This is a genomic window from Paeniglutamicibacter sp. NPDC091659 (assembly GCF_044756805.1).
In the GTDB taxonomy this organism is placed as follows: Bacteria; Actinomycetota; Actinomycetes; order Actinomycetales; family Micrococcaceae; genus Paeniglutamicibacter.
Window position 1 is genome coordinate 1 of sequence record NZ_JBIVTO010000011.1, and the last position, 115343, is coordinate 115343.

The 115343-nt window shown below is 64.4% G+C and carries 100 protein-coding genes, 3 tRNA genes, 1 pseudogene and 1 riboswitch (1 of these 105 running past the window's edge); of the genes and pseudogenes, 79 read left to right on the forward strand and 25 right to left on the reverse strand.

The genetic code is table 11. The features are described from left to right. Positions 1–1036: 1036 nt before the first annotated feature. Positions 1037–1903 (reverse strand): phosphotransferase family protein, encoded by an 867-nt coding sequence (locus ACIQLF_RS17495; protein WP_400301196.1) that lies wholly within the window; start codon positions 1901–1903, stop codon positions 1037–1039. 108 nt (positions 1904–2011) lie between these two features. Here ACIQLF_RS17495 and ACIQLF_RS17500 point away from each other — a divergent pair, with 108 nt between their 5' ends. The 3 genes from ACIQLF_RS17500 (at position 2012) to ACIQLF_RS17510 (ending at position 3560) form a co-directional block, all read left to right on the forward strand. Further along, positions 2012–2785 carry a CPBP family intramembrane glutamic endopeptidase gene (locus ACIQLF_RS17500; RefSeq protein WP_400301576.1) on the forward strand — a complete coding sequence of 258 codons (774 nt, stop codon included), beginning with the start codon at positions 2012–2014 and terminating at the stop codon, positions 2783–2785. A 149-nt stretch (positions 2786–2934) separates the two neighbouring features. Then, positions 2935–3216 (forward strand): hypothetical protein, encoded by a 282-nt coding sequence (locus ACIQLF_RS17505; RefSeq protein ID WP_400301199.1) that lies wholly within the window; start codon positions 2935–2937, stop codon positions 3214–3216. Positions 3217–3314: 98 nt separating this feature from the next. Continuing rightward, a complete protein-coding gene (locus ACIQLF_RS17510) occupies positions 3315–3560 on the forward strand; it encodes a hypothetical protein (RefSeq protein ID WP_400301202.1) in 246 nt (81 codons plus the stop codon). Between the two features lie 79 nt (positions 3561–3639). Here ACIQLF_RS17510 and ACIQLF_RS17515 read toward each other — a convergent pair whose 3' ends face one another. Beyond that, positions 3640–4284 (reverse strand): VOC family protein, encoded by a 645-nt coding sequence (locus tag ACIQLF_RS17515; RefSeq protein ID WP_400301205.1) that lies wholly within the window; start codon positions 4282–4284, stop codon positions 3640–3642. A gap of 169 nt (positions 4285–4453) precedes the next feature. Beyond that, positions 4454–4569, forward strand: a riboswitch (SAM riboswitch). Between the two features lie 73 nt (positions 4570–4642). Here ACIQLF_RS17515 and ACIQLF_RS17520 point away from each other — a divergent pair. Together ACIQLF_RS17520 and ACIQLF_RS17525 are read left to right on the forward strand one after the other, a co-directional pair. Beyond that, on the forward strand, positions 4643–5989 hold the full coding sequence (locus ACIQLF_RS17520; protein WP_400301207.1) for a bifunctional o-acetylhomoserine/o-acetylserine sulfhydrylase: 1347 nt from the start codon (positions 4643–4645) through the stop codon (positions 5987–5989). A gap of 2 nt (positions 5990–5991) precedes the next feature. Beyond that, positions 5992–7134 (forward strand): homoserine O-acetyltransferase, encoded by a 1143-nt coding sequence (locus ACIQLF_RS17525; RefSeq protein ID WP_400301578.1) that lies wholly within the window; start codon positions 5992–5994, stop codon positions 7132–7134. 102 nt (positions 7135–7236) lie between these two features. Here the strand turns inward: ACIQLF_RS17525 and ACIQLF_RS17530 are convergent, their stop codons facing one another. Both ACIQLF_RS17530 and ACIQLF_RS17535 read right to left on the reverse strand, forming a co-directional pair. Then, complete coding sequence (locus ACIQLF_RS17530) at positions 7237–7647, reverse strand: SHOCT domain-containing protein (protein WP_400301210.1); 411 nt, start codon at positions 7645–7647, stop codon at positions 7237–7239. A 151-nt stretch (positions 7648–7798) separates the two neighbouring features. Then, positions 7799–8659 carry an SGNH/GDSL hydrolase family protein gene (locus ACIQLF_RS17535; protein WP_400301212.1) on the reverse strand — a complete coding sequence of 287 codons (861 nt, stop codon included), beginning with the start codon at positions 8657–8659 and terminating at the stop codon, positions 7799–7801. Between the two features lie 90 nt (positions 8660–8749). On the opposite strand from ACIQLF_RS17535, the gene ACIQLF_RS17540 reads away from it, so the two are divergent. Beyond that, on the forward strand, positions 8750–9406 hold the full coding sequence (locus ACIQLF_RS17540; RefSeq protein WP_400301215.1) for an alpha/beta hydrolase: 657 nt from the start codon (positions 8750–8752) through the stop codon (positions 9404–9406). 113 nt (positions 9407–9519) lie between these two features. Here the strand turns inward: ACIQLF_RS17540 and ACIQLF_RS17545 are convergent, their stop codons facing one another. Continuing rightward, entirely contained in the window at positions 9520–9747 is a 228-nt protein-coding gene (locus ACIQLF_RS17545; protein ID WP_209995825.1) for an RNA-binding S4 domain-containing protein, read from the reverse strand. Positions 9748–9891: 144 nt separating this feature from the next. Between ACIQLF_RS17545 and ACIQLF_RS17550 the strand changes: the two genes are divergently transcribed. The 5 genes from ACIQLF_RS17550 to ACIQLF_RS17570 all read left to right on the forward strand — a co-directional run bounded on the left by ACIQLF_RS17550 (position 9892) and on the right by ACIQLF_RS17570 (position 15137). Further along, the gene (locus ACIQLF_RS17550) at positions 9892–10872 is read left to right on the forward strand and encodes a DMT family transporter (RefSeq protein WP_400301218.1); all 981 of its coding nucleotides are present in this window, start codon (positions 9892–9894) and stop codon (positions 10870–10872) included. Then, a complete protein-coding gene (locus ACIQLF_RS17555; protein WP_400301221.1) occupies positions 10869–11858 on the forward strand; it encodes a DMT family transporter in 990 nt (329 codons plus the stop codon). Before ACIQLF_RS17550 ends, ACIQLF_RS17555 begins: the two co-directional genes overlap by 4 nt. Before the next feature lie 135 nt (positions 11859–11993). Further along, complete coding sequence (locus tag ACIQLF_RS17560) at positions 11994–12572, forward strand: peroxidase-related enzyme (protein WP_400301224.1); 579 nt, start codon at positions 11994–11996, stop codon at positions 12570–12572. Positions 12573–12829: 257 nt separating this feature from the next. Continuing rightward, on the forward strand, positions 12830–14215 hold the full coding sequence (locus ACIQLF_RS17565; protein ID WP_400301228.1) for a glycine--tRNA ligase: 1386 nt from the start codon (positions 12830–12832) through the stop codon (positions 14213–14215). A gap of 4 nt (positions 14216–14219) precedes the next feature. Continuing rightward, entirely contained in the window at positions 14220–15137 is a 918-nt protein-coding gene (locus tag ACIQLF_RS17570) for a GNAT family N-acetyltransferase (protein WP_400301231.1), read from the forward strand. Positions 15138–15296: 159 nt separating this feature from the next. Here ACIQLF_RS17570 and ACIQLF_RS17575 read toward each other — a convergent pair whose 3' ends face one another. The 4 genes from ACIQLF_RS17575 to ACIQLF_RS17590 all read right to left on the reverse strand — a co-directional run bounded on the left by ACIQLF_RS17575 (position 15297) and on the right by ACIQLF_RS17590 (position 22778). After that, positions 15297–19199, reverse strand: coding sequence for an endo-alpha-N-acetylgalactosaminidase family protein (locus ACIQLF_RS17575; protein ID WP_400301234.1), 3903 nt, complete (start codon positions 19197–19199; stop codon positions 15297–15299). Between the two features lie 409 nt (positions 19200–19608). Further along, positions 19609–21237 (reverse strand): DUF5671 domain-containing protein, encoded by a 1629-nt coding sequence (locus ACIQLF_RS17580; RefSeq protein ID WP_400301237.1) that lies wholly within the window; start codon positions 21235–21237, stop codon positions 19609–19611. Position 21238: 1 nt separating this feature from the next. Further along, positions 21239–21700, reverse strand: coding sequence for a hypothetical protein (locus tag ACIQLF_RS17585; RefSeq protein WP_400301240.1), 462 nt, complete (start codon positions 21698–21700; stop codon positions 21239–21241). Between the two features lie 37 nt (positions 21701–21737). Continuing rightward, entirely contained in the window at positions 21738–22778 is a 1041-nt protein-coding gene (locus ACIQLF_RS17590) for an LLM class flavin-dependent oxidoreductase (protein ID WP_400301243.1), read from the reverse strand. A gap of 291 nt (positions 22779–23069) precedes the next feature. Between ACIQLF_RS17590 and ACIQLF_RS17595 the strand changes: the two genes are divergently transcribed. The 14 genes from ACIQLF_RS17595 to ACIQLF_RS17660 all read left to right on the forward strand — a co-directional run bounded on the left by ACIQLF_RS17595 (position 23070) and on the right by ACIQLF_RS17660 (position 37420). Beyond that, on the forward strand, positions 23070–23621 hold the full coding sequence (locus tag ACIQLF_RS17595) for a YceI family protein (protein ID WP_400301246.1): 552 nt from the start codon (positions 23070–23072) through the stop codon (positions 23619–23621). Positions 23622–23846: 225 nt separating this feature from the next. Next, positions 23847–25043 carry a tRNA dihydrouridine synthase DusB gene (gene dusB / locus ACIQLF_RS17600; RefSeq protein ID WP_400301248.1) on the forward strand — a complete coding sequence of 399 codons (1197 nt, stop codon included), beginning with the start codon at positions 23847–23849 and terminating at the stop codon, positions 25041–25043. Positions 25044–25051: 8 nt separating this feature from the next. Continuing rightward, positions 25052–26335, forward strand: a complete 1284-nt coding sequence (locus ACIQLF_RS17605) for a deoxyguanosinetriphosphate triphosphohydrolase (RefSeq protein ID WP_400301251.1) — start codon at positions 25052–25054, stop codon at positions 26333–26335. 139 nt (positions 26336–26474) lie between these two features. Next, entirely contained in the window at positions 26475–28349 is a 1875-nt protein-coding gene (gene dnaG / locus ACIQLF_RS17610) for a DNA primase (protein ID WP_400301254.1), read from the forward strand. 66 nt (positions 28350–28415) lie between these two features. Further along, positions 28416–28488, forward strand: a tRNA-Asn gene (locus ACIQLF_RS17615). A gap of 157 nt (positions 28489–28645) precedes the next feature. Then, positions 28646–30070, forward strand: a complete 1425-nt coding sequence (locus ACIQLF_RS17620; RefSeq protein ID WP_400301256.1) for a lipase maturation factor family protein — start codon at positions 28646–28648, stop codon at positions 30068–30070. Positions 30071–30185: 115 nt separating this feature from the next. Then, positions 30186–31868 (forward strand): ABC-F family ATP-binding cassette domain-containing protein, encoded by a 1683-nt coding sequence (locus ACIQLF_RS17625; protein WP_400301259.1) that lies wholly within the window; start codon positions 30186–30188, stop codon positions 31866–31868. A 62-nt stretch (positions 31869–31930) separates the two neighbouring features. Next, entirely contained in the window at positions 31931–33004 is a 1074-nt protein-coding gene (locus ACIQLF_RS17630; protein WP_400301262.1) for a glycosyltransferase family 4 protein, read from the forward strand. Positions 33005–33174: 170 nt separating this feature from the next. Then, a tRNA-Asn gene (locus tag ACIQLF_RS17635) sits at positions 33175–33247 on the forward strand. 163 nt (positions 33248–33410) lie between these two features. After that, positions 33411–34295, forward strand: a complete 885-nt coding sequence (locus ACIQLF_RS17640; protein WP_400301265.1) for a phage holin family protein — start codon at positions 33411–33413, stop codon at positions 34293–34295. A gap of 134 nt (positions 34296–34429) precedes the next feature. Next, positions 34430–35050, forward strand: coding sequence for a CDP-alcohol phosphatidyltransferase family protein (locus ACIQLF_RS17645; protein ID WP_400301268.1), 621 nt, complete (start codon positions 34430–34432; stop codon positions 35048–35050). Further along, positions 35038–35949: a DMT family transporter gene (locus tag ACIQLF_RS17650; RefSeq protein ID WP_400301271.1), complete on the forward strand. Its 912-nt coding sequence runs from the start codon at positions 35038–35040 to the stop codon at positions 35947–35949. Before ACIQLF_RS17645 ends, ACIQLF_RS17650 begins: the two co-directional genes overlap by 13 nt. Positions 35950–36039: 90 nt before the next feature. Next, the gene (locus ACIQLF_RS17655; RefSeq protein ID WP_400301273.1) at positions 36040–37227 is read left to right on the forward strand and encodes a glycosyltransferase; all 1188 of its coding nucleotides are present in this window, start codon (positions 36040–36042) and stop codon (positions 37225–37227) included. Positions 37228–37346: 119 nt separating this feature from the next. Beyond that, positions 37347–37420, forward strand: a tRNA-Ile gene (locus tag ACIQLF_RS17660). An 87-nt stretch (positions 37421–37507) separates the two neighbouring features. On the opposite strand, the gene ACIQLF_RS17665 is transcribed toward ACIQLF_RS17660, so the two are convergent. Further along, the gene (locus ACIQLF_RS17665) at positions 37508–38038 is read right to left on the reverse strand and encodes a M23 family metallopeptidase (RefSeq protein ID WP_400301276.1); all 531 of its coding nucleotides are present in this window, start codon (positions 38036–38038) and stop codon (positions 37508–37510) included. Between the two features lie 421 nt (positions 38039–38459). Here ACIQLF_RS17665 and rpsB point away from each other — a divergent pair, with 421 nt between their 5' ends. The 6 genes from rpsB (at position 38460) to ACIQLF_RS17695 (ending at position 43527) form a co-directional block, all read left to right on the forward strand. After that, on the forward strand, positions 38460–39329 hold the full coding sequence (gene rpsB / locus ACIQLF_RS17670) for a 30S ribosomal protein S2 (RefSeq protein ID WP_400301278.1): 870 nt from the start codon (positions 38460–38462) through the stop codon (positions 39327–39329). A 129-nt stretch (positions 39330–39458) separates the two neighbouring features. Continuing rightward, entirely contained in the window at positions 39459–40298 is an 840-nt protein-coding gene (gene tsf / locus ACIQLF_RS17675; RefSeq protein ID WP_400301280.1) for a translation elongation factor Ts, read from the forward strand. Between the two features lie 174 nt (positions 40299–40472). After that, positions 40473–41216 (forward strand): UMP kinase, encoded by a 744-nt coding sequence (pyrH, locus tag ACIQLF_RS17680; RefSeq protein WP_400301283.1) that lies wholly within the window; start codon positions 40473–40475, stop codon positions 41214–41216. Between the two features lie 97 nt (positions 41217–41313). Then, the gene (gene frr, locus ACIQLF_RS17685) at positions 41314–41871 is read left to right on the forward strand and encodes a ribosome recycling factor (protein ID WP_209995866.1); all 558 of its coding nucleotides are present in this window, start codon (positions 41314–41316) and stop codon (positions 41869–41871) included. After that, complete coding sequence (locus ACIQLF_RS17690) at positions 41871–42803, forward strand: phosphatidate cytidylyltransferase (protein ID WP_400301285.1); 933 nt, start codon at positions 41871–41873, stop codon at positions 42801–42803. The genes frr and ACIQLF_RS17690 overlap by 1 nt, the downstream gene beginning before the upstream one ends. A gap of 139 nt (positions 42804–42942) precedes the next feature. Further along, on the forward strand, positions 42943–43527 hold the full coding sequence (locus tag ACIQLF_RS17695; RefSeq protein WP_400301288.1) for a DivIVA domain-containing protein: 585 nt from the start codon (positions 42943–42945) through the stop codon (positions 43525–43527). A 127-nt stretch (positions 43528–43654) separates the two neighbouring features. Here ACIQLF_RS17695 and ACIQLF_RS17700 read toward each other — a convergent pair whose 3' ends face one another. The 7 genes from ACIQLF_RS17700 to ACIQLF_RS17730 form a co-directional block, all read right to left on the reverse strand. Next, positions 43655–45013: an SGNH/GDSL hydrolase family protein gene (locus tag ACIQLF_RS17700; RefSeq protein ID WP_400301290.1), complete on the reverse strand. Its 1359-nt coding sequence runs from the start codon at positions 45011–45013 to the stop codon at positions 43655–43657. Between the two features lie 543 nt (positions 45014–45556). Then, a complete protein-coding gene (locus tag ACIQLF_RS17705; protein WP_400301293.1) occupies positions 45557–47080 on the reverse strand; it encodes a hypothetical protein in 1524 nt (507 codons plus the stop codon). 219 nt (positions 47081–47299) lie between these two features. After that, the gene (locus ACIQLF_RS17710; RefSeq protein ID WP_400301296.1) at positions 47300–48781 is read right to left on the reverse strand and encodes a cation acetate symporter; all 1482 of its coding nucleotides are present in this window, start codon (positions 48779–48781) and stop codon (positions 47300–47302) included. Further along, positions 48778–49212 (reverse strand): hypothetical protein, encoded by a 435-nt coding sequence (locus ACIQLF_RS17715; RefSeq protein WP_400301298.1) that lies wholly within the window; start codon positions 49210–49212, stop codon positions 48778–48780. Before ACIQLF_RS17715 ends, ACIQLF_RS17710 begins: the two co-directional genes overlap by 4 nt. Then, the gene (locus ACIQLF_RS17720; protein ID WP_400301300.1) at positions 49209–49925 is read right to left on the reverse strand and encodes a LytR/AlgR family response regulator transcription factor; all 717 of its coding nucleotides are present in this window, start codon (positions 49923–49925) and stop codon (positions 49209–49211) included. The genes ACIQLF_RS17715 and ACIQLF_RS17720 overlap by 4 nt, the downstream gene beginning before the upstream one ends. 10 nt (positions 49926–49935) lie before the next feature. Then, positions 49936–51180, reverse strand: a complete 1245-nt coding sequence (locus tag ACIQLF_RS17725) for a sensor histidine kinase (RefSeq protein WP_400301302.1) — start codon at positions 51178–51180, stop codon at positions 49936–49938. A 9-nt stretch (positions 51181–51189) separates the two neighbouring features. Then, the gene (locus ACIQLF_RS17730; protein ID WP_400301305.1) at positions 51190–51324 is read right to left on the reverse strand and encodes a hypothetical protein; all 135 of its coding nucleotides are present in this window, start codon (positions 51322–51324) and stop codon (positions 51190–51192) included. Between the two features lie 88 nt (positions 51325–51412). Between ACIQLF_RS17730 and ACIQLF_RS17735 the strand changes: the two genes are divergently transcribed. The 14 genes and pseudogenes from ACIQLF_RS17735 (at position 51413) to ACIQLF_RS17800 (ending at position 67240) form a co-directional block, all read left to right on the forward strand. Beyond that, complete coding sequence (locus tag ACIQLF_RS17735) at positions 51413–51760, forward strand: DUF485 domain-containing protein (RefSeq protein ID WP_400301307.1); 348 nt, start codon at positions 51413–51415, stop codon at positions 51758–51760. A gap of 2 nt (positions 51761–51762) precedes the next feature. Continuing rightward, positions 51763–53397: a cation acetate symporter gene (locus tag ACIQLF_RS17740; RefSeq protein ID WP_400301310.1), complete on the forward strand. Its 1635-nt coding sequence runs from the start codon at positions 51763–51765 to the stop codon at positions 53395–53397. Positions 53398–53486: 89 nt separating this feature from the next. Further along, positions 53487–54039 (forward strand): annotated as a pseudogene (locus ACIQLF_RS17745) (IS982 family transposase); the annotation flags it as partial. Between the two features lie 702 nt (positions 54040–54741). Further along, positions 54742–55371, forward strand: a complete 630-nt coding sequence (locus ACIQLF_RS17750; protein ID WP_400301312.1) for a TetR/AcrR family transcriptional regulator — start codon at positions 54742–54744, stop codon at positions 55369–55371. A gap of 72 nt (positions 55372–55443) precedes the next feature. Beyond that, positions 55444–56655 carry a Glu/Leu/Phe/Val dehydrogenase dimerization domain-containing protein gene (locus ACIQLF_RS17755; RefSeq protein ID WP_400301314.1) on the forward strand — a complete coding sequence of 404 codons (1212 nt, stop codon included), beginning with the start codon at positions 55444–55446 and terminating at the stop codon, positions 56653–56655. Positions 56656–56657: 2 nt separating this feature from the next. Next, positions 56658–58697, forward strand: coding sequence for an acetate--CoA ligase family protein (locus ACIQLF_RS17760; protein ID WP_400301317.1), 2040 nt, complete (start codon positions 56658–56660; stop codon positions 58695–58697). Between the two features lie 11 nt (positions 58698–58708). Beyond that, entirely contained in the window at positions 58709–59515 is an 807-nt protein-coding gene (locus ACIQLF_RS17765) for an SDR family oxidoreductase (RefSeq protein WP_400301319.1), read from the forward strand. Then, positions 59512–61122 carry a thiamine pyrophosphate-binding protein gene (locus ACIQLF_RS17770; RefSeq protein ID WP_400301322.1) on the forward strand — a complete coding sequence of 537 codons (1611 nt, stop codon included), beginning with the start codon at positions 59512–59514 and terminating at the stop codon, positions 61120–61122. The genes ACIQLF_RS17765 and ACIQLF_RS17770 overlap by 4 nt, the downstream gene beginning before the upstream one ends. Before the next feature lie 106 nt (positions 61123–61228). Beyond that, a complete protein-coding gene (locus tag ACIQLF_RS17775; protein ID WP_400301325.1) occupies positions 61229–62386 on the forward strand; it encodes an acyl-CoA dehydrogenase family protein in 1158 nt (385 codons plus the stop codon). 60 nt (positions 62387–62446) lie between these two features. Next, a complete protein-coding gene (locus tag ACIQLF_RS17780; protein WP_400301328.1) occupies positions 62447–63214 on the forward strand; it encodes an electron transfer flavoprotein subunit beta/FixA family protein in 768 nt (255 codons plus the stop codon). A gap of 17 nt (positions 63215–63231) precedes the next feature. After that, positions 63232–64203, forward strand: a complete 972-nt coding sequence (locus ACIQLF_RS17785; RefSeq protein ID WP_400301331.1) for an electron transfer flavoprotein subunit alpha/FixB family protein — start codon at positions 63232–63234, stop codon at positions 64201–64203. Then, complete coding sequence (locus ACIQLF_RS17790; protein WP_400301334.1) at positions 64200–65129, forward strand: cytochrome b/b6 domain-containing protein; 930 nt, start codon at positions 64200–64202, stop codon at positions 65127–65129. Before ACIQLF_RS17785 ends, ACIQLF_RS17790 begins: the two co-directional genes overlap by 4 nt. Before the next feature lie 37 nt (positions 65130–65166). Beyond that, positions 65167–66351, forward strand: a complete 1185-nt coding sequence (locus tag ACIQLF_RS17795) for a thiolase family protein (protein ID WP_400301336.1) — start codon at positions 65167–65169, stop codon at positions 66349–66351. A 118-nt stretch (positions 66352–66469) separates the two neighbouring features. After that, on the forward strand, positions 66470–67240 hold the full coding sequence (locus ACIQLF_RS17800) for an enoyl-CoA hydratase/isomerase family protein (RefSeq protein ID WP_400301339.1): 771 nt from the start codon (positions 66470–66472) through the stop codon (positions 67238–67240). Between the two features lie 335 nt (positions 67241–67575). On the opposite strand, the gene ACIQLF_RS17805 is transcribed toward ACIQLF_RS17800, so the two are convergent. Further along, on the reverse strand, positions 67576–69138 hold the full coding sequence (locus ACIQLF_RS17805; protein WP_400301342.1) for a leucyl aminopeptidase: 1563 nt from the start codon (positions 69136–69138) through the stop codon (positions 67576–67578). 429 nt (positions 69139–69567) lie between these two features. Beyond that, entirely contained in the window at positions 69568–71031 is a 1464-nt protein-coding gene (locus tag ACIQLF_RS17810; protein ID WP_400301345.1) for a PucR family transcriptional regulator, read from the reverse strand. A 91-nt stretch (positions 71032–71122) separates the two neighbouring features. Between ACIQLF_RS17810 and ACIQLF_RS17815 the strand changes: the two genes are divergently transcribed. The 8 genes from ACIQLF_RS17815 to ACIQLF_RS17850 are packed head-to-tail and all read left to right on the forward strand — an operon-like array spanning position 71123 to position 80547. Beyond that, entirely contained in the window at positions 71123–72205 is a 1083-nt protein-coding gene (locus tag ACIQLF_RS17815; protein WP_400301348.1) for a DUF917 domain-containing protein, read from the forward strand. After that, on the forward strand, positions 72198–73805 hold the full coding sequence (locus ACIQLF_RS17820; protein ID WP_400301350.1) for a hydantoinase/oxoprolinase N-terminal domain-containing protein: 1608 nt from the start codon (positions 72198–72200) through the stop codon (positions 73803–73805). Before ACIQLF_RS17815 ends, ACIQLF_RS17820 begins: the two co-directional genes overlap by 8 nt. Before the next feature lie 60 nt (positions 73806–73865). Beyond that, positions 73866–75452, forward strand: coding sequence for an ABC transporter substrate-binding protein (locus ACIQLF_RS17825; RefSeq protein ID WP_400301352.1), 1587 nt, complete (start codon positions 73866–73868; stop codon positions 75450–75452). 3 nt (positions 75453–75455) lie between these two features. After that, complete coding sequence (locus ACIQLF_RS17830; protein WP_400301355.1) at positions 75456–76472, forward strand: ABC transporter permease; 1017 nt, start codon at positions 75456–75458, stop codon at positions 76470–76472. After that, positions 76469–77347 carry an ABC transporter permease gene (locus ACIQLF_RS17835; RefSeq protein WP_400301358.1) on the forward strand — a complete coding sequence of 293 codons (879 nt, stop codon included), beginning with the start codon at positions 76469–76471 and terminating at the stop codon, positions 77345–77347. Before ACIQLF_RS17830 ends, ACIQLF_RS17835 begins: the two co-directional genes overlap by 4 nt. Beyond that, on the forward strand, positions 77344–78120 hold the full coding sequence (locus ACIQLF_RS17840) for an ABC transporter ATP-binding protein (RefSeq protein ID WP_400301360.1): 777 nt from the start codon (positions 77344–77346) through the stop codon (positions 78118–78120). The genes ACIQLF_RS17835 and ACIQLF_RS17840 overlap by 4 nt, the downstream gene beginning before the upstream one ends. Continuing rightward, positions 78117–78887, forward strand: coding sequence for an ABC transporter ATP-binding protein (locus ACIQLF_RS17845; protein ID WP_400301362.1), 771 nt, complete (start codon positions 78117–78119; stop codon positions 78885–78887). Before ACIQLF_RS17840 ends, ACIQLF_RS17845 begins: the two co-directional genes overlap by 4 nt. Before the next feature lie 49 nt (positions 78888–78936). Then, on the forward strand, positions 78937–80547 hold the full coding sequence (locus ACIQLF_RS17850) for a phytoene desaturase family protein (RefSeq protein WP_400301365.1): 1611 nt from the start codon (positions 78937–78939) through the stop codon (positions 80545–80547). Positions 80548–80852: 305 nt separating this feature from the next. Here the strand turns inward: ACIQLF_RS17850 and ACIQLF_RS17855 are convergent, their stop codons facing one another. Then, on the reverse strand, positions 80853–81086 hold the full coding sequence (locus ACIQLF_RS17855; protein WP_400301368.1) for a hypothetical protein: 234 nt from the start codon (positions 81084–81086) through the stop codon (positions 80853–80855). Positions 81087–81461: 375 nt separating this feature from the next. Then, on the reverse strand, positions 81462–81965 hold the full coding sequence (locus ACIQLF_RS17860) for an Lrp/AsnC family transcriptional regulator (RefSeq protein ID WP_400301371.1): 504 nt from the start codon (positions 81963–81965) through the stop codon (positions 81462–81464). Positions 81966–82149: 184 nt separating this feature from the next. Between ACIQLF_RS17860 and ACIQLF_RS17865 the strand changes: the two genes are divergently transcribed. The 11 genes from ACIQLF_RS17865 to ACIQLF_RS17915 all read left to right on the forward strand — a co-directional run bounded on the left by ACIQLF_RS17865 (position 82150) and on the right by ACIQLF_RS17915 (position 98242). Further along, positions 82150–83280 carry a thiamine pyrophosphate-dependent dehydrogenase E1 component subunit alpha gene (locus tag ACIQLF_RS17865; protein ID WP_400301374.1) on the forward strand — a complete coding sequence of 377 codons (1131 nt, stop codon included), beginning with the start codon at positions 82150–82152 and terminating at the stop codon, positions 83278–83280. Beyond that, on the forward strand, positions 83277–84284 hold the full coding sequence (locus ACIQLF_RS17870; RefSeq protein ID WP_400301377.1) for an alpha-ketoacid dehydrogenase subunit beta: 1008 nt from the start codon (positions 83277–83279) through the stop codon (positions 84282–84284). Before ACIQLF_RS17865 ends, ACIQLF_RS17870 begins: the two co-directional genes overlap by 4 nt. Further along, on the forward strand, positions 84281–85666 hold the full coding sequence (locus ACIQLF_RS17875) for a dihydrolipoamide acetyltransferase family protein (protein WP_400301379.1): 1386 nt from the start codon (positions 84281–84283) through the stop codon (positions 85664–85666). The genes ACIQLF_RS17870 and ACIQLF_RS17875 overlap by 4 nt, the downstream gene beginning before the upstream one ends. Before the next feature lie 409 nt (positions 85667–86075). Then, positions 86076–87746: an ABC transporter substrate-binding protein gene (locus ACIQLF_RS17880; RefSeq protein ID WP_400301381.1), complete on the forward strand. Its 1671-nt coding sequence runs from the start codon at positions 86076–86078 to the stop codon at positions 87744–87746. A 168-nt stretch (positions 87747–87914) separates the two neighbouring features. Beyond that, positions 87915–88841 carry an ABC transporter permease gene (locus tag ACIQLF_RS17885; protein ID WP_400301384.1) on the forward strand — a complete coding sequence of 309 codons (927 nt, stop codon included), beginning with the start codon at positions 87915–87917 and terminating at the stop codon, positions 88839–88841. Then, on the forward strand, positions 88834–89847 hold the full coding sequence (locus ACIQLF_RS17890; protein ID WP_400301386.1) for an ABC transporter permease: 1014 nt from the start codon (positions 88834–88836) through the stop codon (positions 89845–89847). The genes ACIQLF_RS17885 and ACIQLF_RS17890 overlap by 8 nt, the downstream gene beginning before the upstream one ends. Positions 89848–89851: 4 nt before the next feature. Beyond that, entirely contained in the window at positions 89852–91549 is a 1698-nt protein-coding gene (locus ACIQLF_RS17895) for a dipeptide ABC transporter ATP-binding protein (RefSeq protein WP_400301389.1), read from the forward strand. Between the two features lie 476 nt (positions 91550–92025). Beyond that, positions 92026–93834 carry an ABC transporter family substrate-binding protein gene (locus ACIQLF_RS17900; protein ID WP_400301392.1) on the forward strand — a complete coding sequence of 603 codons (1809 nt, stop codon included), beginning with the start codon at positions 92026–92028 and terminating at the stop codon, positions 93832–93834. Positions 93835–93951: 117 nt separating this feature from the next. Beyond that, positions 93952–95469, forward strand: a complete 1518-nt coding sequence (locus ACIQLF_RS17905) for an ABC transporter permease (protein ID WP_400301395.1) — start codon at positions 93952–93954, stop codon at positions 95467–95469. Beyond that, on the forward strand, positions 95466–96545 hold the full coding sequence (locus ACIQLF_RS17910) for an ABC transporter permease (RefSeq protein ID WP_400301397.1): 1080 nt from the start codon (positions 95466–95468) through the stop codon (positions 96543–96545). The genes ACIQLF_RS17905 and ACIQLF_RS17910 overlap by 4 nt, the downstream gene beginning before the upstream one ends. Continuing rightward, the gene (locus tag ACIQLF_RS17915; protein WP_400301399.1) at positions 96542–98242 is read left to right on the forward strand and encodes an ABC transporter ATP-binding protein; all 1701 of its coding nucleotides are present in this window, start codon (positions 96542–96544) and stop codon (positions 98240–98242) included. Before ACIQLF_RS17910 ends, ACIQLF_RS17915 begins: the two co-directional genes overlap by 4 nt. A gap of 118 nt (positions 98243–98360) precedes the next feature. Here the strand turns inward: ACIQLF_RS17915 and ACIQLF_RS17920 are convergent, their stop codons facing one another. Both ACIQLF_RS17920 and ACIQLF_RS17925 read right to left on the reverse strand, forming a co-directional pair. Further along, on the reverse strand, positions 98361–98825 hold the full coding sequence (locus ACIQLF_RS17920; protein ID WP_400301581.1) for a GNAT family N-acetyltransferase: 465 nt from the start codon (positions 98823–98825) through the stop codon (positions 98361–98363). A 37-nt stretch (positions 98826–98862) separates the two neighbouring features. Further along, positions 98863–99477, reverse strand: coding sequence for a TetR/AcrR family transcriptional regulator (locus ACIQLF_RS17925; RefSeq protein ID WP_400301401.1), 615 nt, complete (start codon positions 99475–99477; stop codon positions 98863–98865). Positions 99478–99716: 239 nt separating this feature from the next. On the opposite strand from ACIQLF_RS17925, the gene ACIQLF_RS17930 reads away from it, so the two are divergent. Together ACIQLF_RS17930 and ACIQLF_RS17935 are read left to right on the forward strand one after the other, a co-directional pair. Continuing rightward, positions 99717–100880: an acyl-CoA dehydrogenase family protein gene (locus tag ACIQLF_RS17930; protein WP_400301404.1), complete on the forward strand. Its 1164-nt coding sequence runs from the start codon at positions 99717–99719 to the stop codon at positions 100878–100880. A gap of 148 nt (positions 100881–101028) precedes the next feature. Further along, positions 101029–101559 (forward strand): MaoC family dehydratase, encoded by a 531-nt coding sequence (locus ACIQLF_RS17935; protein ID WP_400301407.1) that lies wholly within the window; start codon positions 101029–101031, stop codon positions 101557–101559. Positions 101560–101586: 27 nt separating this feature from the next. Here ACIQLF_RS17935 and ACIQLF_RS17940 read toward each other — a convergent pair whose 3' ends face one another. Continuing rightward, positions 101587–102342 carry a response regulator gene (locus tag ACIQLF_RS17940; protein ID WP_400301409.1) on the reverse strand — a complete coding sequence of 252 codons (756 nt, stop codon included), beginning with the start codon at positions 102340–102342 and terminating at the stop codon, positions 101587–101589. Continuing rightward, entirely contained in the window at positions 102339–103982 is a 1644-nt protein-coding gene (locus ACIQLF_RS17945; protein WP_400301412.1) for an ATP-binding protein, read from the reverse strand. Before ACIQLF_RS17945 ends, ACIQLF_RS17940 begins: the two co-directional genes overlap by 4 nt. Before the next feature lie 180 nt (positions 103983–104162). Between ACIQLF_RS17945 and ACIQLF_RS17950 the strand changes: the two genes are divergently transcribed. From ACIQLF_RS17950 to ACIQLF_RS18010, 13 genes are all read left to right on the forward strand, one after another. After that, positions 104163–105167, forward strand: a complete 1005-nt coding sequence (locus ACIQLF_RS17950; RefSeq protein WP_400301415.1) for a Bug family tripartite tricarboxylate transporter substrate binding protein — start codon at positions 104163–104165, stop codon at positions 105165–105167. A gap of 2 nt (positions 105168–105169) precedes the next feature. Further along, entirely contained in the window at positions 105170–105676 is a 507-nt protein-coding gene (locus ACIQLF_RS17955) for a tripartite tricarboxylate transporter TctB family protein (RefSeq protein WP_400301417.1), read from the forward strand. Continuing rightward, complete coding sequence (locus ACIQLF_RS17960) at positions 105669–107216, forward strand: tripartite tricarboxylate transporter permease (RefSeq protein WP_400301419.1); 1548 nt, start codon at positions 105669–105671, stop codon at positions 107214–107216. The genes ACIQLF_RS17955 and ACIQLF_RS17960 overlap by 8 nt, the downstream gene beginning before the upstream one ends. Continuing rightward, entirely contained in the window at positions 107213–107626 is a 414-nt protein-coding gene (locus ACIQLF_RS17965; protein ID WP_400301422.1) for a universal stress protein, read from the forward strand. Before ACIQLF_RS17960 ends, ACIQLF_RS17965 begins: the two co-directional genes overlap by 4 nt. Positions 107627–107785: 159 nt before the next feature. Continuing rightward, complete coding sequence (dxr, locus tag ACIQLF_RS17970; protein WP_400301584.1) at positions 107786–109003, forward strand: 1-deoxy-D-xylulose-5-phosphate reductoisomerase; 1218 nt, start codon at positions 107786–107788, stop codon at positions 109001–109003. Beyond that, positions 109000–110379: a M50 family metallopeptidase gene (locus tag ACIQLF_RS17975; protein ID WP_400301424.1), complete on the forward strand. Its 1380-nt coding sequence runs from the start codon at positions 109000–109002 to the stop codon at positions 110377–110379. Before dxr ends, ACIQLF_RS17975 begins: the two co-directional genes overlap by 4 nt. A 261-nt stretch (positions 110380–110640) precedes the next feature. After that, positions 110641–111003: a cupin domain-containing protein gene (locus ACIQLF_RS17980; RefSeq protein ID WP_400301426.1), complete on the forward strand. Its 363-nt coding sequence runs from the start codon at positions 110641–110643 to the stop codon at positions 111001–111003. Between the two features lie 63 nt (positions 111004–111066). Then, positions 111067–111264 (forward strand): DUF1059 domain-containing protein, encoded by a 198-nt coding sequence (locus ACIQLF_RS17985; RefSeq protein WP_387533291.1) that lies wholly within the window; start codon positions 111067–111069, stop codon positions 111262–111264. A gap of 275 nt (positions 111265–111539) precedes the next feature. After that, a complete protein-coding gene (locus tag ACIQLF_RS17990; RefSeq protein WP_209995904.1) occupies positions 111540–111839 on the forward strand; it encodes a YciI family protein in 300 nt (99 codons plus the stop codon). A gap of 71 nt (positions 111840–111910) precedes the next feature. Next, positions 111911–113077 (forward strand): flavodoxin-dependent (E)-4-hydroxy-3-methylbut-2-enyl-diphosphate synthase, encoded by a 1167-nt coding sequence (gene ispG, locus ACIQLF_RS17995; protein ID WP_400301431.1) that lies wholly within the window; start codon positions 111911–111913, stop codon positions 113075–113077. Further along, the gene (locus ACIQLF_RS18000) at positions 113031–113939 is read left to right on the forward strand and encodes a GNAT family N-acetyltransferase (RefSeq protein ID WP_400301433.1); all 909 of its coding nucleotides are present in this window, start codon (positions 113031–113033) and stop codon (positions 113937–113939) included. The genes ispG and ACIQLF_RS18000 overlap by 47 nt, the downstream gene beginning before the upstream one ends. Before the next feature lie 120 nt (positions 113940–114059). Then, positions 114060–114869, forward strand: a complete 810-nt coding sequence (locus tag ACIQLF_RS18005) for a hypothetical protein (protein ID WP_400301436.1) — start codon at positions 114060–114062, stop codon at positions 114867–114869. A gap of 62 nt (positions 114870–114931) precedes the next feature. Then, on the forward strand, positions 114932–115343 hold the 5' portion of the coding sequence (locus ACIQLF_RS18010) for a sensor domain-containing protein (protein ID WP_400301438.1). It continues 350 nt past the right edge of the window; only the first 412 of its 762 coding nucleotides appear in the window; it begins with the start codon at positions 114932–114934; its stop codon lies beyond the right edge, outside the window.

Consider the following 115343-nt stretch of genomic DNA (forward strand, 5'->3'; position numbering starts at 1 on the left):
TTCATCGTCATCAACTTCGCGCTGGGCAAGCTGGCGGAAATCGTCTCCCGCCGCCTGAGCAGCCGGATGCCGAACGCCGCGGCGGGGGGAAACCCGGCCACCGACATCGAGGCGCCCATCGCGCCGCCGGTGGCCCCGATCGACCCGAAGGTCTAGGGCCGGAGGCAACAACACCGGGCAGCGAACAAAAAGATGCCGCCGGATCCCCGCCCCCGCCAGGGGCGGGGATCCGGCGGCATCGCCCGTTTGCGGGGTGCCGCTATCAGGTCCGTCAAGGGTTTCCGGGAGATCTTCGAAATACCTTGGTGACGGCGGTGTGCATGGCAATGGGTCCGGACCGGTGGTTTCGAGCAAGACTCATTGTTTCCGGGGGATAGGTGGCCAGCCCCTGCCCGGGAGCATTGCAAAAGGCCCCATCGCAAACAGGACATTGCACCGTCGCCGCGCCAGCGCGATGACGGACTGAGTGTGTTTTGCCCTCGGTCCATCATCGGTCGTAGTAGATCCTTGAAGCCGGATCCTTGCAGGTCGGGGAGTCGATCGTCGAGAGGTGACACGCCTGGTTGGGGACCTCGTTGCACTTCATGGAGTAGTAGTCCCCCTTGCATCGAGGTCCCGGGCCTCCATGTCACCGGAGCCATCCCCGTGTAGGAGGCCGGATGCCAACTACAGTCTGGAAGCTGCCATCTCGGGCCGTCACGCGCCGTGAACACTGTGGTTCCGCTCGTTGCCAAGCCCGGCAAGCCGAGAGGACAACGCACACTCGACCGCCAAGCAGCAAATGTCGATAAGAGGCGTGGAGTGTGAAGATCTCCACCATCTGCGCCACGCCCAGGCGAGGTCTTGTTCTGGGCAGCCGGGCTGCGCCATATGCCTCATTCCTTGGACGATGCAGGCCCCGGCTTGGGGATGACTGGGGCCCGCATCATTATTCGCATCTTGATCGGCTGACTTTACCAATCTGAAGTCCAACTGTGATGTCCTGGCCGACGGGGACGACCCGGGACCTGGGCGCAGGTCCGCCGCGCCGACCAGACTATTCGTCGGCCGAGAAGGGGTGGGCGCGGGCCGCGGCCGCGGCGCGCCGGATTCGGCCGGAGACCCTGAAAACCATGGCCTCCAGCCGCGTGGGATCGTTGGCCAGGTGGACGTCGTAGATGCTTTCCAGGCTCATGGCGCCGAGCCACACGCGGGCCCTCCAGGCTTCCCGGGCTGTGGGCGCGATCAGGTCCAGCATCGCCTCTCCATGCCAGAGGCCCAGATACGCGCTGTTGAGAGCCGGATCCCAGGCCGCCGCTAAGTCCCAATCCAGCACCCCAACGAGCCGGCTCTCCAGCCAGTGCACGTTGTGTCCGGCCAAGTCGCCGTGGACAAGCGCCGGTGGAATCGCGGCAAAGCCGGCGATGGTCGAGAGAACCAGTTCCGCCTCCGCGACCAGCCCCGCGGGCAGCGCCCGCAACGTCGCGGCGGTCTTCGCGGACGTCCAGGGGCCATTGAACGCAAAGGGCGGCGCCAGTAGGTGGGCCAGCGGCGCGACGTCGATGCCCGCAAGTTCCTCCACCAGCCGCCGCAACGCCGCGGCATCGCCCATGTGCGGGGCATGTGCGCTTCCCGGGAGGTAACGCTGGACCACTGCCGAGCGGTCGCCGCCGTGCCACACGGGGGTCAGTGCCGTCGGCAGCTCGAAACCGAGCCGGGGTGCCAGGGCTTCCACGAGGTCCACCCGCCGCTGCATCTGCCGTCCGGCAGCCGAGGTGCGGCTTATCCGCAGCACCGCCTCGTTTTCGGCGACGAGCACCGCATGGAATTGGCCACCCTCGTTGACGTGGGCGGATTCCCATGCCGGTCCCGGATAAAGGGATTGGGCGAGGGCAATTTCCTGTGGCAGCGGTTTTCGGATCACGGCACCATCCTTGCAGGTCAACCTCAAGGTGTTGATGCATCGCGACAAAGTAGGATCGGGAACATGAATCAAAGGTCTGTGGAGCAAAGCCAACCGATCGAACCCGCGATGCCACCGGCCTGCAACCCGGAAGGCAGCTCGCGCAAGGCGCTGAAGATCGAGTTGTTGATAGTGCTTGGCCTTTCCCTGGGGCAATCGGGCATCTACTCGATCGTGAACCTCATCGACAAGATGACCCGCGCGCCCCTGGGGTCGCAGACGACGTCACTGAATAACTCGCTGAACAAGCGCGAGTACTTCGACCTCACCTACCAACTCCTGGACATCTTCTTTGCCTTGGTGCCGGTCATGCTGGTGCTTTACTTGCTCTGGCGGTTGCCCGGCGGAAACGCCTTTGCCCGATTGGGCTTCGACTTCGCGAGACCGTTAAAGGACTTGGGATGGGGTGCGGGCCTGTTCCTGGCCATGGGCCTTGGGACGCTCGGTGTGTATGCGGCGGGCCGCGCGCTGGGGCTGACCACGCTCATTGTCCCGGCCGCGCTGGACGACTATTGGTGGACCATTCCTGTCCTTGTCCTTTCAGCGATCCGCCACGGCATCCTGGAGGAGGTCATCGTCGTAGGGTACCTCTTCGAGCGGCTGGGTCGCCTGGGATGGGGCAAATGGCAGATCATTGTCACCAGCGCCGTGCTGCGCGGCAGCTACCACCTCTACCAGGGCATCGGGCCGTTTGTCGGCAATGTCGCCATGGGCATCGTCTTCGGCTACGTGTATTCACGGCGGGGCCGTGTCATGCCGTTGGTCATCGCGCATGCGTTCCTGGATATCGCCGGATTCGTCGGTTACGCGCTCTTGGGTTCGGCCATCGGGGTGGGTTCCTAAAAACGGTTTGATCGCCGCATTTGTGTTCCCTTGCGCGAAGCCGGGGTCTCGCTAGGCTGACGGGAAAGCCGTTTCCCGTCAGCCCGTTTCCTCTCGGAAGAAAATGACGCCCGGGAGTTCCTCGTCAGGAGAACCGAGTGCCCGCAGCAATGAGTTCACAAAAAATGTTTCGGGTCGGGTTGATCCTGGGCATCATCGGCCTTTTCTTCAACATCCTTGTTTCGCCGATTTGGAACTGGCTGGCGATGAACCAGAACGACTTCGAACTGCCACTTGGCATGGCCGGCGCCGTTGTCTACGTCTTGCAACAAGGCGCCTTCTACGGTGGCCTGTTCCTGCTGGCTGGGTCCTTTGTCGTCCGTTCGGCGGAGGCAGCCGTGGACGGAATCCGCCAGGAACCGCAGATGCATCCCCGTGCGGAAGAGGACTGACGATCGCTGCTCGGCGATCTGTCACAGACCCCACTGATGACGGAGGGACGATGCCAAACTTCATGAGTTCGAGACAAATGTTGAGGCTGGGATTGACCATGGCCGTTGTCGGCGTGGTCTTTTCCTTCACGAGCACCGCCGTGACCCTATGGCTGTTTGGCGCTATTCCCGTGGCGTGGGACGTGTTCGCTGGCGCAGTCTTTGCGCTCCAACAGATCCTGTTCGTTGGTGGCATCTTCATGGCCATCGGATCGATCATGGTGCGGCACTTTGAGATCCTGAAAGACGAGGTACAGCGAGCCGCCGGTGGGGGAGCGGCCGGCCGGTGGCGGCAACAAGGTTAAAGAACCTCGGGGTTGTGGTGAGGCCGGAACTTCCGGTTTCACCACAACCCCGAGGCTGTTGTCTTGTCCTAATGAATCCCTATAGCGTGATCGAACCCTTGGGGGTTTCGAAGGTCACTGAGAGGATTCCCGGCGTGCCGTTGGGTGCCTGCCAGTTGACGGTGACGTCGCCGACCGGCAACTGCTCGGGCTGTCCGAGCCAGTCTGCAACGCGTTCGCTGGATCCGGCGATGCTGATCGACGAAATCTTGCCAACCGGCGGCAGTGCCTTCGACGGGTGCAGGTTCTCCGTCCCGTCATCCCAACGCAGCAGGTACGGGACCTGCGGGTCGGCGATCAAGCCGTTGACGCCGATCTGGCGCCAGGTCAGTTCCTGTCCATCGGGGAACTTCCGATTTCCCGGTACCGAGCTACGGCCTAGGCGAGCCTCGACCGGTGCCAAGTCATCAACCGCAACGCACCAGCCCATCCAGCCGCCGCCAAGTTCGGAACGGGCGCGAACGGCCTGACCGAACGGTGCCTTGTCCGATGCCGGGTGGTTCAGTACCTCGACAACTTCGAGGTACTGGTCATTCTGCAACGGGAAGATGACATTGCGAGTACCAAATCGTGGGTGAATACCGCCCTTTACAGATTCGAGTCCAAGGGCCGCGCCGATCCGAGCGGCAGTTGCCGCGAGGCCGTCGGGTCCACAAGCGTAAGTTACATGGTCCAACCTCATCATGTGCCCATCATGGCACGATGTGATCTGGCTCTCGAGTTAGGGTTACCTAACTTGAGTTTGGCTGGCGCTTTCATGGTCAAATTCGGGCCAGCGTCCCATTCCTTCCGCGTTGTCACATTTTGAGATGTTCTTGCGCGCCCGCATTTCCTTGCGCCAGACTGATTCACAAGGTCATGAGTTCCAGCAACAAGCCCCGGCTTGCTGGACGGCAACCCTCCACCGCGGTGGGGTGCCCCGGGTGAAGACCAGGCCCTGCGTCACAAGGACGCAGGACAAGCGCGGGCATGCCCCTACGTAGAATCCGACGCCACAGGTGTCGGCTACGGGCATACCCCTTGAATCCTCGAAGGGGAGAATAATGTCAAACGACTGGTCATTTGAAACTCGTCAGATCCACGTGGGCCAGGAGCCGGACGCCACCACCGGTGCGCGGGCCCTGCCGATCTACCAAACCACTGCCTTCGTGTTCCCGACCGCGGAAAGCGCTGCCGCGCGCTTCGCGCTGCAGGAACTGGAGCCGATCTACACGCGCATCGGCAATCCCACCCAGGACGCGGTTGAGCAGCGCATTGCCAGCCTCGAGGGAGGCGTCGGCGCGCTGCTGCTGGCCTCCGGCCAGGCCGCCACGACCTTCGCGATCCTGAACCTCGCGGAGGCCGGGGACCACATCGTGGCAAGCCCCAGCCTCTATGGAGGAACGCAGAACCTGTTCAAGCACACGCTGCGCAAGCTGGGCATCGAGGTCACCTTTGTTGCTGATCCCGACGACCTCGACGGCTGGCGTGCCGCGATCAAGCCGAACACCAAGGCGCTCTTCGGCGAGGTCGTATCCAACCCCCGCCAGGACGTCCTGGACATCGAATCGATCTCGGCCATCGCCCACGAGGCCGGCGTGCCGTTGATCGTCGACAACACCCTTGCGACCCCGTACCTGGTGCGTCCCATCGAATGGGGTGCGGACATCGTGATCCACTCGGCCACCAAGTACCTCGGCGGCCACGGCACGGCCATCGCCGGCGTCATCGTGGACTCGGGCAACTTCGACTTCGCCGCCGACCCGGAAAAGTTCCCGGGCTTCAACACCCCGGACGAGTCCTACAACGGACTGGTCTTCGGCCGCGACCTGGGCGTCAACGGCATCCTCGGCGCCAACCTCGCCTACATCCTGAAGGCCCGCGTCCAGCTGCTGCGCGACCTGGGGTCCGCAGTTTCCCCGTTCAATGCGTTCCTGATCGCCCAGGGCCTGGAAACGCTGTCGCTGCGCATCGAGCGCCATGTCTCCAACGCCGTGGAGGTCGCCAAGTGGCTCGAGGCGCAGCCGCAGGTCGAGTCGGTCAACTACGCCGGCATCGAATCGAGCCCGTGGTTCGAACGCGGCCGCAAGTACGGCCCCAAGGGCATCGGCGCGATTGTTGCCTTCGAAATCTCCGGCGGCCTCGAGGCCGGCCAGGGCTTCGTCGATGCACTGAAGCTGCACTCCCACGTGGCAAACCTCGGCGACGTCCGCTCGCTGGTGGTCCACCCGGCCTCCACCACCCACGCGCAGCTCACCGAGGCCGAGCGGGTCGCCGCCGGCGTTTCCCCCGGCTTGGTGCGCCTGAGCGTGGGCATTGAAAACGTTGCCGACATCATTGCCGACCTCCGGGCCGGTTTTGAGGCAGTCGCCTCGCTCGCCGAGGTTGAACTGCAGGGTGCCACTAATTGAGCGTGGAGACAGACGTGGTGCTTTACGACGCCGAAACGGCACAGACGCTGGGCTACGCCCCGGACGGGATCCTTCGGCACCTTCACACGGGTGAATACACCTTTGAAACCGGCGGCGTGCTTCCGGACGTGGTGCTGGGCTTTGAAACCTGGGGGACGCTTAACGAGGACGCGTCCAACGCGGTCTACATTGCCCACGCACTGACCGGGGATTCACACGTCGCACGCGGGCTCTCGACCGAGCCCGGCTGGTGGGACGGCTTTGTCGGACCGGGAAAGACCGTGGACACCGACCGCTACTTTGTGGTCTCGGCAAACATGGTCGGTGGCTGCTCTGGCTCCACCGGTCCGGCAAGCCTGGATCCGGACGGCAAGCCGTGGGGCTCGCGTTTCCCGTTCACCACCATCAAGGACTCCGTGCGTCTGGAAGCACGCCTGGCAGATGCCCTGGGCATCAAGGTCTGGCACACGGTTCTCGGCGGTTCCATGGGCGGGGCCCGGGTGCTGGAATGGGCTGTCGAGTTCCCGGAACGCGTGAAGAACTGCGTCGTCGTTGCGGCAACAGCGGAATCCTCGGCGGAACAGATCGCCTTTGCCCAAGCGCAGAGCGCTGCCATCCGCCTGGACCCGGACTTTGCCGGCGGCGACTACTACGCCAACGACAATGTCCCCTCGGCGGGGCTCGGCCTGGCCCGCAGGATCGCGCACATCACCTACCGTGCCGAACCCGAGCTCGAGGTGCGCTTCGGGCGCTCCGCGCAGGACGGTGAGGCTCCCGTCGGGTCGAAGGACCTGAACCGGGGCCGCTACCAAGTGGAGAGCTACCTGGACCACCAGGCCGGCAAGCTGGTGGGCCGCTTCGACGCCAACAGCTACCTGGTGCTGACCGATGCCCTGATGAGCCACGACGTGGGACGCGGGCACGGCTCGGTTGAGGCTGCGTTGTCACGCCTGGGCTCGGTGAATTTCTTCGTCTCGGCGGTTGATTCCGATCGACTGTACTGGCCCGAGCAATCGGAACGACTGGCGAAGTCCCTGCCGAACCCGGTGGAGGTCCGCTACATCACCTCGCCGATCGGGCACGACGGGTTCCTGACCGATATAGAACAACTCGGCGATGCGCTGCGAAACCAGATTTTCTCCTAGGGATCTGGTTTACGGAAGGCTGTTGAGGGACTGAAGACGTATGGCTCCGGTTGAAGAATCATTCTTCAACCGGAGCCATACGTCTATGCGGGCTATGCGGATCTAGTCGGTCAGTGCCTTGAGGCGCGCCTGCGTGTACTCGTCGCGGGTGATGAGACCGCGGGCCAGGAGGCTGTCGAGCTCGGCCAGTTTTTCTTCGATGGTTTTCTTCGGTGCCAACATTTGGGATTTGGCCGCCCGGGTTGCAAGGTCGGTCTCCAGCGTGAAGATGTCCATGCCGGCGTTCTTCGTGGTCTTGTAGTTTCGAACCCAGACGAATGCCCCAAATGCCAGGATGCCGATGAATGCCACGAAAAATATCCCCATGAAGGCTGGAACCGCATCGAAGATGAAACCCATGCCACCGGGTAAGTCGGTGGGGTCCGGGCCGAGTGTTCCGAATTGGACGGTCTCATCTGGCCCCAGCAGCTCGGTGGGGAAATCGTCGATCGTGCTTGTGCTTGCTAGGGTCATGATTTGCCGTTCTGTCCTAACTCGCGTTGGCGTGTGCATCGCCGCTGTACGGCCTGTTAACACTAGTCAAACATCAATTGATTGCAGAACCGTCGAATTTAGCCAACCGTTTTCCATTTGTGACGAATGGTTCGGTTTCTCGGTGAAATGCCTAGTCGATCGATTCGGTTCCCAGCGACGGGCCGACCGTGGGCTCGCTGAACCGAACGGCCAGGGGGCGCTTGGGTGTGATGCCGTCGCCCGAGGATTGGTGCCGGATGCGGCGAAGGACCCACGGCGCCAAATGCGTGCGGGCCCAGATTAGGTCCTCGCGGCGAGCCTCGCGCCAGTTCTTGGATTCAATTTCCCCTGGCCGGGCGTGCTGCAGGTCATGCGAAACGTTCAAGGCATCTAGTGCCATGGCCGCGATCGTGTGGTGTCCGAGCGGCGAGAAATGCAGTCGATCGTCGGCCCACATCTGCGGCTGGTGCAATTCACGCAGCGACCACATGTCTGCCACGACGGCGTCGTAGCGGGCTGCGATGGTGCGAACGTTTTCGTTGTAGATTGCGACCTTGCCTCGAATGCCGCCCAGCACCGGTGTGTCACGAATGTCGGGGCCCGTGAAAAGCAGGATGGTTGCGCCCGAGGTCGCAAGGATCCGCATGAGCGCGTCGAGCTTGTCGGCGATGGCGTCCGGATCGCCCCCGGGGCGAATGACGTCGTTGCCGCCGGCGCACAGGCTGATCAAATCCGGCTTGAGCTCAAGTGCCGGGCCCGCCTGCTCGTCGAAAACCTGGGCAATGAGACGGCCGCGGATGGCGAGATTCGCGTAGGCGAAGTCCTCGATGCCTTGGCTGAGTTGCTCGGCCACGCGGTCTGCCCATCCGCGGTAACCTCCGGGGCTGCTTGGATCAACATCGCCGATTCCTTCGGTGAAGGAATCACCCAGGGCCACGTAGCGTCGCCATGGATGGAGAAGTGCGTTGTCGGTCAATGAGCCTTCTTCGAGGGGATTGGCGATGTTGTTCACAGAGGTATTCTTACCAAAGAATATCTAAGTTACCTAAGCGTAGGTTAAGTGGCGACACCAAGGGCGCGTGGATTCTGGTTGACTGGATGGGTGAGTGAAAATACCTGGAACCCCACTGTCATCTGGTCGCGCCCCGAAGCCGAGCGAGCCGGAACGCCCTTGCTGGTGCTCTTGCACGGATACCTGTCCAACGAAGAAGACCTCATGGGGCTGGCCCCCATGTTGCCTGACGAATTCACCGTAGTCTCGGTGCGAGCCCCGCAGGCCCTTGGCCCGGGTTTCACCTGGTTCCCGCTCATGCAGGACCTGGACTACTCGTTTGATGCGGTCAAGAAGTCGGTCGCGGATCTGTGGGCTTGGCTGGAGCCGATCGCCAAGCAGCACTCCTCCGTAAGCCTGCTGGGGTTCTCCATGGGCATGGCGGTGGCCACGTCCTTGCTGCGCCATCAACCGCAGGCGATTTCCACCGTCATTGGCCTCTCGGGATTCGCGGTGCCGGGGGACGACTCCGGGTTCTTCAAGGACGAGGAGCTCGCGGGCATCAAGACGCCGATGTTCTGGGGTCGCGACCAGGCCGATCCCGTCATCACGCACGACAAGGTCGAGTACACCCACGGCTGGGCCACCGAAAACGTGCATGTCACCAAGGTGCTGTACGCAAACATGCTGCACTCGGTCAACGCGCAGGAAATGGCGCACGTGCACGAATTCCTGACGCATGTGGTGCTGAAGGGCGCCTCCGTATAACCTGACGACTTCAATGCCGGTTCGCCGGTCTGAACCTCGACGAGCTTCAAAGCCTTGTGGCGGCCGCCTGGAAATCCCAGCGACCGCCACAAGACTTGTTCAGAACAAAAGAACTAAGCGGTTTCGATCTGGACCGATTCGCCGTTCACGGTGACGGTGTCACCATTGCGGATCTGGGCCCCGCGACGGGTCTCGATCTCGCCGTTGACCTTCACCAGTCCGTCTTCGATCATCTGCTTGGCGTGCAAGCCGTCCTCGGCCAGGGACGCCAGCTTGAGCAGCTGTCCCAGCCGGATTGATTCGTCGCGGATCTGAATGTGGAATACCTCGGAATTTGCCATGCATCAATCATCGCGCATCATCCGGATGCGATGTGCATGAAGTCATGATGACGCCGATGTTTGTGGCGTAGCCGACAGAATGTCGAGCCCCGCGAAGGGTGGGAGTACGTTTCTCTAGGTAGGCATCCCGTTCCAAGGAGAAGAGTGGCACGTCCAGAACCCCGCGCGGTTGCCGGTGCATTGACCCTGGCCGGATCGGCGGGCATGCTCATGCCGCTCCAGGCCTTGATAACGTCGAGCGCGGCGTCGCCCCTGGGTGGGTTCCTGCCGGCAGCGATCCTCAGTGCCTCGACCGCGCTGGCCTGCATGCTTGTCGCCAGTGTTTCGATCCCGGCCGCACGCAGGGGCTGGAAGCAAGTCGGTGCGGTGTGGCGCGAACGGCACATTCCGCGCTGGTTCGTTTTGGCCGGCCTTATCGGTTCCTATTACATCGTCGCGCAGGCCATGAGCGTTGGCAGCATCGGGCTTGCGCTCTTTGCCGTTGCCGTTGTCGGCGCAAGGACGCTCTCCAGCATCCTCATTGACGTGATCGGGTTCAGTCCCGCGGGGCGCCAACCCATCACCCGGCAGCGTCTCGCGGGCGCCGTCCTCCTGGTTGTCGGAGCAACGATTGCCGCGTGGGGGACAGGTGCACGGGCCGCCGAAGACCCCATGGCGCCGGTTGCGCTGGTGGTGGCTATCGTCGCCGGGTTGCTGGTGAGTTTCCAGCAGTCAATGAACGGTCGGGCTGGGCAGGCCTACGGGTCCACTGCCACGGCAACAACCATCAACTACCTGGCCTCCTTCGGCGGGCTTCTCCTGGCGATGGCCGTCGTTGCCCTCCTGGGCATCGAGCCCTTCGGTTTTGCCGCAGCACCTCAATGGTGGATGTACTTCGCCGGCCCGCTCGGCATCCTCTTTGTCGTCACGGGCGTCAGCCTGGTCCCCAAGCTCGGCGCCCTGGTGTTGGGCATCGGACTGGTGACCGGGCAACTCGTGGGTTCGCTGATCATGGACCTGCTGCTCGATTCCGAGCGCGTCGGCACCAATGAAATCGTCGGAACCCTGCTGACCCTCGTCGCAGTGTTCATCGCCTCATGGCGCCCCAACGGGCGACCGCAATGGAAAGCAAGCAAGATATCGTGAGTACCGCCCTGTCCGTGGCCGCACCAAAAAACGAGACACGCCTCGGCCCGGTCTATCTTTTGGCTGCCGTTCTGGCTGGCCTGGTCATGCCCGTCCAAAGCCGCGTCAACGGCGCGCTGGGAACCCACCTGGGCGACCCCGTGGCTGCCTCCCTGGTCAGCTTCACCACCGGGCTGGTCTTGCTGGTCGTGGTTTCAATCTTCGTGCCGAGTGCGCGTGCCGGGGCGAAGCTGATCCCCGTGGCCTTGCGCGAACGGCGCTTTCCCCGCTGGTATCTGGCCGCCGGCTGCGTCGGTGCGATGGTCGTGGTCACCCAGTCGTTGACGGTACCGCTGGTCGGGGTCGCCCTGTTTACCGTTGCGCTCGTTACCGGGCAGACGATTGGCTCCATGCTGGTGGACGGCATCGGGTTCGGTCCCGGCGGGCGCCGGAGGATCAACGCGCTGCGAGCCGTCGGGGCCGTCCTGGCGGTTGTCGGTGTGCTGTGGGCGGTGAGCCCGCGCATGGCAACCAGCGAGGCCGTCGCGAGCCTGCTGTTGCCGCTGTTGCTGCCGCTTGTTGTCGGTTTCCTCATGGGCTTCCAGTCCGCCATGAACGGGGTACAGGCCCAGACCTACGGGACCCCGGTGGCGGCAACGCTCATGAACTTCGCGGTGGGGGCGGTCCTGCTGGGCGTCATCCTGCTCGTCAGGCTGCCGTTTACCGGGGCTCCCAACCCGCTGCCCACGCAGTGGTGGTACTACCTCGGCGGCCCGCTGGGCTGCGTCTTCATTGGCCTTTCGGCATTCCTGGTCAAGCACCTGGGGGTGTTGCTGACCGGGCTGGGCATGATCGGCGGGCAACTCGTTGGGTCGCTGCTCATCGACCTGGTTCTCCCGGCTCCCGGCGCCTTGGTCAATGCCGCGACCATCGGCGGCACGCTGCTGACCCTGGCCGCCGTCGCCTTGGCATCGGTGGCCGGCGGCAAGAGGCCCAGGGTTCGATAGCGCCACCGCGCTCCGACGGCTTGGCCAGAGGCGGACCGGACGAAAAAGCTTTGCCATCACGGGGGATCTGCCACATGTCGCGGCCGGCTCGTGTGCCCTAGGATTCCACTAAAACGGGAACAGGGGTCAACCGCCATGAGTATCCTTCAAACCCCCGACGAGGGTGAAGTTACCGGGGAAACCGCCGCCATCTATGCGGAGGAACGGGCCGATCTGGGGTACGTGCCGAGCCACTCGAGGGTGTTGGCCATGAACGCGGAGGCCTACGAAGGCTGGGGGAAGCTGGTTTCGGCGATCGCCGGCTCGATGGGCATGCGCAGGTACGAGCTGGTGACCCTGGCCGCGGCGCTCGGGCTGGAGTCTCGCCATTGCCGGCTCGCCCACGGGCAGAAGGCGCTGAAATTCATGGGGGAGGACGAGCTGCTGCGCATTGCCAAGGACTACCGCGACGCGGGCCTGGACGAAGCCGAGGTCGCCATGATGGACTTCGCCGTCAAACTGAGCACCGACGCGGCCGCGATGAACGACTCCGACTCCCGGCGGCTGCGCGATCTGGGCTTCAGCGACCGTGAGATCGTGGACATCGCCCTGGCCGCGGCGGCCAGGAATTTCCTCAGCCGGTTCCTTCAGTCGCTGGCGGTGGATGTTGACGTCCCGCCAAACCTTGGCGAGGCGATGCGCCATGCGCTGCTGGAGCCATTCGGCCCGGAGTAAGGGCGCTAGATTCGGGATGCGCGGGTCGACGGACTGTTCACTGATCGCCGCCTGCTGATCGCCGCGGAGCCGGCAAGGTCCTGGTTTTGCGCGCTCGCCGGACACCCCGAGTGAGGCCCGACGGACCGCCCCGCGATGAACCCCCATGTAACGCACCGGAACGCTCTGGCATCGGCCAACAAACACGTTAGGCTTATCGAGTATGTTTTTCGCCCTACGGACCGCAACCAGCGGCCTCGTGAATCATTGGAGTTGTTATGGCGCCTCAGTCCAAGCTCGATCAAGTCATCTCCCTCGCCAAGCGGCGCGGCTTCGTTTTCCAGGCCGGTGAGATCTACGGAGGCTCCCGTTCGGCATGGGACTACGGACCCCTGGGTACCGAGCTCAAGGAAAACATCAAGCGCGAATGGTGGCAGACCTTCGTCCGCGGGCGCGAGGACATGGTGGGCCTCGATTCCTCCATCATCCTGCCCAAGGCCGTCTGGGAAGCCTCGGGCCACGTGGCGACGTTCACCGACCCGCTGGTCGAGTGCACCTCCTGCCACAAGCGCCACCGCGAAGACCACCTCATCGAGGCCTTCGTCGCCAAGAAGAAGCGCCAGCCGGTCGACGGCATGAGCGAAATCGCCTGCCCCGACTGCGGCACCAAGGGCCAGTTCACCGAACCGCAGCTCTTCTCCGGCCTGGTCAAGACGTTCCTGGGCCCGGTCGACACCGCAGCCGGCCTGCACTTCATGCGCCCGGAAACCGCGCAGGGCATCTTCGTGAACTTCAACAACGTGCTCACCGCCTCGCGCAAGAAGCCGCCGTTCGGCATCGGCCAGATCGGCAAGGCCTTCCGCAACGAGATCACGCCGGGCAACTTCATCTTCCGCACCCGCGAGTTCGAGCAGATGGAAATCGAGTTCTTCACCGCACCCGAGGACGCCCCGGCGTTCTTCGACAAGTGGGTCGAGGACTGCTGGGCATGGTTCCTGGACCTGGGCATCAGCGAAGAGAACCTGCGCCGCTTCGACGTCCCCGAGGACGAGCGCGCGCACTACTCGGCCGGCACCATCGACTTCGAGTACCGCTTCGGCTTCCAGGGATCGGAGTGGGGCGAGCTCATGGGCGTCGCCAACCGCACCGACTACGACCTGACCAGCCACTCCAAGGGCTCGGGCACCGAACTGTCCTACTTCAACCAGGCCACCGGCGAACGCTACACCCCGTACGTGATCGAGCCGTCCTTCGGCCTGACCCGTTCGATGATGGCCTTCCTGGTCGACGCCTACGTCGAGGACGAGGCCCCGAACGCCAAGGGCGGCGTGGACAAGCGCACCGTGCTGAAGCTCGACCCGCGCCTGGCCCCGGTCAAGGCCGCGGTGCTGCCGCTCTCGCGCAACGAGGACCTGTCCCCGAAGGCCAAGGCGCTTGCCGCCGAGCTGCGCAAGAGCTGGAACATCGACTTCGACGACGCCGGCGCCATCGGCCGCCGATACCGCCGCCAGGACGAGATCGGCACCCCGTTCTGCATCACCGTCGACTTCGACACCCTCGAGGACCAGGCCGTGACCATCCGCGAGCGCGACACCATGACACAGGAACGCGTGGCACTGGACCAGGTGCGCAGCTACCTGGCCGAGCGCCTCAACGGAGCCTAGTCACATGGTCGAGCTTGAATTCCGGCCCTGGCGGGACGGGGACGATTTGGCGTTGCTGGAGATCTTCGGCGACCCGGCGTCCCCGCACGCCCACCAAGACCGCACCATGTTCCGTGCCGACTCGGACGCGCCCTTCGGGCGCTGCCTGGTCGCAACGGACCAGGGCATCGCGGTTGCCGCGGGCGTGGTCTTCGCCTCGACGCTGCACCCGCGGCGCCTGTGGCTCTATGTCGAGGTCGCCCGCGAACACCGCCGCACCGGGGTCGCCACCGAGCTGGTCGAGCGCCTGCGTGCGCTGGTCCCTGCCGGACAGACCACGGAGCTGAAGTCCCGCTACACGCGGACCGCCGGAACCGACGCCGCCGCGGCGGCCGGCTTCTGCGAGTCGCTGGGCATGACGCAGATCCAGGTGGCGCGCGATGTCATCGTCGAACCCGGGGGCCTGGCGCTTCCGGTCTTCGAGGACGACGGGCTGACCCTGGAGGACATCGCCACCGGTTCGGTGGAGCTGACCAAGCTGGTCGTCGAGTTCTACAACGCGACCCACCAGTGGGACGATGCGGAGATGACGCTGGGCAGCGCCCAGAAGATGCTGCTCGACGACGCCACCGGCGCGCAGGGCGTCGTCGTGTTCCGCGACAAGCCCAAGGCACAGGGCGGGAAGATCCTGACCTTCGCCATCAGCTACACCCCGGCGCGCGTGGATGCGCCCGCCGACGTGCTGCTGGGCTGGAACCCGGAGCTGGGCGAAGAGGAATCGGCCGAGCCGATCCGCGGCATGCTGGCCATGCTGGCCCACCAGTACCCGGTGAAGCTGGAGGTCGACGAGTCGATGTTCGTGCTTTCCTCGCTGGTTGACGCATTGATCAGCGCCGACCACGCCACGGTCATTTCGACCACGACGATCGTGGCGACCGCGTAGCCGGTAGGCAACAACGCAGATGGCGTCGGTCCGCTTCCCTTCGGGGAAGCGGACCGACGCCATCGTTGTTTGCGGGGGCTGCCTGTGACAGGGGGAAGGGCCCTTGCTCCCGGGACGAACTCCCGGGCGCAAGGGCCCCAACTTGTTGGTCCTACTTGCTTACTTGCAGGTGAACTTGGCGTCGGCCCAGTCCGCGTGGTCGTTGCCGTTGCCGTCCCCGGCGACGTCAGCCACCAGGTCCACGTACTCGGCGCCGGTGATGTCGGCGCTCAGCGCGAAGGTCGCGCTGGTTGCCCGCATCACCGGGGAAGCGGCGACGGACTTGCCGTCTGCCAGCACGGTGAAGACGACCGAGCCCAGGGTCTTCTGCGCGTCGTCGATGCCGACCTGAGCCGTGAAGGAGGAGCACTCTCCGCCCGTGTAGTAGCGCACGGTGCTGGGAGCGTGCGCACCCAGGCCCTTGGGGTAGACGATGCCGTTCAGGGTGATGGCCGGACCGTCGCCCTGCCCGTTTTCGCCGTTGGCCTTGTCCTTCTCCACCGGGCCCCAGCCGTTGTCCGCGCTGACCCACTGGTGGTCGCTGGCGTAGACGGTGCCCGCGGGCGGTGTAGGCAGCGTGTAGACGGCCACGTCGTCGGACACCGTGCGCGTCCCCACCGGATCGGCCGTGGTGGTGTAGGTCGCGGTGGTGCCGACCGTGTAGTCGCCGTCGGCGGAGGCCGGGGGAACCACGGTCCAGGTGGTCTTCAGCTTCGCACCGGCCGCCAGCGTGGCGGCGCTGTTCGCGGTCTTCGCCGTGGCGGTCCAGCCCTCGGGGAGCTCGAGGGCGACCTCGAGGTCCTTGATGTCAGCCGGCTCGTCGCTGGTGAACGTCGTGGTGAACGTGTTCTCCTGGTCCTGCTTGATCACGTCGCCTTCAAGCGCGACGGCGACCTGGCCGCAGGCCGGAATGCTTTCCGCCGTGCCGAGGTCCTCGATCAGCAGGTTGTCCAGGGAGAAGTCTGCGCCCTCCGAACCGCCCACGCGTTCGAGCCCCACCCAGGTGTCGCCGCAGCCGCCCGCCACGATGGTGTCGGTGAAGCGGGCGGTCTCCAGCTGGCGCGGCAGCGCCTTGGTCTGGGTCTTGACCGTTCCGTTGGCCGAGGCGTAGCCGCCGACCCAGTTGTATTCGCCCGCGAGGGCGTTCTGGTAGTCGAAGCCGACCCGGTACTCGTGGCCCGGAGTCATCGGAACCGTGTAGTTCGAGGTCCGGTACACGAGCCCCGGGCCGCCGTTGGGGCCCTTGTTCTCGGCGTGGGACTTCAGCGACCACTTGCCGTCGATGACGTCGTCGGTCTTCTGGCCGTTCCAGCCCGACTGGGTGTAGGGGGCGTTGAGTTCGGCCAGGTGGGTGCGGGGGTCGGTGGACCCGCCGGCGTTGCCCTTTTCGAAGGGACCCCAGCCCTGGTCGATGTCCTCGAAGTCCTCGGAGATGACGCCGGTGGTGGGAACCTTCGAGGTGGCCACGACCCGCACGTCGTCGATGCGGACCTTGGCCGCGCCCTCGCCGGCGGCGATGCGCAGCGTGGGGGTGGCTGATTCAGTCACGTCGACGAGCACGCGCAGGCGCTGGAAATTGGTGCCGTGCTTCTCGTCGGCTGCAACGTAGTTGGTGGCCCTGGAGCTGCGGATGGTGTTGGAAGCTGATTCGGTGCCCTTGCCCTTGACGGACAGGGTCGCCTCCCGGGTCTGCCCGGGTTCGACCTCGACCCATGCGCTCACCGAGTAGGTACCCGGTTCAAGCTTTCCCAGCCGCTGGCTGATGGCCGAGGGGCCTTCGCCCAGCACCGCGAGGGTGTGGCCCTTGGCGCTGCGTTCGGTGGTTGCCGATCCGGAGGGGTCCCATGCCGTGAGCGACCCGGCGTTGAAACCGGGATCCACAACGGGGGTTCCCTCGCCGAACGCCGGCTTCTGGGGGAGTGCCGGGCGGGCGTCGCCCACCAGGACGTAGGGCTGGCCGGCCTCGGCGCTCAGCGTGATCTTGCCCTGCTTCGCCCGAGGCTGATCGACCAATTCACGGCCGGTGTCGGTGAGCTTGTACAGCTTGTAGCCGCCGTTCTGGCGGAAGCGCTCCGGCAGCGTCCAGGTGGAGGTGCCGCCCTTGGCGCTGTAGTGGTAGAGCTTGGCCGCTTCCCTGCCGCTGGCGTCGAAGGTGCCGTCGGCGGCCCAGGGCAGCAGGTAGGTGTCCCCGCGCAGGACCTCGGTGCCTCCGTCGGTGATGACCCTGTCCGCGGCCGAGGTCCCGGTGACGGAAATGCCGCCCGTGAGGTCGACCCGGTCCTTCTCCCACTTCATGATTTCCTGCTGCTGCAGGTACTTGGCCGGGAGGTTCTTCTTCCAGATGTTCTGGGAGAAGGCGTTGTAGTCGGTCTGCCCGGTCCAGCCTTCCCACTCGACGATGTTGGCGTTGCCCAGCAGCGGGTGCGGGTTCCAGGTGTCCTTCTGCGAGTTGAGCGCAAAGCGGATGATGTCCGAGTTGACGCCCTTGTTGTTGGATCCGCCGTATTTCTCGTCCGTGGCCCAGTGGGACCACGTGTTGTTCCGGTCCAGCGAGTGGGCCCACTCGGAGCTGACCCGGAAGCCGTTCTTGACGAGTTCCTTCTGCAGTCGCTCGGCCAGCCAGCCGTACTGGTAGTAGACGTCGACGTAGACCATGTCCAGGTTCTCGTCGGTCTGCTCGCGGAACTTCTTCACGCGGTCGGCGAGGTTTCCGGTGAGGATGTCCTTGCGCTGGTTGATGTAGTAGGACTGGTCAAGCCAGCTCCAGCCCTTGGCCTTCGGGTCCACGAGGTCCTCGGAGAAGAACTTCGATTCCGGGTAGGCCTCGGTCTGGTTGATGTGGACGCCGTAGGAGGCGTTCCACTTCTTGCTGGCCTCCAGGAGCTGGTTCAGGTCCTTCAGGCCGCCGGCGCGGGTGTTGTAGTTGTCGGCGAAGTCGGTGTTGGCCGAGTCGTGTCCCTCGCTGCCGAAGCCCTTGAGGATGGCCGACTGGCCGAGGCCGTCGGTGGCCAGCGCGATGCGCTTGGTGTCGTCCAGGGTGCGCAGGAACGGGTGCGTGGCCTGGGACGCGAAGTTGAACGGGATGCGCTGGACGACCTTGTCCTTGACGTCGCCGCCCCGGTTGGGGAGCACCGCGATGTCACGCAGGGCGATGGCCGCATCCTGCCAGTTGACCGCGTCGTCGCCGTTGGCGTCCGTGGTGATCTTCACCTTGGACCACGGCAGTTCCTCGGTCTCGTTCGAATCGTTGGCACGGTAGAGCCAGTCGCCGCTGGAGATGCCCACGCGCACGTGGTCGCCGTCCTTGACGGCCTGGCGCTGGAAGCGGCCCTGGCTGCGGTATCCGGAGCCCGAGGACGTGTCGTACAAGGAGTTCGATTCCAGTGCGGCTGCAAGCTCTCCGGTGGTGGCCAGCGCGAATGCGGACTCCTTCGGAGCGGCGTCGGCGGGGGTGGAATCGGTGACGTTGGTGAAGGTGTCGCCGGACTTTGCGCGATCCACCGACAGGTTGGCCGTGGCGACCTGCGCGCCGGCGCTGGTCGAGGAGACACTGACCAGGTTGTTCCCGGGGATGCCCAGAGTGCGGATCTTGGTGGCGGTGCCGTCGGTGATGCCCGTGACGCGGAAAGTCATGACGGAGTGCTCGACGCTGATGCGCGCGTCGATGACCGCGCCGGGAATGCCTGGAATGGTGATCCGGTAGTCCATCGCAGAGTCACCCGCAGGCGTCGAGGTCACCTCGACCTTGTGTGTCTCGCCGTTGACCTTGATGGCCTTGATCGGAGCGGTGCTGCCGTCGATGGAGGCCGACGTGGCTGCCTCGGTGTACTTGAGGACCTGCGGGAAGTCGCGGGAGACCGTGACCTTGAGTTCCTGCGAGGAAATGGTGCTCGTTGGTCCCTCGGGGGTTTGCGGCATGGCAGCTGCGCCGGTCATGCCGAGGGGGACCAGCGCGGATGCCGTGATGGCTCCGATTGCTGTCAGCGCGACGGCCCTTCGGGTCTTACGGGGTGAACTTCGCATCGTGCTCCTTGTTAATTGCAAGCGGCCCAAGCTCACACGACGTCCCCACCCAACGCGTTTCCGGACCACACGGCTATGTTATGGATAACATGAAGAGTGTGGCACGGGTCATAGTGCTGGGTAAAGCAATTTTTGGGAATTTTCTGAGTTCAGTACTTTTGTACACATCGACGAATATGTGATCCATATCAATCTGTCGATGCCCTGAATGGCTGGAGGTACTGCAGGGTGCGGCTTCACCGGATGGGCCAAAGTTCGCGGGCCATGCCGCCAACCGAGCTCGCGGCCAGCGCATAGGCAGCGACCGAGCGATGCGTCTCCGAACACGCAAGGCGGCGCCGCCCGAGGTTCCCCGCAAGGGGGATCTGGGCGGCGCCGTTGGTGCTTTCCGCGTTTCGGGCTCGAGGGGCTAGTCCAGTTCGACGACCCGCACCGAGCCGGGTCCCTCGACGAGCAACATGATCCGCGGGCTCGCGACATCCGCCGAGGCGATCGCCGCGGCCAGTTCTTCCTCGCTGGCCTGGTATCCGTCGCCGGCCCTGGCCAGCAGCCTGACCCGGGCACCGGTCGACTTCGCCAACGCGGCACGCAGCGGACCCGCGTCCCCGCCGGCGACCAGGACGATCGAATCCAGGGTGCCATCCCGCTGCGAGTCGGTGGATTCCAGCACGGTGCGGTCCGCGCGCCAGATGACAAAATGGTAGAGCGATACCAGTACGGTGGCCGTGAGTAGCCCGACCGGTGCACGGACCGACTCGAGCAGTCCCGAAGCCAGCCTGTCTGGCTCCAGCAGGAACTCGATGAGCCGGAACCCCGCCACCAGCAGGGCGACCAGTGCGACCACGGCGCTGATGCCGAAGACCGCAACCAGGTAGACCCTGCGCCCGCGGGGATCCGCCGGCTTCCCCGGACGCCAGGCCCGCCACCATGTCAGCGCACCCAGCGCCAGCCAGATCACCCCGGCCAGCAGCAGGCTGCGGGTGTTGTTGCCGGCCAGCGGGGGAGTCAGCGAGGCAAGCGATGCGTTGACGCAGACCCCGAGCCCCGAGGCGCCCGCGGCCAGGCCGAGCCCGGAGACCACTTGGCGTCCGGCTTCCGCGGTGCCGGGCAGGCGTCCGGCGAACCAGGACGGTGCGAGGCTGCAGACCAGGGCGCCGGCCATGGCCGTGCCCAGTGCCAGTGGCGCGGGCGCAAGCAGCTGCAGCGACGGTCCGCGCAATGCGGCATTGCCCAGCGTGTACAGCAGGTACCCGGTGCCGCCCAAGGCTGCGGCACCCGCGGCCAGGACCCCCACGAGCACCAGCGCGACATCGGCGAACCCGCCGCGCACCGCGCCCATGCCCCGGCGCACCCAGTGCCACCACCACACGGCCAGGCCGCCGGCGATCCACGGCAGTTGCGCCAGCATGCCCTTCCACCAGGGGCTGCCGATCGAGGGCGCGGGAAAGAACGTGTCGAGCGCGGCGGAAAAGACCACGGACAACGCCGATGCCAACGCGGTGGCGCCCACGAGCAGGCCGTACCAGCTGCCCAGGATCCCGGGCAGGTTCGGCAGGATCCGCGGCGTGCGCCGGGCATCGCGCCAGATCCACTGGTGCCACCACCAGACCCCGCCCCAGACCAGTGCCCCGGCGAGGTCGCGTCCCCAGCCGTCGGTGCGGCCCGAGGCCAGGTTGCCCAGCAGGGAGAACAACGAGGTGCTTGCCGCGATCAGGGCCGTGGCATACATCGCCGCCAGGTAAAGGCCCCAGGCCGGCGCCCCGGACTCGGCCGGTTGCAGCAGCCGCTTGGCAAGTGCCCGCCAGAGCAGCAACGTCAGCGGGCCCGCGATGAGCAGGAAGGCGATCGACCTGGCCAGGGCCGAGGTGCGCTCGGTCCCGGTCAGCTCCCCGGGGTCCAGGACAAGGGCCAGCAGCCCCGAAGCGCCCGTGGCCGCGACGGTTACAAGTGTGAAGAAGAGGATGTAAAGCACCAGGCGTCGCACCGTGGGCAGCGCGCCAGTGCTTTGTGCGCCCGTTGTCTGTGCGGAGGCGGCCATCTCACTTCACCGCCGGGGCGGTGCAGGCCAGCAACGGCCAGGGAGCGGAATCGATGGCCCAGCTGCCTTGCCGCGGGACCAAGGCGAAGGAATCCTCGTACCCCGACTCGCCCAAGCCGAAGGGGCCGCGAACCCTGGTTTCGGTGATCGAAACCAGGACCGTGGCGCCGGAGCCTGTGAACTTGGTGGACAGCAACGCAACGCGCAGGTCCGTCCGCTCGGGGTTCGCCCAGACCGGGCAGTCCTTGGTCGCCTTGGTCGTCAGCAACGCGGCGGCTTGTTCCGGGTCGCCCGCCAGCAATGAGGCGACGTAGCTTTGCACGACGCCCTCGGGGGAGCGCGGATCCACCGGGGTTCCGGCCCCGCGGGTGAGCACCAGCACGAACGCCAGGACGACCAGGAGCACCGTGGCGCCGAGCAGGATCAGCGGGGTGCGATTCCCGGCCTTGGGTAGGCTTTTCATGCATCAATTATGCAGCGGAAACAGCGGTGTGGCTGCCTTATCCGGCCTTCCATCCGATTTCCCGGGCGATGTTCGCGATTTCGGTCATGACATGGGCGTTGTAGTCCATGCCGAGCTGGTTCGGCAGGGCGAAGAGCACGTAGTCGGCCTCGGTGATTGCCTCGTCGGCCATGAACTGCTGCGCAACTTCCTCCGGGGAGCCGGAGTAGGTGGGGCCGGAGCGGGCCACCGAGCCGTCGAGGAAGCCCACCGAGTCGCCGCGTTCACGGCGGCCGAAGTACAGCTCGTCCTTGTCGGTGGTGATCGGGAAGGCGCTGCGGGTCACGGCCGTCATGCCGCCGGTGGTGTGGCCGCTTGCCGCGTACGCCGCCTTGTACTGGCGCAGCTGGTCGGCCTGCAGCACGTGGAACGGCCGGCCGTCGTCCTCCAGCAACAGCGTGGAGGAGAGCAGGTTCATGCCCACCGAGGCGGTCCACAGGCCCGAGCCGATCGTTGCCGCGCCCCACCAGATCCGGTTTTCCAGGCCCGGTGAAATCGGGTTGATCGGCAGCAGCTCGTCCTGGTCGTGGTGGTGGTGCCCTCCATCTCCGGGATGGGCGATGCCCGCCCCGGAGATGGCCTTGCGGAAGAGAGCGGTGCGCTCGCGCGTCTCGTTGGCCCAGCTGTTGCCCGGTTCCAGGTCGTAGCCGAACTGGTGCTGGCCGTCGCGGGCCGGCTCGGGTGAACCGCGGCTGACGCCCAGCTGCAACCGCCCGCTGCTGATCGCGTCGACGGCACCTGCCTGCTCGGCCATGTAGAGCGGGTTTTCATAGCGCATGTCGATCACCCCGGTGCCGACCTCGAGCGTCGTGGTCTTCGCCGCCATGGCGGCCATCAGCGGGAACGGCGTGGAGATCGAGTTGCCGAAGTGGTGCACCCGCAACCAGGCCCCGTCGAATCCCGATTCCTCAGCCGCGACGGCCAGGTCAACCATCTGGCGTACTGCATCGGCACCCGTAGACACCGGGGAGTTGCTAGAGCCTCCCGAATGGCCAAAGGTCAGAAACCCGATTTTCTTCATGTTCCACCTTCTGTGCATGCAAAACTATGTACTTCCGGCAACGCTCCGAGCGGGCCAAACTATTCCCGCCGCAATGCACCACGCGTTGTGTGGCCGCCGGAGCCAGGGGCGCCGCCCGGGCAGGGGCCTGCCGTGGAGGCCGTTGCGCGGCAGGCCCGCTGTTGCCCGTGCCGTTTGCGCTCGGTGTCCAAGCCGGGAAGAGGTTTGCCAAAAAAGTTTTGTTAACCCGGGTATTGGTGGGCGAAGCGTTGATAGTGTGATCTCAAATGGGGACGTGTCAACCCCTCATGACAATCAATAGGGGGAACAATGACCCAGCTTGATCCGGCCTACTCAGGGACGTGGCGACTCGATCCAACGCACTCACGCATCGGATTCCAGGCCCGCCATGCGATGGTGACGAAGGTGCGGGGCGCCTTCAACGACGTGGAGGGGATCTTCCGCGTCGACATGGAGGACATCGGCAAGAGCAGTGCCGAGATTTCGGTGAAGGTCGCAAGCATCGATACGCGCAATGCCGACCGCGACAAGCACCTGCGGACCAACGACTTCTTCGACGCGCCGAAGTATCCCGACATCGTCTTCCGCTCGACACGGATCGACCAGGTGGACGAGAACAGCTTCATCATCAACGGGGAGCTGACCATCAAGGACACCACCCGCGAGATTGCCGTCCCCATGGAGTTCACGGGCGTCGAAACCGATCCGTACGGCAACCTGCGCGCCGGCTTCGAGGGAAGCCGCCGCATCGACCGCCGCGAGTACGGTGTCAACTGGAACCAGCTGCTTGATTCAGGGGGCGTCCTGGTGTCCGAGAAGGTGCTCCTCGAGTTCGAGATCTCAGCCATCAAGGAGGCCTAGGCGCAGGCCGGGATCGGGCCGACCCCAGGTGTGTCGGCCCGATCCCGACGCCGGTGCGCTCGCCGGCGGCGGTCGGAAAGCCCGTCCTCACCACGACCGCGAATGAAGCACCGGCGGCGCGGCAATCCATGGGGGCTTCCGCGTGCGAAAGGTCCGGCCGCGGCTGTGATGCACAACTTAGCCCGCACCGGTACCCGATTTGCACATGTTTGAGAGAATGGGTTAGTGACTGTAACTGCCGATTCCCCAGTAAGCCCCGTGCCGTCCGGCGCCAAGCTCGAGCTGCCCCCGCTGCAGCTGGGCAAGCACACCGTGCAAACCCCGGTGATCCTTGCGCCCATGGCGGGCATCACCAACAAGGCCTTCCGCCGCCTGTGCCGTGAATACGGCGGCGGCGTGTACGTGACCGAAATGGTCACCTCGCGCGCGCTGGTGGAACGCAACCCCGAGTCGATGCGCATCATTTCCCACGACCCGGACGAGGAACTGCGCTCGGTCCAGCTCTACGGCGTCGACCCCAAGACCGTCGGTGCCGCCGTGCGCCTGATCGTCGAGGAAGACCGCGCGGACCACATCGACCTGAACTTCGGCTGCCCGGTTCCCAAGGTCACCCGCAAGGGCGGGGGAGCGGCCCTGCCGTGGAAGACCGACCTGTTCACCGCCATCATCAAGGCGGCCACCACGGAGGCGGCCCGCGGCGACGTGCCGCTGACCATCAAGATGCGCAAGGGCATCAACGAGGACCACCTCACCTACATCGAATCGGGCAAGATCGCCCGCGACCACGGCGTCGCGGCGGTGGCCCTGCACGGCCGCACGGCCAGCCAGTACTACTCGGGCAAGGCCGACTGGGACGCGATCGCCAAGCTGCGCGAATCCCTGCCGGACATCCCGGTGCTGGGCAACGGCGACATCTGGAGCGCCGAGGACGCCGTGGCCATGGTCCAGCAGACCGGCGTCGACGGCATCGTCGTCGGCCGCGGCTGCATGGGCCGCCCCTGGCTCTTCGGGGACCTGCAGGCAGCCTTCGACGGCACCGACACCCGCTTCACCCCCGGCCTGGCCAAGGTCGCCGAGACCGTGTACCGCCACGCCGAGCTGCTCACCGAGTACTTCGAGGACGAGTTCAAGGGCCTGCGCGACATCCGCAAGCACATGGCCTGGTATTTCAAGGGCTACCCGGTCGGCGGGGACATCCGCTCGGCCCTGGCTCAGGTGCCCACCCTCGAGGTGCTGCGCGGGCTGCTGGACCAGCTGGACCTGGACATGCCGTACCCGGGCAAGGACGCCGAGGGCCAGCGCGGCCGCGCCGGTTCGCCCAAGAAGACCCACCTTCCCGACGGCTGGCTGTCCACGCGCGACCTGAACGAGAGCCACAAGGCCATGATCTCGGCCGCCGAGCTAGACGTCTCGGGAGGCTAAGCCAGTCCATGTCGCAGATCCCCGGATACACCGCGGCGGACGAGGAACGCTGGGTTCCCGAACCGCCCAAGAAGGCCTACCGCACCGCGTTTGAGCGCGACCGCGCGCGGGTCCTGCATTCCTCGGCGCTGCGCCGCCTGGGCGCCAAGACCCAGGTGGTGGCCCCCTCCTCGGACGACTTCGTGCGCACCAGGCTCACCCACTCCCTGGAGGTGGCCCAGGTGGGCCGCGAGCTCGGCGCGACGCTGGGCTGCGACCCGGACGTCGTCGACACGGCATGCCTGTCCCACGACCTGGGCCACCCGCCCTTCGGCCACAACGGCGAGACCGCGCTCAACGAGATGGCCAAGGACATCGGCGGGTTCGAGGGCAACGCCCAGACGCTGCGCCTGCTCACCCGGATCGAGACCAAGACCTTCAGGCACAACGGCGCCTCCGCCGGGCTGAACCTGACCCGCGCCTCGCTCGACGCCGCCTGCAAGTACCCGTGGCTGCGCGCCGACGCCCCGGAAAAGGACGGCAAGACGACCTCGAAGTTCGGCGTGTACGCCGACGACGCACCGGTCTTCGACTGGCTGCGCGCCGGTTCCGGCGCCCAGCCGCGCCAGACCTGCATCGAGGCGCAGGTCATGGACCTGGCCGACGACATCTCCTACTCGGTGCACGACGTCGAGGACGCGATCAATGCCGGCCGCTTCCAGCTGCGCTGGATCAAGGACGCGGAGCAGCGCGCCCGCGTCATCAAGTTCACCCGCCAGTGGTACCTGCCGCAGGTGGAGGACGACGTCATCGACGCCGCCATCCGGCGCCTGGAAGTGACCAGCGAATGGGTGCCGCACGCCGACGGCTCGCGCCGTTCCATGGCCGCGCTCAAGGACATGACAAGCCAGTTCATCGGGCGCTTCTGCCAGTCGGCGATCGACGCGACCCGCGAGCAGTTCGGCGACGGCGCGCTGACCCGCTTCAACGCCAAGCTGATCGTGCCCGAATCCACCGAGCACGAGATCGCGGCCATGAAGGGCCTTGCCACCGCGTACGTGATGACAAGCGACGAGCGCCAGCCCATCTACGCGCGGCAGAGCGAGATCCTCACCGAACTTGTCACGCTGCTGCATGAGACGGGGGACAAGTACCTGGATCCGCTCTTCGCCGCCGACTGGCGCGAGGCGAGGGACGACGCGGACCGCCTGCGCACCGTGATCGACCAGGTGGCTTCGCTCACCGACGCCTCGGCCATCGAATGGCACGCCACCCTGGTGGAAGGCAAGAGCTTCAACGAGCGGCTCTTCTAACCACGCAGGTCCCGCGCGCTTCGGCGTTTTCCCGTCGATCCATGCGGGAGATGGCGCGGGCGGCGGGCCGCCCCCGCGTTCGTCCACACCTGTGCGCCGGCTGGCGGCCGGAGCTTGCCGCGGTCACTAGACTAGGGGTATGGCCGGCCTGATTAAACGTGAAGACATCGAAGAAGTTCGCAACCGTACCGATATCAAGGAAGTCATCGACGGGTATGTGACGCTGAAGTCTGCCGGCGTGGGCTCGTGGAAGGGCCTGTGCCCCTTCCACGACGAGCGCTCGCCGTCGTTCCACGTGCGCCCGCAGGTCGGCACCTTCCACTGCTTTGGCTGCGGTGAATCGGGCGACGTGATCGCCTTCATGCAGAAGATGGACCACAGCACCTTCTCCGAGACGGTCGAGACCCTCGCCGCGCGCGTCGGCATCGAGCTGCACTACGAGGACGGCGGCACCGGCCCGCGGCGCGAGGAAGTCGGACGCCGCCAGCGCCTGCTCGATGCGCACAAAGTCGCCGAGGAATTCTTCCGCGAGCAACTTGCCACCCCCGGCGCGGCCGCAGGCCAGGAGTTCCTCACCGGGCGTGGATTCGACCAGGACGCCGCCGCCCAGTTCGGAGTCGGCTACGCGCCGCAGGGCTGGGACGCGCTGCTCAAGCACCTGCGCGGACGTGGCTTCCAGGACGAGGAGCTCAAGCTCACCGGCATCTTCTCCGAGGGCAACCGTGGCATCTACGACCGCTTCCGCGGCCGGCTGATCTGGCCCATCCGCGACCTGACGGGGGCCACCATCGGGTTCGGTGCGCGCAAGCTCTACGAGGACGACCAAGGCCCGAAATACCTGAACACCCCCGAAACCCAGCTCTACAAGAAGTCCCAGGTCCTCTACGGGGTCGATTTGGCCAAAAAGGAAATCACCAAGGAACGCCAGATCGTGGTGGTCGAGGGCTACACCGACGTGATGGCCTGCCACCTGTCCGGCATCGGCACCGCCGTCGCGACCTGCGGCACCGCCTTCGGCGCCGACCACATCAAGATCGCCCGCCGCTTGCTGCGCGATGACGGATCCGGCGGCGAAGTGGTGTTCACCTTCGACGGCGACGCCGCTGGCCAGAAGGCTGCCCTGCGAGCCTTCGAGGAAGACCAGAAGTTCATTGCGCAGACCTATGTCGCCGTCGAGCCAACGGGCGCCGATCCGTGCGACCTGCGCCAGACGCGCGGCCCGGAGGCCGTGCGAGAGCTGATCGAATCCAAGCGGCCCCTCTTCGAGTTCGCGATCAAGGCGGGGCTGAAGAAGTTCAACCTCAACACCGTCGAGGGTCGCGTCCAGGCGCTGCGCGTCAGCGCGCCGATCGTCGCCGGCATCAGGGACGCGGCCATTCGCCCGGCGTATGCCCGTGAACTCGCCGGCTGGCTCGGCATGGACGTCGAGGACGTCAATCGTTCCGTGGGCGCCGCGACGCGCCGAAACCGGATGCCCAAGACCGAAACGACACCTGAACGCCACGTCGAAGCCGCACCGGATCAGCCGGCCGCCCAGGTCTTCAGCCGTCCCGATCCGCGGGACCCGGTGTCCCGCATGGAACGCGAGGCACTGGAGGTCGTGCTGCAGCAGCCGGCGCAGCTGACCCCCGAGCAGTGGCAGGCCTTCTACGATGCACGGTTCCTGGCGCCGGCCCACGCCGCTGTCCATGACGGAGTGCGTGCCGCGGGCCTTGCCGGGGCGACCCCGGCCCAGTGGGTCGAGGCGATCCGCCAGGAAGTTCCGGAGCCGCTGCGTTCCTTCGTTTCCGAACTTGCCGTCACGCCGCTGCCCGCCAGCAGCAACGAGGCGTTGCTTCGCTACTGCAACGACATCATCAACAGGCTCTTCGAACTCCAGATCACCCACCTGAAGGCCGAGAAGATGGGCCAGCTCCAGCGCATGGACCCGGCGGGGGATCCCGAGGGATTCCAGCGGATCAATCGCGAGCTCCTGGAGCTCGAACTTCGCCGCCGCGCCCTGCGCCAGGAGTGATCCCGGCGGGGGACTGCCCCGATTTTTGTTTTCACGAAATCATGTGTAGACTATTTCTCGTTGCATTCCTCCGTAGCTCAATTGGCAGAGCATTCGACTGTTAATCGAAGGGTTACTGGTTCAAGTCCAGTCGGAGGAGCTCAAATAAAGAATCCGCATTCTCAGTAATGAGAATGCGGATTCTTTTGCATTAACCCTCCATCGTTGAGGGGTCTTGATTTGTGGCACAATTCGGGGCGAAAATCCTGCGGAAGCCAGGGATGGCCGTTCCGCCCCGGTGAATCTACGCTGGTTCCATGGAGTGGCTGGCTGCGTACGACTACGGCATGGCCCGCGAAATCCTGCAACGCGGGGTCGCGCTGATCTACCTCGTTGCCTTCATCTCGACACTGAACCAATTCCGGGCTCTGCTCGGCGAGCACGGGTTGCTTCCCGCGCCGCGGCTGCTTGGCGGGCCGGGAGCCCGTGGTCCCTCGTTGTTCAGCCTGATCGGGTACTCGGACCGGAAACTGGCGGCCGTGTGCACCACCGGGATCGTCATCTCAGCGGTGTTGGTGGCGGGGCTTCCCCAGGCAGGGCCCCCGTGGCTGCCGCTGGCCACGTTCCTGGCCCTGTGGGGCCTGTACATGTCGATCGTGAACGTGGGGCAGGTCTTCTACGGTTTCGGCTGGGAAATGCTGTTGCTGGAGGCGGGGTTCACCGTGGGCCTGCTCGGTTCCCGGCAGGTCCCGCCGCCGCAAACCATCCTGCTGCTGGTTGCCTGGCTGGTGTTCCGGCTGGAATTCGGTGCCGGCATGATCAAGTGGCGAGGGGACCCGGCCTGGAGAAACCTCACGGCCATGTACTACCACCACCAGACCCAGCCGATGCCCGGCCCGTTCAGTCGCCGGGCCCATCTGGCCCCGAAATGGTGGCACCGCTGTGAGGCTGTGGGCAACCACACCGCCCAGCTGGCGATCCCTTTCCTGCTCTTTGCGCCCCAGCCGATCGCCTCCATCGCGGCCGGAATTGTCATCGGCACGCAGCTGTGGCTGGTGGCCACGGGCAACTTCGCCTGGTTGAACTGGCTCACCATCGTGTTGGCTTTCTGCCGGATCAGCGACCCTGTGCTGCGACAGCTCATCCCATGGCTGCCAGCCGAAACGGGCACGCGCGCCGAGGCGCCGATCTGGTGGATCGTGGTCACGTTGGCCGGCACGCTGCTCCTGGCGTGGCTCTCCATTCCGGCGCTGCGCAACCTGTTCTCCTCCCGCCAGATGATGAATGCGTCCTTCAACCGATGGCAATTGGGCAACGCCTACGGGGCCTTTGGCTCGGTCACCCGGGAGCGGATCGAGGTCGTCATCGAGGGCACCGAAGACGAGTCGCAGGAGGATGCGACCTGGCTGGAGTACGGGTTCAAGGGAAAGCCGGGGGATGTGTCCAAGCGGCCGCGCCAATTCGCGCCCTACCACCTGCGCCTGGATTGGATGATGTGGTTCCTGCCGCTGAACGGGTTGCACCAGCGCTGGTTCCATGCGCTGCTGGCCAGGCTGCTGGATGCAGATGCCGGGACCCTGGCACTGTTGGGCCACGACCCGTTCGCCGGGAGGCGCCCGCGATTCATCCGCGTGTTGGCCTACCGCTACCGTTTCGCAACGGCGGCCCAGCACCGGGAGACCGGAGCCTATTGGGTGCGTGACGAACGCGTGTTGGTGTTCGGTCCGCTCGTCCTGAAATGAGCGTCAGCCACCGATTCGCCGGGCCGTGGGGAAAATGGCCAACGCATCGGCTACGTTTCCCCGCCCTCGGCTGATCCGGTGGGGTACAGGGCCGGCGGTTCAGTAGGATGGGAAGGTGGCTCATATCGACGTATCCGACATCCATTACTTCCTCTCCGACGGCACGCAGTTGCTTGGCGGTGTCACCTTCAAGGTCACCTCGGGATCCAAGACCGCGCTCATCGGGCCCAACGGCGCCGGCAAGACGACGCTCTTCAAGATCATCGCCGGGGACCTGAAAGCCGACGAGGGAGCGGTCAGCCGTTCCGGGGGCATGGGCATCATGCGCCAGTTCGTCGGGCAGGTCCGCGACGAATCAACGGTCCGCGACCTGCTGCTCTCCACCGCGTCGGCCGACCTCGCCGCAGCGGCCAAGGCAGTGGACGAGACCGAGGCGCTCATGCTCGAGTCGGACGACGAGAAAGTCCAGATGCGCTACGCCCAGGCCATCATCGACTGGGGAGACGCCGGCGGCTACGAACTGGAAACGGCCTGGGACAAGGTCTGCATGGCGGCCCTCGGCATTCCCTTCGACCGCGCCCAGTACCGGCTGGCGTCAACGCTTTCGGGCGGCGAGCAGAAGCGCCTGGTGCTCGAGTCGCTCTTCGAGGGTCCGGACGAGCTCCTGCTGCTCGACGAGCCGGACAACTACCTTGACGTCCCCGGCAAGCGCTGGCTGGAGGCAACCCTGAACGAGTCCTCCAAGACGGTCTTCTTCATCAGCCACGACCGCGAACTGCTGAACAACGCGGCCACGCGGATCGTCACCCTGGAGCCGGGTCTCTCCGGCGCCACCGCCTGGATCCACGGCGGCGCCTTCGGGTCCTACGTCGATGCGCGCCGCGAACGCAACGAACGCTTCGAGGAACTGCGCAAGCGCTGGGATGAAGAGCATGCCAAGCTCAAGGAGCTTGTGAACATGTACAAGAACAAGGCCGCCTTCCGCTCGGACATGGCCAACCGCTACCAGGCCGCACAAACGCGCCTGGCCAAGTTCCTGGAAGTCGGTCCGCCCCAAGCCATTCCGCTGGAACAAAACGTGAACATGCGCCTGAAGGGAGGCCGCACGGCAAAGCGTGCGGTCGTTGCCGAAAAGCTCGAGCTGACGGGCCTGATGAAGCCGTTCAGCAACGAGATCTGGTTCGGCGACCGCGTGGCGATCCTCGGCTCGAACGGCTCGGGCAAGTCGCACTTCCTGCGCCTCCTGGCTGCCGGAGGAACCGACCCGGAGCGCGAGCACCTGCCGGTTTCCGATTTCGAGATCGCCCCCGTGCCGCACACCGGCACCGTGAAGCTCGGCGCGCGCATCCGCCCCGGATTCTTCGCCCAGACGCACAGTCGCCCCGACCTTTTCGGGCGCACGCTGCTGGACATCCTGCACCGCGGCGACGAGCACCGCTCGGGCCTGGCCCGGGAAGCGGCTTCCGGGGCGCTGGACAACTACGGCCTGGCCGGCCAGGCCGAGCAAAAGTACGACTCGCTCTCCGGCGGCCAGCAAGCGCGTTTCCAGATCCTGTTGCTGCAGCTTTCCGGCGCCACCCTGCTGTTGCTCGACGAACCGACCGACAACCTCGACCTGCACTCGGGCGAGGCACTGGAACGCGCCATCGACGCCTTCGAGGGTACGGTGCTTGCCGTGACCCACGACCGCTGGTTCGCCAAGTCCTTCGACCGCTTCCTGGTCTTCGGCTCCGACGGCAAGGTCTACGAGTCCGCCGAACCCGTGTGGGACGAAAAGCGTGTCGAACGGGCGCGGTAACGCCCTCACACTCACAGCGCAACGTTCCGCCCGCCGGCTACACGACTGAAAGCAAGACCACAGTGAAATTGATTATCGACGCGCGGTTCACCCGGACCACGCACCACGACGGCATCAGCCGTTTCACCTCGTGCCTGATCGAAGAAACGGCAAAGATCGCGGACGTCACGATGCTCATCAACGACCCGGCGCAGCTGAAGCTGCTGCCGGACGTTCCGCACGTGTTGATCAATTCCCCGCTTTCACCCCTGGAGCCGTTCGTTGCCCGCAAGGTCAACAAGCTGCGCCCGGACGTGGTGTTCTCCCCGATGCAGACGATGGGAAGCGCGGGCCGGAAGTACGGGCTCATCCTGACCCTGCACGACCTGATCTACTACGAACACCCCAAGGCCCCGGGATTCCTGCCCCTGCCGGTGCGGATCGGCTGGTACCTGTTCCACCAGATGTACTGGCCGCAGCGGATGCTGCTCAACCGTCCCGACGCCGTGGCAACGGTCAGCCAGACGACCAAGGGCCTCATCAAGAAGCACCGGCTTTCCCGCAAGCCGGTGGAAATCGTTTCCAACGCGCCCGCACCCGGCGCCGTGCCACGCGATGCGTCGGTGGCGCCGGAGCCGACGCTCTTGTACATGGGCTCGTTCATGGAGTACAAGAACGTCGAAACCCTGATTCGGGCGATGGAGTACCTGCCGGGCTTCTCCCTGCACCTGCTGAGCAACATCGCCCCGCAGCGTGAGGCCGAACTCCAGGCGCTGGTCCCCAAGGGGAGCACCGTGGTGTTCCACCACGGTGTCACGGACGAGGAATACCAGGACCTGCTCAAGCGGACAACGGCCCTGGTGTCCCTGTCGCGGGCCGAGGGGTACGGCTTGCCACTGGTCGAGGCGATGAGCGTCGGAACGCCGGTGGTTGCCACCGACATGCCGATCTTCCGCGAGGTCGGCGCCGAAGCAATCTCCTATGTCGATCCGCAGAGCCCGAGGGACTTCGCAGAAGCCGTCAAGGAGCTGGCGGTTCCGGAGACCTGGCATGCTGCATCCGATGCCGCACTGAAGCGCGCCGAAAGCTATTCGTGGCAAACCTCGGCCCGGCAATTGCTGGACCTGGCGGAATCGGTGCTGGAAAAGCGGAAGTAGCCGAAAACGCGACTCCGAACCGGTATGGCGTGGTGATCTTCGGCATGCCGGCACCGTCTTGATCGCTACTGGCCAAGGGCGGTTTTGGCTCGTCATGCTGGTGCGGGGAGCGCCACGGACCCCCGTTTTTGCATTCGTCGAGAACTCTGATATTGTTTTACCTGCTTCATTCCTCCGTAGCTCAATTGGCAGAGCATTCGACTGTTAATCGAAGGGTTACTGGTTCAAGTCCAGTCGGAGGAGCGCAAATAAGAAATCCCCGTCCTCATTCAAGAGGACGGGGATTTCTTGTGTCTGGCCCATCTCATACCCTGGGTGTACCTCTTCCGGTTGAGTGGTTTGGGCCCGTCCGAGTGATAGTTTGGTTTGAGTTGGCCGGGCCATGGCCACACGAAATGGAGACACCATGTCTGGAACGGAATCGACGGGTACGCAACAGCCGTACTTGTCTGCGCCACGAACCATCAAGGGGCAGGTCGACGGCCTGCGCCACCTGATTCCAAGCCAGCTGGCTGACGAGGCGCGCATTGCCGCGAACATCCTCAAGTCAAAGGGCATCCGTGTCGGCGTCGCGGCCGGTGTCGGCATCGTAGCCGTGGCACTGCTCGGCTTCATGGTCATAGCCCTGGTGGTGGCCCTCATCCTGGGTCTGGGCACTGTGATGGCTCCATGGCTTGCGGCGCTGGTGGTTGCGGCGGGTTTCCTGGTCTTGGCCTTGGTCCTGGCCGGCTTTGCAGTTTGGCGGGTCAAGAGCACGATGCCGCTGGTTCCGGATGAAGCGATCCGTGGCTTCCGCCATGATCTCGGTGTCATCAAGGACGGCAGCGGCTTCGATGTTTCGACCCTGGACGAACCGTTCTCGGTCAAGAAGACGGATCCGGAGGCCGAAGAGCCGAAGACAGCCGAGAAGAAGCCGAAGGCCGAAAAGCCCACGCACGATGAACTGATCATCCGCACCCGTGAGCGTCGCGAACAGATCGCCTTGCACCGCGATGGGCTGGGGCAAAAGCTCGAGGTGCCGATCCAAGTCAGCGAAAAGATTTCGGATGCCACCCACGCTGCGGGCGAGGGCATCACCAAGGCCGCCGCCCAGGCGCGCCATTTTGCCAACACCGCATCTGAAAAACTGAATGACGGAGTGGAGGCCGCGACCGAAAAACTGGTTGCGTTCAGTGGACTCGAAGGGGAAAACGCCAAGGAAGCCCTGCGCGAACGTTGGCAGCCCCTGGCGGTCATGGCCGGCTCGATGGCCATGTTCTTCGTTTTGCTGCGTAAGCTCCTGCGCAAGTAGGTAGACGGCACGGCCTCAGATGCCGGCCCGGTCCACCGTGAAACAACGGGCCGGGAATCAACGAGGCCATCAGGTTTTTAGCGGCGGTTGTGAGGACAGCGGAGCCGCTACCGGATATGGAAGAGGGGGAGCACATGCGCATCATCGGTGCAGGTACACGTGACAACTTCGAGTATCGGGAACTCGCCACCTTTTGGACGGTACCCAATATGATTACCGTGCTGCGCTTCCTGCTTGTCCCGCTTTTTGTCTGGCAAACCGTGACCCTTCACTACGGGTGGGCCACGCTGACCCTTGTGGTCTTGGGAAGCAGCGATTGGATCGACGGGTACGCTGCCCGCAAGCTGGACCAGATTTCGACGGTCGGCAAATGGCTTGATCCGGTCGCCGACAGGGTTGCACTCATCGTCGTTGCCAGCACTTTTGTGGCCACCAAGATTGCCCCTGCATGGCTGGTTTTCGCCATCGTGATTCCGGACATAATCCTCATCATCAACACACTGGTGCTCTTCAAGGGCAGCCCCAACTTGCCGGTGAGCAACCTGGGGAAAATCCGCACGGCACTCTTGCTTGCAGGTACGCCGCTGCTGCTGCTGGGCAACACCACTTGGGGCAGCGGCACGATCCTCGGACATATCTCGACGTGGATCCTGGCCTTGGCCTGTGTGCTTCACGTGATTGCTGCCGTGGGCTACTTCATCCAGGCACGGCAGAAGGCCAAGGCGCTCAAGACGGGAACCGAATGGTCTGGCTAGCGGTCATGGCCGCCATCGCCGGGGCATTCTTCCTGGCATTTGGCACCCAACGCCAGTCCAGCGCGGTTCGTGCCAGCGCCGGAGGGCTCAGCGTCAACGGTCTTGGCCTGCTGCGCTTGTTCAAGACCCCGCGTTGGGTCTTCGGGCTGGTGCTGCTTGGCATCGGCATGAGCCTGAACGTCTATGCATTGGCAAGTGCACCGCTCACGGTCGTCCAGCCAATCGGGGCGATTGCGCTCGTGATCACCACAGTGGTGAACGCCCGTGAGCACGACATCAAGATGAACAGGCTGACCATCCTGGCAATCATTGCCTGCATGGCCGGCAGCATCGGCTTTGTCCTCCTGGCCATCCAGGTCACCGGCGAAGCACATGAAATCACCAAGCAGCAGGAAATGATCACGCTCCTGCTGTTGGCCGTGGTCGTGGCGTTCTTCGGCGGCATCGTGGCCTTCATGCCGCACCGATCCAACGCGTTCTTCTACATCGTCGGGGCCGGCGTGCTCTTTGGGTTCGTGGCGGTGCTGGTGCGCACCATTTCCGTGTCGCTGCTGAACCCCAACGGACTCTTCCTGGCAAACGTTTCCTGGTATGCGGTGGCCGGCGTGATCGTGGCCGGGCTGCTGGGCTCCTACTTTGTGCAGAACGCATATTCGAAGGGGCCGCCGGACCTGGTGGTTGCCGGGTTGACGGTCATTGATCCGATGGTCGGCATCGGCATCGGCATCGGCATTTTTGGTGAGTTGGATCCTAATGTCCAGCCATCGGTGGCGCTTGGCATGGCCGGGGCCGGATGCGTTGCTATCGTTGGTGTGATTCTACTGTCGAGGCACCATCCTGACGTGCTCGAACGCAAGGCCGAGTCCAAGCGCCGAATGAAGATTGCGGAAAGAAACTAGCCCTTCAAACCATTCTGCAACACGCGAGATAAGACATTGCAACGACAACCGTGGCCGCCAAGCGGCCGCGTCGAGGAGTGAAACACCCCTGTGACGGGCGAGAAACCTTTGAAAATTGTGATTGCGGCGGACACCTATCCACCGGATGTAAACGGCGCCGCGGTCTTTTGCTACCGTCTGGCCACGGCCATGACCGAACGCGGACACGAAGTCCACATCATGGCCACCCGGCCCGAAAAAGGGCCCACGATCACGGAGAAGCGGCCGGAAGCGACGGTGCATCGCCTGCGTTCGCACTCGGTTCCAACCCACGAGTACTTCCGCATCTGCTTGCCTTGGGAAATCAACCCGGATATCAAGAGACTGATCGACGAGATCAAGCCAGACGTCGTGCATGCCCAGTGCCACTACATGATTGGCCAGGGTGTCTTGGCCGCCGCAGGCAAGCGCGGAATCCGCATGGTTGCGACAAACCACTTCATGCCTGAAAACCTTGACCCGTTTCTGCCCTTCCCGCAGTGGTTCAAGCGGATCATTGCCACAAACTCCTGGCGCGACATGGGCAAGATCATGGGCAAGGCAAATGTTGTCACCACCCCGACTCCGCTTGCGGCCCGGGCCATGCGTGACTACGCCCGGCTCGAGAAGGTGTTGCCGCTGTCCAACGGCATCGATTCGAGCAACTACGAGCTGTCCGACGGCGAGATCATCGAGCGCAATCCCTACCCGACCATCCTGTTTGCGGGACGGTTGGCGGTGGAAAAGAACGTCAACGAAATCATCGAGGCACTGACCCTCATGAAGACGGTGCCCGATGCCCACCTTGAGGTCGTCGGCGATGGCGAACAACGAACGTTCCTGGCGAAGCTCGCCAAGGAGAGGGGCGTCGAGTCCCGGGTCCATTTGCTGGGGCATGTCGATGATGCGGAGCTCCGGAATGCCTACTTGCGAGCAGACGTGTTCTGCCAGCCCGGCACGGCCGAATTGCAATCGCTGGTCACGCTGGAAGCGCTGTCCGCTTCCAGGCCGGTGGTCCTGGCCAACGCCATGGCACTGCCACACCTCGTGGACAACGGGTCCAACGGATACCTCTTCGAACCAGGCAACCGTGAAGACCTCGCGAACAAGCTGGATGCCATCCTGGGCCTGAGCCAGGAGGAACGCGCTGCCATGGGCGAGGCAGGGCACGCGAAGGCGGCTAAGCACAGCCACGTCAAGACCATGGACACCTTCGAGGCGCTGTACCGCGGTGCGGACGTCGAAGACTACTTGTCCTGACAGTCGGCTCCCGACGCGGGTGTTCGCGATGTGAAAACATTGGCGAGAATCCATTAGGATGATTTTGGATGTTTTCGATTACCCCTTTCGGGGGGGTGAACCGGATTCATCCCAGTCATGGGGCGGTAGCTCAGTTGGTTAGAGCAGAGGACTCATAATCCTTTTGTCGTGGGTTCAAGCCCCACCCGCCCTACAGGGAAAGCCCTGGGCAGTCCGTGCATCGCGCGGATCGCCCGGGGCTTCTTTGGTTCCCGGCCTGGGTCCCGGCCGAGGTGCCGAGCTAGTCGTGCCCCTGTTTCGGCAGCAGGATGGACGGGCGCATGTCGCGGATGGTCAGCAACGGGTCGATGTATTCCTCGAACAGGCGCAACCCCCAATGCACGCATAGCCTGTCGCAGTGGGAGCCAGTGCCGACCATCCCGATTTCGTCCCCCGTTGCGACGAGTGCCCCGGCCCCGAGGCTGCTGCGCACCGGCTCAAAGCTGGACCGAAGTCCGGCGCCGTGGTCGATCACGATTACCGGCCGGTCAACGATGACCCCCACGAATGAAATGATGCCCCCTGCCGGTGCCCGCACCACGGTTCCCGGGCCCGCACCCAGATCAGCGCCGCGATGGCCGCTGAGCCACCGTTGGGCGGGCGGGTCGAAGGCGCGCAGGACGTTCGGAACCGGTGTCAGCGGCCAAGACCATCCGCTGGTTGCACTTCCGGTCTGGAATGCCGCCGGAAACCGTTGCTGTGGAGCACCGGCGACGCCGAAAAGAATCGATGCCCCGAGCAGGGTGCCTGCCACTGCCGAAGTAACTTTCATGGCATTGAGCATGGGCCACGCGTGAAGAATTGCGCCGCAAATTGCCCGAGTGTGGGAGAACCGCAGGTGTGATGTATTTGGCTGCGGGCTGTGCGGAGCAGTCCAGATGGGCGCCCCGGGCTGTAGTACACTGGAACACGCGGTTCTGTGTGCCCTCAAGACCATTTGGTCCCCGGGGTTCACGAAGCCGACTTCGCGCATGAGACATCCACAGATAACCCGCCTTCCAGGTGGCGCATCGTGCTGGGCGCTCGGCTCCACGGTCCGACTCACGTCGGTAGGGGCCATTGCGGGCCGAATCTTCGGCCTGTTCATGCCAGGGGTCACATCCAAATCCGGATGCGCACCATCAACCGATATCTAAGGCAGTTACCGCGTTCCAGTGATGGATCGGCCAGCTACTGCCGGAAGGAGTTGCGACATGCCAGTCGTAACCATGCGCCAGCTGCTCGACAGCGGCGTTCACTTTGGACACCAGACCCGTCGCTGGAACCCGAAGATGAAGCGATTCATCTTCACCGAGCGCAACGGCATCTACATCATTGACTTGCAGCAGTCGCTGTCCTACATCGACCGCGCCTACGAGTTCGTCAAGCAGACCGTTGCCCACGGCGGCACCGTTCTGTTCGTTGGCACCAAGAAGCAGGCTCAGGAAGCAATTTCGGAGCAGGCTACCCGCGTTGGCCAGCCTTTCGTCAACCAGCGCTGGCTCGGTGGCATGCTCACCAACTTCCAGACCGTTTCCAAGCGCATCTCGCGCATGAAGGAACTGGAAGAGATCAACTTCGAGGATGTTGCCGGTTCGGGCCACACCAAGAAGGAGCTGCTGCTTCTCAAGCGCGAGCTGACCAAGCTCCAGACCAACCTTGGCGGTATCCGCAACCTGACGAAGACCCCTTCGGTCCTCTGGGTTGTTGACACCAAGAAGGAGCACTTGGCCATCGATGAGGCACGCAAGCTGGGTATCCCGGTTGTCGCCATCCTCGACACCAACTGCGACCCGGATGAAGTTCAGTTCCCGATCCCGGGCAACGACGACGCCATCCGCTCCGTCAACCTGCTCACCCGCGTTGTTGCTGACGCCGTTGCTGCTGGCCTGATCGCCCGCAACAACAAGGCTGCCGGCAACACCGAAGCTCCGGCCGAGCCGTTGGCCGAGTGGGAGCGCGAACTGCTCGAGGCCGGCAAGGCCGAGGCTCCGGTTGCTGAAGAGGCACCGGTTGCTGAAGAAGCGCCTGCCGCTGAAGCTGCTCCGGCAGCCGAAGAAGCGCCTGCCGCTTCCGCCGAGTAGTCACCAAAAACAAAATCCGGGTGTGGATCTCCTGACCGGTGATCCACACCTGGAAAAACCGTAGGACGGGCCTGAAGCGGCCCGTCCTTCGGCGAAAAAGCTCAAAACCACTTATGAATGGGGTTGCACGTGGCAAACTACACCGCTGCTGACATTAAGGCTCTGCGCGAGCGCACCGGCGCTGGCATGATGGACGTCAAGAAGGCTCTCGACGAGGCCAACGGCGACGCCGAGAAGGCCATGGAGCTCATCCGCATCAAGGGCCTGAAGGGCGCTACCAAGCGCGAAGGCCGCTCGACCTCGGAAGGCCTCATCGCCGCCAAGGTCATCGACGGCACCGTTGGTGTCATGATCGAGCTGAGCTGCGAGACCGACTTCGTTGCAAAGAACGACAAGTTCATTGCCCTGGCCGCCAAGGTCTTGGAAGTTGCCGTTTCCTCGGCTGCAGCCGACCTGGAGACCCTGCTGGCTGTCGACGTTGAGGGCAAGACCCTTGCTGACGTCGTCACCGAAGAGGGCGCAGTACTGGGCGAAAAGGTTATCGTCCGCAAGCTGTCCCGTGTTGAGGGCGCATCGGTTGATGCTTACCTGCACAAGACCTCCAAGGATCTCCCGGCTCAGGTTGGCGTTCTCGTTGCAGTTGACGGTGCCGGCGAAGCCGCTGCCGCTGTTGCACACGACGTTGCAGTGCACACCGCTGCAATGGCACCGACCGTGCTTTCCCGCGACGAAATCGATGCCGACATCGTCGAGTCCGAGCGCCGCATCGCCATGGAGACCGCAGTCGCCGAGGGCAAGCCGGAAGCTGCACTGCCGAAGATCGTTGAAGGACGCCTGACCGGCTTCTTCAAGGAGCAGGTTCTGGTTGACCAGGCCTTCGCCAAGGACGCCAAGAAGACCGTTGGCAAGGTGCTTGAGGAAGCCGGCGTAGCCGCTACCGCCTTCGCACGTTTCCGCGTAGGCTCCTAACTAAGTACACCGGCCGGGTCGACGTACGTTAGACCTTGCCAACCAAGGTAGAGGGGGTGGCCACCATCTGGTGGCCGCCCCTTTTCCCTGCCAGCCAAGGGGCACATCCGCAGGTGTGTCCCAAGTAAACGCATCAATGCGGGCAACGCTGACCCGCAAGCAGGAGGAACCCCCATGGACGCAACACTCGAGCAGAACGAAAACAGCACCCCGGCACGTCGTCGTCGCGTATTGCTGAAGCTTTCCGGCGAAGTTTTCGGCGGAGGCAAGCTCGGTGTTGACCCGGTCACCGTACGCGGCATCGCCGAGCAGATCGCTGCAACCGTCGGCAAGGTCGAGGTTGCGATCGTCGTCGGCGGCGGCAACTTCTTCCGCGGCGCCGAACTTTCGGCCTCCGGCATGGACCGCTCCCGCGCCGACTACATGGGCATGCTCGGCACCGTCATGAACTGCCTGGCCCTGCAGGACTTCCTGGAACAGGCAGGCGTCGATACCCGCGTGCAGTCCGCCATCTCCATGGCCCAGGTTGCCGAAACCTACATCCCGCGCCGCGCCATCCGTCACATGGAAAAGGACCGCGTGGTCATCTTCGGTGCAGGCGCAGGCCTCCCGTACTTCTCCACCGACACCGTTGCGGCCCAGCGTGCCCTCGAGGTCGACGCCGACGTGGTGTTGATGGCCAAGAGCGGTGTCGACGGTGTCTACACCGCAGACCCGAAGACGGACCCGACCGCCACCAAGCTCGAGCACCTCACCTACGAAGAGGCGCTGATCAAGGACATTCGCGTGATGGACCAGACCGCAATGACCATGTGCAAGGACAACAACCTGGAAATGATGGTCTTCGGCATGGAGGGCGACGGAAACGTGACCCGCGCCATCCTCGGAGAAAAGATCGGCACCCGCGTCACCATCTAGTGCCCTCCGGGATCTCCCGGCGTGGCATAGGATTGTTCACAAGCCCAGAAACTACCGGTCGCCGTACACGAGCTGGCCGAACTCAAAGGAGTAGAACGTGATTGAGGATATCCTCGTCGAGGCAGCCGACAAGATGGACAGCACCATCGAAAACGCGAAGGAAGACTTCTCCGCGATCCGCACCGGCCGCGCCCACCCAGGCATGTACGCCAAGGTGATGGTGGACTACTACGGTTCCCCGACTCCGCTGCAGCAGCTTGCATCGTTCGCCACCCCCGATGCCCGCACCATCCTGATCACCCCCTACGATGTGACCGCACTGCGCGAAATCGAAAAGGCACTGGGCGATTCCGAGGTTGGAGCCAACCCGTCGAACGACGGCAAGACCATCCGCGTGATCATGCCGGTGCTGACCGAGGAACGCCGCAAGGAATACGTCAAGGTCGTTCGCGGCAAGGGCGAAGACGCCAAGGTTGCCCTGCGCAACCTGCGCCGCAAGGCCAAGGACGGCATCGACAAGCTGGTCAAGGACGGCGAAGTTGGCGAGGACGATGGCGCCCGCGCCGAAAAGGAACTCGACGCGCTGACCAAGTCGCACACCGACAGCATCGACGATTTGCTTAAGCGCAAAGAAACCGAGCTGCTGGAAGTCTAATGTCCAATCCCACCGAGCCGAGCGAAGGAACCTCCGGGGCCCTTCCGGAGCCTTCGCCGGAAACCGGCGGGCTTGTACCTGTGACGCGACGCTCCGTGAGCGCCAAACGGGCCAAGGGGTCCAAGGCCGGACGCGATCTACCCGCGGCAATTGCCGTGGGGCTGATTCTTCTGGCTTTGGTCCTCACCGGCCTGTTCTGGTTGCCGGTGGCCTTTGTTGCCACCGTCGCCGCCTTCGCGGGCATTGGCTGCTGGGAAATTTCCCGCGCCCTGGACCACGCCGGGGTCCACACGCCCTTGGTGCCGCTAGCAGTTGCCAGCCTTTCCCTGCCGTTCGCAGCCTACTATGGCGGTCTGGAGGCGCTAAGCCTGGCCTTCGCTGCCAGCGCGCTCCTGGTCTTCCTGTGGCGGATCATCGAGGGCCCCGCGAAATCGGTGGCCTCGATCATGGCCGGAATCCTGGTCCTGGTCTGGGTGCCGTTGTTGCTGAGCTTTGCGGTCCTGGTCTTCAACGAAGACAAGGGCTACCTGAAGGTCACCACCGTTCTGTTGCTGGTTGTCTCCAACGACACCTTTGGGTATCTGGTTGGCGTGCTCTTCGGAAAGCATCCAATGGCCCCGAAGATCAGCCCCAAGAAATCCTGGGAAGGATTCGCCGGGTCAGTGGGCGGCGCGACCATCGTCGGGATACTGGCATCGGTATTCCTTCTTGATATGCCGTGGTGGATGGGCATTCCGCTGGCAGTGGCCACAGTGGCCGCATCGACCGCCGGTGACCTTGCGGAATCCATGGTCAAGCGTGAACTCGGCATCAAGGACATGAGCAACATCCTGCCGGGACACGGCGGGGTGATGGACAGACTCGACTCCGTGGTCTTCGCCATTCCGGTCGCATACGTCCTGAGCATTTTCCTCATGCCCGGCGTGCTGTAAGTACCGGTGCCAAAGAATCCCTAGAATGTAATTAGGTGTGCCGGCAAGAAGTCTTCGAACTTCATTGCCGGCACCCTCAGCCCAAGCAACGAAGTGCCGGTCGATTCCGGTACGCATTACCAAGATCAAGGAAAGCATTGTGAGTCAGGACAAGGCACAGCCGGCCTCCGCCCCATTTGAGCATGTGGCGGAGAAAGAATTCGGTTACAACACCAAACAGGTGGATGTGTTCCTCGCCCGCGCCCGCGCCACCTTCAACGGGGATGGGGACGACGATTCGATCGTCACCAGCCACATGGTACGGCGGACGGTTTTCCCGGCTCAGCGCGGTGGCTACAGCGCCCGCGAGGTCGATGCGGCCCTCGATCGGCTGGAGGATGTGTTTGCCCAGCGCGAGCGCGACGCCCTGATCCAGACCAATGGCGAGGATGCCTGGCTACAGCAGGTCGGCCGGCTTTCGGCCATCCTCCGGGGACGCCTGCACCGCAGCCCGGGGGAGCGCTTCCGCCGCCCCTCTCGGGCGAGTGCCTCCAGCTACAACGTCCAGGACGTTGATGTGCTCTGCTCCCAGCTCATCGACTACTTTGAGAAGGATGTCCCGATGAGCGTCGACGCGGTGCGCCGCGCGGAATTCCGCCGTGCCGAGGGGGACAACGGCTACGAAGAATCCCAGGTGGATGCATTCCTTGACCGTGTCGTGGAACTCATGGCCTCGATCGACTAGCTTGAACGTGCTTCACTGAAAACACCAGGACCCTTGAATCGGGGTCTTGGTGTTTTCTGGTTTCGGGTGCCTGGCCACATTCGTCGGACGGGGGCATGCCCGTGGCCCAAACACTTGAACAAGTCCGCTAGGACTCACGGACGACAAACCGGCCGAAGGCGACCGCGGTCGTGGAAGCGCCGCAGCCGAAGCCCGCACCGGTATTGCCGGCCAACGCGGCCGCTCCGGCCGGCAGCGAAACCGCTTTCACCAGGGCCCCGTCCAGATACGCGACGCACGTGTTTCCGATGACAACCAAGCGAACCTCGTGGTCACCCGGGGCAACGGCCCTGGGTTCGCGCCAGATCTCCAGATCGGTTGCCCCGTCGTTGACGTGGAGGGAAACCTGTTGCCCGGTTCCGGCCGTGATGAACAGGCCGATGCTCGCGCCGGTCGCCGGGTCGGCCCTCACCAGAATGCCGGCGGGAATGATGCCCGCCCCGGTATGCGTGATGGTCATGGATGCATCGACATTGGAGAATGACGAGTCGGCGATGGCGCTGCCGCCGCTGGTGACGGCGACCTTTTCGCCGGAAACCGTGAACACCGACCCGGGCGTGCCGAGCCATCGTTGCCCGGAATCGGCGGATCCAAGGGGCCCGTTGGCGCGAGCGAATGAATCTGTGATGGGAGTTCGGACATTGCGTGCCGTCGCCATGAGTTCCTGGGCGAGAATACGGGCTGCAAAGGCGTGTCCCGTTGGCGTCAGGTGGATATGGTCGTCCCTGAGGAAATTCAGCGGGTCGCTCTTCGGGAAACCGATTGCCTCGAAGTCGCGCGAGACGTCGATGAATGCCACGTTGCGCGGGCGCTCCTGTGCGATGCCTTGCAACACCCCGCGGTACTCGTCCCAGCTCGCCGTCAGGTTCTGGTCGCTTCGCTCATGAGCGTGGATCAGGATGTGCGCGTGTGGCTGCGGAAGCGCCGCGTCGATCGCGTCAAGCCATCGGGTCATGTTCGCCCGGTATGTGGCGGCGGGGGTGCCGTGCCTGGCATCATTCGCCCCGATCATGTGCAGGATGATGCTCGGTGCCAATGCCTTGACCTGGCCGACCATTGCCGCATTCAGGTAGGTGTTGGACCGTGCACCCGGCAAGCCGCCGTTGTAGAAGTGGATCCCTGGCAGCGTGTTGCGCGGGCTGGCCAGATTCCCGGTCGTCGAATCGCGCCCCGGCCCGGATGCGTACCGTGACTGCATCGCCGCGCAGAGCTTGTTGACCCACCTGTCCGCAGGAATCTCATCGACGCCCGCTGTCGTCGAAGACCCCAGCGCCACTACGTTGAGAGGCTCGGATGGTGCCCGCGTGTAGGCCGCAAGCAGGACGCCCAGGGCAGGGTTCTTCGTCGGATCCAATCGTCCTGCAAATGCCTCGGTCAGCGCTGTCTGGCCCAGGGCACCTGGGCCGGGGGGAGAAGTGGCGATCTTGGCGTCAATGGCCTGTTCCACAGAGCTCCCGACCACCGGCGAAGCAGCTGCGGCCCCCAGGGCTGCAAGGAGTGGAATGGCCAGGATGGTGCGGCGCGCAGTACTGGAAGGTGTCTGGACGTGTGTGGTCCGATCGCCTGAAAACGTTTCGTTTCGTCGTTTCCTGGTCATTGGACCCCCCTAGCTATCGCCCGAGACTGTTTCCGGGACTTCGGCCCTGGTCAATTGGTCAAAAGCGCTGGCCCGCCATTGTTGAACCAGAATATCCGGGACCGGTGGTCAACCCGGCCAAGCACTGCGAAAGGCAGCTTGTGCGTGGCGGGAACGGAGCCCGGGAAAACGGATTGAGCGACGGCGGGGCGTCGGCCACATCGATGGACGATGGCGGCCTCGCAGGCCGATGGGACGCTGTCGATAGCCACCCCGGGGACCGGAACGCCGGCGGAGCGCGGACAGGGGAACGCGTTGCTCCCAGTCGCGGTCGCCCTGCTTCAACAGAACGCGGGAGCGCTTCCAACGAGCCGCGGCATTGGCCGGTGATCCGGAAACCGCGAACCGCGGCCATCAGTCGCTCATCTGGATGGCGGTCCAATGCAGCGTGGGCGCTGTGGCATGGTCCGCGGTCCAGTTGAAGCCCTTGAGGGTGCAACCGGCTTTGGAAACGCCCGATGTGCCCGGATTGACTCGGCCATTGTCGGAAGTCGCAGTAACCGTCGGGGGCTTGGTGAACAAACCCGGCGGGAATGAAATGCGTCGTTCGGCGGAGCCGCCGTTTCCGGGCACGGTTCCGAGCTTCACGCTCCCGGCTGCCGTCGCGTAGGGGGTTCCGCCGTCACGCTGCATCAAGCGTGTGCGGAGTATCGACCAGACGTACGGCGGGCCGTTGAGCCGTGCAGAGTACCAAACGTCGATCCCTTGGGCGGTGCGGATGAACGTCGAGGCATAGAGGTTGTCGTGGTGCGGGCCCTTGCGCGGAACGATGGCTCTTGAACTTCGCTTCCAGGTTTCGCCGTCATTGGACGCGATCAGATAGAGGTCGCCTCGCCTGGCACCCCTTTTGCCCCCGGCGAGCGTGTCGTTCATCAATCCCACATATTGGTCTCCGATGCGTTTGATGTGCACGTGCCATGGGGTCTTGCGCGACTTGACCGGCACCGAGCACGCAGTGGGGGTCGACCAGTCGCCGGTGGGGCTCGCTGCGGTCAAATGCACCAAGGGCTTGAGCGCTGGAACGATGTCCACGGCCCACATGTGCCACTCTCCATCGACAAACTGGAAGGAGGGGGCGACCAGCCTGCGCACCTTCTTGTCGGACCCGTAGACCTTGACCTTGGGAGTCCAGTCCACACCGTCGGCGCTGGTGCGCAGAAAAATATTCTCCTCCCTTCCTGTGGCCTTCTTGTCGAGGTAGCGCCAGAAAAGATGAAGCTTGCCGTCGTGGAACACGAGGTTGGGGTCGGAGTTGTATTGGGGACGGCCCGGCGCGTTGTCAAGGGGATTTGTGAGCCCCTCGGGCACCACCCACTTATCGCCGTCCTGGGAGGCCAGGATGCACGGGTCCTCATATTTGTTGCGGCCCCCCGCATACGGGGTGACTCCCATCCAGTACCGGTATCCGTTCCACTTCTCGGGGAAATAGAGCACGGAAGGGTGCACGGCTTCACCCTGGTTGGATACGGGATCCGGGGTCGGGATGGCCAGCCGGGTCCCGATGCGCCCGACCCAGTCATCAACGCGGACGGGTTCCGGTTCCTCGGCAACTTCGGGGGATTTCGTTGGGTCCCCGCGATCCGAAAAACCAGTAATCACTGCTGAAAGTGCGGTCCGGGTCAGCGAATCCGGGTCCGCAATGAAAGCGGCTGTTCCGGCATCGGTGGACTCGGCGACCACAATCTCCCCGGTCTTGCCGTTGATCGAGTTGACAAGCTTTTTCGATTCCCCGGTTGTTGCGGAGGCCGGGGAGACAACAGCACCGCCGATGGCCGCGATGAGCGGAGCTGCCAGCAACGCGCGACGCGTGGTTCGGGACGGATCGGGGTCTTGTTGTTCCAGATCATCTGAGTGCGAGTTGCTTCGCCGATGTCCCATGAATGGCCCCCAGCTATTTCCCGAAAGTGATCGCTGATCCTTGGCCCGCGTCATTTCCCGCTAACGCCGGCAAATCATTCCGATTTTTACTTTCATTTAGTACCAACGGGAACGCAGGATCAAGGGGGCACCGCGAAATCTTTTCGGCCTGGCAACGCCCGGCGCTACCGCCGGCCGGATGGCCGGACCCGGGATATCCAGAACGTGCAGGTCACGGTTTCAGGGCGTTGGGTTGTGCAGCTGCTCCGGGACGTGCAGACGCGCCAACACCGAGTCGACCCTGGCCGGGATGCGGTCCTTGGTTGCAACGGATACCCCGACCATGACGATGAACGCCAGAGGGACCGTCCAGGCTGCGGGCTGCGAGACCAGATCGTGCAGGGAACCCGGTTCGTTGGGCATGATGGCCGCCAGCAACAGCGCCAACCCGCAGCTGAATGCCCCGGCGAAAAGCCCGGAAATCGCGCCCACGACGGTCAGCCCCCGCCACCAGATTCCCAGCAGCAAGAGCGGGCAGACGGTGGACGCGGTGAAAGCAAACACCGAGCCGACCGCCCCTGCCAGCGCAAAGCTGTTGGTGCCCAGAGCCAGAAGCAGGGGGACGGCCGTTGCAATCACGGTGGAGATCCTGAAACCGCGCACGGTTCCGCGGAAGAGGTCCTGCGAGATGGTTCCGGCGAGCGAAACCACCAGCCCCGAGGACGTGGAGAGGAACGCGGCGAAGGCGCCGCCGATGATGATGGCCGTCAAGGCGTCCCCGGCCATGCCGCCGATGATCCGTCCCGGCAGCAGCAGCACCGTTGCATCGGCATTTCCCGAGCTGGCCAGCTCCGGGGTGTAGGCGCGGCCCAGGATTCCCAAGACCGTGGGGAACAGGTAGAACAGGGAGAGCAGGCCAAGGACGATCGCGGTGGTCTTGCGCGCCGAGGGGCCGTCCGGGTTGGTGTAGAAGCGGACCAGCACGTGAGGCAGGCCCAGGGTGCCAAACAGCAGGGCCACCAGCAGGGAGATGTTGTAGTACAGCCCCTTGGCCGCGCCGGTTTGGGCCGTGTGGTCGAAGATCGCACCGTTGAGGGTCGCGGATTCCCCGGCCAGATCCAGATGCAGGAGCAGGAACACCGCGGGAATGGCCAGCGCGGCCAGCTTGAGCCAGAACTGGAAGGCCTGGACGAAGGTGATCGAGCGCATCCCGCCGGCCAGCACCGTCACGCACACGATGCCCATGACCAGCAGCGAGCCGAGCCAGCCGGGCAACCCGCTGCTGATGCCCAGGGTCAGCGCCGCCCCGTGGAGCTGCGGGACGATGTAGAGCCAGCAGATCACCACCACCAGGAAGCTGGTGAGCCTGCGCAGGCCCCTTGACCCGAAGCGGATCTGGGCGAAATCGGGGATCGTATATGCCCTGGAGCGGCGCAGCGGGGCCGCGACAAAAAGCAGCAGCATCAGGTACCCGGCCGTGTACCCGATCGGGAACCACAGCGCATCCTGCCCGGAGACCACGATGAGCCCGGCAATGCCCAGGAACGATGCCGCGGAGAGGTATTCCCCGCCGATCGCGCTGGCATTCCACCAGGGCCGCACGGTGCGCGAGGCGACGTAGAAGTCCCCGGTGGTGCGCGAGAGGCGCAGCCCGTTGATCGCGATGGTCACGGTGACGACGGATACCAGGGCCACGGCGATGAGGGAAACCGTTGAATTCATCGTTCGACGATGCTCCGGTACTGGGCCTCGTTGCGGGCTGCGGCCCTGTTGAACAGGAAGGCCGAGACCAGGATCAACGGGTAGACGGCAACCCCCAGCAGCCACCAGGGCAGCGGGATGGTGGCCAGCCGGACGTCGTGGATTTGCGGCCAGGCCGCGACCATGACCGCCAGCCCCACCAGGAGCAGCAGGAAGCCCAGCGCCACCGAGACGGCCAGGCGCAGCTGGGAGCGGATGAGCGAACGGACGTAGAAGGCCTCGGCGGCATCGCGCTCCGGGCGGCGCGGAATGCTGGGCATCGATCCCGCCGGCGCGCTGACCCGCACCCGGTTACCGGTGGGCGGAGGCAGGGCCCCGGGCTCGGCCGCCGCGGTCCACGGATTGCCGGGGACCCTGGCAGGTTCCGGGGAACCGGTGCCCGGGGAAGTCACAGCGGCCGGACGCGGTTGGCGGACAGGCGCTCACGCAGGTACGGCAGGGCCCGGCGGGAGACCGGCAGCTCGGTTCCGCCGATGACCACCGCTGCCTTGCCCGTCTGCAGCTTCACGGTGTCGATCTTGTCCATGGACACCAGGAAGGATCGGTGGATGCGGATGTAGCCGGCGGAAGCCCACTGCTGCTCGAGGTCGTTCAGGGGCACCCGGATCAGGTAGCTGGCGTCCTTGGTGTGCAGTCGGGCGTAGTCGCCCTGGGCCTGCACGTAGCGGATCTCGTCGCGGCGGATCATCTTGGTGATGCCACCCTGGTCCACGGTGACGACCTCGGGTTTCGAGGTTTCCTCCTCGGCCAGCTCGCACACCCGGCGGATGGATTCGGCGAGCCGCTCGGGACGGACCGGCTTGAGGACGTAGTCGAGGGCCGCCAGCTCGAAGGCCTCGAGCGCCTGGTCCTCGTCGGCGGTGACGAACACGACCGCCGGGGGACGGGAGAAACGGGAAATGACCCGGGCGATGTCAAGCCCGGAAAGCGCGGGCATGTGGATGTCGAGGAACAGAGCGTCGATGTCGAATTCCTCGAGGGCCTTCAACGCCTCGGCGCCCGAGCTCGCCCGGTGGATCTGCCCCACCCGTGAATCGAGCGACAGGAGATAAGCCAGCTCTTCGACGGCCGGCAATTCATCGTCCGCGACGACCACATTAATCATGCGGGTAATTTTACCCGGCCAACGGTCCGCGGGGTCCCTTTGGCGCGTGCCAGTCCCCGTCGGGCGCATCCCGCGGCGCGTCAGGCAGCACCCCGGGACGGAACTTGGGGATGCGCATGGTGATCAGCGTGCCGGCCCCCGGGGCAGTGTCAATGACCAGCCCGTGCGCTTCGCCGTACACCTGGCGCAGGCGCACGTCCACGTTGCGCAGGCCCACGTGGACGGACTCGGTGGTGCCGGCCAGCACCGAGGCGAGCGACGCGGGGTCGATGCCGACGCCGTCGTCCTCGACGGTGATCAGCGCGAACTCGCCGCTGTCCGAGGCCGTGAGGGTGATCTTGCCGCCGCCAGGCTTGGACTCGAGCCCGTGGCGCACCGCGTTCTCGACCAGCGGCTGCAGGCTCAGGAACGGGATGGCGGTGGAGAGCACCTCCGGGGCGATGGCCAGGGACACCCGGATCCGGTCCCCGAAGCGGGCCTTTTCCAGCAGCAGGTAGCGGTCGATGGCCTGCAGCTCCTCGGCCAGCGTGGTGAAGTCCCCGTGCCGCCGGAAGGAATAGCGGGTGAAGTCCGCGAACTCGACGACCAGCTCGCGCGCCCGGGCCGGGTCGGTGTTGATGAAGGACGCGATGGCGTTCAACGAGTTGTAGATGAAGTGCGGGCTGATCTGGGCGCGCAACGCGCGGACCTCGGCCTCCATGAGCAGCGCGCGGGAGGCATCCAGCTCGGACAGGCCCACCTGGGCCGCGACCCAGGCCGCGACCTCCGTCACGGCCCGCACGAACCCGGCACCGGCCCGCGGGATGTAGGCGCACACCGTGCCCACCGGGGTGTCGCCGACCATGATGGGGGAGCAGACCAGGTCCGCACCCTCCGAGCGCTTGACCTGGGTGCGCCGGGTGGCGAGCGCTCCGGCGGCAAGTTCGGTGGCGCAGGCGGCGCCGCGGCCCTCGATGTCCGGGATGGACCCGTCGACGGCCAGCACCGCGTCGTTGTCGCTGATGACCAGGGCCTCGCAGGCCAGCAGCGCGCGCAGGTGCTTGCCCGCCTTGGCCGCGCCCTCCGGGGTCAGGCCCTGGGCCAGGTGCGGTGCCGCAACGGAGACCTGGTGCAGCGTCTCGAACGTCGCCTTGTCCGCGTCGGTGCCCAGGTCGCGGTTGGACCTGACGATCCTGAATCCGAGGTATCCCACCAGGGCGGCGCCGACGATGACTGTGGCAACGATCAGGGTCATTTGCAGCGCGGTGGAGAGCATGGGACAAGCCTACTGGGCGTGGAAATGGGCGTGCCGTTCGGCGCTGGCGGCGGCCGCTTGGCGCATGCGGGTGACCGTTTGCAGGTTGCCCGGCCCCGGGCACTTCTGGTTGTCCGCGGGGTGGCGCAGAGTGATCTCAGTCACACAGGTGGCTGGCGCACCCCGCGCTTCGGATGGCAAGTGGAATCCGGTGGGCAGCGGCACGGCACCTGGAACCTTCCAAGGAGGAATCATGAGCACCACCCCGGAGTCGGGCCTCGCCGCCGACATTGATTTTATGAAGGAACAGGAGTCGGAGGAGTTCACCGAGCTGCGCAAGACGCACCGCGGCTTCGTGTTCCCGATGGCCGTCTTTTTCCTCTTGTGGTACTTCGCCTACGTGCTGTTGGCCGACTACGCGCACGAGTTCATGTCCATCAAGGTGTGGGGCAACTTCACCATGGGCCTGTTGCTGGGCCTGCTGCAGTTCGTCACCACCTTCGCCATCACCGCGGCCTACGTCTCCTTCTCCAACCGGAAGCTTGACCCCCAGGCCACCGCCATCCGCAAGCGCCTCGAAGCGCAACAGGCAGGGGAGTAGCCATGAACGTCCTATCGATTCTTGCCGCGGGGGCCGTGGCCGCACCGGAAACCACCAAGGTGGGCAACCCGTGGGTCAACATCGGCATCTTCGGCCTCTTTGTCGCCGTCACCCTGATCGTGGTGCTCAAGGCCTCGAGCAACAACAAGACCGCCGCCGACTACTACGCCGGCGGCCGTTCCTTCACTGGAACGCAAAACGGCACCGCCATCGCCGGCGACTACCTCTCCGCCGCATCGTTCCTGGGCATCGTCGGGGCCATCGCGATCAACGGCTACGACGGCTTCCTCTACTCGATCGGCTTCCTGGTTGCCTGGCTGGTGGCCCTGCTGCTGGTCGCCGAGCTGCTGCGCAACACCGGCAAGTTCACCATGGCGGACGTGCTTTCCTTCCGCCTGAGGCAGCGCCCGGTGCGCATCGCCGCGGCGGTCTCCACCCTGGCCGTCTGCGTCTTCTACCTGCTGGCCCAGATGGCCGGAGCCGGCGCGCTGGTTTCCCTGCTGCTGGGCATCGACGACCGGCTGGGCCAGTCCCTGGTGATCGTGGTGGTTGGCGCGCTGATGATCACCTACGTGCTGATCGGCGGCATGAAGGGCACCACCTGGGTGCAGATCATCAAGGCCTGCCTGCTGATCGCCGGTGCGTTCGTCATGACGATCATGGTGCTGGCCCAGTTCGGCTTCAACTTCTCCGCGCTGCTCGGAGCGGCCGTCGAATCCGCCGGAACCCCCGACATCCTGAACCCGGGCATGCAGTACGGCAAATCCGATACCTCGCGCCTCGACTTCATCTCCCTGGCCCTGGCCCTGGTGCTCGGCACCGCCGGCCTGCCGCACGTGCTCATGCGCTTCTACACGGTCCCGACCGCCAAGGAGGCACGCCGCTCGGTGGTCTGGGCCATCTGGCTCATCGGCGCCTTCTACCTCTTCACCCTGGTCCTGGGCTACGGCGCCGGTGCGCTGATCGGTGCGGACAAGATCAAGGCCGCCCCGGGCGGCGTGAACTCCGCGGCACCGCTGCTGGCTTTCGAGCTCGGCGGCCCGCTTCTGCTGGGCCTGATCTCCGCCGTCGCCTTCGCCACCATCCTCGCGGTGGTCGCCGGGCTGACCATCACGGCCGCTGCATCGTTCGCCCACGACGTCTACGCCTCGGTCATCGCCAAGGGCAAGAGCACCCCGGAGAAGGAGATGAAGGTGGCGCGCCGCACGGTGATCGTCATCGGCGTCTTCGCGATCCTCGGCGGCATCGGCGCCCAAGGGCAGAACGTCGCCTTCCTGGTCGCGCTGGCCTTCGCCGTGGCGGCCTCGGCGAACCTGCCGACCATCCTGTACTCGCTGTTCTGGAAGAAGTTCACCACCCAGGGCGCCGTCTGGTCCATGGTCGGCGGCCTCGGCTCGGCCATCCTGCTGATCGTCTTCTCCCCGGTCATGTCCGGGCTGCCGACCTCCATGATCCCCGGCGCCGACTTCTCGATCTTCCCGCTGGCCAACCCGGGCATCGTCTCGATCCCGCTGGCGTTCTTCCTGGGCTGGCTCGGCTCGGTGCTGGACAAGAACGTCGAGGACCCGATCAAGTCCGCCGAAATGGAGGTCCGTTCGCTGACCGGCATCGGCGCCGAAAAGGCAGTCGACCACTAGATGAACAAGTCCTAATCGGTTCCGAGGACAGAACAGACCCCAGCCCATGTTTTGGGTTGGGGTCTGTTCTGTCCTCGGAGAGTGTTTTGGTGAACCCAAGACTGAACACTCTCCTTGACCACTCTCTATGCTTTGTCGCCGTCCGGGTCTCCCCGACCTGGGACATGTCCAGCCGCAGAGAGCCGGACGCAAGACCGTTCTCAGTGATGCCGAGCTGATCTGCCTGGTGGTGGCCCAGCACCTGCTCCACGGGCACTCCTCCGAATCGCGGCGGGTCCACTGCGCACGCACGCACCTGAGCGGTCTCTTCCCCGGAATCCCGCAGCAATCTGGATGCACCTTACGCGTGCGCGCCGCCGGGACGCTGATCTCCGCGGTGATCACGGCCCTGGCCATGGACGCCGATTCCTGGCACGAGGTCTTGCGCCTGCTCGACTCGACCCCGGTCCCTTGCGGCGCCAGTCGCGAAACGGTGAAACGCTCGGACCTGGCCGGGGATGCAGACTACGGGTACTTGCGCCTCGCATTCGCGCTCCTTCTGGGGCGTGAGGCTCCACCTGGTCAGCTCGCCCTAGGTGTATGCCGGTGATCTGGTGCCTGGCCAACCCGATGCTCGGTGAACGGGAAGTCACCGAGGCGCTGCCCCGCCCCGAGCATGAGCGCCAGGGGTCTGCGGTTGCCGTAGGCCAGGGTGTGACCTCGGTGATCAGCCCTCCGCGTGAGCGGACAATGACATGGTCCGGGCTCAACGAGCAGGTTCCTGATAATTCGACGATTCCCCCCCGTCCGGCAGGGGAGATCAAGGTAGCAAACGCGATGTCCCATGTGCCGTCGCCGGCCCAACGGCGATAGCACGTCCACGTGGTCTCCCATGGCAGAGGTGTTCCGGCAAATCAAGCCACGGAACCCCTGACAGGTGTCGGTACATGATGCCCCTGGCAGTCAGCCGGGGGTCGCTGAAGGGGCGCCCCGCCTTGCCTGTGGAATCGGACAAGGCGGGGCAGCCAAATCCCACTGGGCATTGGAGAGAACCGCATAACGGGATTTCGCCCTTCAATCTTGCAAAACCGCGTTCCAGAGGATTGCTGGATACACCGTGGCTTCCTCGGCTGGTGTTGGGCCGCCACGGCCGAGTCAATGCCGAGCGGACAGCTGCCGCAAGTTTCACCGCGTTGCTCTCCGGCCATGGAACTTTCTCACCCTTCGATTGCTTACGATGTGCATCAAACTGAATCACCATTCAGCTAATATAGAAATTCTGACGCGCGTCGTGCTCAATGTCAACGAAGTGGCGCAATGCTTTCTGCCGCATTCGCAGCCTTCAATTGGAGATAGAGTGCCGGTATGACCAGAAAAAATGCACAGGCGCGCCGCGTTGAGGTGCTGGGAGAAACTGTCCGTCAGATTCGCGAAAGGGGAATGGCTGCCCTGCGGGTCGCCGACGTGGCGGAAGCCACTGGTGTCAGCGCGGCATTGATCATTTACCACTTTGAAACCAAGGAAAAACTCTTGGCCGAAGCTTTGACGTACGCGGCCGAAAGCGACTTGCGTAAGCTGGGCCGGATCATGCGTGAGGCCGGAACGCCGGCCAGCAGGGTCATGGCCGCATTGGAGTGGTATGCACCTACTGGCAAGGCAAGAGGCTGGCAATTATGGGTGGATGCGTGGTCTGCCTCCATGCGTGACAAGGTGGTGGCCAATGTCCTGGTGAACCTGCAGGACCAGTGGACGGAAGCAATCGCGAGTGCAATTGACGAAGGTGTGGCCGATGGCATTTTCGTGACCGAAAATTCCCGGGATGCCGCCACGAGACTGACATCAATGCTGGACGGTTTGGCCGTGCGAATGCTGGTGCATCAGGACCGCATCGGCCGCAGTGAACTGCATGCATGGCTGGCTCGTCAGGTTAATCTGGAGCTCGGCGGGAGTGTCTTGATTCCGTCACTTACGGAGGGTGTCGACTCAATCTCTTGACAGGGCCGTGGGCGCCATGCAGACTGAATCACCATTCAGTAAGAATCAAATGCATGGACTAGGAGACGCCCCGTGTCGGTCGTGGTTGAGAAGAAAAAGCAGGCCCTCAAAACGTCATCCCTGCTGGAGGTGTCATGGACCGACCCGGTCACAGGCACCAAGGGATTTCTGGTGATTGACCGCCTGGTTCGGGGCGTTTGCAGCGGTGGGCTACGCATGCGTAAGGGTTGCACCTTGGAAGAAGTGCGCGAGCTGGCCCAGGGCATGACGCTGAAAGAAAGCCTGCATTTCAACCCGAACAACCGCTATATCCCCCTCGGCGGTGCCAAGGGCGGCATCGACTGCGACCCGCACGATCCGCAAATGCGAGGGGTGCTCAAGCGATACCTCAAAGGCATTGGCGCGCTCCTTAGGATGCACTGGACCATGGGTGAAGACCTGGGTCTCCAACAGAAGCTCATCGACGAAGTGATTCAGGAACTGGGGCTGGAGAGCTCCATCCAAGCTGTCTACCCCCTGCTTTCAGACCCTGACGAGGCCATCGCACGACTGCGGCAGGCCTTCAGCATCGATGATGACGGAGTGGGTCTCGGAGAACTGGTGGGAGGGTTGGGCGTTGCCGAGTCAGTGCTCACGGCGCTGGATCAACTCGGCAGGCCTCGTGTCGGGTCCCGAGTGGTCATCCAGGGCTTTGGCTCTATGGGCGGTGCCACAGCACGGTACCTGAACCGGGCCGGAATGCTTGTAGTGGGAATTGCCGACGCCAACGGCGTCATGGCCAACCCGAACGGGCTGGACGTAGAAGCGCTTTTGAAATCGCGCAACTCCTACGGCGAGATCGACCGGGCGAGTCTGCGCCCGCAGGATGCGGTGTTGCCGCGTGGACGGTGGCTCGCCGTCGAAACCGACGTCCTGGTGCCGGCGGCAATCTCGTACTGCATCACCTCGGACAACCAGCATGAGGTCGCGGCATCCGTGATTGTCGAGGCCGCCAACATGCCTGTGCTCCGGGAGGCCGAGGACTTGCTGACGGCCCGCGGCATCCAGGTGGTCCCTGACTTTGTATCCAACTCCGCCACCAATGCGTGGTGGTGGTGGACGCTCTTTGGCGACATCGAGGCCGACCTCGGGCAGTCCGAAAACAAGATCCGCAGCGAAATGAGCCGAATCGTCACCGACATGTTTGGCCGTGCGGCTGCCGACGGCGTCACCCTCCGAGACGCCGCTCGGGCCTTCACACAGGACAAGCTACGCACCATCGATGCGCAGTTCGGGGTGTCATGATCATGCCGGATACCTCCCTTGCTCCGTTCCGGAACCCGCGCTCCGTAGTGGTCGTCGGAGCCTCCGATGACCACGCAAAGTGGGGCTACTGGCTGGCTCGCGGGGCACTGACCGGACTCCCGGAGCGTGCGGTGTACTTGGTCAACGCGAATGTCGACTCCGTCCAGGGCCAGAAGACATACCCAAAGGTTTCGTTCCTCCCGACCATTCCCGAACTCGTGGTGTTGAGCGTCCCGGCACGGTTTATTGCCGAGGTTGTCGAGGACTCCTTGGCTGCGGGATCCAAGGCATTTCTGGGCATCACTTCCGGCGTTCCCGGGGAAGAAGCCTTGAAGAAAAGGATCATCGAGGCCGGCGCCAGGATCATCGGGCCCAACAGCCTGGGCTTGTTCGACGCCGCCTCGAAATTGCAACTGGCATGGGGGCGCTTCACCCCCGGCCACCTGGCCATTGTCTCCCAGAGCGGCCAGCTGGGATCCGAACTGGCGATCCTGGGCGCTCGGGCCGGATTGGGAGTCTCACGCTTCGTTTCAGTGGGCAACCAGCTGGATGTCAACGCCGTCGAGATCCTGGGCGACCTGACGGACCACGAGGAAACCAAGATCGTTGCCCTGTACCTGGAAAGCTTCAGCGGCGGCGCCAAACTTGTCGAAACGATCCGCGACCTTACCCGGGCAGGGAAGACCACGCTGGTGCTCACCACCGGCGCTTCCGACGGCAGCCAACGACTGGCTCGGTCACACACGGGTTCGCTGACTTCCGCCCTTGACACCGTCGATGCGGCCTGCCGTGCCGCGGGTGCCATTCGTGTCAACTCCCCAGGCGAGCTCATCAACCTAGCCCGGTATTTGTGCGTCGCGGACAGGCCGAGTGGTCGCCGCACCGCACTGATCAGCGACAGCGGCGGACAAGGAGGCATCGCCGCAGATGTCGCGGCGCGGGCAGGGCTCCACTGCCAGGTCTTTTCCGACGCTCTCCAGCGAAGGTTGGCGGCAATCCTTCCGGCCGGCGCGGCCGTGTCCAACCCCGTCGATCTGGCGGGTGCGGGCGAAGCAAACCTGCACGTCTATGCAGATCTAGTCGGGGTGCTCAAGGATTCGGGCGAAGTGGATTCGGTGGTGCTCTCCGGGTACTTCGGTCGCTATGGCGAAGACACCGCCGCGCTCGAGGAACTCGAGCTGGAGGTCTCGGACCGACTTGCGGCGCTGGCCGAGGGGCGCGACTTTTCCCTGGTTGTGCACAGCATGAGCGAAAGCTCCAGCGTCGTCAGGCGATTGTGGGAGCGGGGCATCCCGTGCTACCCGGTCATCGAATTTGCCCTGCAAACATTGGCCTCTGCAGCCCGACTTGCCGAGGCGCCGGGACGAGTGCCCAACGCCCGCGGCCGAACCGTAAAGGAACCAGCCCCGGGATACTGGTCGGCGCGCGGGCTGCTGAAGGAACTGGGAATTGGCGCACCTGTAGGCATGCTTGCGCAGAACCGGGAGGACGTCGCACGGGCGGGACAGTTGTTGAGGTACCCCTTGGTGTTAAAGGTCGACTGGCTGGAGCACAAGAGCGAGAACGGTGGCGTGAAGCTGGGTCTGGGCTCGGCCGAACAGTTGCTTGCGGCCTTCGATGACATGTACCGACTCCACGGCGACGGGCAGTACGTCGTGGAAGAACAGGACATGCGCGAGAATACCGTCGAGGTGCTCGTGGGTGCCCGGCAGGACAGGGACTTCGGGCCTGTGGTCACCGTCGGGGCAGGCGGCACCGAAACCGAACTCCACAAAGACATCAGCGTGGAGCTTGCCCCGGTTGATGAGTCCACTGCATTGGAAATGATCGGCAGGCTCAAGTGCCTGCCGCTGCTGCAAGGGTGGCGCGGACGACCCGCCACGGACATCGCAGCCCTGGCGCGCATCGTCGTTGCCGTTTCCGAGGCCGTTGCAGCCTCGGAAAACATCACGGATTTTGAAGTCAACCCCATCCGGGTGGCCCCCGAGGGTGCACTCGCAGTCGACGCGCTGGTGCTGTCCAAGGCCACGGTAAAAATATGAAGGAGAACATCATGATTGTCCCGGACATCAGCACCGAATTCCGCGACAAGGTGGCGGTGGTGACCGGCGGGGGCTCGGGCATTGGACGTGCCGTTGCCCAGCGCTACGCCGCGGCCGGAGGCAAGGTCGTCGTGTTGGGACGCCGCGAGGAACCGCTCCGGGAAACCGTCCGGCTCATTACCGAGGCAGGCGGGCAAGCCGACCACGTGTCCTGCGATGTCCGCGACGCCCAGGGATTGGCCGAAGCGATCGATGCCGTGGCTGCCAGCGAGGGACGCCTCGACGCATTGGTGAACAACGCGGCAGGCAACTTCGTCGCCGCAGGCGAGGATCTGAGCCCGAATGGATGGAAGGCCGTTATCGACATCGTCCTCAACGGCACCTTCTACGCCACGCACGCCGCCGCCCAGCACATGCTTGCGGCGGGCTCGGGCAGCATCCTGAACGTCATCGCCACCTACGCCTGGCACGGCCACCCCGGCACGGTACACAGCGCGGCGGCCAAGGGCGGCATCGTCGCGATGACCCGCACCCTGGCCGTTGAATGGGCCACCCGCGGCGTGCGCGTGAACTGCATAGCTCCCGGACCGACAGAGACGGAAGGCGCGGGTGCCGCCTTGTGGGGCACTGAAGCCGCACGAGCCAGGGTCCTGGGCGGTGTCCCCGCCGGGCGTTTCGCCACCCCCGGGGAGATCGCCGAGTCGGCCTCTTACCTGTTGAGTCCACGTGCCGACTACATCACGGGTGAGATCATGGTGGTCGACGGCGGACAGTGGCTGGGCAAGTCCATCTACACCGCCGCGGGGGCCAGCGCATGAGCCCGATGACCGGGGGGCAGGCGCTGATCGCCGCCCTCGCCGCCCACGGTGTCGACACGATCTTCGGAATCCCTGGCACCCACAACCTCGCAGCCTACGCGGCCATGCCGGACTACGGCATCACCCATGTCTCCCCGCGCCACGAACAGGGTGCAGGCTACGCGGCCGACGGCTACGCCCGTTCCTCTGGGCGCCCCGGGGTGGTCCTGACCACCACCGGTCCGGCAATCCTCAACGCCGCGGCGGCCGCCGCACAGGCCTACTCGGATTCCGTGCCGGTGTTGTTTATCTCCCCGGGGATGCCGTTGAGCCACCCTGGGCGCGGCAACGGACTGCTGCACGAAGTCAAGAATCAGGGCGCGGCCCTGGACGCGGTTGTGGCCTACAGCCACCGGGTCGCCAGCGTCGCGGAAATCCCGCTGGCAGTCGCCCAGGCATTTGCCTTCATGGGCACCGGCCGTCCGCGCCCGGTGCATCTGGAAATCCCGCTTGACCTGCTCGACGGGGTTGCCGAGGCTGCCATCGTGCCGCCGGTTTCTTTGGGGGTGGCCGTTCCCCCCGCCCTTGCGGTGGAGGCCGCCGCCACGGCACTGTCCGCAGGCCGGCGCCCGCTGATCCTGGTGGGCGGCGGGGCCGCACGTGCCGCTGCCCAAGTCAAGGCCGTGGCCGAGGCGCTGGGGGCTCCGGTCATCGCGTCGACCAACGGCAAGGGCATCCTGGCCGAGGACCACGAACTGGCCGTCGGCGCCGGGTTCCAGCATCCCAGCGTGGTCGCCGCCGTGAACGACGCGGACGTCGTCCTGGCGATCGGCACCGAACTCGCGCCTTCAGATTGGTGGATCGGGCTGCCGCCGCTGGACGGCAAGCTGGTCCGCGTCGACATCGACGCGACCTCCATCAACACCAACGTCGTCCCCGGCCACGCACTGGTCGGTGACAGCGCAGCCGTGCTGGAGTCGTTGCTGGTGCATCTCACGACCAAGGACGGCGGCGGCACATCCGCCGCCCAGCGAACCGCGGCGCTGCGCGACGGGTTCCTGAACGATGCCCATGCGGAGGGCGGGCCGTGGCTGGAGATCGTCGCGGCGATCGAGTCGGCCCTTCCTCGCGATGCCATCGTGGCGGGAGACAGCGCCATGGCCTGCTACTACGGGGCCCTGTCCAACCTGCCGTTGTACCGTCCCAACGCTTTCCTGTACCCCACGGGCGCGGGCACGCTGGGCTACGGCCTGCCCGCGGGGATCGGTGCGAAAATCGCCAATCCCGGCGCACCGGTGCTGGTGCTGCACGGGGACGGCGGCATCATGTTCACCATTGCCGAACTTGCCACCGCGGCCGAGCTGGGACTCGCCCTACCAATTGTTGTCGTGGACAACGGGGGCTACGGCGAAATCCACAACGAGATGGCCGACCGCGGCGAACCCGTGCACGCGGTGGCCCTGGGGCGTCCGGATTTCCCCGCCTTGGCACGGGCGATGGGATGCCATGGCGTTGTCGTTGCCGACGCCGGTGAACTGGCCGCCGGCATCAAGGGCGCGCTCGACTCAGACAGGCCCACGCTCTTGCACATCCGTGAAACCAGCCGCGCCGCAGACGGAATGAACTGAGCCGGCCCCGACGCCAAACCCCTGATTGTCCGGGCAAGGCGCCCCACCCGGCATCGTGACCGGAAAATTCAGCAACAACCGATCCAAGCACAAGAGGAGAAACACCATGGCAAAGAACAACGTCGAATACTGGCCGCTGACCGACGAACAGCGAGCAATTGTGGACCTGTGCAAGGATTTCGCCACGAACGAGATTCGGCCTCGAGGGCGCGAAGTCGATGAAGCGGACACTGTTCCGCCCGTGGATATCTTCCGCAAGGCCGCGGAGATCGGCATCACCGACTTCATGATGCCGGAGGAATACGGAGGCGGCGGATTCACCGATGTCTTTACCCAGTGTTTGGTCCAGGAACAGCTTTGTTGGGGCGATCCCGGAATTGGAAACTTCATCTGCTCGAACGGATTCTTTGCAGATCCGGTCTTGGCCCTGGGCTCTGATCTCCAAAAAAAGAAGTGGCTGTCCACGCTGGCCGGCCCCGACGCGCCGTTCACCGCATTGGCCACGACGGAGCCGGGCTCCGGCTCCGACTCCGCCTCCATTGCGACCCGCGCCGACAAGGTCGCGGGCGGCTACTCGATCAACGGGCAGAAGACCTGGATCTCCAACGCCGGGTTGGCGGACCAGTACGTGGTTTTTGCCAAGACCGATCCGTCCGAGCGTTCCAAGGGCGTCACCGCTTTCCTGTTGAAGAAGGACACCCCGGGAATGAGCTTCGGTGAGCCGATGAAGAAGATGGGGCAACGGGCGATCGTTTGTCGCGAAATTTTCTTTGACAACGTGTTCGTTCCCGAGGAAGACCGTCTGGGGGACGAGGGACAGGGCTTCTACGGCCTCATGAAGACCTTCGATGTTTCCCGCGTCGTGCTTGCCGCGGCCGCGACTGGTGCCGCCCGGGCCGCTTACGAATACGCCCTGGACTATGCCCGCACACGGACCCAGTTCGGCAAGCCGATCATCGAACACCAAGCCGTGGCATTCCGTCTGGCCGACATGGCCACCCGCATCGAGTCCGCCTGGCTGATGACCCTGCATGCCGCCCGCCAACTCGATGCGGGAGAAGACGTGAACGGCTTGGCCGCCATGGCGAAATTGCAGGCGTCAGAGACGGCCATGTTCTGCACGTGGGCCGCCGTGCAGACCCTGGGCGGCTGGGGCTATTCCCGCGAATACCCGGTGGAGCAGTGGATGCGAGACGTCAAGCTAGAGGAAATCGAGGAAGGCACCTCGGACATCATGCGGCTGGTGATTTCCCGCAACCTTTAGGACCAATCGTTCAAGGTTTCGGAGGCGAAACCCGGTCATTGAAAGACAAGGAAGAGAAACGTGAAGATTGCAGTGTTGGTGAAGCAGGTTCCGGACACGGGCGAGCAGCGCAACCTTGACCCCGCAACGGGGTTGGTGGATCGTGGCGGCGAAAACGTGCTGGATGAGATCAATGAACGTGCCTTGGAAGTGGCATTGCGCTACAAGGATGCCAACAAGGGCACCGAGGTGGTGGTCGTTTCCATGGGACCCGACACGCTCACGAAGGGACTTCGAAAGGCCTTGTCGATGGGCGCCGATGCTGCCCTTCACGTGCTCGACGACAGCTTGGCCGGAGCCGATGCGGGGCGCACAGCGGCGGTCCTGGCCGGAGCCGTGCGCTCGGTAGCGGCCGACCTGGTGGTGGCCGGCAACGAATCCACGGACGGGCGCGGCGGCGTTGTCCCGGCCATGGTCGCCGAGCACCTGGCGGTGCCGGTGCTCAGCGCCATCGACACGGTGGAGCTGACCGAGTCGGAAGTGTCGGGGCACCGCAGCACCGCATCGGGCTCGTTGCAGGCCAGCGCACCGCTTCCGGCAGTCATCTCCGTCACCGAACGGTCTGCGGAGGCCCGGTTCCCCAGCTTCAAGGGGATCATGACAGCCAAACGCAAACCGCTGACGGTGATGTCGGTTTCCGAGCTGGGGAGACTGCCTGGCACCCAGGAACAGACAATCATCGTATCCACGCTGCGCAGTCCTGCCCGCGCGGCCGGGCGACGGATTGTTGATGAAGGAAATGCCGGCAATGAGTTGGCGGAGTTCCTGCGCTCCGACCGCTTGATCTAGTAGGACGAGGGAACATCATGAAAAATGTCTTGACACTCATTGAAACCAACGGCTCGGCCGAGCTCGAAAACACGGCCGCAGGCCTCTTGGGTGCAGCGGCCAAGATCGGCAACCCCGTCGCCGTGGTGGCTGTGGCTCCGGGCGAGGGCGCCGGGCTCGTGGCACAGCTCGGCGCCCTCGGAGCCACCCACGTGGTCCTTGCCGAGTGCGAGGGAACCGGTAGCCTGCTGGTGGCCCCGGAACTTGAAGCGCTTTCGGCTGGGGCCCGCGAAGTCGATCCGGTGGCCGTCATTGCCGCGAACTCCGTGGCCGGTCGCGACGCGGCAGCCAGATTCGCCGTTCGTGCCGGGGCCGGAATCCTTGCAGACGTCGTTGCCGTACGCTCGGACGGGGACGCCATCGTGGCAACCCATTCCGTCCTGGGCGGTGACTATACCGTCGAAGCCACCGTCAGCGGAGGCCCGGCGGTCATCACCGTCCGCCAGGGCGCCGTCAAGGACATCGCCCCCGCCGCCACACCGACGTCGACCACAGTGCACGTTGTGCCCGGAAACGGCGCGGCAACCATTCTTTCCACCAAGACTGAAACTTCCAGCGGCAATCGCCCGGAGTTGCGCGGTGCCGCACGCGTGGTGGCCGGCGGGCGGGGGATTGGTTCATTGGAGAACTTCAGGCTCGTTGAAGACCTAGCGGATGCGTTGGGTGCGGCCGTTGGCGCATCGCGGGCCGCCGTGGACGCCGGATATGTGGAACAAGGTGCGCAGGTGGGCCAGACAGGGGTAAGCGTGTCCCCGCAGCTCTACATTGCGCTTGGCATCTCCGGGGCCATCCAGCACCGGGCCGGCATGCAGACGGCCAAGACCATCGTGGCGATCAACTCCGATGCCGATGCACCCATCTTCGATGTGGCCGACTTCGGCGTCGTGGGGGACGTTTTCACCGTGGTGCCGCAGCTGATCCGTGCGCTCGACGCACATTCCGACTCATGACGATGATCAAGGCCCGTCCCGCCGGAAGCGGCAAGAAAGCGCGGACGGCGTTCACGGCGGGCGCCGCCGTCGTGCTTCTGGTCCTGCTGGTCCTGGCCGCCAAGTGGTTGCGTGGACTGGAGGGGGTCCAGGATTTCCTGGGGGAGTACACGGGGCATTCGACACTGCCTGAAGGTGCGCCGGTGGGGCTGCCGGCGTGGCTGGGATGGCAGCACTTCCTCAACGGCTTTTTCCTGCAGTTGATGGTGCGCACCGGGTGGCTGGTGCGCACCACCACCCGGCCGGCCGCGTACTGGACCCGGAACAACAAGGGACTGTTCCGTACCAAGGGAGCACCCAAGAAGATCAGCCTCGATTTGTGGTTCCACCTGACTTTGGACGCCCTTTGGGTATTGAACGGGCTGGCATTCATGGTGCTGCTGCTGGCCACTAGCCAATGGATGCGGATCGTGCCCACGAGCTGGGATATATTCCCCAACGCCGTGTCGGCGCTGCTGCAATACGCCTCGCTGGACTGGCCGTTGGAAAGCGGATGGGTGAACTACAACGCCCTGCAGGTGCTGGCATACTTCCTGACGGTGTTTGTTGCGGCGCCGCTGGCGCTCGTGTCCGGACTCCGAATGTCACCGGCGTGGCCGAAGAACACACGGCGGCTGAACAAGGTATTCCCGATCGAGGCTGCCCGCACCATCCACCTGCCGGTCATGTTCTACTTCGTGGCCTTTGTCGTGGTGCACGTGTTCTTGGTGCTTGCCACCGGAGCCCTGAGGAATCTCAACCACATGTATGCGGGACGGGACGACGGCGGTTGGGCGGGAGTGGCGTTGTTTGCGGTATCGCTAGTCGTCATGGTGGCCGGCTGCCTCATGGCCCGCCCCCTGTTCCTTCGCCCCCTTGCGTCCCTGACCGGCAAGGTCAGCCGCTGAACGGCGAGCAGCGAATTTCTTCGAGAAGGCGGAAAACATGAAAGACACAGACAAGATTGTGGTCCTCGAGGGTGCGAGAACGCCCATTGGCAGTTTCGGCGGCTCCCTGAAGGACGTCGAGGCGCATGAGCTCGGTGCAACGGCCGTCAGGGCCGCGATCCAACGTGCCGGGATTGGCGGCAGCGACGTCGAAGAAGTTGTCATGGGGTGCATCGGACAGGTCGGACCCGATGCCTACAACGCCCGAAGGGTGGCTCTGGCCGCGGGGTTGCCAACGTCCATTCCTGCCTACACGGTCAACAGGTTGTGCGGCAGTGGGTTGCAGGCGGTGTGGTCGGCCGCGATGCAGATGCGCTGGGCCGGCTTGGATTTCACCGTCGCCGGCGGCAACGAGTCGATGACCCACATGCCGTTCTACGATTTTGGTGCCAGAGTGGGCTACCGCATCGGTGACCGAATCTTGGTGGACGGAACCGTGGCCATGCTGACGGATCCGTTCAACAACATCCACATGGGAGTCACGGCCGAAAACGTGGCCCGGACGTACGGGATATCACGCGAAGAGCAGGACGAGTTCGCGTTGGAATCCCAACGCCGGGCCTCGACGGACGCCGCGCGCGCGGTGTTTGCCGAAGAGATCACGCCCGTCGACGTTGGTGGACGCAAGCCACACACCGTTTCCGTTGATGAACATCCAAGGCCGGACACCACCGCGCAGATGCTGGCCGGCCTGCGGCCGGTGTTTGAACGGGAAGGAACGGTCACTGCAGGCAATGCCTCGGGGATCAACGACGGCGGAGCCGCCGTGGTGCTTGCGCGGGCCGGAGCGGCTGCCGACCGCGGACTGAAGGGGCTTGCGACTCTGGAGGCCGTGACCACTGCTGCTTTGGATCCAGCCCTCATGGGCTATGCCCCGACGTTGGCCCTGCACAAGCTTTTCGACCAAACGGGGATGACTCCGGCGGACATCGACATCGTGGAGCTCAACGAGGCCTTTGCCGCCCAGGCCGTTGCCGTCATGCGCGACGCGAAGCTGGATCCGGAGAAGACCAACCCCTATGGAGGTGCCATTGCGTTGGGCCATCCCGTGGGGGCCACGGGCGCCATGCTGAGCCTGCGGGTCGCAAAGGACTTGGTGCGCCGAGACCTGGAATTCGGAATTGTCACGATGTGCATCGGCGGAGGCCAAGCCCTGGCGGCCTTGTTCCGCCGGGTTTCCTGACCGACCGGCAACCCGGCGGCAGCCGACTCGGCGGTAGTGCCGCGGCAATCGGCAGGGACGTCCGGGCCGGTGTGCGGTACCCAAAATATGCGTCGCGACCCTGATTGAGAGGATAGATATGTCATTCGAGAACATTTTGGTCCAGTTCGAAGGCCCGTTGATGTGGCTGACGTTGAACCGGCCCGCCGAAGCCAATGCCATCAGTATCGCCATGGGGCAGGAATTCTGCGCGGCGATTGAACAGGCCGAGCAGAATCCCGCGATCCACGTGGTCATCCTGCAAGGCAGCGGAAGATTCTTCTGTGCCGGAGGCGACGTCGCAATGATGGACGCGTCCAGTGATCCTGCGGTGTTCCTGAAGGAACTGGCTGAGACCATGCACGTCGGCCTGCTGCGACTGGCACGGTCCCGGCTGATAACCATTGCGGCCGTCGATGGTTATGCGGCCGGAGCGGGGTTGGGGCTGGTACTCAACGCCGATGTCGTGTTGGCCACGGAGAAGGCCGGTTTCCTCAGTGCGTACGGAACGATAGGCCTGACCCCGGATTGCGGCGTCTCGTACCTGCTCCCGCAGGTGGTTGGCCCGAGACGGGCCGCCCACATGGCCCTGCTGGGCCGTTCGGTCAATGCGGAAGAAGGGCTTTCCTGGGGGCTTGTCACCGAAGTCGTTGCACAAGCAGACCTCGTCGCGCGCGCCCGTGAACTCGGTGAGTCCCTAGGAGCAGGCCCCAGCCAAATGCTCGGGCCCACCAAGAAACTCTTGTCGGCAGGGATCGCCGAGGGCTACGCCAAACACCTCGATGATGAAGCTGAAACCATTTCAGCCATGATTTCCCTTCCCGATACCCTGCAGCGCATCGGGAAGTTCCTGTCCCGCAGCACCAGATAGGCCGCGGAATGCAGAACCCCAGCGGACGATTAACCCCCGAACCCACGGTGTAGAGCGCCCCTCGTGGGGCCACAAGCGCGCCCCGATTTCATCGAATCCCCGGCTTGAGGGGCCACCGATCGTGCCCGCTAGGTAACAGCGAAATGTTCACCGGCGAGGGGCGGCCAGCGGCTGGGCAAGCGGGCCCAAGGGAACACAAAGCATAGAACAGCGAAGCGGCCATACAGGTACGGCCAACGCCGGGGACTGACCGCATCCCCGGGCGGACTCGCCGCGGGGCCCGGAGCCTCTGAACGAAGAAATGCCTGGGCTCCGAGGGGGAACTCGGCATTCTCTTAGCGGTTTGTTTTCTCTTCCGGCGCTGCGGGAGAGCTCTTGGCGGAGTCCATCACCAGGCTCTCCAAATACACCACGAGGGTGCGGACCGTGGACCCGGTGCCCTGCACCGGGGTGTAGCCGTAGGCGGTGCCGCTGTTGAACGCCGGGCCCGCGATATCCAGGTGCGCCCAGGGAATTTGTTCGCCTTCCGCGTTCTTGCCCACGAATTCCTGCAGGAACACCGCTGCGGTAAGCATGTCTCCGTGGTTTCCGGCGCAGCTCGCAATGTCGGCCACATGGGAATCGAGGGTCGCGCGGAGTTCCTCCGGCAGGGGCATCGGCCAAATCGGTTCGCCCGCGCTGTCGGCGGCGGACTTCAAGGCAGCTGTGAGAATATCCGAACCCATGACGGCAGCCGTGCGGGTACCCAACGCGATCATCTGGGCCCCGGTCAGGGTGGCGACGTCGATGATCGCGTCCGGCTTTTCAACACTCGCGGCTGCTATCCCATCGGCCAGGACCAAGCGCCCCTCTGCATCGGTGTCGATGACCTCCACCGTCTTGCCGCCGTGGATTGTCAAGACATCACCAGGCCGCTGGGCGCTGCCGGAAGGCATGTTTTCCGCGATACAGAGCCACGCAGTCGTCTTGACGGGCAGGCCCAGAGCCGCGGCGGCCAGCACGGTATTCAACACGACGGCGGCACCCGCCATATCGCTTTTCATCTCGGTCATGCCGAGTGCGGGCTTGATACACATACCACCGGAATCAAATGTAATGCCCTTGCCCACAAGGGCGACCGACTTCCTTGCCGTCGCCGGCGAGTATTCCACCTTGACCAATCGCGGTTGGTGGCCGGATCCCCGGCCTACGCCTAGGATGCCGCCGAAGCCATCCTCCTCAAGGCGCTTTGCGTCCCACACCGTGATCGTGACCGGAAGTCCTGCGGCGAGTTCCTTGGCTGCCTCGACGAAGGATTCCGGGTACAAGCAACTAGGCGGCCGGTTGACCAACGTGCGGGTGTCGTTTACTGCCTTGCCGACCACCCCGGCTCGTTCCAGGAGGAGCCGGGCTTCGCCGGGGTCGATGCCGGCGTGGATCCGGACGTTGGCCACCGGGGCCTTGAAGCCCTTGTTGTCGGTGCGGTACCCGGTGTACGAGTATGCGCCCAGGGCGGCGCCTTCGGCGACTGCCGCGACGTCGGCGGGGGATGCCGTTGGAAGGGCCAGCGTGACCGACTCAAGCCCGGCGAGCTGGCGGATGGCCGAACCAGATGCCCGACGCAGGCCTTCTTGGGTCACCGAGGCGCCCGCGGCAACTTTCCCGACTCCCGCAAGAACCAAGAGATTGTGGCCGGTTTCGGGAAGGCCCGGAAGCCGGTGAACCTGGTCAACCGTTCCCGTGGCTCCGAGTGCTTCCAACGAATCGCCCAAGACCGTGGCATATTCGGCGTCCAGCGGGTTGGCCAGCAGCACAGGCCCGTCGGTGCTCTGGGCGACACCGATAACGAGCGCATCGCTGGGTGGTTCTTTTTGGCCGTTGGCGATGACTGTGAGGACGGTGTCAATGGATTCGGCCATGTGGAGGCGTGCTCTTTTCTTTCACTCTTGCTTCAGGAAGCGAAACGGAACGTTGAGGTGTGGGTGGAGCTTTCTTGAAAGTGGTTTCACCGGTTAAGCGGCGCGCCAGGAACATTGCGAGTGAATGCCTCGAATGCCACTGCTGGTGGTTGCCGAAGTTGCGGTGCCGCGAAGTGAACCGCTGGCATGCACTGTTTAGACGCCTGGATGACGGCACCGCCCCGGGTTCGGTGCCGGGAACATGACGCGCACAGGTAGCCCTGCCACTTGAGACGGGAAATGTACGGTGCAACCGGCATCTTGCTCTGTACCGGCGGGAAGAAGTTGATGCTTTCAGCAGACCCTTTTGGTCGGACGCCGGCACCGTAACGAAAACAATAAGTGAAACTCGGTCTTTTGACAAGCATTTTTTGGTCGCTTGGGTTGGAGTTACTCCTGATTGGCGAGTGCGACGCGGCAGGCAAGCTGGAGCGCAAACCGGGTATCCGGATCAGCGAGGTTCATGCCGAGGGACTCGGCCGTCTTGTTGATGCGGTAGGCAACGGCATTCGGGTGGAGATGTAGGCGCGCGGCGGCTGCCTTCAGTGAACCTCGCTCCTCAAGCCACGCATTCAGGGTCTCGATCGACGCGGCGCGGTTGCTCATTCCGTCCAGGGGTTTGAGGATTTCGCTGGCAATCCGGCTCGCGGTGACGCTGGCCCGGACCTCGGAGATCAGGCGTTGGACCCCCGAAGCATCGAAGGATACGGCCGACCGGGTGTTGCGTTCGATGGCTGCGGAATTCGAGGCGCTTCGGGCCTCGAACATCGAGGTGCGGATGCCAGCGGGACCGACGTGTTCGGTGCCGAGGCCCCAGAACAGCGTGGGTGTCGCGAGCGACTGAATCGCTTGTTGAACGCCGAAGTTCACTTCGCTTGAGGTCAGCCGTTTGTGGTCACGGCTGGTAATGATCATTCCGAAGCCCGTTTCGATCCGCGTGGAATGCACCTCAACGCGCATGCTGGCGAATGCGTTTTCAAGTGCGGATTGCGCGTGGCGGAAGTCGAGGTCCCTGATGACCGGATCTTCCACCTCGGAATGGATGGCGAGGGCTATGTGGAATCCATCGACGTCGATCGACAACTGCCGTGCCATCGCGGCGTAGTGGTCGATTGACGCCGAATCGGTGACGATCAGCGCAGTCAGCGCACGGGAGCGTTCTTCCTGGAGGGCATACTCGAGCTGGTTCTTGAGCAGATGCTGTGTGCTGATGGCGTTGACGAGGGCCGGCAGCACGATCTGGGTCTCGACGGTTTGCACGGCATCGCTGCCGGTTCCGACATAGCCAATAGCGAAGCCATTAACGAGCACCGCGGTGCCTTGGGTTGGGGACGGGCCATAGGCGAGTGACTCGCCAATCAGCGATCCCACCTCGGCGGCAAGGCCGGTCGGGTCGCCGTCACCTTGATCCATCCAGGCGCTCACCCGGTTGAGGGCAAGCGACACGCGGGAAAGAGTGTTCGCAGGCCCTCCCGACACGCTCAAGTTGAGCGTGGTGACCAGATCCCCGAGGTCCACGGATGCCGGACAGCCCAGCACCGCAACGTCGTAACGGAGTGTCACCCGTTGGAGACGCGGCTGGGCCTGTACCAGACCCTGAAGCAGAACCGCGAGGACGCCCCGCTCGGAGACGCGCTTGATGAGCACGTCCAGGCCCGAGGAGTCCTGCCGGGTGAACAACCCGGAGGGAACGATCACTAGGGATTTCTCCGGTACCCGCTGCAACATCTCGAGGTCTTGGAGAATGACGATGCGTTTGATTTCGTCCCGCGGCACGTCTGAGAGCGCATCCGGTGCTAGGAGGGTGACGGCATGATGCGCGGTGAGTCCGGCGAGGTCCTGAACTGTAGGCATTTGCCAAATTTAGCGCATGAACACAAAATCGATCACGAATATCGTGCCAAGGGCACAAATATCCGTGTGACCCATTGCATACTATTGGGGAATGCAAACTCGACTTCAGTCCATAAATGAATCAGACGTCGTCGACCTCGCCTTCGGTTGCGCACTCCTTGGCACCGGCGGCGGAGGCTCGGTCGGCGGGTCTGCTCTCCAACTGGCCCATTCCATCCGTGAGCACGGTCCGGTGCCGGTCGTCCAGCTCGCTGATCTTCCGCCCGAAGGGCTCATCATGCCACTGTCAGGGGTAGGCGCACCGACGGTGTCCTACGAAATGCTCAGCAATGGCAGCGAAGCGGCCCTGATCCGGGCCGCGGTCGAGAAGGAATTCGGTTCCGAAGCCGTCGCGGTCATCGCCTCCGAAATCGGCGGCGGAAACGGCGTCGAGGCAGTCATGTGGGCCTCGAGACTAGGCCTGCCCATCGTTGACGCAGACGGAATGGGCCGCGCCTTTCCGGAGGTCCAGATGGTCTCGTTCCAGGTCATGGGCGCGGAGGCCACACCGTTGATCATGGCAGATTTCCAAGGGAACGTCGCCACGTTCCGTCCGACGAACGGCAAATGGTCAGAACCACTGGCCCGTGCATTCTCGGTGGCCTGCGGCGGAAGCGCCCTGATGGCTGACTACACCATGACCGCCGCAGAGATGACCGGAAAGGTCGTCCTCAACTCGATATCCAGCGCCGTCGCCACCGGCCGCGCCGCACGACTCGCAGCCGACCCTGTGCGGGCAATCCAGTCCGGGTTCGACGCCTTCCATCTCATTTCCGGCAAGGTGACGGAGCTGGACCGCCGCACCGGCGGCGGTTTCGTTCGGGGCAGTTTCATCATTGCCGGCCTCGGTGCAGACAAAGGGCGCGCGGTCCGGGTCGAGATCCAAAACGAAAACCTCGTTGCCACCGAAGGAAACCGGGTGCTGGCCATGGTTCCGGACCTGATCACGCTTGTCGACAGCCAGACCGGCCATGCCATCGCGACCGAAGAGCTTATGCACGGGATGCGTCTGTCCGTGCTCGGGTGGCCCTCGGATCCCCTGTGGCGCACCGAACGCGGAATCCAGACGGCAGGGCCGCGCGCGTTCGGATACGACCTTGACTACACACCCATTGAGGAGCTTAACCGTGTCTAAACCCAAAGACCTGCGCATCGGAATCGATGTCGGCGGAACGAACACAGATGCCGTTGTCATGGATGAGCAGGACCGCATCGTCGCCCGCACCAAGCAGGCGACGTCCAGGGATGTCACCGCCGGCATGCAAGCTGCGTTGACCACGCTCATTGGCGAACTCGGTGACGATGCCGAGCGCATCGGCCGGGTCATGCTGGGAACCACCCACGCCACCAATGCCATCCTCGAGCGCCGTGCGCTGGGTAAGGTCGGAGTGATCCGGTTGGGCGCTCCCGCGACGATGTCGCTCAGCCCGATGGAGTCCTGGCCGATCGCCCTCCGCGACACTGTCAGCGTCGGCTGGACGATTCTGCGCGGCGGGCACTACATCGATGGCCGTCGGATCTCCGAACTCGACGAAGCAGGAATCGCCGAGTTCGTGGAATCGGTGCGCGACACCGCCGATGCGATCGCCATCACCGCGGTGTTCAGCCCCGCCTCCAATGAAGACGAACTGCGTGCTGCGGAGATCGTGCGCGGGATCCTCGGGCGCGACTTCCCGATTTCGATGAGCCACGACATCGGCAGCCTTGGCATCGTTGAGCGTGAAAGCGCCACCATCCTGAACGCGGCGCTCTTCGGGGTGGCCGGGCAGGTCGTGCGGGCCCTGGACGACGTGCTTTTGGAGGCGCGGCTGGACGTCGAAACCTACTTCGCACAGAATGACGGAACTCTGATGGCGACGGAATTCGCCGAGCAGTTTCCCATTCTCACCATCGGCTCCGGGCCGGCGAACTCGTTGCGTGGGGCGGCCTACCTCAGCGGGGAACCCGACGCCATCGTCGTAGACGTTGGCGGCACCTCGAGTGACCTTGGCGTGCTCGTGGGCGGCTTTCCACGGGAATCCGCCGCAGCCGTCGAAATCGGCGGCGTCCACACCAACTTCCGTATGCCGGACATTCTGGCCATCGCGCTGGGCGGTGGGACGATAGTCGCCGGAACCCCCGAGGAACCAGTCATCGGCCCGCAGTCGGTCGGCTACCGCGTCTCCACCGAAGCGCTGGTCTTCGGGGGCTCCACCCCGACGCTGTCGGATGCCGGAAACGCCGCCGGCCTTGCGAGCTTTGGCACCCACCCGATCGGGAACTCACACCGGGAACTCCTCCAAGCCGCGATCGGGTGCATCGAGGAGATGTTCGTGGACGCCGTCGACAGGGTCTCACTTGGACGCACGACCCTGCCGCTCGTCGCCGTTGGCGGAGGCGCCTACCTGGTGCCGGAGAAGCTCGCCGGAGTGACCTCGGTCCTCCGCCCGGCCAACGGAGACGTGGCGAACGCCGTCGGAGCAGCCATTGCCTGGGTGAGCGGTCGCAGCGACGGAATCCACGCGCAGGGCGGCGATTTCAAGGAATCCCTGCAGGCCTCCTACGACGAAGCGATCCAACGCGCGATATCCGCCGGAGCCGACCCGGAACGGGTCGAAATCGTCGAACACATCGAAATTCCGCTGGCCTATCTCACCTCACCCGCAGTGCGGGTGCGCGTCAAGGCGGCCGGTCCGCTGCGCAAGCTCGGAGTCGCGCACAGCGTAGGCCAGCGGGCCGAACATAGCTCGGTCTAAGCCCGCCCGCCTGCCGGTCGCAGCACATCCCCAGCCCAGAGAACAAGCAAGGAGATCATAGTGAAACGTGCCATCAAGGCGATCGGAGTTGCCGTTGCCATGTCATTGGCCCTCACCGCATGTGGAGGAGGCGCCGTCAAGCAGGCGGCCCCGGTCAATGACACCTTTGTCATCGCGCCGACATTGGCGGTAGTGACCGAGCTCGACCCGGGGATCTCCAGCTCCAACGAGATCATCGCCATGCAGAACGTTTATGAGTCATTGACCCGATACAACCCGGACACCAAAGAAGCGGAGCCATTGCTTGCTACCGGGTGGAAGTCGTCCAAAGACGGTCTAACGTGGATTTTCACGCTTCGGGAGGGAGTCAAGTTCCATACCGGACGCGCCGTGGACGCCACAGCGGTCAAGGAATCCCTGGACCGCAACCGATTGGCCAAGACCGGAGGTTCCTTTATCTGGGACGCGGTCAAGGAGATCGCAGCCACCGACCCCCAGACCGTGACATTTTCACTGTCATATCCTGCGGCCATCCCGCTTATCGCATCGGCTGGATACTCGAGTTACATCTACGACGCGCAGGCGGCTGGCCCCGAGAACCTTACGACTTGGTTCAACTCGGGCAAGGACGCTGGCACCGGTCCATACATGATCACGTCCTGGGAGAAAGGCGCGGAGATTGAGCTGAAACTCGCAGCGTTTGACGGATATTGGTCAGGATGGGAAGGGAAACACTTCAAGAACATCGAGTTTCGGGTGACACCCGACGCCAACACCGCCTGGCAATTGCTGCAGAACGGAGAAGTCGACTACGTGCACGGGCTCACCCCCCAACTCTTCCAGCAGGCCAAGAAGACCTCGAGCGTGCAGACTTCCGATCAACCGACGTTCCAAAACCTCGGCGTATTCTTCAACACCGCGGCCGGTCCCACCTCGGACGTGAAGGTCCGCAAGGCGCTCCAGCTGGCAATCGACTACAACGGACTGGTCTCCACGCTCAGCGGCGCCGGGGTAGCGGCCTCCGGCATGGTGCCTGAAGGACTGCTGGGCTACGCCCAAGGGCTTGAAGGTAGGACGAACCTCGACGAAGCCGCGGCCCTCCTGAAGGAAGCCGGATATGGTCCGGGGGGCAAACCGCTGAAGCTCACCATGACCTATGCGCAGGGCAACGACGACCAAGCTAAGCTCGCCACGTTGCTCGTCTCGGCAATGCAGACACTGGGCGGAACGATCAAGGCGACCCCCATGGATTGGAATGCCCAGTGGGAGCTCGGCAAGAGCCGCGACGCCGAAGCCCGGCAAAACATCTTCGTCATGAACTGGTACCCGTACTACCCGGATGCGTATTCGTGGTTCTTTGACCTGTTCCACAGCCAGAAAGACTTGTCTTTCAACATGAGCTATGAGGAGGACCCCGACCTTGACGCGGCCATCGAAGTGATGCCGCGGCTGGCCGCGACCGATCCGGCCAAGGCCCAGGAAGCATATGCCGCGCTGCAGAAGACTATCCTGAACGACAAGGCACTTGCGGCGTTCCCGTACGTGGAGACGGGACAACGAGTGCTCTCTGACAGGGTTGATGGATTCGTTGACAACCCCGCCTACTCACAGGTGGTCCATGTCTACAACACCCGAGTCGTGGACTGACCGATGCTTCGTTTCATCCTCAACAGGATAGGGCAATCGGTGTTCGTCGTCGCGGGTGTGGTGCTGTTGACATTCGTGATCGTGAGGCTGGTACCGGGCGACCCGGCAGTCTCCTACGCAGGACCGAGGGCGACCCCGGAACAGCTCGCCGCGGCGAGGGAGAAACTCGGACTCGACGGGTCGATGTTGACCCAGCTGCAGCGCTACCTGTCGGATTTGTTCAGTGGCGATCTGGGCTTGAGCATCCACACCCGCCAACCGGTGATCGACGACCTGGCGCGTTTCGTTCCCGCATCGATCGAACTGGTGCTCTTCGCCATGCTCATCGCCGTTCCCGTCGGCCTGGCGCTGGGCCGGTTCGCTGCCCGGCACCAGGGCAAGGCCGGCGACCTGGCCATGCGCATCACGACGGTGCTTGCCGTCTCGTTCCCGGCATTTTGGCTGGGACTCCTGCTCCAGACGCTGTTTGCCAGTCGCTTGGGCTGGTTCCCCATCGCGGGCGAGTACACAGTCTCGCTGGATTCGACTTCGCCGTTGCACATCTGGACGAACATCACCATTGTCGACGCGGCGCTCACTGGCAACTGGCCGGTGTTTGTGAGCACGTTGCAGCATCTGGTGCTGCCGGGGCTGGTTGTTGCTGCCTACCCGATCGGTGCTATCGCACAGCTGACCCGGGCGGGGCTTACCGATGAACTGGGGCAGGACCACATCCGCACGGTTCGGGCGCTCGGCTTCTCGTCGCGGGAGGTGGTCGGTCGTTTTGCCATGCGGCCGGTGCTCTCGCCCGTGTTGACCCTGGTCGCGCTGACCTTTGCCTACTCGATCGTGAACGCGTTCATCGTGGAGTCCATCTTCAACTGGCCGGGCGTCGGACGCTACACCACGAGCGCGATCCAGGCCCTCGATACCCCCGCGATCGCCGGGGTGACCCTGGTGATCGCGATCATCTACGTCAATATCAACCTGGTCGTGGACATCGCCCAGGCTTTCATCGATCCCCGGGTGCGTGTGAAATGACAGTCTCACTACATGAAAAGCGGGTTCCCGCCGTGGCCCGCCTGATCCGGGTTGTTCCCGGCGACCTTCTCTCGCGGATCGCCGTCACCGTGCTGGGACTCATCTTCATTGCCGCGTTGTTCGCCCCATGGGTGACTCCGTTCCCGGCCGATGCAACCGGGGCGACCCATCCGCTCGAGGCGCTCCAAGCGCCAAATGCCCGGCACTGGTTCGGAACCGATGGCGTGGGCCGGGACATCTTGACCAGGGTCGTCTTTGGCGCACGCACCTCGCTGGTGGTCGTCGCCGCGGTGTTGGTCTCGGCGGTCCTCGTCGGGACCATGGCCGGGGTCGTCGCCGGGTACGTCGGCGGTATCGTACGCGACACGATCATGCGGATCACGGATATCTTCTTGGCGTTCCCGGCCATGCTGCTTTCGCTGGCACTCGCGCTGGTGCTGCCCCGGGGCATCCCCACGCTCATCATCTGCGTTGCGGTCACTTGGTGGCCTTGGTATGCCCGCCTGGCAGCCTCGACGGCAGCCTCGATCGGCCGGCGCGGCTATATCGACTCGGCCAAGACACTCGGTGTCCCTGGCCCGAAGATCGTATTGCGGCACGTGCTTCCGAATTCGCTCACCCCGGTGATGGTCCAAGCTTCCCTCGATGCCGGGGGCATCATCCTGGTAATCGCAACCCTCTCCTACCTGGGGCTGGGCGTCTCGGAACCCACTGCGGAATGGGGACTCATGGTCCAACAGGGGCAGTCGCTGATCACTACCAACTGGTGGGTTGTCACTTTCCCCGCACTGGCGATCCTCGTCACCGCGTTCTGTTTCAACGTGCTTGGCGAAGGCCTGCGTGTCTCGCTCGACCCTAGGCGGGCCGGAAAATGAGCGCGGTGCTGCTGAGCGTGCGCGATCTTTCGGTCACTTATGGCGAACGCCGAGTGTCCTTCATACCGGAGATCACCGTGGAAGCAGGTGAATGCGTCGCCATTGTCGGGGAGTCCGGTTCCGGCAAGACCTCTGCATTGCTTGCGTTGCTGGGCCTCCAGCCGGGGGCCCACGTCACCGGGTCCGTCAACATGTTCGACGTGGTCGATGTCCTCGACGACCCCGCGAGGATCAGCGGCTTGCTGGGGCGGAAGGTCGCACTGGTTTCCCAGAGCCCGATTTCCGCGCTCAACCCCACCATGCGGATCGGTAAGTTTGCCGAGGCCGTGCTGCGCAAGCACGGCCGCACCAAGGCCCAGGCCCGCGAGCAGGTCGTCGAGGCGCTTGCGGCCGTCGCATTGAACGAAAGTGTCCTGCGCCGCTACCCACACCAAATCTCCGGCGGGCAGGCGCAACGTTTTGCTATCGCCCTGGCCCTGTCCCTGGGCGTGGAACTCATCGTCGCCGACGAACCCACCAGTGCCCTGGATGTCACGGTGCAGGCGGACATCGTCACCCTGCTGGAGTCGCTGCGCCGTGACCGTGGACTGGGAATGCTAATCGTCAGCCACGACATCGCACTGGTCTCGGGATTCGCCGACCACGTCATTGTCATGAAGGACGGGGAAGTCGTCGAATCGGGAACCGTGCACGAGGTGATCGGATCCCCAACGACCGACTACGCACGGGCCCTGATCGATGCCGTTCCCCACCTCGATAGGAGTGTCTTATGAGCGAGAGCCAAATCCCGCTGCTTCATGTGTCCGATGTGACGCTGGCCTACGGACGAACGGTCATCGTTGACCGGGTGAAGTTCTCCATTCCAGATGGTCCGTCCGGAATGGCCCTCATCGGGGAAAGCGGCTCGGGCAAATCGACGATCGCCCGTGCAGTGCTCGGACTGCTCCCGATCAAATCGGGCAGCATCAGAGTCGCGGGCAAGGACGTCGCACGCATGTCGCGGGCCGAGCGCAAGACCTACCGTTCCACCCTGCAGCCGGTCTTTCAAGACGGCACCGAAGTGCTCGACCCCCGGATGACGATTCGGTCATGCCTCAGGGAAGCTTTGGGCGTGGTTGGACGTGAGCAACACGACGATCTTGTCGCCGACCTGCTGGTCGACGTGGGGTTGGGCCCGGAGCTCATGGCGCGCCATCCGCACGAGCTTTCCGGCGGGCAACGCCAGCGCGTCGCAATTGCGCGGGCACTGGCGACCCGGCCCAGGCTGCTGGTGCTCGACGAACCGACTAGTGCACTGGATGTCACGGTGCAGGCCAAGGTGCTGGACCTTTTTGAACGGCTCCAAGCCGAACACTCGCTTTCGTTCCTCCTTATTACGCACAACCTGTCAATCGTCGACAGGTTGTGCGATGAGGCAGCGGTCATCTCCCAGGGGCGGATCGTCGAGCATGGGAGCACGGAGTCGGTGCTGCACGATCCACAGCACGCTTACACGAAGAAGTTGATCTCTTCGATCCCGCGGCTTGCGGCGGCGTACTAGCCGTCAAGCTCGCACACTTGCAACGCCCACCAGAGAGTAGAGGAATACCGTGAACGAACTCAATGCCCCTATCGAGGCACACTACGATTCCGTTGTCGTCGGCGGAGGCCACAACGGCCTCACAGCGGCGGCATACCTGGCAAACGCCGGGAAGAAGGTGATCGTGCTCGAGCGCCTGGAATCGACGGGAGGGGCCGCCGTCAGCGCTGTCGCCTTCGACGGGATCGATGCCCGGCTCTCGCGTTATTCCTACCTGGTCAGCCTGCTGCCGCAGAAGATCATCGATGACCTTGGACTGGACATTTCCCTTGCCCGCCGACGTTACTCGTCGTACACACCGGTTCCGGGTGCCGACGACGGTGCAGGACTGCTGATCGACCGCCACGATGCCGCGGCGACGGAGGCCTCGTTTGCTCGAGTGGGCGCGGGAGCGGATGCCGAGGTCTTTTCCGCATTCTACGCCGACACCACGCGGGTGGCCGAGGCGCTCTGGCCCACTGTGACGGATCCCTTGGTAACCCGCAGCCAGGCGAAGGCTCTTGTCGGCGATGACGAACTCTGGGACGCGCTTTTCGAAAAACCGATCGGCGAACTCATCGAATCTCGGCTGTCGAACGACTTGGTGCGCGGTGTCGCGGCGACGGACGCCTTCATCGGAACGTTCGCCACCGCAAGCGATTCATCGCTGCAACAGAACAAGTGTTTCGTCTACCACGTCATCGGCGGAGGCACCGGAGACTGGGACGTGCCCGTGGGCGGCATGGGTCATGTGACAAACGAGCTGGCCCGTGCGGCTTCAGTGGCCGGTGCCAAGATCCTCACCGGTGCGGAAGTCACCGGGATCGATCCCGACGGGTCCGTCTCGTTTGAACGGAATGGTGAAGCCGTCACTGTGACGGGTCGCCATGTGCTGTCCAACGTCACGCCGGCGTTGCTCGAGAAGCTACTTGGCGGTCACGGTGCTCCGATCAAACGTCCGGAAGGGGCCCAGGTAAAGGTGAACCTGTTGCTGAGCCGGTTGCCGAAGCTGCGGGACCCCGACATTGCCCCCGAAGCGGCGTTCGGAGGCACCTTCCATATCAACGAGACGTACAGCCAGCTGCAGGAAGCTTACGACGAAGCCGCGACCGGAGCCGTGCCGGCCATGCTGCCGTGCGAAATCTACTGCCACTCGCTTACTGATCCGAGCATCCTGGGCCCGGAGCTGGCTGCAAGCGGAGCACAGACCCTCACGGTGTTCGGGCTGCATGCGCCGGATCGTTTCGTGACTGCCGAAAACAACGACGAGCGGCGCGATGCGCTGCAGCAGGCAGTCCTGGACTCACTGAACTCGGTGTTGGGCGAACCGATCGAGGACGTGTTGATGAGGGACGCGAACGGTCGACCGTGCATTGAGACCAAGACGACGCTGGATCTGGAGCATGCACTGAACATGACTGGCGGAAACATCTTCCACGGCCCGCTCAGCTGGCCGTTTGTCGAGGACGATGAGGCTCTTGCCAGCCCCGCCGAACGCTGGGGTGTCAGCACCCGCCACGAACGTATCTTGGTATGTGGGGCCGGAGCCCGGCGTGGCGGCGCAGTGAGCGGCATTGGCGGGCACAACGCGGCCATGGCCGTGCTAGAGGCGGACACCCCGGACGGAGGATTTTCCGACTAGTCGATTGCTGGTCCGTCAGGCGCACCGCCCTCGCATCAATGAGCGGGAAACTTCATCGCTAGTGCAGCTCGCCAGCGATGGCAATGCCCTCGATTCTCCGAAGTCTGCGGCTTGACCAAACGTATTTGTACTGCGCTCGGGCGGGGCCTCAAACATCCTGGTTGGGGCCCCGTGGTTGTCGGTTACTGTTTTTCCGGTTCCGCCCAGTCCTGTGCGGCGGCGATTTCATCTGCGCAAGGGAAAGCCTGTTGCTCCGCGGGAGGCAGCATCTCGTAGGAGTAGGAATAGGTGGACACGGCCACGGGCTAGTTGGAATAGTTCAGGGCGTACCGCGCGGTGTGTTTGTTGCGGTGCCGCAGATCAGGATCCCACGGCGGGTGCATGGGCGGTGGTGTGGAGCTTGCCATCGACCAGAGCAAGTAGAACTGGAGTTGGCCGCCGTCTTGGGTGCCCTGTTCTCCCGTTCCGGCGCCGAAGGACTGATCGACCGGGAGGAAGCCGGTGGATTCCACGGTCAACAGTGCGCTCCAGTATGGCACCAACCTCCCTTGCCACGCAGGGGGAACTGTCGAATTGCAAGAACCTGCTTGTTCAGCCCCGGACCACGCCGTTGGCCGGCGGTCGGCCGTTAACCTGCGACAAGGACGCCTGCAAGCGGCGCACCGTGGTCGAATGCAGCTTCAATGCCCTCAAGCAATGGAGGTCGATGGCCACCCGCTACGACAAGCTCGCGCTGACCTGCCGACCCGCAATCGTCCTGCATGCCGTGCTGATCTGGAGCGCAACAATCGTGGAGCCCCGATTGGGAGTCACGCCCTATTGGCCGATGGTCGGGCAGACCGACCCCGCCGGGGCACATCGGCACCTCACGCCACGGCTTTCTGCTTGCCGGTTTTTGAACTGGTTGGCGCCGCTCAGTCCGCCGCTTCGGGGTCGTGCCTGGCGGCGCGCTCGGCCAGGTAGTGGTCCATCAGCGAAGTGGTGCGGTGGGGGATGAGCTCGGCCATGGACAGCGAGGTGTCGGCCCGCTCGACCCCGTCGATGGCGAGGATCTGGCCGTTGACCCGGAAAAGCTCCTCGGCGCCGCTGGCCACCACGCGGGCCAGGATGTCTGCGGACCCGGTCACCCCGTGGGCCTCGACGATCTCCGGGATCCGGGCCAGCTGTTCCACGATGGCCTGCAGCAGGCGTTGCTGGATGTGGATGTGGACGAAGCTGACCAGCGGGAAACCCAGCGCCGCGGGGTTGATGCGCTGTTCGAAGGGCAGCAGGGCGCCGGAGGTCTCGAGGCGTACCATGCGGGTCTGCACGGTGTTGCGGCCGAGCCCCAGCTCGGCGGCCAGGGCCACGGCGCTGGCCTTGGGCTGGCGGCACAGCGCGGAGAGGATGCGCATGTCGGTGGCGTCTAGTTGCTGCATAATGCGAAAGATTAGCACCGCGGAGACATTCCGGATAGGGCAGGATGCCCCGTTTGGCGTCAATGGATTGTGCGCACTGACTTCTGTGAGTAGCATCACAGGTACGTGGCGGCGACGAGGCCGCCGCCCCGGAGGCGCGCATCCCACAGGAGGCGTTTTTCCGGGCCTCCCGCAACGCAGAAGGATGCCGACCGTGTCCAATACGTTTGACGCGCAGGCCCCCGACGGGCCAGAGCGCTACCTCCAAATCATCGGCCCCGACGGGGCCCGGACCCCCTGTCCCGAACTCGACGACTGGGTCCAGGACGTCGACGCCGGGGTCCTTCAGGACCTCTATGTGGACATGGCCTGCATCCGGCGCCTCGACCAGGAAGGCACTGCGCTGCAACGCCAGGGCGAGCTGGGGCTCTGGGCCCCGCTGCTGGGCCAGGAAGCCGCGCAGATCGGCTCCGGCCGGGCGCTGGACCGCAACGACTTCATCTTCCCCTCCTACCGCGAGCACGGGGTCGCCTACTGCCGCGGCGTCGCCCCGCAGGACCTGCTGCGCATGTGGCGCGGGGTCGCCCCGAGCGGGTGGAACCCCTACGAGGTCAACATGGCCAACCAGCAGATCGTCATCGGCGCCCAGACCCTGCACGCCGCGGGCTACGGCATGGGCCTGAAGCTCGATGGCTCGGCCTCGGCCGTGATCACCTACTTCGGCGACGGCGCCACCAGCCAAGGCGACGTCAGCGAGGCCATGGTCTTCGCCGCCAGCTACCAGGCGCCGGTGCTCTTCTTCTGCCAAAACAACCACTGGGCCATCTCCGAACCCGTCACCCGGCAGACCACCGGATACATCGCCGACCGCGCCCGGGGCTTCGGCCTGGCCACCTGGCGGGTCGACGGCAACGACGTGCTCGCGGTCCTGGCCGCCACCCGCGCCGCGCTGGCGCACGTGCGCAGCGGCACCGGCCCGGCCTTCATCGAGGCCGTCACCTACCGCATGGGCGCGCACACCACCGCCGACGACCCCACCCGCTACCGCGACGCGCTTGAGCTCGAGGAATGGGCCGCCAAGGACCCGCTGGACCGCATCGCCGCCCACCTGGATTCGCTCGGCGCCGACCTGGAAGCCCTGAAACGGCGGGCCGCCTCCGCGGCCGATGCCTTGGCCGCGGGCCTGCGCGAGGCCATCACCACCATGCCCGACCCCTCGGTCGATGACCTCTTCGCCCACGTCTACAGCCACTCTCATTCCTGGCTTGACGGGCAGCGCGAGGAGTGCCGGCGCTACCTGGACAGCTTTGCGGCGGACTCGGAGGTCTCCCGATGAAAACACTCACCTTTACCCAGGCCCTGAACTCCGGGCTGCGCGCGGCCATGGAACGCGACGAAAAGGTCGTGCTGATGGGGGAGGACATCGGCAAGCTCGGCGGCGTCTTCCGCATCACCGACGGGCTGCAGAAGGACTTCGGCGCCCACCGGGTCATCGACACCCCGCTGGCCGAGTCCGGCATCGTGGGCACCGCGATCGGTCTGGCCTTCCGCGGCTACCGACCCGTGGTGGAGATCCAATTCGACGGATTCGTCTACCCGGCCTTCGACCAGATCGTCTCGCAGCTGGCCAAGATGCACTTCCGCTCCAGAGGCCACGTGAAGCTGCCGGTGACCATCAGGATCCCCTTCGGCGGGGGCATCGGCTCCCCGGAGCACCACTCCGAATCGCCCGAAGCCTATTTCGCCCACACGGCCGGCCTGCGCGTGGTGTCCCCGTCCAACCCGGAGGACGCCTACTGGATGCTGCAACAGGCCATAGCCGACGACGACCCGGTGATCTTCCTCGAGCCCAAGCGCCGCTACCACCAGCGCGGGGAGGTGGACCTGGACACGGCCCCGGCGGCGGGCTCGCTCTACAAGGCCCGGGTCGTGCGCCCGGGCAACGACCTGACGCTCATTGCCTACGGCCCGCTGGTGAAAACGGCGCTGGATGCGGCAACCGCCGCCGAGGACGACGGGGTCGACATCGAGGTCATCGACCTGCGCAGCATCGAGCCGGTGGACTTCGACACGCTCACCGCCTCGGTGCGCAAGACCGGCAGGGTCGTCATCACGCACGAGGCCGGCAAGTTCGCGGGCGTCGGCGCCGAGCTTGCGGCAAGCCTGACCGAGCGCTGCTTCGACCACCTCGACCACGCCCCGGTGCGGGTGACGGGATTCGACATCCCCTACCCGCCCGCCAAGCTGGAGAACCACCATTTGCCGGACCTGGACCGGATCCTCGACGGGGTCGATCACGCCATGCGCCGAACCGGAACACAGCTGGGAGAGGACGGATGAGCGCCACCATGGAGAAACTTTTCAACCTGCCGGACCTGGGGGAGGGGCTCACCGAATCGGAGATCCTTTCCTGGCGGGTCGCCGTGGGCGACACCGTGGAACTGAACCAGATCATCGCCGAGGTGGAGACCGCCAAGGCCGTGGTGGAACTGCCCTCGCCCTTCAGTGGCGTCGTCACCAAGGTCTTTGAACCCGTCGGCGCCGTGGTCAACGTCGGCAAGCCGATCATCTCCTTCGAGGTGCCGGCCCCCGCCGGCACACCAATCGACCGGCAGCCGACACTGGTCGGTTACGGGGCCGCGGTGGAATCCTCCGGCCGCCCGGCACGCCGCGGGCGCGCCAGTGCTCCGGAACCCGAGGCAAGGCAACCGGAAGCAGTTCCCCCTGCCGCAACGCAGGCGCTCGCCGAAGTCGATGAACCCGTCGAGCCGCCGGCGGAACAGGGGATCGGGTACCTGCGCGCCAGGCCCCCGGTGCGCAAGCTGGCCCGCGACCTGCACGTGGACCTGCGCGCCTTGCACCCCAGCGGAGCCGGCGGACTGATCACCCGGGAGGATGTGCTGCACGCCAAGTCGCCCGCCGCGGAGGTCCCTGCGGAAACACAGGCGCACGCGGTGGAGGTCGGTCAGCCGGCCGGTGTGCCGACTGGCGTACCCGTTGCTGCCCAGGCGCCGGGGGATGCCCGCGAGCGCAGGGTGCAGGTGCACGGGGTGCGCAAGGCGACGGCGAATGCCGTGGTGGCCAGCGCGTTCAGCGCCCCGCACGTCTCCGAGTTCCTCAGCGTGGATGTCACCGAAACCATGGAGCTGCTGGATCGCTTGCGCCGGGCGCCGCACCTTGCGGGGGTAAAGCTCACGATCACCACGCTCGTGGCCAAGGCGGTCAGCACGATCCTGGCCCGGCACCAGGGGATGAATTCCCGCTGGGATCCGCAAAGCGGCGAGATCGTCGAATACCACTACGTCAACCTCGGCATCGCCGCGGCCACCGACCGCGGACTGATGGTTCCGGTGGTGCACGAGGCCCAAGACCTCGATCTTGCGGCCATGGCCCGGGAGATCTCGGAGCTCACCCGTGCGGCGCGGGAAGGCACCCTCACCCCGGCACAGCTATCCGGCGGGACCTTCAGCATCAGCAATATCGGGGTCTTCGGGATCGACGCCGGGACACCGATCCTTCCGCCGGGGCAGACCGGAATCCTCGCACTGGGACAGGTGCGGAAGATGCCGTGGGAATTCCACGACGAGGTGGCCCTGCGCCTGGTCATGACGTTGTCGCTGTCCTTCGACCACAGGGTCGTCGACGGCGAACAGGGGGCCAAGTTCCTGGTCGATCTGGGCACGCTGCTCAACGACCCGGGCATGCTTTTTGGACTGGCCTGAGTCAGAGGGGGCCAAGGGGCGACGATTGGGCTGCTTCCGGATCACGACTGCCGGAAGCAGCCCTTGATGTGCCTGCCATGGACTCGGGAATGGATGGATATTGCAGGTGACAAGGGCATACGGACTGAATCGGGTTGGCTGCGGCACGCCTCGAAAACCGGGCGAAAAGCACCGTGGCTTAGCTGACCTCTGTGTTTGGACTCATGCGCAGATTTCTCAAATTTTTTGCGGACATCACGCGAAGCATATGTTGCAGGTTTATTAAGATTGTCTGCAAAGCGGAGAATTCATTGAATGTTTCACACTTCTGTGAGTAGTCTCACTGGGTGGTGATTAGGATCACCGGGGTTTGACTGTTGGCAAAATCGCGACGCTCGAACCCATACAACAGACTCGTTGAGGAGACAGTATGCGTTACACCCGCACTTCGAAGGCACTCGTGCTTTCGGCAGCTCTTGCACTAACACTTTCGGCATGTGGCGGTGGTGGTGGCAGCACCGGTGCCAGCAACAGCAGCAACAGCGCGGGCGCCTCAGATGGCACCGGGGGAAACCCCACGGCGGTAATCACTGCGAACTCAACCGAACCGCAGAACGGCCTGCTTCCAGCCAACACCAACGAGGTTGGTGGCGGTCGCGTCATGGACCTGCTCTTCACCGGTCTGGTGAGCTACGACGCCACAGGTGCGCCGGTGAACGAACTGGCCGAGTCCATTGAAACAAAGGACGCCAAGACATACACGATCAAGATCAAGTCCGGCCAGAAGTTCAGCAACGGCGAAGCCGTGACCGCGAAGTCCTTCGTCGATGCCTGGAACTTCGGTGCGGCCGCCAAGAACGCCCAGCTGAACTCCTACTTCTTCGAGTCCATCAAGGGCTATGACAAGGTCAGCGCCGAGGGCGCCACCGCGGAAACCATGGAAGGCCTGAAGGTTGTCGACGACACCACCTTCACCGTCGAGCTTGCTCGCTCCGAATCCGACTTCCCGCTGCGTCTGGGCTACACCGCCTTCTACCCGCTGCCCGAGGCAGCATTCAAGGACCCCAAGGGCTTCGGCGAGAACCCTGCCGGCAACGGCCCCTACAAGCTGGCCGACGGCGGATGGCAGCACAACGTCCAGATCGAGTTGGTTCCCAACGCTGACTACAGCGGCCCGCGCAAGCCCGTCAACGCCGGTGTGACCTTCAAGATCTACAGCACCTTCGATGCCGCCTACCAGGACCTGCTGGGCGACAACCTCGACGTGCTCGACCAGATCCCGCCGAGCCAGCTGCAGAACTACAAGGCCGACCTGGGCGACCGCTGGGTCAACCAGGCCTACGCCGGCAACGCCACCATGGTGATTCCGAGCTACCTGCCGGAATTCAAGGGTGAGGCCGGCCAGATGCGCCGCGCGGCAATCTCGATGTCCATCGACCGCCAGCAGATCATCGACAACATCTTCTTCGGTGGCAAGCAGGTCGCCAAGGAATTCACTTCCCCGGTGATTGACGGATTCTCGGATGCGATCCCGGGAAGCGACGTGCTGACCTTCAACGCCGAGAAGGCCAAGCAGCTGTGGGCCGACGCTGAGAAGATCTCCCCGTGGCCGGCAGGCAAGGCCTTCACCGTCACCTCGAACATCGATGGTGCGGGCAACAAGGAATACATCGAGGCCATGGCCAACCAGATTTCCAACACCCTGGGGATCAAGGCCGAGCTGAACCCGATTCCGACGTTCAAGGAAATGCGCACCCTGGTTGGCGAGAAGAAGCTCACCGGCGCATCGCGCGCCGGCTGGCAGGCCGACTACCCGTCGCTGTACAACTTCCTCGGCCCGCTGTACGCCACCGGCGCGGGATCGAACGACGGAGACTACTCGAACCCGGAGTTCGACAAGCTGCTCGCCGAGGGCCTGTCAGCCACCACCGTTGAAGAAGGCAACAAGATCTTCAACAAGTCCCAGGAAATCCTGCTCAAGGACCTTCCTGTCGTACCGCTCTGGTACCAGGGCGTTCAGGGTGGTTGGAGCACCAAGGTAGCCGACGTCAAGTTCGGCTGGAATGGCGTGCCGCTGTACTTCGCAATCACTGGTAAGTAGCAGCCCCACCGCTGACATGGATAGTGAGTAAGGGGGGCCCTAAAGGGTTCCCCCTTACTCACGCCAATGATTAATCCATCAAGATCGCGGCCCCCAATCATGTTTCCTTACAAGGAGCACTCCCGTGCAAGATTCGTTTCCATCCACTAACCCCGCGGTGGTAGCCCAGTGATTACCTTTACGCTCAAGAGATTTTTGCAATTGATACCGGTTTTCCTCGGTGCAACCCTGCTTGTCTATTTCCTTGTCTTCGCCGCACCTGGCGATCCCATTTCAGCCCTGTCGGGCGGCAAACCGATGAACCCGGCCGTTGAGGCAACTCTCAGGGCCCAATACAACCTGGACCAGCCCTTCTGGGTCCAATACCTGCTGTACCTGAAAAACCTGGTGACGTTCGACCTGGGCCAGACATTCTCCGGCCAAGCGGTGTCCGACGTGATCGCCCGCGCGTTCCCGGTAACCGCAAGGCTGGCCATCATGGCGCTCGCCTTCGAAGCCGTTTTCGGAATCATCCTCGGCGTCATTGCCGGCCTCAAAAAGGGAAAGCTCTTTGACTCGACGGTGCTTGTTGCATCCTTGATCGTCATCGCAGTGCCGACATTTGTCCTGGGCTTCGTCCTGCAATTCATCGTTGGCGTTAAGCTCGATTGGGCGAAACCAACGGTGGGTCCCGGCGCCCCCTGGAGTGACCTGATCCTCCCTGCACTGGTTTTGGGCCTTGTCTCCCTGGCCTACGTCCTGCGCCTGACGCGCACCTCCGTCATTGAAAACAAGAACGCCGACTATGTACGCACGGCAACCGCCAAGGGCCTCAGCCGTCGCCGGGTCATCGTTGTACATATTCTTCGAAATTCGCTCATTCCGGTGGTGACCTTCCTGGGTGCCGACCTCGGAACGCTCATGGGTGGCGCAATCGTCACCGAGGGCATTTTCAATGTCCCGGGCATCGGAAACCTGCTCTACTCGGCCATCAGCAAGGGCGAAACGCCCACGATCGTGGCCGTAGTCAGTGTCCTGGTGCTCGTTTTCGTTCTAGCAAACCTCGTCGTCGATTTACTGTACGCGTGGCTCGACCCAAGGATCCGGTATGTCTGAGAATCCACTTCCCGAATTGATTGAACCGACCGACACCGCCAAGCGTGTGCGCGCCGGTAAAGTGTCCACGCGCAAGATCGAGCATTTTGTTGCCCCGCTTGAGGAAACCCCGCTGCAGTCCGTCGACAAGGTCGACGAGACGGCCGAACCCCTGAGCATGTGGATGCAGGCCTGGCGGTCCCTGCGGACCCAGCCACTGTTCATCATTTCAGCCCTGCTGATCGTCCTCGTCATCACGGTCGCGTTGTTCCCGGGGCTGTTCACCCAAACCAATCCGCAGGCCTGCGACCTGGCCAATGCGCGCAAGGGTCCCGCCCCCGGACATCCCCTGGGCTTCACGTTCCTGGGTTGTGATGTCTACGCGCGCATCATCGTCGGCGCGCGGGCCTCGGTGCTTGTTGGCCTCCTGACCACGATTGCGGTGGTCGCCATCGGTGGCACGTTCGGCGCGCTGGCAGGTTACTACGGAGGTTGGCTTGACGCCGTCCTGGCCCGCCTCGGAGACATCTTCTTCGCGCTGCCTCTGATCCTGGGCGCCATCGTCATCATGCAGCTTCCCGCATTCCGCGAAAACAAGAGCATGTGGACGGTCATCATTACGTTGACCGTATTCGGATGGCCGCAGTTGGCCCGCATCACCCGCGGTGCCGTCATCGAGGCAAAGAATGCTGACTATGTCATGGCCTCACGGTCGCTCGGGCTCTCAAAGTTCAAGACGCTGGTAAAGCACGTGCTGCCCAATTCCCTGGCGCCGATCATCGTGGTGGCCACGATTTCCCTGGGCACCTACATCGTGGCCGAGTCCACGCTGTCCTTCCTGGGCGTGGGGCTTCCGCAAGGCACCATGAGCTGGGGACGAGACATCTCGGATGCCAAGAATTCCCTTCGCAACAATCCATCGATCCTCATGTGGCCGGCGCTTGCACTTTCCATAACCGTCCTGAGCTTCATCATGCTTGGTGACGCGGTGCGCGATGCGCTGGATCCAAGGGCACGCAAGGGATAGCGCCATGACTGAACTATTGAAGGATTCATCCGTGAACGCAACAGCCGAGGACCGGCCGCTTCTCGAAATCAAGAACCTGGCCATCACCTTCTCAACCCCGGAAGGGCCGATCGAGGCGGTGCGCAACGCTCACCTGACGGTCATGCCCGGAGAAACGGTTGCCATCGTGGGGGAGTCGGGTTCCGGAAAGTCCACCACGGCACTTGCCGCCATCGGACTCCTGTCCGGCAACGGCCGGGTGTCCGGCGGCCAGATCATCTTTGACGGCGAAGACATTACCCACGCAAGCGACAAGCGCATCATCGAGCTGCGTGGCAGCTCCATCGGCATGGTTCCGCAGGATCCGATGTCCAACTTGAACCCGGTGTGGAAAATCGGTTTCCAGGTGGAAGAGACGTTGAAAGCCAACGGGCTGGGCGGCGGCAACTCGAAGGAACGCGTCGCGCAGGTGTTGTCGGAAGCGGGCCTGCCAAATGCGGCATCACGCGCCAACCAGTACCCGCACGAGTTCTCCGGCGGCATGCGCCAGCGCGCGCTGATTGCCATCGGCCTGGCCTGCCGGCCGCGCCTGCTGATCGCCGACGAACCCACCAGCGCCTTGGACGTGACCGTCCAGCAGCAGATCCTGGACCACCTGGACACCATGACCAGCGAGCTGGGCACGGCGGTCCTGCTGATCACCCACGACCTCGGCTTGGCCGCGGAACGCGCGGAAAAAGTCGTCGTCATGTACAAGGGGCAGGTGGTCGAATCGGGGCCCGCGCTGGAAATCCTGCGCAATCCGCAGCACCCCTACACGCAGCGCCTTGTTGCATCGGCTCCGTCGCTGGCATCCAAGCGCCTGCAATCCCAGCCGATTGAAGTCGCCGAGCAAGTGAATGCGGTGGCCAAGCACGAGCACTCGCTGAAGACCGATGACGTGCTGGAAATCAAGGACCTGACGAAGGTCTTCAAGATCCGCAAGGGCATGGGTCGCAGTGACGAGTTCACTGCTGTCGACAACGTTTCCCTCGAGGTCAAGCGCGGCACCACCACGGCAATCGTGGGGGAGTCGGGTTCCGGCAAGTCGACGGTGGCACAGATGGTGTTGAACCTGCTGAAGCCCACGTCGGGTTCCATCACGTTCGACGGCCAGTTGATGACCGACCAGCCGGAATCTGAGCTGTTCAAGTTCAGGCGCCGGGTGCAGCCGATCTTCCAAGATCCCTACGGTTCCCTGGACCCGATGTACAGCATCTACCGCACCATTGAGGAGCCGCTGCGCATCCACGGGATCGGTGACAGCAAGTCGCGTCAGAGCCGAGTCAAGGAACTGCTTGCCCAGGTGTCGATGCCTGCTTCAACGATGCACCGGTTCCCCAACGAGCTCTCGGGCGGCCAGCGCCAGCGCATTGCCATTGCACGGGCCTTGGCATTGCAGCCGGAAATGATCATCTGCGACGAGGCCGTCTCCGCGCTGGATGTGCTGGTGCAGGCGCAGATCCTGAACTTGCTCAACAACCTGCAGGAAGAGCTTGGACTGACGTACCTGTTCATCACCCACGACCTGGCGGTGGTGCGAGAGATCGCCGACAACGTTTGCGTGATGAAAAACGGGCGCATCGTCGAAAAGGCCACGTCTGACGAGGTCTTCAACAACCCGCAAAGTGAATACACGCGTAACCTGCTCGGCGCCATCCCCGGTGCCACGCTCCTGCTTTAGCCTCGCCGCGTTCGGTTTCACCGGACGGGCTTGGCTGGCAAACCAGTAAACTGCGAATGGGCGGACCTGAATGGTCCGCCCATTCGCCGTTGGTGGTTGGACCATTCAGGTGCCCTTGAGCAGTCGTCAAGCAATCGCTGTCACTGCTTTGACGTAACTTTTCCCACTGTTGCCAAACCGTTATGTTTTGCGACACCTTGAGTTTTCCTACCCGACAGTAGTTATTGGCAAAGTTCAATGTGAAGTAAACCCTTGAGTTCTAGCGGCTGTAGCGCTCGTCACGTCCTGGTTTGCAAGTTCTGCGGCCTGACCGGGCGCTTTGGGTGAGCCTGGTCTCGATAAATGTGAAGCGACATTTTTATATCCAACGGGACTGATCACCGCTATGGTTTTTTGATGTGGGGTAGCGCACGCCGCGTGGACCGCGCCCGAGCGAGAGCTCGGCAACACGAAGATCAAGCTTATAAGGAGGAGAAATGCGTGTTCAGCGTATTTCGAAGGCTGTCGCAGTAGGTGCTGCGCTTGCACTGGCACTCACCGCTTGTGCGCCAGGCGGCCCGGCTGAGCCATCCGGTTCGGCAGCACCGTCGGCAAGTGGCGGCGGTACCAACACCGTGGAACCGGCAAACAGTGGCCTTGCCGCTCTTGGCGATGTCACGACCAAAGAAGGCGCCATCAAGGTCACCGTGGGTGCGCCCGATTTCATCGGCTACAACTCGCTGACACCACAGACCTACAGCACTTACAACTCGGCCATTACCGAGCGGGTCCTGGCAGGATTCTCGTACTTCGGCACCGATGGCAAGATTTACCAGAACAAGGATCTTGGTTCCTACGAAAAGGTCAGCGACGATCCGCTGACCATCAAGTACACCATTGCCGAAAACGCAAAGTGGTCCGATGGCACCCCGATCACCACGGCCGACGCCGTGCTGGCATGGGGCACCCAGAATGCAAACCTGAAGAACGCCAAGAAGGCTCCGCTCTTCGACTCGGTCTCAGCAGACCTGGGTGACACTGTACCCAAGGGTCCCGAGGGCGCAGCTGATTCCAAGGAATTCACTGTCACCTTCAAAAACCCGGATCCGGACTGGCAGATCCAGACTTGGATGACCACTCCGGCGCACATTGTTGCCAAGCAGGGCGGCCTGTCCACGGCCGATCTGGTTGAGGGCATCCGTTCGGGCGACGCAGCCAAGATCACCAAGGCTGCCGAATTCTGGAACACCGGTTGGACTACCAAGCCGGGCGCGCTTCCCGCAGCCGATCTGATCCCGTCCTCGGGCCCATACAAGCTCAAGAGCTGGAATGCCGGCGAATCGGTAACCCTTGAAGCCAACGAGGCCTACTACGGCACCCCGGCTGCCACCAAGACCCTGACCTTCCGCTTCCTCGCGGATGATGCAATGGTTCAGGCATTGGACAACGGCGAACTGAACGCCATCGCCCCGCAGCCGACCATTGACACCCTGGCGCAGCTGAAGAAGCTCGGCGAAAAGGTAAACATCCAGCAGGGTGACACCATGACCTGGGAACACCTGGACTTCAACTTCGGTGAAAAGGCAGCCTTCAAGGACAGCCTGGAGCTGCGCGAAGCATTCGCCATGTGCGTTCCTCGCCAGGAAATCGTTGACAACCTGATCAAGCCGTTGAACCCGGAAGCGCAGATCCTCAACGCCCGCGAAGTCTTCCCGTTCCAGGACACCTACAAGGACATTGTCGGAGCGTCCTACGATGGCCGCTTCGACGCGGTTGACGTCGAGGGTGCCAAGAAGATCCTCGAAGAGAAGAACGCAGTCGGCACCAAGGTTCGCATCGGTTACTCCGCTCCGAACCCGCGACGTGCCAACCAGGTCGCCATGATCAAGTCATCCTGTGATGCGGCAGGCTTCGAAGTCGTCGACGCAGGCGATCCGAAGTTCTTCGCACCGGGCGGCACCCAGGAGCGTGGCGACTACGACGTGGCACTGTTCGCTTGGGCAGGTTCCGGCCAGATCACTTCCGGCCAGAACATCTACGGCACCGGCAAGCCACAGAACTACACCAAGTTCTCCAACAAGGAAGTTGACGCGGCATGGACCCGTCTTGCAACCTCCATGGATCCGGCCGTCCACCTGGCCGAAACCAAGAACATCGAGAAGCTGCTGTGGGACAACCTCTTCGGCATCCCGGTGTTCGCTCACCCGGGTCTGTCCGCCTCCACGGCTGACATCAAGAACGTGCGCCACACCGCCACCCAGTCGCAGATCGTCTGGAACGCGGAGCAGTGGGTCCGCGCTGAGTAATTGCCAACCGGCAATACCAGCGTCTTAGTGTGGGGCTTGGCGTTTTCGCCGGGCCCCACACGCCCTTGTTAACACCACTTACGAGGGCGGATCAAGACGGAAAGGTAAGTAGTTGCAGTGCTGAAATTTATCATCAAAAGGCTCGGGGCCTCGTTGGGCATTTTGCTCGCCGCCTCCTTCCTTCTCTACGTATTGGTGATCAACTCCGGGGATCCGCTCGGTGATCTCCGTGAGAGCTCCGCCGAAAACCGGGACTATCTCATTGCTCAACGCTCCGCGTACATGAATCTGGACCAGCCCTGGTACCTGAGGTACTGGGATTGGCTCACGGGCGTTGGCAAGTGCTTTGCCCTGCAATGCGACCTCGGTACGAATGTCCAGGGTGTTGAGGTTTCCGGATTGCTCGGCGCCGCAGCATCCTCCACGCTGCGTCTGGTCATCCTGGCCACGGTGCTGGCAGCCATCTTTGGCATTGCCATCGGCGTGCTCACGGCCGTTCGCCAGTACTCGGGTCTGGACTACGGTGTCACCTTCCTGACGTTCTTGTTCTTCTCCCTGCCGGTCTTCTGGGCCGCAGTGATGCTCAAGGAATACATGGCTATCGGCTACAACAACTGGATCAAGGAACCCGCGTTCACGCCGCTTCAAACGATTGTCGCGGCGGTGCTCTTCGGTTTCCTCATGCAGGTGTTCCTGGGCGGCAGCGTCAAGCGCCGCGTCGCCACCTTCGCGGTCTCGGCGGTCTTCGTCGGCGTGGCAATCCCGTACCTGCTGTGGCTCAACTTCTTCCGCTACCCGCAGCTGGGCTTGGTCGGCATCGTCGTCCTCTCCCTGGCCGTTGCCCTCAGTGGCACTGCCATGACCGTGGGCGTGCGCAACAAGGCGGTGCTCTACCCGGCATTGATCACCGTGGGCCTGGGCATCATCCTTTACTACGCAACTTTCTCCATCCTCCAGGCTCCCAGCACCCCCGTGCTGATCATTGGCGGTGTCCTGTCGATGGCCATCCCCGGCGCCATTGGCTACTACATGGGCGGCCGTGTTCGGAAGGTCGCCATGTGGGTCAGTGCCTTCACCGGCCTTGCCGTTGCCGGCCTGACGGTCATCGACCACATCTTCCGCGCCTGGCCCGGATTCCTTCAGCTCAAGCCGCGCCCGGTGGGTACCATCGGTTCGCAGACCCCGGACTTCGTAGGCAGCTTTTGGGAAGTCTTCCTTGACCGCGGTGCCCAGCTGATACTCCCGACGATCCTGCTTGCAGTGATCTCGCTGGCCAGCTACTCCCGTTACACCCGAACCTCGATGCTTGAAGTCGGCCAGCAGGACTACATCCGCACGGCCCGCTCCAAGGGGCTTAGCGAACGAACCGTGATCTTCCGTCACGCCTTCCGCAACGCGCTGATCCCGATTGCCACCATTGCGGCCTTCGACTTCGCCGGCCTGATTGGCGGTGCGGTCATCACCGAGTCCGTCTTCGGCTGGAAGGGCATGGGCGAAATGTTCCGCACCGGTCTCCAACACGTGGACCCGGCGCCGGTCATGGCCTTCTTCCTGGTCACCGGCACCGCAGCTGTTCTCTTCAACATGCTTGCGGACATCTTCTATGCGCTTCTTGACCCGAGGATCCGGGTATGAGCGAGCACCAGAACAACGAAGAGCTACGAGGTTCATCGAACATGATTTCCGAAATGGAGCCCAACGAGCAGCAGCTCGTTTCCCTGGTCGAGGTCGAGGACGCGGAGCTGGCACGCAATGCCACCCAGTCCAAGAGCCAGGGCCAACTGATCCGCCGCCGCTTCGTGCACCACAAGCCGGCGATCATCTCAGCGATCATCCTGGTCTTCATCACCGTGGTCGCCTTCACCTCCATCGGGTTCGCCGGCATCCCCGGTTGGTGGAACCAGAGCTACGTGAAGTCCGGCACCATCGTCAACGGCGGAGTGCCGACCCTGAGCCTGCTACCCACCTGGCTGGGCGGCAGCGGCATCGCGTTCGGCGCACACCCGTTCGGGCAGGACAGCACCGGCAAGGACTATTTTGCCCTCGTCATGCGCGGAACCCAGAAGTCCATCATCATCGCGGTTGTCGTGGGCGCCGTCGCGACCGTCATCGGCGCGATCGTCGGGGCCCTGGCAGGCTACTTCCGCGGCTGGGTCGATGAGGTGCTGATGCGCATCACCGACCTGTTCATCGTGATCCCGTTGCTGGTACTGGCCGCCGTGCTCGCCCAGATGGTGGGCAACAAGTCCGGTTCCATTTTCGCGCTGGCCTTCGTTCTTGGCATATTGACCTGGACCGGTCTGGCCCGCCTGGTACGCGGCGAAATCCTGAGCCTGCGCGAACGCGAATACGTCGCGGCGGCACAGGCCATGGGCTCGACCACCAGCCGGGTGATCTTCAAGCACCTGCTGCCCAACACCGTGGGCGTGATCGTCGTGAACGCGACCTTTGCCATCGCTGGCGCCATCCTGCTGGAAACCTCGCTGAGCTACCTGGGATTCGGCGTACAAGCGCCGGAAACCTCCTTGGGCCTGCTCATCAGCGAGTACCAGAACGCGTTCACCTCCCGCCCGTGGCTGTTCTGGTGGCCGGGCATGATCATCGTCGCCATCGCCCTGAGCGTGAACTTCCTGGGCGACGGATTGCGCGATGCGTTCGACCCCCGCCAGACCAGCAAGGCAAAGCGCCGCAAGAAGAAGGAACTCGCATGAGCATCCAAGCACCGGTGAAAGGCACAACCGGCACGGCACTGAGCTTCGAGAATCTCAATGTCGTTTTCGATACGGAATTTTCCGAGGTCCACGCGGTCAAGGGACTCTCCCTTGAGGTGTTCCCCGGCGAGGTCGTGGCGTTGGTCGGAGAATCGGGTTCCGGCAAGTCCGTGACTTCCACCGCCGCCATGGGGCTGCTGCCCGCGAACGCGAACGTCACCGGCAAGGCGCTGGTCGGCGGCGTCAACGTCGTCGGCCTGCCTGAGGCCAAGATGCGCAAGATGCGCGCCACCGAGATCGCCATGGTCTTCCAGGAACCCATGACGGCATTGAACCCGGTGCTGACGGTTGAACGCCAGCTCACCGAGTCGCTCGAGCTGCACGGCCTTGCCTACGGCAAGGAGGCCACGGCCCGCGCCATCGAACTGCTGGAGATGGTGGGCATCCCGGAACCGGCCAAGCGCATCAAGCAGTACCCGCACCAGTTCTCCGGCGGCCAGCGCCAGCGCATCGTGATCGCCATGGCGATCTCCTGTGACCCCAAGGTCATCATCGCCGACGAGCCGACCACCGCGCTCGACGTGACGGTGCAGGCCGAGATCTTGGACCTGCTGCGCGAGCTCAAGGACAAGCTGAACACCGGCATCCTGCTGATCACCCACAACATGGGCGTGGTGGCTGACCTGGCCGACCGTGTGGCAGTGATGTTCCGCGGTTCGCTGGTCGAAACCGGCACGGTGGAACAGGTGCTCAACGCCCCGCAGCACCCGTACACGCAGAAGCTCCTTTCCTCGGTTCCGCGCCTGGCCGCGGTGGACGTGGACGGCGGCTTTGTTCCCGAACCCGCCGACGTCGTGGACCCGAAGCGCAAGCTCGTGCTTGAGGCCAAGAACCTGGTGCTGGAATACGACATGCGCGGAAGCAAGTTCCGCGCAGTTGACGATGTCTCGTTCGAGATCGCCCGCGGGGAAATCCTGGGCATCGTCGGCGAATCGGGTTCCGGCAAGTCCACGGTCGCCAAGGCCGTGCTTGGCCTGCTTCCGGTGGCCTCGGGCAAGCTGGCCGTGCAGGGCAGCGACCTGACCAAGCTGCGTCCCAAGGCCGCACGCGCGGTGCGCGCCAAGATGGGCGTGATCTTCCAGGATCCGGCCGCCTCGCTGAACCCGCGGTTCCCCATCGGCGACTGCATCACCGAACCCATGGTGGTGCACAAGGTCGGAAACCGCGCCGAGCGCATCAAGCGCGCCACGGAGTTGCTTGAGGCGGTGCACCTGCCGGCCTCGGTCATCAACCGCTACCCGCACGAGCTCTCCGGCGGCCAGCGCCAGCGCGTGTGCATCGCACGCGCCCTCACCCTGGATCCCGAGCTGCTGATCGCCGACGAGCCGACCAGTGCGTTGGACGTTTCGGTGCAGGCCGCGGTGCTGGACATGATCCAGGAGCTGCAGGAACGCTACGAGTTCGCCTGCTTGTTTGTCAGCCACGACCTTGCCGTCGTGGACCTGCTGGCGCATTCGGTGGTTGTCATGAAGTCCGGCAAGGCCGTCGAGCAGGGTCGCGTCAGCGACGTCCTGCACGCGCCCCGGGAAGACTACACGCGCAAGCTGCTCGCGGCTGCGCCGGTCCCCGAGCCGGGGGAGCAGGCAATCCGCCGCGAGGCCCGCCGCCTGCTCATGGACATCGAAAACGGGAACTGATCCCTGTCGGATCGGCCCGGCCCTTGTAGGGCGGCAAGAGAATAGAGCAATGGCCGGATATCCCTTCGGGGATATCCGGCCATTGCTCATGCCCGAGGACAAGAATGCGGGGGAGCGGCTAGACCAGCTCCATGATGAATTCCTTGACGACCGCTGCGCGGGCGTTGGAGAAATCGGAGTCCTCATCGATGACCTTGAAACCACGTCGTTCCAGGACCTTGATGGATCCGATGTTGTCTTGCGGGACCCGGGCACGCAGCGGGCGTTCGGTGTATTCGGCCAGGAAGGCGTCGACTGCCGAGGTGGTGATTCCCTTGCCCCAGAAGCGGCGGGCGGTCCAGAAACTGATCTCCGGAACATCTTCGTTCTTAAAGAGCAGAATCGAACCCGCAACCTCGCCCTCATGCTCAATGGTGCGCACGATGACCGAGGGGTCGTTCAGGATCAGGTTCCAGTGGTGGTCGAATACGCCACGGTCGGCCGGGTTGCGTGCCGTGAAGGCAGCCATGAGGTTGGCTTCGGGATCCTGCTGGTGTTCGAAGAACTGGTCAAGGTCTTCTGGCTGTATGGGCCGTAGCTGCACGGTCACTGCCTCTCTATATGTGTTGATCGACTTGTCCCTAGCCTACCGGGGTGGACAGGGCTGCGGTCGCCATCTGGTTCAGTAGTTTACGCAGGCCCTTCTTGGATGTGCGGGGCGAGTGGGCCGAGTGCGCCGTCGAATTGAGCAGGCCGAATGCCGCGTGTGCCCGGAAGCGGATGACTGTTGCCGATTCTTCCGGGTGGATCAGGTGCAGTTGCTCGGTCCACAGGGCAATATAGTCACGCTGCAATTTGCGCACCAGATGAAGCTCGGCTTCGGGGAGGGCTTCCAGGTTGCGGTCCTGGACCTGAATCATGTCCGGGCGGGCGAGCGCAAAATCGGTGTGGAAGGAAATGAGCCTGCCCAGGATTTCCGAGGGCGTTCCTCCCTCCGCCCTGACCTCCTTGCCGCCCTTGAGGAGATCCTGGCTGACACCCACCAACAGCGCGATCAGCACCGCGGATTTTCCGGAAAAGTGCCGGTACACGGCCGGGCCGCTGATGCCGCAGGCCGCCCCCAGGTCCTCGAGCGAAACTCCCGCGTACCCGCGGATGGCGAACAGCCGGGTGGCTTCGACCAGGAGGTCCCGGCGTCGTTGTGCCTTGGCCCTGTCCCTGTCGGTCGAGGCCGGCGTGATTGACGTGGCATTCATGGGGTGTTCGATGCTCCTTTGTGCCCCTGGAGGCCGAATGCTGGCCGGGCCGGGGTCGCCGAATCAATTCGCTGTGAATGCTGGACAAGTGTGCGGTGCAACACTAGCCTCGGATTCAGTTAATGATCACTAACAATACGTGGTCATTTGGCAAAGCCCAAGAGCTTTACAAGCCAGCGTCGAAGAATCGATTGACCCAGTCGTTTCGGAGGCCGACGCGCCAAAGGAAGGTGCAGAACGTGATCGATCTGGAGCTCGACGAGGAATACCAGCAGCTCGTGGACACGGTGCGCGAATTCGCCAACGAAGTCGTCGCGCCGGTTTCGGCAAAACACGACGCCGCGCATTCCTTCCCCTACGACGTGATTGCGCAGATGGGGCAGCTTGGGCTGTTCGGACTACCCTTCAGCGAGGAGTACGGGGGCATGGGAGGGGACTACTTCGCCCTCGCCCTGGCCATTGAGGAATTGGGGCGGGTCGACCAGTCCGTGGCCATCACGCTGGAGGCCGGAGTCAGCCTGGGCGCCATGCCCGTGTACCGCTTTGGTACAGCGGCCCAGAAGGAACGCTGGCTGCCTGCCCTGTGCGCCGGGACGGAGCTCGCTGGCTTTGGGCTCACCGAACCTGAGGCGGGCTCCGATGCCGGCGGCACCCAGACCAAGGCCGTCCTGGACCAGGGGCACTGGACGATCAACGGGAGCAAGGAATTCATCACCAACTCCGGCACCGACATCACCACGTTGGTGACCGTCACTGCGGTCACCGGCACCGCGGCCCGGCCGGACGGAACGCAGTCAAAGGAAATTTCCACGATCCTGGTGCCCCGGCCGACCCCGGGTTTCACCGTCGAACCTGCCTACAACAAGGTCGGCTGGAATGCCTCGGACACGCACCCGCTGAGCCTGAAGGACGTACGCGTGCCGGAGGAAAACATGCTCGGTGAACGCGGCCGCGGCTACGCAAACTTCCTGTCGATCCTCGACGAGGGGCGCATCGCCATCGCGGCCCTGGGCACCGGGGCCGCTCAGGGCTGTCTCGACGAGGCCGTCGCCTACGCCAAGACCCGCACTGCGTTCGGGGCCACCATCGGGTCCAACCAGGGCATTTCCTTCATGATCGCGAGGATGGCGGCACGCGTGCACACCTCGCGGCTTGCCTACTATGCGGCCGCGGCGCGGATGCTGGCCGGCAAGGATTTCAAGACCGAGGCGGCCATCGCCAAGATGGTCGCCGGCGAGGCGGCCATGGACAACGCCCGGGACGCCACCCAGATCTTCGGCGGCTACGGCTTCATCAACGAGTCCCTGGTTGCCCGGCACTACCGGGATTCCAAGATCCTGGAAATCGGCGAGGGCACCACCCAGGTGCAATTGATGCTGATTGCCCGCTCGCTGGGGCTTTGAGAATCACCACTTGCGCTCTGCGACCGGGTTTGTAGGATACGCATACGGGCTTTTCCGTGGATGCCTCGACGCTCCGGGGTCCCGTTCGCCGTTGGAGGCCGGGGAAACACCGGGTGTAGGGGGATGGAAGAACTGAAGGGGTAGCAAGATGATGAACGATGATCTCGGCAAGCGGGTCGAACAACGCGGTCTCTACTTCGACGAGCTCGATGCAGACGCCCTGTATGTGCATTCCCCCGGGCGAACCATGACCGAGACCGACAACGTCCTGTTCACCACGCTGAGCATGAACACCCAGGCGCTGCATCTGGACGCGGCATTCTCCGCGACCCAGCCCTTTGGCCGCCGCCTCATGAACTCCATGTTCACCCTTGCGACCATGGTGGGCCAGTCCGTGTCGCAGCTGACCCAGGGCACCCTGGTCGGCCAGCTCGGGCTCACCGACATCAGGTTCCCGCACCCGCTCTATCCGGGGGACACGCTCTACACCGAAACGTCCGTGGTGGACCTGCGGCCCTCCAACTCGCGTCCGGGCCTCGGGGTGGCCACCTTCAACCACGTGGGCCGCAACCAAGACGGCATCATCGTCGGCGAGGCGACGCGCGTGTGCCTGATGTTCACCCGCGAGGCACACCTGCAACAGCAAGCGGGCACCTGGGAAGACCCTGACTGGACCTAGTCCCGGTTGGACCCGGCGGGGCTTCCGTCACCGGCGGGGGTTCCAGGAGTAGCGGTTTTCCGGGCGCCCGGCGCTTCCGTATCTGGGGGTGAGCTTGGCCTTGGATACCGAGACCAGGTACTCGAGGTAGCGTCTGGCGCTGACCCGTGCCAGGCCCAGCTCCGCGGCCAATTCCGCCGCCGAGTAGTCGGCCCCGGGAGCCCGCAGGAGATCGGTCACGGCATCCAGCGTTGTCCTCGAAAGGCCCTTGGGCGGCTGTCCCGCCGAATGCGCCCCTGCTTGTTGTGCGACGGGGGATTGCAGGCGGACCTGCGCGGGGTCCGCCTGCGGCACCGTCGAACGCAGCCTGTCGATGCTCTGCTGGTCCAGGCCGTGCTCGGAGTCGCGCAGCTTCAGGAGCGCCGAGCGGTTTGCGACATAGTTGTCCAGGCGGGACCTGAACTCCGCGGACCCGAACGGCTTGACCAGGTACTCGATGACGCCGCCGGCCAGGGCGCTGCGGACCGTGGCCAGCTCCCGGGCCGCGGTGATGGCAAAGACGTCCAACAGGTCGCCGCCGGCATCTGCCCTTGCCTTGGCCAGGACATCAAGGCCGCTGAAATCGGGCAGGTGGATGTCCAGCAGCAACAGGTCGGGCCGCAGGGACCTGACCATTTCCAGCCCCTGCCCGCCGGTGTGTGCCGTGCCGACGACCTCGAAGGCGCCGTGGGCCATGAGGAAGCCGTGGTGCACACCGGCCACCGCCGGGTCGTCGTCGATGATCACTGTGCGGATCGGGCTCATGGCGCTCCTTGTGCGGGGTTTGCAACGCTGCTTGCAATGGCGATGGCGGCGGGGTGGAGGGGGCGGAGCACTGTGGGCGGAGGCAACACCACGGTGAAGGCGGCCCCGCCGAGATCCGAGTCTCCGACGGTGATGGTTCCGCGGCGCCGGGTGACCACGCGGTGGACCAGGGCCAGGCCGATGCCGCGGGCCGCGGGCTCGGTGCCGGCGCCCTTGGTGCTGGCGCCCAGGTCCCAGAGCGAATCACGCAAACCGGGTTCGACACCGGGACCGTCGTCGTGGATCTCGATCAACACGCTCGAGTCCGCCTCCTCGCTCACCAGCAGCTCGATGCGCCCCTGGTGGACGATGGCCTCGATGGCGTTGTCCAGCAGGTTGCCCAGGATGGTGATCAGGTCGCGGCTCAACGCCGGCTGCGAGGGGGTGAGCGCCGATTCGTCGTCGATGACCAGCTCGATGCCCTTTTCGCGGCAGATGGCACCCTTGGCCAGCAGCAGCGCCCCGAGTTCGGGATCGCCGACGGAGGCCAGGGCCTCGGCGCCGGTGGGGGAGCCGGAGGTGTCGGCGATGCCGATGAAATCGGCGGCCGCGCGCACCTGCCCCAGTTCAAGCAACCCGGAGATCACGTGCATCCGGTTGGAGAACTCGTGGGCCTGGGCGCGCAAGGCCTGGGTCATGTCCCGTGCCCCGCCCAGGTCCCGCAGCACGCCGTGCAGCTCGGTGCGGTCGCGCAGCAGCAGCATCGAACCGACCCGGGAGCCTCCCACGGTTCCGCCCGAGGCCTTGGCCAGCAGGATGCGTTCGCCCGCCAACACCAGCTGTTCGCCCTCCGACTGGTTGACCAGCAGGGAGGCGATCGGCGCCTCAAGCACCTCGTCGGCGCGCAGGCCCAGGACCTCGGAGCGGAGATCCAGCAGCCGCTTGGCCTCGTCGTTGACCAGCGTGATGGTCCCCGCGGCGTCGGTGACGATCAATCCCTCGCGCACGCCGTGCAGCAGTGCCTCGCGCGACTGCAGCAACTCGGCGATCTGTTCGGGCTCCTGCCGGTGGATGCGCCGCCATACCAGTCGGGAAATGCTGAACGCCCCGATGGTTCCCACCACCGCGGCGCCGATGAGCCATCCCACCAGGACCGGAAGCCGCTCGAGCAGGTCCGCGGTCAGCTCGGACTCGAGCACTCCGACCGACGCCGTGCCCGCAATCTTTCCGTCGATCCAGACAGGGACCTTGACGCGCCAGGAGGTGCCCAGGGTGCCCTTTTCGGTTCCGACAAACACCTCCCCGGAAAGCGGGACGGACGGGTCGGTGGAGACCGGTTCCCCGATGCGTTCCGGGGTCGGGTGCGAATAGCGGATGCCCTTGGCGTCGGTGACCACCACGTAGGTGACGTTCGAGGCCTGCCGGATCAGTTCCGCGATGGGCTGGATGGTCTGGGCCGGGTCCGCGTCGTCGAATGCCTCGATGACGGACGGGAGCCTGGCCACGGATTCGGCCACGCCGATCAACCGCGCCTGGTGCGCGTCGCGGATGGAATCGGCCTGCATCAATGCCGCCACGACCCCTGCCACGGAGATCACCAGGAAGACGATGCCCACCTGAAGCAACATCAGGTGGGTGCGAAGCGAAGAGGTGCGGAACATCACACCATTTTTGCACGCCCCGTCACTTTGTCGCCCGCGACCAAAATGACCAATACCACCACTATCACCACATGCTTCCGGTGCGCACTCGAAGGTTTGTAGCCTCAACCTCGCACCCATGGTGATCCGCAACACACTCCGGTGCTTTCATTCGCATATTTGGACAAGGAAGTTCCGACAGTGAAAACCAAAATCTCCATGACCCGACGTACAGCCATCGTTGCCGCGGTCGCCGCCGCTGCCCTGTCCCTTTCGGCCTGCGGCGGGGCCTCGGGCTCCGGCGATGCCGCCGCGGGCGACATCAAGAAGCTGAACATCATCGTCCCGGCGAACCCGGGCGGCGGCTGGGACCAGACCGGCCGGGCCATGCAGGCGGACCTCACAGCCAACAAGCAGGTCGGCTCCGCCAACGTGGTGAACATCGGCGGCGCGGGCGGCACCAACGGCCTGGCCAAGCTGGCCACCGAAAAGGACCCGAACACCCTGATGGTCATGGGGTACGTGATGGTCGGCTCCGTGGAAACCAACAATTCGGCATCCCGCCTGGAGGACACCACCCCGATCGCCCGCTTGACCGAGGAGCCGCTGGTCATCGTCGTTCCCGCGTCCAGCCCGTACCAGAGCATCGGCGACCTGGTCGCCGACATCAAGGCCAAGGGCAAGGGCGTGGCCGTCACCGGCGGCTCGGCCGGCGGTGCCGACCACATCCTGATCGGCCAGATCCTCAAGGCCCAGGGCATCGGCGCCGACTCGCTGAACTACATCGGCTACTCCGGCGGCGGCGAATCCCTCGCGGCCCTGCTGGGCAACAAGGTCCAGGCAGGCATCTCCGGCGTCGGCGAATACGCCGAACAGGTCAAGGCCGGCAAGGTCCGCGCGCTTGCGGTCTCCGGTCCCGTCGAGGCGCCCGCACTGCCGGGCGTGAAGCCGCTGAAGGACCAGGGCATCGACGTGGTGCTGACCAACTGGCGCGGCGTGGTCGCACCGGGCTCCATCGACGAGGCCCAGGCCAAGAAGCTCACCGAGCTGGCCACCGAACTGAACAAGTCCGAGGCCTGGACCAAGACCCTGAAGGACAACAACTGGGACAACGCGTTCCTGGCCGGGGACGAGTTCAAGACCTTCCTCACCGAGGACATCGCCACGGTCAAGACGACCCTCACGGAGATCGGCCTGGTCAAGTAGGCATGCAGACCGCGCAGAAGAACCTCGGAGAAGTTCTCTTTGCGTTGGTCTTCGTAGTACTTGGTGTAGCGGGAGTGATCTTCGCCGGAACCATCGCGGTTCCGGACCTGGAGTTCGGCATGGGCCCACGGGCCTTCCCCTACATCGTGAGCACACTGTTGCTGGTCCTCGGAGCGGGCCTGGTTTACCAGGCCCTCCGCGGCCGGCTCGGTGCTGCCGAGGACGGCGAAGACATTGACGCAGATGCCAGCACTGACTGGCTCACCATCGGCAAACTCGCCTTCTTTGTCATCATCCACATTGTGCTCATCGAACCCGCCGGCTGGCCGGTTGCCGCCGCAGCACTGTTCATCGGTGCCGCCTGGTCCCTGGGCGCCAAGCCGTTCTGGCGTTCGGTGATCATCGGCGTGCTGCTGGCCCTGGTGTTGCAGTACCTCTTTGGCGGGTTGCTTGGGGTCTCCCTCCCGCGCGGCCCGCTGCTGGAAGGCGTTGAATTCCTCAATGGATAACCTGAACATGCTCATGGAGGGCTTCGCCACGGCGGCGCAACCCATCTACCTGCTGTACGCGCTCTTCGGGGTGTTCATCGGCACCGCCGTCGGCGTGCTGCCGGGCATCGGCCCGGCCATGACCGTGGCACTGCTGATGCCGATCACCTACTCGCTTGAGCCGACCGCCGCGATGATCGTGTTTGCGGGCATCTACTACGGCGGCATGTACGGCGGATCGACAACCTCGATCCTGCTGAACACCCCGGGGGAGTCGGCCTCGATCGTCACGGCGCTGGAGGGCAACAAGATGGCCAAGGCCGGGCGCGGGGCCGCCGCCCTGGCCACCGCCGCCATCGGCTCCTTCGTTGCCGGCACCATCGCCACGGTGCTGCTGACGTTCCTGGCCCCGGTGATCGTCGACTTCGCCATCAACCTGGGACCCGTGGACTTCGTGGCGCTGATGGTCGTGGCGTTCCTGACCATCGGCGCGCTGCTGGGATCCTCGATCCTGCGCGGCATGGCCTCGCTGGCCCTGGGCCTGTTCATCGGGCTCATCGGCGTGGACGACACCACGGCGCAGCAGCGCTACACCTTCGGTTTCGCCGGATTCACCGACGGCATCGACGTGGTGCTGGTCGCCGTCGGGCTCTTCGCGGTGGGGGAGGCGCTCTACGTCGCCGCCCGCATGCGCAAGGGACCCGTCGAGGTCATGGGCATGGGCACCTCCTCCGGCAACAGCGCCAGGTGGATGAGCAAGGACGACTGGAAGCGGTCCTGGAAGCCATGGCTGCGCGGCACCTTCATCGGCTTCCCGATCGGCACGGTCCCGGCCGGCGGGGCGGACGTCTCCACCTTCCTGTCCTACGCCGCAGAGCGGAAGCTGGCCAAGGGCGAGAACCGGAAGCAGTTCGGCCGCGGCGCCATCGAGGGCGTCGCCGGGCCGGAGGCCGCCAACAACGCTGCGGCCGCCGGCGTGCTGGTCCCGCTGCTGACCCTGGGCATCCCCACCACGGCCACCGCGGCGATGATGCTCACCGCCTTCCAGCGCTACCAGATCCAGCCGGGTCCGCTGCTGATGGAAACCAACGGGGCCCTGGTGTGGGCGCTGATTGCCAGCCTCTACATCGGCAACCTGATGCTGCTGGTGCTGAACCTGCCGCTGGTGGGCTTGTGGGTCAAGATCCTGCAGATCCCGCGCCCCTACCTATACGCCGGCATCCTGGTCTTCGGTGCCCTGGGTGCGTACTCGCTGAACTTCGCCATCATGGATGTCGGCATCCTGCTGGTCATCGGCGTGCTCGGCTTCTTCATGCGGCAGTACGGCTACCCCGTCGCGCCCATGGTGGTCGCCATGATCCTTGGCCCGATGTTCGAGGTGCAGTTGCGCCGCGGACTGCAGATCTCGCAGAACGACCCGATGACGCTGGTCTCCACCCCGTTCACCTGGGTGGTCTACGGCGCGCTGGTGCTCATGTTCGTCGCGTCGTTCTTCATCAAGCGGGCGCAGCGGAAGATGGAAGCGCTGCCCGTCGAACCGATCGTTGAGGAGGCAAAATGAGCTTGCAGGACGCAACCCGCGGAACCGTTGTGCTGGGATACGTTCCCACCGGACTCGGCGACGCGGCGCTTGATGCGGCGATCACCGAATGCCGGCGCCGCGGCGCCGGGCTGTTGGTCGTCAACTCGACCCGCGCCGACCGGACCGTGGACCCGAACTACGCGTTTGCCGACGACCTCGAACAGCTGCACGCAACGCTCGAAGCCAGCGGCATCGAACACGAGGTCCGCCAATTCACCTCCAGCCAGTTGGCTTCCGACGACGTGATCGCCGCGGCGGAGGAAACGGACGCGGAACTCATTGTGATCGGGGTGCGGCGGCGCTCGCCGGTGGGCAAGATGCTCATGGGATCCGACTCCCAACGGATCCTGCTGCAGGCCGAATGCAATGTGCTTGCGGTCAAGGTCTAGGCGGCCCTGGCGCTTGGCACCCGCCACCGCGGTGATGCCCGTCGTGTGCCCCTCTTCGAGGGCGGGCATACGGCGGGCATCACGTGCATCCAGGCCGTCTCGGGCCGTGGCTCATTGGGTCGGCACAGAAACAGCGACCATAATGGACAAGTGAACAACCTGCAGCCTTCCGCCGTCTTTGCCCAACCGGTGCCCGGAACCATCCGGCGCGTCACGCTGATCGGTTCCACCGGTTCCATCGGCACCCAGGGCCTCGAGGTCATCGCCGCGGCGCCCGACCGTTTTGCCGTTGCCGCGCTCTCCGGCGGCTACAACCTGGAATTGCTCGCGCTGCAGGCCGTCGCCACCCGTGCCCCGGCCGTCGGCTCGGCCAACCCGGACCTCGACGCGCTTGCCGGGGCCATCCGGCAAGCCGCGGCTGCCGCCGGCGCCAGCGACTACTCGCCCGAACTTTTCGCCGGGCCCGACGCCGCAGCGGCCATCGCCGGGTTCCCGGACGCGGACGTGGTCCTCAACGGCATCACCGGGTCCATCGGACTGGCCCCGACGCTCGCCGCGCTGAACGCGGGCCACCTGCTGGCGCTGGCCAACAAGGAATCGCTGATCGTCGGCGGCCAGCTGGTCAAACAGGCCGCCGCCCCCGGACAGTTGGTGCCGGTCGATTCCGAGCACTCCGCACTGGCGCAGGCGCTGCGCTCCGGCACCCCCGACGAGGTCCGCAAGCTCATCGTCACCGCCTCCGGAGGCCCTTTCCGCGGTTGGAGCCGCGAGGCCCTGCGCGATGTCACCCCCGCACAGGCCCTGGCCCACCCCACCTGGGACATGGGCAAGGTGGTGACCACCAACTCCGCGACCATGGTCAACAAGGCCCTCGAGGTCATCGAGGCGCACCTGCTCTTCGACGTGCCGCTGGAGCGCATCGAGGCCGTGGTGCATCCGCAGTCGATCGTGCACTCCATGGTGGAGTTCATCGACGGTTCCACCATCGCCCAGGCGTCACCGCCGGACATGGCCCTGCCCATCGCCCTGGGCATCGGCTGGCCGCACCGCGTTCCCGGTGCCACCCGCCCCTGCGACTGGTCCACCGCCGCCTCCTGGACCTTCGAGCCGCTGGACGTCGGGGCTTTCCCCGCGATCGAGCTGGCCAAGGCCGCAGCCTCCGCCTCGCCCACCCACATGGCCGTGTACAACGCGGTCAACGAGGAAGCCGTCGAGGCCTTCCACGCCGGGGCCATCCGCTTCACCGACATCGTCGAGACCGTCGACGCGATCCTGCAGACCTACACCCCCGAACCCGGCGCGCTGAGCCTCGACTCGGTGCTTGCCGCCGAATCGTGGGCACGAAACGCCGCCGCCAAACGTTTGGAAGCACTGTGAGCATTCTTCTTTTCATCCTCGGTGTGGCCATCATGGTGGTCGCCGTCGGCCTGTCCATCGGGTTGCACGAGGTCGGGCACCTGGTGCCGGCCAAGCTTTTCGGCGTGCGCGTCCCGCAGTACATGATCGGCTTCGGCAAGACGCTGTGGTCCTTCAAGCGCGGCGACACCGAATACGGTTTCAAGGCCATCCCGCTGGGCGGCTACATCTCCATGATCGGCATGTACCCGCCTGCCAGGAACAAGGGCAATGTCGGGGCCACCGACGCTCCGGCGCTGCGCAAGTCGTCCACCGGCATGTTCCAGCAGCTGGCCGACGAGGCCCGCAGCGCGGCGGCCGAGCAGCTGCAGCCGGGCGACGAGAACCGCCTGTTCTACAAGCTGCCCGTGTACAAGCGCATCATCATCATGTTCGGCGGCCCGTTCATGAACCTGCTGATCGGCGTGTTCATGATCGGCATCGTCACCGTCGGGTTCGGCGCCCCCTCGCAGACCAGCACCGTGGCGGAGGTCTACCAGTGCGTGGTTCCGCTGGGCCAGGAAGCCCAGCGCGACCCGGCCGTGAACAACGGCTGCAAGGCCAGCGACGCACCCGGCCCGGCCTACGCCGCCGGGCTGCGCCCGGGCGACACCATCACCTCCTTCGACGGAAAGCCGGTGGCCGCCACCGAATGGCTGGGGTTGACCCAGGCCATCCGCGAACGTGCCGGCGAATCGGTCCCGCTGACCTACGAGCGCGACGGGGTCGCGCACTCCACGACCATCACCCCCTACAAGACCGAACGCCCGGTGCTTGATGCGGAGGGCCGCGCCGTGATGAAGGCGGACGGCACTCCCGCCACGGTGGCCGTCGGATTCATCGGTATGGGTTCGCAGATCCGCAACGTCCCGCAGCCGGTCACCGACGTGCTTCCGGCCGTCGGAAAACAGATCCAGGGCGTTGCCGACGTGGTGCTGGACCTGCCGGCACGCGTGATCGCGGTCGGCCAGGCGGCCTTCTCCGACGCCCCGCGCGACCCGAACGGCCCGATCTCCGTGGTCGGCGTGGGCCGCATTGCCGGCGAAATCAGTGCCATGGACCAGATCGGCGTCTCCGACAAGGCGGCCTCGCTGGTCTCGCTGATCGGTGGGCTGAACATCGCCCTGTTCGTCTTCAACCTGATCCCGCTGCTTCCGCTTGACGGCGGGCACATCGTCGGTGCGCTCTTCGAGTCCGTGCGCCGCGCCTTTGCCAAGCTATTCCGCCGCCCCGATCCGGGGCCGGTGGACATCGCCAAGATGCTGCCGCTGACGTACATTGTCGCGACGGGCATGCTGATCATGGGCGCCGTGCTGATCTACGCGGACATCGTCAAGCCGGTCAACATTTTCGGCTAGGAAAACTCCACAGGCAGACGGCGGTGCCGCGTCCCGGATTCCGGGGCGCGGCACCGCCGTTTTTGGCGTTCTCCCCGTCTCCCGCCGGTGTTCTCCCGCAGGCTGGAAAACACCGACCTTCGGGCCTTTGCCACGTGCGGATTTCGGCCAAGACCGCCCAACTCGGGTCGATGCTCATATGTGCTGCAGTTCCCATTGCCCCGGCCCATTGGCAGGCACAAACTGTAAGCGGAACGTGAGGAAAAGAGGTGAGTAGAGAATATGAGCAAAGTAGAGCATGAACATTTCGGGACGCCGACCGAGACCCGGGTTTTCCCGAACGGCAAGGTCGAGATCCTCGAGATGGCCGGGGGTACCGTTGGCCGTGTGACACTTGAACCGGGCTGGCGTTGGTCCAACGACGTCAAGCCGATCGCCGGTACGGAGAGCTGTGAAGCCCCGCATTTCCAGTACCACGTCAGCGGAAAGCTCGCGATCCGGATGAACGACGGGCAGGAGATCCTGGCGGGACCAGGGGACGTGACCAGCCTGCCGCAGGGCCACGACGCATGGGTCGTCGGCGATGAGCCGGTTGTCACCGTGGATTGGTACGGGGCATCGAACTATGCCAAGTCGTCGGAATGACGCTGGGTCACCGCGGAACGGTTTTTCGCGGAAAGGTGATTTTCAGGAGATGCGAGGAGGTGAATGATGGACAGGATGATGGTCGACTGCCGCAAGATGCCTAGTGACATGAACTGCCAGATGACAATCGCCGGCACACATGACGAAGTCTTGGAGCTCGCGGTCTTGCACGCCGTGACGACCCATGGACACGAGGACGGACCGGAACTGCGGGCCGGAATCGAAGCGGGCATGACGCCTGTCGATGCCGCAATGGCATGACATTCCCCGGAATCTACATGCCATGCCGGGTCTCCCTCCACGGCATGCCAGAGGATGAGGTCACGGGACTGCTTGGCTGGTGCAGTCCCGTTTGTCGTGAATCCGTGAACGTGCCAGGGGCGAGAGACCGCTGCCCGCCGGATCCCGTTCCAGGCGGTCTTGTACGCAACGATGCAGGCCAGGATCGGTGCCGCAACGAAACCGTATTTCGCCGGAATTGCTCGTTCGGAACCCCGGGAACCGGATTCCCAGCTAAAAGCATTAGGCTGTAGCGCATGAGTGTTTTTGCTGTTGAGTATGTATACGCCGCCAATACCGATGCAACGCGCGACGAGCACCGTCCGGCGCACCGCGAGTTCCTGGCCAGCCTCAAGCCGGAAAACGGCCCCATCACCCTGGTTGCCTCCGGGCCGTACACCGACGGAAGCGGCGCCCTGCTGCTGATCTCGGCCCCCGACGAAGCAACCCTGGGCGAGGCGCTGAAGAACGACCCGTTCAATATCCACAACACGATCGCCGCGCTGCGCATCACCGGATGGGTTCCCGTCACCGGTGAGCTCAGTCACCACGCCTAGGCCGAGCCGCATTCCCCTGATTCACGGGGGATAATGGAAGAACTTCCACACTCAACTTCACGGAGGAAATCTTGACCCCGGTCAGCCTCGGAATGCCATCGGCACCCCCGCCAGTCCTCACCCCGCGCCGCAAGACCCGACAGATCAAGGTCGGTTCGGTTGGCGTGGGCTCGGACAGCCCCGTCAGCATCCAGTCGATGACGACGACCCCGACCACGGACATCAACGCCACGCTGCAGCAGATCGCCGAGCTCACGGCCACCGGCTGCGACATCGTGCGCGTTGCCTGCCCGTCGGCCGATGATGCCCTGGCCCTGCCGATCATCGCCAAGAAGTCGCAGATCCCGGTCATCGCCGATATCCACTTCCAGCCGAAATACGTGTTCGCCGCCATCGACGCCGGTTGCGCCGCGGTTCGCGTGAACCCCGGCAACATCCGCAAGTTCGACGACCAGGTCAAGCAGATCGCCGCGGCCGCCAAGGCCGCCGGCACCTCCATCCGCATCGGCGTCAACGCCGGGTCGCTGGATCCGCGCCTGATGGAGAAGTACGGCAAGGCAACCCCGGAGGCCCTCGTGGAATCCGCGGTCTGGGAAGCATCGCTCTTCGAGGAGCACGACTTCCACGACTTCAAGATCTCGGTCAAGCACAACGACCCCGTCGTCATGGTCCGCGCCTACGAGCTGTTGGCCGAACGCGGCGACTGGCCGTTGCACTTGGGCGTCACGGAGGCCGGACCGGCCTTCCAGGGCACCATCAAGTCGGCAACCGCCTTCGGTGCGTTGCTCTCCAAGGGCATCGGCGACACCATCCGCGTGTCCCTTTCCGCCCCTCCGGTCGAGGAAGTCAAGGTCGGTGCGCAGATCCTGCAGTCGCTGAACCTGCGCCCGCGCAAGCTGGAAATCGTGTCCTGCCCGTCTTGCGGCCGCGCCCAGGTGGACGTGTACACGCTGGCCGACCAGGTCACCGCCGGACTCGAGGGAATGGAAGTTCCGCTGCGCGTCGCCGTCATGGGCTGCGTCGTCAATGGACCGGGTGAGGCACGCGAAGCGGACCTCGGCGTGGCCTCCGGCAACGGCAAGGGCCAGATCTTTGTGAAGGGCGAAGTCATCAAGACGGTGCCCGAAGACCAGATCGTTGAGACACTGATCGAAGAAGCAATGCGCTTGGCAGAGGAAATGGGGGACCTTGATGGCGAAAATCCTGTCCAAGGTGGCCCCGTGGTTACCGTCAGCTAGACGAAACCCCGGGGGCGGAGAGCAGCTCTCCGAGGGTATCCGCGTCCTCGACGATGCGGATACCACGGCTCTTCGCGCCCTCGTTTCGACCGACCCCGTCAGCAACATCTTCCTCGATGCACAACTCGCCCTGACCGGGTCCGCGCGACCCGGTCTGGGCGGTTCGCTGATCCTGGGCCGCTTTGAAGGCGGAACCCTCCGCTCGGCATGCTGGGTCGGCGCCAACGTCGTTCCCGTCAACATCGATGCGGACGAGGCCGAGGAATACGGCCGGGTGTTGCTGCGGCTGGACCGCAATTTCGCTTCCTGTTTCGGTCCGTCCGACGCCGTCATGGGCATCTGGAAGGTCCTTTCGACGGGATCCCGCGCGGCCTTCAACGTCCGCCCGCACCAGCCGCTGATGACACTCTCCGGGGAACCCGCCATCGCCCCCGCCCAGGGGCTGCGGGCCAGCCGGGACGACGAATACGACAAGGTGCTGCCGGCCTGCGCCACCATGTTTGAAGAGGAACTTGGTTACTCGCCGCTGGTGCACGGGGGAGCGTTCTACCGTTCCCGGATCAGGGCGCTGATCCTTGCCGAACATTCGGTGATCGAGACCGATCCTGCAGGCGAGATCCGCTTCAAGGCCGAACTCGGGACGGTCACTGCACGGGCCACACAGATCCAGGGCGTCTGGATGAACCCGGCCTACCGCGGTGGCGGGCTGGCGGCAGGGTACATGGCTGCCGTGGCACGGTACGCCCTGCGCCTTGCGCCCGTGACAAGCCTCTACGTCAATGACTACAACGCCTCGGCCATTGCGACATACCGCCGGGCCGGGTTCGAGGAAGTCGGCGAGTTCGCCACTATCCTGTTCTAAGGTACTGCGCCGAAAGCACCAAGAACCGTGCCCGTGGCAGCCGACCAGCTCCTGCCGGAGAGCCACAGAGAACCAACCCGGCCGATACGCGGCAGAAGCCGCCGAATGGACTAGATATACGTGAAGCCGAAACCACCCCGAGCCAAGAATCCATCCCGATCACTTCTCCTGGTGGCGTCGGGCGTGGGCTTGGTGCTGGCTCTGGCAGGTTGCACCGCCGATGCCGGCACAACAGGGAACCCGACTCCGGGCAGCACGCCCGGGTCGACGTCCGAATCCGGCGCCAACCCGCAATCACCGAGCCCCACCGTCGCGGGCGAACTGGGGTACGTGGCGGGCCCGGAACTTGAGGCCGCCACGAGCGAATGGGCCAAGACCCAGGAAGGCGCGGCCTTCACCTCGGACGCCGCCCTGCGCGCCCAAATCCCGGCGGCCGAAAAATGGCTCGAGGGGATCACGGTGGTGCCAAGCGAATGCGGGCTCTACGGCATCGGAAGCCTCAAGGACCAGCTCAACGAGGCGGTCATGGCGGCCGTGACGCTCCCCGAAAAGATCGGCGGGGACATCACCATTGCCTCCTATGCCGACCTCAATGCGCTGGTCGCCGACGTGGCGGCGCAGCAGCACCTGGACCAGTCCTGCGCCAAGTACAAGATCAGTAGCCCGCGGCAGGAAATCACGACCAAGCTTTCGGATCTCAAGGTGGACACCAGCGCACCCTACAGCGCCGGAACCCTCATGGTGACGAAGAACGGGGGATCCGAAAGCAAGCAGGTCTCGGTGCGTGCCATCGACGGCCACGTGATGGTCACGGCGACCCGCAAGGCCTCGGCCAACCCCGCCGCCGCGACCAAATCGGCGACTGCCGACGTCGAAGCGATCTTGAAGGTCCTGCGCGATCGCGAAGCCGCGGCCGGCACCACGCCCTGACGCAGTTCATGGCGTTGCCCCGAACCCAAGACCCCGCACCCACCAACTTGAGGACCTCCACCATGACCAAAAATGCCTTGCTGCCGTTGACGATTGCCGCGATGTTCGCCCTCGCTGGTTGCGCCTCGGGCGGAGCCGACGCCGGGGACCCCTCGGCGCCGGCGGACGGCAAGACCGTGGCCACAGCGAGCGCCACCCCGGGCGACGTCGCAAAGCCGGCCAAGGGCGCACAGCTGGATGCCCGGACGCTGGCCGACATCGCCCAGGAAATCGCCGGGGACAACAGCGACGCGCAGATCGCTGACGAAGACGCCATGCGGGCGCAGCTTCCGGTGGCCGAGCAGGGCATGAAATCCATGAAGATCGAACCGGCCAAGTGCGCATCGATCGTGTCGGCCGACCTCAAGGCCGAATTCGACAAGATGAACATGGTCACCCTGGCGTTGCCGGGTGACACGGTGGTTGAAGGCGTGC

What these genes read in the sequence shown, in the direction of transcription:
- ACIQLF_RS17720 (WP_400301300.1), bottom strand. Translation starts at nt 49,925, where the DNA reads ATGATTAATGTGGTCGTCGCGGACGATGAATTGCCGGCCGTCGAAGAG.
- ACIQLF_RS17915 (WP_400301399.1), top strand. Translation starts at nt 96,542, where the DNA reads ATGAGCATCCAAGCACCGGTGAAAGGCACAACCGGCACGGCACTGAGC.
- ACIQLF_RS17785 (WP_400301331.1), top strand. Translation starts at nt 63,232, where the DNA reads ATGAAAAATGTCTTGACACTCATTGAAACCAACGGCTCGGCCGAGCTC.
- ACIQLF_RS17530 (WP_400301210.1), bottom strand. Translation starts at nt 7,647, where the DNA reads ATGACCCTAGCAAGCACAAGCACGATCGACGATTTCCCCACCGAGCTG.
- ACIQLF_RS17735 (WP_400301307.1), top strand. Translation starts at nt 51,413, where the DNA reads ATGAGCACCACCCCGGAGTCGGGCCTCGCCGCCGACATTGATTTTATG.
- pyrH (WP_400301283.1), top strand. Translation starts at nt 40,473, where the DNA reads ATGGACGCAACACTCGAGCAGAACGAAAACAGCACCCCGGCACGTCGT.
- ACIQLF_RS17650 (WP_400301271.1), top strand. Translation starts at nt 35,038, where the DNA reads ATGGTCTGGCTAGCGGTCATGGCCGCCATCGCCGGGGCATTCTTCCTG.
- ACIQLF_RS17710 (WP_400301296.1), bottom strand. Translation starts at nt 48,781, where the DNA reads ATGAATTCAACGGTTTCCCTCATCGCCGTGGCCCTGGTATCCGTCGTC.
- ACIQLF_RS17985 (WP_387533291.1), top strand. Translation starts at nt 111,067, where the DNA reads ATGATGGACAGGATGATGGTCGACTGCCGCAAGATGCCTAGTGACATG.
- ACIQLF_RS17810 (WP_400301345.1), bottom strand. Translation starts at nt 71,031, where the DNA reads ATGCCTACAGTTCAGGACCTCGCCGGACTCACCGCGCATCATGCCGTC.
- ACIQLF_RS17640 (WP_400301265.1), top strand. Translation starts at nt 33,411, where the DNA reads ATGTCTGGAACGGAATCGACGGGTACGCAACAGCCGTACTTGTCTGCG.
- ACIQLF_RS17620 (WP_400301256.1), top strand. Translation starts at nt 28,646, where the DNA reads ATGGAGTGGCTGGCTGCGTACGACTACGGCATGGCCCGCGAAATCCTG.
- ACIQLF_RS17910 (WP_400301397.1), top strand. Translation starts at nt 95,466, where the DNA reads ATGAGCGAGCACCAGAACAACGAAGAGCTACGAGGTTCATCGAACATG.
- ACIQLF_RS17520 (WP_400301207.1), top strand. Translation starts at nt 4,643, where the DNA reads ATGTCAAACGACTGGTCATTTGAAACTCGTCAGATCCACGTGGGCCAG.
- ACIQLF_RS17775 (WP_400301325.1), top strand. Translation starts at nt 61,229, where the DNA reads ATGGCAAAGAACAACGTCGAATACTGGCCGCTGACCGACGAACAGCGA.
- ACIQLF_RS17790 (WP_400301334.1), top strand. Translation starts at nt 64,200, where the DNA reads ATGACGATGATCAAGGCCCGTCCCGCCGGAAGCGGCAAGAAAGCGCGG.
- ACIQLF_RS17690 (WP_400301285.1), top strand. Translation starts at nt 41,871, where the DNA reads ATGTCCAATCCCACCGAGCCGAGCGAAGGAACCTCCGGGGCCCTTCCG.
- ACIQLF_RS17805 (WP_400301342.1), bottom strand. Translation starts at nt 69,138, where the DNA reads ATGGCCGAATCCATTGACACCGTCCTCACAGTCATCGCCAACGGCCAA.
- ACIQLF_RS17515 (WP_400301205.1), bottom strand. Translation starts at nt 4,284, where the DNA reads ATGATGAGGTTGGACCATGTAACTTACGCTTGTGGACCCGACGGCCTC.
- ACIQLF_RS17575 (WP_400301234.1), bottom strand. Translation starts at nt 19,199, where the DNA reads ATGCGAAGTTCACCCCGTAAGACCCGAAGGGCCGTCGCGCTGACAGCA.
- ACIQLF_RS17835 (WP_400301358.1), top strand. Translation starts at nt 76,469, where the DNA reads ATGACAGTCTCACTACATGAAAAGCGGGTTCCCGCCGTGGCCCGCCTG.
- ACIQLF_RS17560 (WP_400301224.1), top strand. Translation starts at nt 11,994, where the DNA reads ATGAGTATCCTTCAAACCCCCGACGAGGGTGAAGTTACCGGGGAAACC.
- ACIQLF_RS17945 (WP_400301412.1), bottom strand. Translation starts at nt 103,982, where the DNA reads ATGTTCCGCACCTCTTCGCTTCGCACCCACCTGATGTTGCTTCAGGTG.
- ACIQLF_RS17645 (WP_400301268.1), top strand. Translation starts at nt 34,430, where the DNA reads ATGCGCATCATCGGTGCAGGTACACGTGACAACTTCGAGTATCGGGAA.
- ACIQLF_RS17770 (WP_400301322.1), top strand. Translation starts at nt 59,512, where the DNA reads ATGAGCCCGATGACCGGGGGGCAGGCGCTGATCGCCGCCCTCGCCGCC.
- ACIQLF_RS17955 (WP_400301417.1), top strand. Translation starts at nt 105,170, where the DNA reads ATGCAGACCGCGCAGAAGAACCTCGGAGAAGTTCTCTTTGCGTTGGTC.
- ACIQLF_RS17605 (WP_400301251.1), top strand. Translation starts at nt 25,052, where the DNA reads ATGTCGCAGATCCCCGGATACACCGCGGCGGACGAGGAACGCTGGGTT.
- ACIQLF_RS17865 (WP_400301374.1), top strand. Translation starts at nt 82,150, where the DNA reads ATGCCGACCGTGTCCAATACGTTTGACGCGCAGGCCCCCGACGGGCCA.
- ACIQLF_RS17750 (WP_400301312.1), top strand. Translation starts at nt 54,742, where the DNA reads ATGACCAGAAAAAATGCACAGGCGCGCCGCGTTGAGGTGCTGGGAGAA.
- ACIQLF_RS17870 (WP_400301377.1), top strand. Translation starts at nt 83,277, where the DNA reads ATGAAAACACTCACCTTTACCCAGGCCCTGAACTCCGGGCTGCGCGCG.
- ACIQLF_RS17875 (WP_400301379.1), top strand. Translation starts at nt 84,281, where the DNA reads ATGAGCGCCACCATGGAGAAACTTTTCAACCTGCCGGACCTGGGGGAG.
- ACIQLF_RS17980 (WP_400301426.1), top strand. Translation starts at nt 110,641, where the DNA reads ATGAGCAAAGTAGAGCATGAACATTTCGGGACGCCGACCGAGACCCGG.
- ACIQLF_RS17815 (WP_400301348.1), top strand. Translation starts at nt 71,123, where the DNA reads ATGCAAACTCGACTTCAGTCCATAAATGAATCAGACGTCGTCGACCTC.
- ACIQLF_RS17760 (WP_400301317.1), top strand. Translation starts at nt 56,658, where the DNA reads ATGCCGGATACCTCCCTTGCTCCGTTCCGGAACCCGCGCTCCGTAGTG.
- ACIQLF_RS17860 (WP_400301371.1), bottom strand. Translation starts at nt 81,965, where the DNA reads ATGCAGCAACTAGACGCCACCGACATGCGCATCCTCTCCGCGCTGTGC.
- ACIQLF_RS17565 (WP_400301228.1), top strand. Translation starts at nt 12,830, where the DNA reads ATGGCGCCTCAGTCCAAGCTCGATCAAGTCATCTCCCTCGCCAAGCGG.
- dnaG (WP_400301254.1), top strand. Translation starts at nt 26,475, where the DNA reads ATGGCCGGCCTGATTAAACGTGAAGACATCGAAGAAGTTCGCAACCGT.
- ACIQLF_RS17665 (WP_400301276.1), bottom strand. Translation starts at nt 38,038, where the DNA reads ATGAAAGTTACTTCGGCAGTGGCAGGCACCCTGCTCGGGGCATCGATT.
- ACIQLF_RS18000 (WP_400301433.1), top strand. Translation starts at nt 113,031, where the DNA reads ATGGCGAAAATCCTGTCCAAGGTGGCCCCGTGGTTACCGTCAGCTAGA.
- ACIQLF_RS17935 (WP_400301407.1), top strand. Translation starts at nt 101,029, where the DNA reads ATGATGAACGATGATCTCGGCAAGCGGGTCGAACAACGCGGTCTCTAC.
- rpsB (WP_400301278.1), top strand. Translation starts at nt 38,460, where the DNA reads ATGCCAGTCGTAACCATGCGCCAGCTGCTCGACAGCGGCGTTCACTTT.
- ACIQLF_RS17705 (WP_400301293.1), bottom strand. Translation starts at nt 47,080, where the DNA reads ATGGGACATCGGCGAAGCAACTCGCACTCAGATGATCTGGAACAACAA.
- ACIQLF_RS17500 (WP_400301576.1), top strand. Translation starts at nt 2,012, where the DNA reads ATGCCACCGGCCTGCAACCCGGAAGGCAGCTCGCGCAAGGCGCTGAAG.
- ACIQLF_RS17595 (WP_400301246.1), top strand. Translation starts at nt 23,070, where the DNA reads ATGACCCAGCTTGATCCGGCCTACTCAGGGACGTGGCGACTCGATCCA.
- ACIQLF_RS17960 (WP_400301419.1), top strand. Translation starts at nt 105,669, where the DNA reads ATGGATAACCTGAACATGCTCATGGAGGGCTTCGCCACGGCGGCGCAA.
- ACIQLF_RS17795 (WP_400301336.1), top strand. Translation starts at nt 65,167, where the DNA reads ATGAAAGACACAGACAAGATTGTGGTCCTCGAGGGTGCGAGAACGCCC.
- ACIQLF_RS17510 (WP_400301202.1), top strand. Translation starts at nt 3,315, where the DNA reads ATGGCCGTTGTCGGCGTGGTCTTTTCCTTCACGAGCACCGCCGTGACC.
- ACIQLF_RS17585 (WP_400301240.1), bottom strand. Translation starts at nt 21,700, where the DNA reads ATGAAAAGCCTACCCAAGGCCGGGAATCGCACCCCGCTGATCCTGCTC.
- ACIQLF_RS17845 (WP_400301362.1), top strand. Translation starts at nt 78,117, where the DNA reads ATGAGCGAGAGCCAAATCCCGCTGCTTCATGTGTCCGATGTGACGCTG.
- ACIQLF_RS17965 (WP_400301422.1), top strand. Translation starts at nt 107,213, where the DNA reads ATGAGCTTGCAGGACGCAACCCGCGGAACCGTTGTGCTGGGATACGTT.
- ACIQLF_RS17990 (WP_209995904.1), top strand. Translation starts at nt 111,540, where the DNA reads ATGAGTGTTTTTGCTGTTGAGTATGTATACGCCGCCAATACCGATGCA.
- ACIQLF_RS17590 (WP_400301243.1), bottom strand. Translation starts at nt 22,778, where the DNA reads ATGCACAGAAGGTGGAACATGAAGAAAATCGGGTTTCTGACCTTTGGC.
- ACIQLF_RS17725 (WP_400301302.1), bottom strand. Translation starts at nt 51,180, where the DNA reads ATGCTCTCCACCGCGCTGCAAATGACCCTGATCGTTGCCACAGTCATC.
- ACIQLF_RS17580 (WP_400301237.1), bottom strand. Translation starts at nt 21,237, where the DNA reads ATGGCCGCCTCCGCACAGACAACGGGCGCACAAAGCACTGGCGCGCTG.
- ACIQLF_RS17505 (WP_400301199.1), top strand. Translation starts at nt 2,935, where the DNA reads ATGAGTTCACAAAAAATGTTTCGGGTCGGGTTGATCCTGGGCATCATC.
- ACIQLF_RS17840 (WP_400301360.1), top strand. Translation starts at nt 77,344, where the DNA reads ATGAGCGCGGTGCTGCTGAGCGTGCGCGATCTTTCGGTCACTTATGGC.
- ACIQLF_RS17830 (WP_400301355.1), top strand. Translation starts at nt 75,456, where the DNA reads ATGCTTCGTTTCATCCTCAACAGGATAGGGCAATCGGTGTTCGTCGTC.
- ACIQLF_RS17900 (WP_400301392.1), top strand. Translation starts at nt 92,026, where the DNA reads ATGCGTGTTCAGCGTATTTCGAAGGCTGTCGCAGTAGGTGCTGCGCTT.
- ACIQLF_RS17895 (WP_400301389.1), top strand. Translation starts at nt 89,852, where the DNA reads ATGACTGAACTATTGAAGGATTCATCCGTGAACGCAACAGCCGAGGAC.
- ACIQLF_RS17940 (WP_400301409.1), bottom strand. Translation starts at nt 102,342, where the DNA reads ATGAGCCCGATCCGCACAGTGATCATCGACGACGACCCGGCGGTGGCC.
- ACIQLF_RS17740 (WP_400301310.1), top strand. Translation starts at nt 51,763, where the DNA reads ATGAACGTCCTATCGATTCTTGCCGCGGGGGCCGTGGCCGCACCGGAA.
- ACIQLF_RS17880 (WP_400301381.1), top strand. Translation starts at nt 86,076, where the DNA reads ATGCGTTACACCCGCACTTCGAAGGCACTCGTGCTTTCGGCAGCTCTT.
- ACIQLF_RS17800 (WP_400301339.1), top strand. Translation starts at nt 66,470, where the DNA reads ATGTCATTCGAGAACATTTTGGTCCAGTTCGAAGGCCCGTTGATGTGG.
- ACIQLF_RS17570 (WP_400301231.1), top strand. Translation starts at nt 14,220, where the DNA reads ATGGTCGAGCTTGAATTCCGGCCCTGGCGGGACGGGGACGATTTGGCG.
- ACIQLF_RS17545 (WP_209995825.1), bottom strand. Translation starts at nt 9,747, where the DNA reads ATGGCAAATTCCGAGGTATTCCACATTCAGATCCGCGACGAATCAATC.
- ACIQLF_RS17925 (WP_400301401.1), bottom strand. Translation starts at nt 99,477, where the DNA reads ATGAATGCCACGTCAATCACGCCGGCCTCGACCGACAGGGACAGGGCC.
- ACIQLF_RS17890 (WP_400301386.1), top strand. Translation starts at nt 88,834, where the DNA reads ATGTCTGAGAATCCACTTCCCGAATTGATTGAACCGACCGACACCGCC.
- ACIQLF_RS17765 (WP_400301319.1), top strand. Translation starts at nt 58,709, where the DNA reads ATGATTGTCCCGGACATCAGCACCGAATTCCGCGACAAGGTGGCGGTG.